The sequence below is a fragment of the Agrococcus sp. KRD186 genome, assembly GCF_017168255.1.
Taxonomy (GTDB): Bacteria; Actinomycetota; Actinomycetes; order Actinomycetales; family Microbacteriaceae; genus Agrococcus.
Genome location: NZ_JABFAP010000001.1, coordinates 937,613 through 1,051,266, shown reverse-complemented (window position 1 = coordinate 1,051,266; position 113,654 = coordinate 937,613). Strand labels below are relative to the sequence as shown.

Below are 113,654 nucleotides of genomic sequence, written 5' to 3'. Positions count from 1 at the left end.
GATCTCTTCTTCGCCTACAGCGTCGGCCTGCTGCTGTACTTCGTGCTGGCCTACATCCTCACCCTCGGCATGAACGCCTTGGAGGTCCGTGCGAAGCACCGGCTCGGTCAGGGTGAGTCGCTGCGCGATGCGCTGCGCTTCCGCAGCCCGGTGACCCGGGGGAGGACGGCAGCATGAGCGGCGGCTGGAACTGGCAGCACGTCTGGGATTCGCTCCCGACCCTGCTCGAAGGCTTCCTCACGGTGACGCTGCTCGTGACGGTCGTCGGCAGCGTGATCGCCGCGGTGCTCGGGCTGGTGCTCGAGCTGCTGCGGCGCTCGGCACCGGCACCGCTGGCCGCGCTGCTGACCTTCGTCGTCAACTTCATCCGCATGACGCCGATCGTCGTGCAGCTGATGTTCGCCTACTTCGCCCTGCTCGCGCTCGACCCGCTCACCATCGGCATCGTCGTGTTCGGCATCCACTACGCCACCTACATGGCTGAGGTGTACCGAGCCGGCATCGACTCGGTGCCGCAAGGGCAGTGGGAGGCCACGACCGCGCTGAGCATGTCGCGCGGGCGCACCTGGCGCGCGGTCATCGTGCCGCAGGCGGTGCGTGCCACGCTGCCGTCGTTGGGCAACTACGTCATCTCGATGTTCAAGGACACGCCGTTCCTGATCGCCATCACCGTGCCCGACATGATCAGCAACGCGCTGCGGTACGGCGGCGACCACTTCCGATTCACCGAGGTCATCGTGGTCGCGGGAGTCATCTTCCTGATCGCGAGCTATCCGACCTCCGTCCTCATCCGCAAATTGGAGCAGCGCATTGCCTTCACCACGTGACATCGACCCGTCCACGCCCGCGATCCGCTTCGAAGGCGTCGAGAAGCGCTTCGGCGACAACGTCGTGCTGCAGGGCCTCGACTTCGAGGTCGCGCGCGGCGATCGCGTGACGCTGATCGGGCCCAGCGGCTCGGGCAAGACGACCATCCTGCGCCTCGTCATGACGCTGGAGGAGGCGAACGAGGGCTACATCTTCATCGACGGGCAGCCCCTGACGCACACCGACGAGGGCGGCAAGCGGGTCGCGCTCAAGGAGCGGCACCGCAACGAGATGCGCAAGCGCATCGGCATGGTCTTCCAGCAGTTCAACCTGTTCCCCAACATGTCGGTGATGGAGAACCTGATCGAAGCGCCCGTGCACGTGCTCGGGCTGTCGAAGGCGGATGCGGTGGAGCGCGGCCGCGAGCTGCTCGCGCGGGTCGGTCTGGTCGACAAGGAGGACGCGCACCCGAGCTCGCTCTCCGGCGGCCAGCAGCAGCGCGTCGCGATCGCAAGGGCGCTGGCGATGGACCCCGAGATCCTGCTGCTCGACGAGGTGACGAGCGCGCTCGATCCGGAGATCGTCGGCGAGGTGCTCGAGATCCTGCGAGACGTCGCCCGCACGACCGACATCACGATGCTGATCGTCACCCACGAGATGCACTTCGCGCGCGACGTCTCCAACCGCGTGATGATGTTCGACGGCGGCCGCGTCATCGAGCAGGGCGATCCGGAGACGATCTTCACTGCTCCGACCCATGAGCGCACGAAGTCGTTCCTGTCGGCGGTGCTGGGCACCTGATCGCCGAGCGGCTCTCCACAGCGAGCGCCGCGCATCGCACGGGCACGGCATCGGATGCGGTTGGCTCCGCGGCATGGACGACAACACACTGGGCGATGACACGCTGGGCGACCACACCTTGGGCGACCACTCGTTGGGCGACGAAGCAGCGGGCGATGCCACGCTGGAGGCGGTGGCGGCGCTCGTGCAGCACGGCATCGTGCCGCGGCTCTGGATCTTCCTGATCGAGCCGGACGGCACGATGCGCCGCGACCTGCAGCAGGTCGACGGCATCCCGATCTCTCCCGACGCCTACGCGGTGCTGGCGCTGCGCGGCATCCTCGGCCATCTGCTCGAGCAGGATCAGGAGGTCGTGTTCGTGATCGAGCGGCCTGCCGGGCCGACGCCGAGCCCCGACGACTGGGCCTGGCACGACGCGATCGTGCGGGCCGTGCGCGGCATCCCGGTGCCGCTGCGCGGTGTGCTGCTCGCGCACCTGGACGGCGTCGATGCCATGCGGCCGCGTACATTGGCGGCATGACGTGGCTGAGGGTGCCTGGCGCCGATGACGACAAGCGCTCGATGGGCGTGCTCGGGGTCGTGACCGGCTCCGAGCGCTATCCCGGTGCCGCGGTGCTCGGCGTCGAGGCGGCGTGGCGCACCGGCATCGGCTACGTGCGCCTGTGGGCGCCGCGGCGCGTGCAGGACCTCGTGCTCGCGCGGCGTCCCGAAACCGTGTGCCACGCCATGGATGAGACCTCGGGGAGCGTCGACGCCTGGTTGCTGGGCTCTGGGCAGGATGCGCGCGAGCGCGACCCCGCGCTGCGTGCGCTGCTGCTCGAGGCGCTCGGCAGCGGCGCGCCGTGCATCGTGGATGCCGGTGCGCTCGATCTCGTGCGGGGCCACGCGGGCCCGACGATCATCACGCCGCACGAGGGCGAGCTGATGCGGCTGCTGGGGCATCGTCAGCCACCCTTCGACCGAGCGGCAGGCGCCGCGCGCATCGCAGCCGAGCTCGACGCGGTCGTGGTGGCGAAGGGCGCGCCGACCCACGTGGTGGCGCCGGGCGGTGCAGCCGTGTCGCTCGAGGCGCGCACGCACCGGCTCGCGACGGCGGGCACGGGCGATGTGCTCGCCGGCGTGCTGGGTGCGCTGGTGGCGGGCAGCGCGGCGTTCGCCGCGGCCGGCGACTCGCTGGCCTCGATGGCGACCGAGGCCGTCGAGCTGCACGGCGAGGCGGCCGGCATGGCGGCCGTCGACGGCCGCCCGATCACCGCGCTCGACCTCGCCGAGCAGCTGCCCGCGGCAGTGGCGGACCGGCTCAGTCGCTGACCGGCTCAGTCGCTGGCCGGCTCAGTCGCTGATCCTGCGCAGGAAGCCGGTCAGCACCAGCTCACGCACGCGCGGCAGCAGGTCGGCGGCGAGGATCCGCTCGTCGACCTCCAGCAGGGCGGCGATCGCCCCGATCAGCTGCCCGATCGAGAGCTCGCCGTCGCAGGCGCCGACGAGCGCCGCCAGCGCGGTGTCGACCGACAGGGTGCGCGCGAGCGCGCCGCCCTGCCGCAGCTCGATCACGTTGGGCCCGGATGCCCCCGGCAGCTGATGCCGGGCCTCCGTCACATCCGAGGCGGTGACGAGATGCTCGCGTTCGAGCGACTCGTCGTCGAGGGTCGCGAGCCAGGTAGCGTCCCCGAAGGCCTCGGCCAGGTGCGCACCCGCGTGCTCGAGCTGCACGGCATGCACGAGGCGCTCGTAGCGGTGCAGGCTCGTGCCGGCCCCCGCATCCGGTCGATGCAGGGCCAGCCATCCCATGCCGACCGCGGTGACGCCCCGCGCATCGAAGTCGTCGAGCCAGGCGTCGATGAGCCTGTCGTGCTCGGTGTCGCGGGGGAGCGTGCCGCCGTCGCGCAGCCAGAGCTCGGCGTAGCGCACGGGATCCAGCGAGTCGCGCTCGATCGCCCACGCGTCGAGTCCGTCGCTCCAGGCGCGCACGCGGTCGATCCCCGCGCGCTCGCCCAGCGTCTCCCAGTTGCAGAGCAGCCGCGCGTGACCGCCAGGGGCGAGGTGCTCGCCCAGACCGGCGACGACCGAGGCCATCAGCGCATCGCCGGCCGCACCGCCGTCGCGGTACCCGTAGGCCGGCACACCCTCCGTGCGCGGGGTGATGACGAACGGCGGGTTCGACGCGATCAGCTCGAACCGCTCGCCGGCGACCGGCTCGAACAGGGATCCCAGGCGCGTCTCGATGCCGTCGACGCCGTTCAGCCGCGCGGTGAGCTCGGTGAACCGCAGGGCCCGCTCGGAGATGTCCGTCGCCACCACGCGCTGCGCGAGGCGCCGCAGGTGCAGAGCGATGACGCCGCAGCCGGTGCCCAGGTCGAGCGCGGATGCGGCCTCGAGCGGCGGCAGCAGCGCCGCGAGCGTCCTGGCCGCGCCGCCGACGCCGAGCACGTGATCGGGCCGCAGCGGCCACACGCCAGCGAGCTCGTCGAGGTCGCTCGCGATCCACCACTCGCCCGACCCGAGCGCGTCGCGGTAGGCATAGGGGCGGATCGCCACCTGTGGGACCACGGTCTCGCCGCGGTGCTCGGCGATGCCGAGCGCGACCGCGCCGTCGACGCCCAGCGCCGGCAGCGCATCCGCCATCTCTCTCTCGGTGACGGCATCGCCGAGCCAGAACGCGCGCAGCAGGGTCGCGAGCGGGCCGGGCTGTCGCAGCGCCGCCCGGCGGGCCGGCTGGGCGATCATGCGGGTCAGCGCCGCGTCGGCGTCGGCGCCCACCAGCGCGAGGACGCCCCCGCTCGTGAAGCTCGCAGCTGCGAGATCACGGGCGAGGGCGTCGACGAGCGCACGGTTCACCGTGCCAGTCTGCCGGATGTCAGGCCTTCGGGCCCTCGATGCGCGGCTCGTGGAAGGTGCCGCCGAAGACCCGCTCGGAGGCGCCGACCCGGTCGAGGTACGGCGTGATGCCACCCATCTGGAAGGGCCAGCCGGCGCCCAGGATCATGCACAGGTCGATGTCCTCGGCCGCTTCGACGACGTCGTCGTCGAGCATCCGCTTGATCTCGTCGGCCAGGCCGTCCTCGATGCGCAGGCGCAACTCTTCCACCGTCAGCGGCTTCGCATCGGCCGGCGTGTGCTTCGCGACGATCTTGCGAGCACGCTTGTCGATGCCCTTCGGCTCGCCCTTCGCGTCCTTCTCGAGCAGGATGCCGGCCTCGGCGAGCTCGTGCAGCGCCTTCGACTCGAAGAAGCGGTCGGGAGCGGCCGTGTGGTGGGTGTCGAGCACGTGCGCGCCGACCTTGAGCCCGACCAGGTCGAGCAGCACGAACGGGTCCATCGGGAACCCGAAGCCGCGCTGCGCCTCGACGACGTCCTCGAACGGCGTGCCCTGCTCGACCGCGTGCATCGCCTCGCCGAGCAGCTTCGCGAGGATGCGGTTGACCACGAAGCCGGGGGTGTCGCGGGTGATGACGGCGTTCTTCTTCAGGTCCTTCGCGACGCGCATCGCCGTGGCGAGAGTGGCGTCGTCGGTGGCCGGGGTCTTGACGACCTCGATGAGCGGCATGACCGCGACCGGGTTGAAGAAGTGGAAGCCGACCAGGCGCTCGGGGTGCTGGAGGGCCGCCGCCATGGCCTCGATGGAGAGGCCGGAGGTGTTGGTCGCCAGCACCGCCTCGGGGCTCAGGTGCGGCTCGATCTCGCGGAAGACCTGCTGCTTGACGCCCAGCTCCTCGAAGACGGCCTCGATCACCCAGTCGCAGTCGGCGAAGTCGGCCTTGTCGATCGTGCCCGAGATGAGCGCCTTGAGGCGCTGCTGCTCGTCGGTCGACACGCGGCCCTTGCCTGCGAGCTTGTCGATCTCGCCGTGGATGCCCGCGACGGCCGCGTCGACGCGAGCCTGGTCGAGGTCGGTGATGACGACGGGCACCTGCAGGCGGCGCACGAACAGCAGCGCGAACTGGCTCGCCATCAGCCCGGCGCCGATGATGCCGACCTTCGAGACCGGCTTCGCGAGCGCCTTGTCCGGGGCGCCGGCGGGGCGCTTGGCGCGCTTCTGCACCAGGTCGAAGGCGTAGATCGAGGCGGCGAACTGGTCGCCGGGGATGAGCTCCGCCAGCGCGGCGTCCTCGGCGGCGAAGCCGGCCTTGCGGTCGTTCTTCTTCGCCAGCTCCATGATGTCGAGCGCGCGGTAGGGCGCGAGCGGCACGGTGCCGAGCTTCTTCTCCAGCGTGTCGCGGGCGATCTTCAGCGCGATCGGCCACTTGACGGTGCGCTCGAGCGTGCCGGGCGTGTGCGGGCGGTCGACCTTCTTGCCACCCAGCACCGCGTCGGCCCAGGCCAACGAGGACTCGAGGTAGTTCGCAGGCCCGAACATGACGTCGGCGATGCCCAGCTCGAGCGCCTCCGAGGGCTTCAGCACACGGTTCTGCTTCAGCGGGTTCTCGATGACGACCTTGAGCGCGCGCTCGATGCCGATCAGGTTCGGCAGGATGGTCGCGCCGCCCCAGCCCGGCACCAGGCCGAGGAAGGTCTCCGGCAGCGCCACCGCGGGCGCCGCCGAGTTGATCGTGCGGTAGTCGGCGTGCAGGGCGATCTCGAGCCCGCCGCCGAGGGCGAGCCCGTTGATGAAGACGAACGTCGGCACGCTTGCCCCGTGCAGCAGGCCCAGCACGCGGTGGCCGAGCTTCGGCAGCTCAGCGGCCGTCGCGCGGTCGGGCAGATCGCCGACGTTGGACAGATCGGCTCCGGCAGCCAGGAAGTAGGGCTTGCCCGTGACGGCGATCGCGTCGATCTCGCCCTTCGCCGCGCGAGCGCGCTGCGCCTCGATCACGTCGCCGTACTCGAACAGCGTCGCCGGACCGAGCGTCGACGGGCGGGTGTGGTCGCGCCCGTTGTCGAGCGTCACGAGGGCGACCGTCCTGCCCGACGGCAGCGAGATGTCGCGCACGTGGCTGTGCGTGACGACCTCGTCGAACTCGACTGCTGCGAGCAGCGGGAACTCGTCGCGGATGGCCATCAGTTGCCCTTTCCGTAGCGCTTGTGGTGGGGGTTCTCCCAGACGACGGTGCCGCCCTGACCGAGCCCGACGCACATGGCGGTGACGCCGTAGCGCACATCCGGGCGCTGCTCGAACTGGCGGGCGAGCTGCACCATCAGGCGCACGCCCGAGGACGCGAGCGGGTGGCCGATCGCGATCGCGCCGCCCCAGGGGTTGATGCGCGCGTCGTCGTCGTCGATCCCGAAGTGGTCGGTGAACGAGAGGATCTGCACCGCGAACGCCTCGTTGAGCTCGAACAGCCCGATGTCGTCGATCGACAGGCCGGCCTTGCGCAGCGCCTTCTCGGTCGAGGGGATCGGGCCGATGCCCATGATGTCCGGCTCGACGCCCGCGAACGCGAACGAGACCATCCGCATCTTGGTGCCGAGGCCGAGCTCCTTGGCGGCGGAGGCCGATGCGATGATCGACATCGTCGCGCCATCGTTGAGACCGGATGCGTTGCCGGCCGTCACGCGGCCGTGCTCGCGGAAGGGGGTCTTCAGGCTCGCGAGCCCCTCCAAGGTGGTCTCGGGGCGCGGAGCCTCATCGGCGGTCGCCAGACCCCAGCCGGCCGCGGACTGCGTCGCCACCGGGATGAGGTCGGGCTGGATGTTGCCGGCGGCGAGCGCTGCGGCGTACTTCTGCTGCGAGCGCATCGCGTAGCGGTCGGAGCGCTCCTTGGTGAGCTGCGGGAAACGGTCGTGGATGCGCTCGGCGGTCTTGCCCATGTTCAGCGCATCCATCGAGACGAGCTTCTCGGCGACGAAGCGCGGGTTGGGGTCGGCGTCCTGCCCCATCGGATGCCGGCCCATGTGCTCGACGCCGCCGGCGATCGCGACGTCGTAGGCGCCGAAGGCGACCCCGCCCCCGACCGCGGCGACCGCGGTCATGGCACCTGCGCACATGCGGTCGATCGCGTAGCCCGGCACGGTGACGGGCAGTCCGGCCAGCATGCCGACGGTGCGGCCGAGCGTCAGGCCCTGGTCGCCGGTCTGCGAGGTGGCCGCGATGGCCACGTCATCGATGCGGTCGAGCGGCAGATTCGGATTCCGCTCGAGCAGCCCGGTGAGCGCCTTGACCGCGAGGTCGTCAGCACGGGTCTGCCAGTACATGCCCTTCTCGCCCGCACGCCCGAATGGGGTGCGGACGCCGTCCACGAACACGACGTCGTCGTTGGCCACGATGCCTCCTGATTGGGGTGATTGCGGCACCAGTGTAGGAAGGGCGCTCGGCGGCCCGCCCTGCGGTTGCCGCTTCCTACGAGTCGGCGTCCGGCGGCTCCGGAGCGACTTGGTCCGCCTCTACAAATGCGGTGGCGATCCTCTGTGCGGTCGCGGCAACCTGCCAGGGGCGCGCGTCGCGCTCGCGGAGCACGTCGGCAACCGCCTCCGGCGTCGGCGCGGTCGGCTCCCAGGCCACCCGGCGCAGGGTGTCGGGCATCAGCAGGTTCTCCGACGGCATCGCGAGCTCGTCGGCGACGGCCTGCACGGCTGCGCGCGCAGCCTTCAGCCGCGCGTCGGCTTCCGGCCGGCGGTTCTTCCAGAATCGCGGCGGCGGCGGCTCGTCCGACCGCACCCGCAGCTGCGGCTGGTCCTCGCTGGCGCGACCGCGCTCGATCGCGGCCCACCAGCGATCGAGCTCGGAGCGGCTGGCGCGGCCCGAGAAGTCGCGCCGGGCCGCGAGCCGGCCCTTCGAGTCGACGTCCGTGGTGACCGCGGCCATCAGCGAGCGATCCGGCACCAGCCGACCGGGTGCCGTGTCGGTGGCGCTGGCGAGCGCATCGCGCGCCAGCCACAGCTCGCGGGCGACAGCGAGCTGCCGGCGATCGCGGATGGTGTGGATACCCGAGAGGCGGCGCCAGGGCTCCGCAGGTGCGGGCTTCGGCCGACGCTGCAGCGCGTAGGCGAACTCCTGCTCGGCGAGCTCCTGCTTGCCCTGCAGCTCGAGCTCTGCGGCCAGCGCGTCGCGCGCGTCCGGCAGCACCTCGACGTCGAGCGCGGCGTACTCCAGCCAGGCTGGCGGGATGGGCCGGGTCGACCAGTCGGCCGCACCGTGCTCCTTGCGCAGGTGCAGGCCGACGAGCCGCTCGGTGACGGCGGCCAGGCCGACGCGCTCGAAGCCCGCGAGCCGAGCGCCGAGCTCGGTGTCGAACAGGCTGGCCGGCTCGAGGCCCACCTCTCGCAGGCAGGGGAGGTCCTGGCTGGCGGCGTGGATGATCCACTCCTCGTCGCCGATCGCCTCCTGCAGCAGGGACAGGTCGTCGAAGGCGGTGGGGTCGACGAGCACTGTGCCGGCACCCCGTCGGTACAGCTGGACGAGGTAGGCGCGGGCGGAGTACCGGAACCCGTTCGCACGCTCGGCATCGACCGCCACCGGACCCGTGCCGTGGTGCAGGCGCTCGGCCGCGGCCGCGAGGGCATCGGCCTCGACGATCACGGCGAGCGGGCCCTGCGCCTTCGCCTCGGGCAGCACGACCTCGGGCGCTTCTGGCCCGGCCTCCTGCTCAGCCACGGGTGCGTCGCTGTGCATCGAGACCGGCGGCACCGGGCTGCACGGGCAGTCCGGCGATCGCGCAGAGCAGGTCGGTCCATGCCGTCAGATGGGCACCGAAGTCGCGGCCGGTCGGCGTCCACGAGGCGCGCAGCTCGATCTGCGCGCCCTCGCTCTGCGCGGCCAGCTCGCCGAAGCCGCTGGAGAGGATCTTCGTCGCCGTGCCGGATTCCGAGTGGTATTCGGCATGCCGCTGCTCGAGCGCCTCGAGCAGGTAGGTCCACGTGACCTCGGCGAGGAACTGGTCGGCGGCGATCTCGGGATCCTGCGAGGCCTGCGTGAAGCTGACGATGCGGAAGTCGCCTCCCCATGCCTCCGGCTCCTCGGGATCGTGCATCAGGATGAAGCGGCCGGTGCCGATGTCGGAGTCGTGGCCGTGCACGGGGACGCCGACGTCTGCCGCGATCGCGAACGAGAACGGCGCGATCCGGCCGGGCGCCGGGATCTCGCGCACCGACAGCTCGCTGCGCAGGTCAGCCCGTCGCAGCTGGTCGACGGCAGCGCGGAACGCCTCCGGCTCGGGGGCGGGTGCTGCACTGCTCGTGTCCACCCGGCAAGACTACGATTCCCCTGTGACCACCGAAGTGAGGCGCGCCGCCGCAGCGGAGCGGCGCGGTGGACGGCTGGCGCTGATCGCCGGCGGCGTGGTGGTGGGCGGCGCGGCACTGGCGGTGACCGGCGCCTCCGCACTGCTCGCGTCGAGGCTCGTGACGCCGCCGCGCAACCCGCCTGATGACATCACCGTGCTGGGCGTCGACGAGCACGGCGTCCGGCTGGGCCGCACGCCCGACACCGGCCTGCCCGGCGTCTATGCGCTGTGGGTGGGCGAGCAGCTCGCAGTGGTGGGCGGAGTGGTCAGCGAGGACGCGCACAGCGTGACCCGCGCGGTCGATGCGCGCTCGCGCGCACTGCTCGACGGTGTCGCCTCCGCGCGCTGGTCGGGCTACGCCGTCTTCAAGCCGAGCCAGGTGAGCGACGAGGTCGAGCGCGTCGACGTTCCCACGGAGTTCGGTCCGGCGCCGGCCTGGATCATGGGCGACCAGGATGCGACGACCTGGTGCGTGCAGGTGCACGGCCGCGGCGTCACCCGGCGAGAGACGATCCGTGCCGCGCCGATCTACCTGGAGCGCGGCATCCCGGTCATGGCCGTCTCCTACCGCAACGACACCGAGGCCCCGCCCAGCCGGCACGGCAAGTACCGGCTCGGTCTCGACGAGTGGCGCGACGTCGACGACGCGATCGAGCTCGCGCTCGCCCGTGGCGCTGAGCGCATCGTGCTGCAGGGGTGGTCGATGGGCGGGCAGATCGCGCTGCAGGTCGCACGCCGGTCACGGCACCGGAGGCGCATCGCCGGTCTCGTGCTCGACTCGCCCGTGGTCGGCTGGCGTCCGACGCTCATGCTGCAGGTGGCGCTCGTGCGGCTGCCCGCATGGCTGGTCGACACGGCCGTGGGGCTGCTGGGATCGCCCGCCTCGATGCTCAGCGGCAGCCGCAGCCTCGACTTCGACGAGCTCGACAACGTGCTGCACGCAGATGCGCTGTCGCAGCCCATCCTGCTCCTGCACTCGGCCGACGACGGCTACGTGCCGCCGGATGCGTCGCGCGCGCTCGCAGAGGCGCGGCCCGATCTCGTCGACTACCGGGAGTGGACCACCGCCCGGCACACGAAGCTCTGGAACTTCGACAGGACGCGCTACGAGCAGCACGTGCGCGATTGGCTGGACGCGCGCGGCATCACCGCGTTCTCCTAGGCGCCAGCGCGCTCGCGGATCTGCCGCTGGATGCGGCCCAGCATGCCGGCCATGCCGCGCAGCCGCAGCGGCGAGACCACGCGGTCGAGGCCCAGCTGGCGCGGGAAGTCGCTCGGCACGGCGAGGGCCTCGTCGACGCTCGCGCCCTCTAGCCCCTGCGCCAGGATGGAGGCGAAGCCGCGCGTGGTCGGCGCCTCCTCCGGCGCGGTCGCGTGCACGTGCACCCGCTCGTCCACCTCGACGAAGAGGAAGACGGGCGACTGGCACTCGGCGACCCGCTCCAGCAGGTCGGGATGCTCGGCGTAGCGCTCGGGCAGCGCGGGCAGCTCGTCGGCGAACTCCAGCAGCAGCTGCAGGCGGTCCTGCTCCTCCATCGCGTGGAAGTCGTCGACCGTCTGCTGCAGGGCGGCGGTGAGCGTCATCGGCGGGGTGCCTCTCCCGGCTGCTCGCCCGTCGTGATCGGCACGCCGACCAGCGAGCCCCACTCCGTCCAGGAGCCGTCGTAGTTGCGCACGTTGGGCAGCCCGAGCAGGTGCGTGAGCACGAACCAGGTGTGGCTGGAGCGCTCGCCGATGCGGCAGTAGGCGATCACGTCGTCGGCATCGCGCAACCCGGCGCCGTCGAGGTAGATCGCCTCGAGCTCCTCCCGCGAGCGGAAGGTGCCATCCTCATTGGCCGCCTTGCCCCAGGGCACGCTCGCCGCGGTGGGGATGTGGCCGGCGCGCAGCGCGCCCTCCTCCGGGTAGGCCGGGGCGGTGGTGCGCAGGCCGGAGTACTCCTCGGGGCTGCGGACGTCCACGAGCGGCTTGCCGAAGTGCGCGAGCACGTCGTCGCGGAATGCGCGGAGCGTCCGGTCGTCGCGCTCGACGACCGGGTAGTCGACGGCGGCGCGGCGGGTAGGCTCGCGGGTGAGCTCGCGGCCCTCCGCGATCCACAGGTCGCGGCCGCCGTCCATGATGCGGGTGTTGTCGTGGCCGTAGAGGGCGAACACCCACAGCGCGTAGGTCGCCCACCAGTTCGCCTTGTCGCCGTAGAAGACGACGGTGGTGTCACGGCCGATGCCGTGCCTGCCGAGCAGCTCGGCGAAGGCATCCGGGGAGACGTAGTCGCGCTGCACCGGGTCGTTGAGGTCGACGTGCCAGTCGATCTTCACGGCGCCGGGGATGTGCCCGACCTCGTACAGCAGCACATCCTCGTCCGACTCCACGATCACGATGCTCGGGTCGTCGAGGTGCGCGGCGACCCACTCGGTGGTGACCACGCGCTCGGGTGCGGCGTAGGCGTTGATGCGTGCTTCGGACTCGGGCACGGGGGCTCCTTCTGCTGCGGCAGCGGGGTGAGATGCAGCCTCAAGTAGGCTCTGATCAGGCAAACGCCATCCTCCCACCGAATCTTCCATGGGCGCCGCCGCGCCCGCCAAGGAGTCCGCATGCCAGCACCGATCTCGCTCGTCGAGCGCAGCCCAGAGGTGAGCGCCGAGCAGATCGTGGCGAGCCTCGCGCCGCCGCCGCAGTTCGACGGCGCGACGTTCGAGTCCTACCGGCCCGACCCAGCGCATCCGTCGCAGACCGAAGCGCTGGAGCGGATGCGGGAGCTGGTGACGGCGTGGACCTCGCCCAGGCGCGGTGGGCTGTTCAAGAAGAAGGCGCCGGAGGTCAAGCCCGGGATCTACCTGGACGGCGGCTTCGGCGTGGGCAAGACGCACCTGCTCGCGGCGCTCTGGAAGGCGATGCCGGGGCCGAAGCGCTTCGGCACGTTCATCGAGTACACGGCGCTCGTCGGCGCGCTCGGCTACGCCGAGACCGTGCGGCAGCTGCAGGGCTCGAGCATCATCTGCATCGACGAGTTCGAGCTCGACGACCCGGGCGACACGATGGTGATGACGCGCCTGCTGGGCGAGCTGGTGGCGAGCGGCACGAAGCTCGCGGCGACCAGCAACACGCCGCCGAACGCACTCGGCGAGGGGCGCTTCGCCGCCAGCGACTTCCTGCGCGAGATCCAGGCGATCGCCGACCGGTTCCAGATCATGCGGATCGACGGCGACGACTACCGCCAGCGCGACATCAGCGGCAGCGCACCCACGGTCGAGCCCGACGAGCTCGAGCCGGCACTGGCCGGGTTCGAGGGAACCGTGGCGCTGGACGACTTCGACGCGCTGGTGGCCCATCTGGCGCACGTGCACCCCTCCCGCTACGTGGGGCTCGTGCGCGATGTGGACGCGCTCGGCCTGCGTGAGGTGCGTGTGCTGCACGACCAGAACGACGCGCTGCGCTTCGTGGCGCTGGTCGACCGCCTCTACGACGCGCAGGTCGCCATCCGCGCGAGCGGCACGACGCTGTCGTCGGTCTTCAGCGAGGAGATGCTCGGCGGTGGGTACCGCAAGAAGTACCTGCGCGCGATCTCGCGCCTGGTGGCGCTCGCGAACGAGCGGTGGAGCTGAGGGCGCGGCGCTGACTCAGCCTTCCGAGTCGGTGCGGCGCAGGTACTCCTCTGCGTCCCTGGTCGTGACCTCCGTCGTGTCGACCGGCGGGTAGCGGCGGCTGAGCAGTGCGATGTAGACCGCGCCGAGCACCGCGGAGATGAGCGATCCGGCGAGCACGCCGAGCGTGCCCTCGACGATGAGCTCCTCGGCGGTGCGGTGCGCGAGCTCGTTCATGAGCAGCGCAACCGTGAACCCGATGCCCGCGAGCAGGCCGATGCCGATCAGCTCTGAAAGCTTGACGCGCTCGAGCTTCGGCACCCGCAGCGCTGCCTGGCCGATCAGGCCGGCGATGGTGACGCCGAAGAGCTTGCCGACCGGCAGCGCGATGACGATCGCCCAGAACACCGGGCTGAGCTCGCTCAGCGGCACCTGCGGAATGGCGACCGAGGCGGCGGTGAAGGCGAACACCGGCAGCACGATGCCGTTCGAGAACGGCTCGAGCTTCTCGCGGGCCGACTCGGCGGGAGCGGGAGCGAGGACCAGGCCCAGCAGCACGCCCGCGATCGTCGCGTGGATGCCGCTCATCGCCACCAGCCACCAGGTGATCAGGGCCACCGCCAGCAGCGCGATGCGCAGCGGCCAGCTGCCGCGCCGGCTGCGGTACATGCGGCCCAGCAGCCAGAAGGCGACGACACCGACCACGCCGAGCAGCAGGTGCGGCAGCGAGAGCGTCTCGGTGAAGAACACCGCGATGAAGAAGATGCCGACCAGGTCGTCGATCACCGCGAGCGCCAGCAGCAGCGCCCGCACGTTGGTCGGCAGCCGTCGGCCGAACAGCGCGAGCACCCCGAGGGCGAAGGCGATGTCGGTGGCCGTCGGGATCGGCCAGCCCAGCGCGCCGTCGGCGCCGGCGACGTTGAAGTAGATGATCGCGGGCAGCGCCACGCCGCCCATGGCCGCGATCGTGGGCACAGCGGCCTTCGAGACCGAGTTTAGATCGCCCTGCGTGAACTCGTACCGAAGCTCGATCGCGACCACGAAGAAGAACACCACGAGCAGGCCATCGGTCACCCATTGCGCGGACGAGAGGTCGAGGCCGAAGATCGTGAAGGGCAGGCGCGCTTGCTTGATCGCATCGAGCCCGGGTCCGAGGCCGGTGTTCGCGATGACGAGGCCGATGATCGCGGCGCCCAGCAGGAGCATCGCTGAAACTTGCGGGTTCCGGATCCACGACAGGTTCATGGCATCCATCCTCCCATTTCCGCTCATGCCGCCGAGACCGCCGCGCAACCTGCCCGAAACACGGCAGCCGCATCCGTAACCGACCGGAAACGCGAGCAGCACCGGCACGGAAACGCGCCGGGAGGATGCTCGTGCTGTCCCGTCGAATCACCCACTCAAGGAGCTCCCAATGGATGCAGGCAGCATGGCCTTCGGCATCGTGGCGACAGCGCTCGTGCTGTTCATGACGCCAGGACTCGCGTTCTTCTACGGCGGGCTCGTGCGCGCCAAGAGCGTGATCAGCATGATGATGATGTCGTTCGGCGCGATCGGTCTGGTCGGCACGCTGTGGATCCTCTACGGCTACAACATGTCGGCGGTCGACTCGCCGCTCGACTTCTCGGGCAACCCGTTCAGCGACTTCGGGCTCGCCGCCATGGCCGCCGGCGAGAGCGCCAATACCGACTTCATCGGCGTCGCGTACGGCTCGACCTTCGCCATCATCACGATCGCGCTCATCTCCGGCGCGATCGCCGACCGGGCGAAGTTCGGTGCCTGGATGCTCTTCGCGGGCGCCTTCGCCACGCTCGGCTACTTCCCCATAGCGGCGTGGGTCTGGGGCGGCGGCTGGGCCTACTCGCTCGGCGAGCTGCTGGGCCTGCCGGCGGTCATCGACTACGCGGGCGGCACCGCGGTGCACATCAACGCCGGGGCTGCCGCGCTGGCGCTGACCATCGTGCTGGGCAAGCGGCTCGACTTCACCAAGGGCGCGCACAAGCCCCACAACGTGCCGTTCGTGATCCTGGGCGCGAGCATCCTGTGGTTCGGATGGTTCGGGTTCAACGTGGGTGCGGAGTGGCTGAACGGGCTCGAGGGCGCCGGGCTCATCACGCTCAACACCGTCGGCGCGACTGCTGCGGCGATCTGCGCCTGGCTGCTGGTGGAGAAGCTCAAGGACGGCAAGCCCACCTCGGTGGGCGCTGCCTCCGGTGCTGTCGCGGGCCTCGTGGCGATCACGCCCGCCTGCGCGAACCTGACCCCTGGCTGGGCGCTGCTGCTGGGCGCGCTCTCCGGCGCGCTGTGCGCGCTGGCGATCGAGCTGAAGTGGCGGCTGGGCTTCGACGATTCGCTCGACGTGGTCGGCATCCACCTGGTCGGCGGCATGCTCGGCACCATCTATCTGGGCTTCTTCGCGAACGACACGGGGCTGTTCCTCGGCGGCGGCATCGGCCAGCTGCTCGTGCAGCTCATCGCATCCGTGGGCGTCATGATCTACGCCTTCGTCGCGGCGTTCGTGATCGGCTTCGCGATCGAGAAGACGATCGGCTTCCGCGTCACGAGCGAGGACGAGCTGGCCGGCGTCGACCGGGTCGTGCACGGCGAGGACGCGTACGAGTACGAGCTCGAGCGGGTCTGAGTCGCGAGACTGACACGAGTCGACGAAGAGGGCCGGTGAGCACCGGCCCTCTTCGCATGCTCAGAGCGCGACCGCGCCCCGGAAGCGGTGGCCGCTGGCGATCGACTCGCTCGAGACCGCCAGCCTGGGGGAGAGCAGCATGACGACGAGGTCGGCCACCTGCTGGGGTGTCGATTCGCCGGGCTTGCCGGGCGCGACGTCACCGGTGGCGGATGCGGTGACCGGGCCGGGGTTGACGACGTTGACATTGACCCCGGTGCCGGCGAGCTCATCGGCGAGGCTCTCCGCTGCGATGATGAGCGCCGCGTTGCGCACGGCGCCGGTGATGTTGCCGGTCATGAGGGCGTTCTGGCCGCTCAGCCCCACGATGCGGCCGGAGCCGGCCTCGCGCATGTGGGGGTTGACGGCATTGGCGATGCGCAGGAAGGTCATCGCCTTGTCGTCGACGGCCTGCGCAACCTGCGCCGGGTCGCTCGCTCGCGCGGGGTCGAGGGTCTGCGCCGGGGGAGCGGCGGCGATCACGAGGCCGTCGATGCGGCCGTGCTGCTCGAGCACGCGGGCGATGCCGCGCTCGACAGAGGCGTCGTCGGCGCCGTCCAGCCGCAGGTCGGCGCCCTCGCCGCGCGCGGCGGTCACGACGGTGGCACCTTCGGCGCGGGCGACTTCGGCGACGGCGGCTCCGATCAGGCCGGTGCCGCCGACGACGAGGACGATGTGGTCGGTGAGCTGTAGATCCATGCCGCCACCGTATGCCGCCACTGGCGCGAGCGCATGTGCGGTGCGAGGGTGACTGCATGTCGCGCACGTACCGCTCGCTCTCTCGCCGGTCGCTCGTACTCGGCATCGCCGGAGGCATGCGCTCCCTCACGCCGATCGCGGTGATCGCACTCACACCCGGCGCCTCGCCGCCGTGGCCGCTCCTGCAGAGCCCGTGGGGCAAGGCGGCGCTGACGGCACTCGCGGTGGGCGAGTTGGTGGGCGACAAGCTGCCGGCGACGCCCTCGCGGCTCTCACCTCCGGCGCTGATCGGCCGCATCGGCTCCGCGGCACTCGCCGGTGCGGCACTCGGCGCGGGCACCGGCAGGCGCGGGGCCGCCGCGCGTGGTGCCGGGGTCGCGGCCGTCGGAGCGCTACTGGGCGCGGTCGGCGGCTACTGGGGCCGGCGCGCTCTGGTGGAGGCGAGCGGACTGCCCGACCCGGCGATCGCGCTGCTCGAGGATGCGGCGGCGATCGCGCTGAGCCGTGCGGCCGCGACGCCGTGAGCCTGTCCGAGCCGTCGACGCAGGGGTGTTGTCGCAGTCGCGCCCGGAGTACGGTGCTCGGCGAGCGGGCTGACCGGCTCGCAGGGAGGATCGATCATGCACGAGAGTCACACGGAAGCGTCGGGCGAGAGCGAATCCGGACGCGGGCACGCGGAGTACATCGCGGCGCTCACATCCTGCGCGGAGGCATGCCGCGCGTGCGCTGCGGCAGATCGGCGCGAGGGCATGGACGACTGCGCGGCATCCTGCGAGAGCTGCGCGGAGGTGTGCGAGACGACCGCGAGCGTGCTGCAGCGCGGCGGGCTCTCGAGCGACGCGGTCGCCGCGCTGCTCGCCGCGTGCGCGGCGGTGTGCCGATCGTGCGCCGCCGAGTGCCGGAAGCATGATGCCGATCACTGCCGCGAGTGCGCAGAGGCCTGCGAGCGCTGCGCCGAAGCGTGCGAGCGCGCATAGCGGCGCAGCACGCGGAAGGGGCCGGCATCTCGCGATGCCGGCCCCTGTCGGTGGGCGATGCGGGACTCGAACCCACGACCTCTTCCGTGTGAAGGAAGCGCGCTACCAACTGCGCCAATCGCCCGTGCCGCTGCGATGCGGACCGCATAAGTCTGCCACATCCGGTGAGCACCTCGTGAAGGCGGATGCGGATCTGCGACACGTCGCCAGGCGATTTGGCATGCACAGGATCGGTAGGTATAGTCGTCCAAGTGCTCAGTGATGAGCCCCGCGGATGTGGCGCAGTGGTAGCGCATCACCTTGCCAAGGTGAGGGTCGCGAGTTCGAATCTCGTCATCCGCTCGAGAGCAATCTCATTGGAGAGCAATCTCACACCACCTGGTGGGGTGGCCGAGTGGTGAGGCAACGGCCTGCAAAGCCGTGTACGCGGGTTCGAATCCCGTCTCCACCTCGAGCACCCCGCAAGGGCGATTGGCGCAGCGGTAGCGCGCTTCCCTGACACGGAAGAGGTCACTGGTTCGAACCCAGTATCGCCCACCAGAGCAGAACCCCCGGATCGAAGCCGGGGGTTTTCGCATGTCCGGGTGCGTGCGGTGCGGTGCGGCTCAGCGCCGAGGTCGCGCCTTGCCCGTTCCCTCCTTATTGAAGCCGAAGCGTCGTAGCTCCGTCGGCGAGAGGTGCCGCAGCGTGCGAGCGTATCCGGGCGGTAAGCCGTCGTGGAGGAACGACCAGAGGATGGCGGCCGCGTGCTGCGAATCGAACAGCTCAGCGTCGTGCAGCGGCCGGTCCCCTTCGGGGCTGAGCGGATAGTCGGTCGGACGGAGACCGCGGAAGACCCGGCGCGCGAAGTCCTGCGGCGTGCCGTCGTGTACCTCGACGATGAACGTCGGGGGCTCGTCCGCCTCCGAGACCCGCACGACCTGCCCCGAGCGAGCCTGGGGTGCCGAACTGCCGAGCGCGGTGCCGAACGCATGGCCCCGCAGGGCCTCCAGCAGCTGTGCCAGATGCGCAGCGTCGTGCACTTCTGTGCACTCCGGCCGGCTCCACAGCACCACGCCCTCCGGCAGCCGGGGAGGCACCGGAGCAGGGCCGGGGTCGGGCTCGGGCTCGTCGTGCGCGTGCCGAGCCATCCAGACGTCGAGCTGGAACAGATCGGTGGGCGACGCCCAGTCGTCACCGGACTGCCCGGCCGTCGTGTCCTCTGCGCCCATGTGCTCCTCCGTCTCGCTCCGCATCCTCCCGCAGGCCACTGACGCCACTCCCGCCGCACGAAGGGCGGAGGTGCTGTGGCTCGCACTCGGCGCCGAGGTCGAGCGATCGCGGCACGCGACGCCCGCCCCGCCGCACGCGCTGCGCTGACGCGCGGCGTCACAGGCGCCACCGCCCGCCTACGATGGTCTGGTGACCACCGGATTCGATCTCTTCACCGACCGTGCCGTCGTCGCCATGCGCGTCGACGGCGAGCTGCAGGACCTTGCGCGCGAGCTGACCGAGACGCAGACGGTCGAGTCGGGCGCGGTCGAGCCGGTGACGATCGACAGCCCCGACGGCCTCGACATCCTGCGCCACTCGGCCGCCCACGTGCTCGCGCAGGCCGTGCAGCGCGTGAACCCGGAGGCGAAGCTCGGCATCGGACCGCCCATCCAGGACGGCTTCTACTACGACTTCGACGTCGCCGAAGCGTTCTCGAGCGACCAGCTGAAGGCGCTCGAGAAGGAGATGCAGCGCATCGTCAAGGCCGGCCAGCGCTTCGTGCGCCGCGTCGTGACCGAGACGCAAGCCCAGGCCGAGCTCGCCGACGAGCCCTACAAGCTCGAGCTCATCGGGCTCAAGGGCGGCGCCGCGGCTGCCGCGGAAGGCGCATCCGTCGAAGTGGGAGCTGGCGAGCTCACCATCTACGACAACGTCGACCCGAAGACCGGCGAGGTGCAGTGGAAGGATCTCTGCCGCGGCCCGCACCTGCCCTCCACCCGGCTGATCCAGAACGGCTTCGCGCTGACCCGCGTGGCCGGCGCCTACTGGCGCGGCAAGACCGACCAGCCGCAGCTGCAGCGCATCTACGGCACCGCGTGGCCCACCAAGGACGAGTTGCGCGCCTACCAGCAGCGCCTCGAGGAGGCCGCCAAGCGCGACCACCGCAAGCTCGGCCGCGAGCTCGACCTCTTCTCGTTCCCGGAGGAGATCGGCTCTGGCCTGTCGGTGTGGCACCCGCGCGGCGGCATCGTCCGCGGCGAGATGGAGCAGCACGCCCGCAAGCGCCACATCGAGCAGGGCTACAGCTACGTCTACACGCCCCACATCACCAAGCAGGACCTCTTCGCCACCTCCGGGCACCTCGAGACCTACGCCGAGGGCATCTGGCCGCCCATCCACATGGATGAGGAGCGCGACGACGAGGGCACCATCACCAGGCAGGGCGTCGACTACTACCTGAAGCCGATGAACTGCCCGATGCACATCCTCATCTACAAGGAGCGCTCCCGCAGCTACCGCGACCTGCCGCTGCGGCTGGCCGAGAACGGCACCGTCTACCGCAACGAGCTCTCGGGCGCCCTGCATGGGCTGACCCGCGTGCGCGGCTTCACGCAGGACGACGCGCACCTGTTCGTCACCCCCGACCAGCTCGAGGAGGAGACCACCAAGGTCCTCGAGTTCGTGCTCTCGCTGCTGAACGACTTCGGCCTCACCGACTTCCGCCTCGAGCTCTCGATGCGCGACGACGAGAAGTCGAAGTGGATCGGCGACGAGGCCATCTGGGAGACGGCGACGGATGCGCTGCGGCGCGTCGCGAAGGCATCCGGGCTCGAGGTCACGGAGGAGCCGGGCGAGGCCGCCTTCTACGGGCCGAAGATCGACCTGAAGGTGACCGACGCCATCGGCCGCTCGTGGCAGCTCTCGACCGTGCAGCTCGACTTCAACCTGCCGGAGCGCTTCGACCTCGAGTTCACCGCGCCCGACGGCTCGAAGCAGCGCCCGATCATGATCCACCGCGCGCTCTTCGGCTCGATCGAGCGCTTCTTCGCGATCCTGCTCGAGCACTACGCGGGCGCCTTCCCGGTCTGGCTCGCTCCGGTGCAGGTCGTCGGCGTGCCGGTGGCCGAGGACTTCGCCGACTACCTGGACGAGATCGCCGCGAAGCTGCGCCCCAAGGGCGTGCGCGTCGAGGTCGACCGCTCGGACGAGCGGATGCAGAAGAAGATCCGCAGCCACACGCTCGCGAAGGTGCCCTTCCAGCTCATCGCCGGCGCAACCGACCAGGAGGCGGGCAGCGTCTCCTTCCGCTTCCGCGACGGCACGCAGGACAACGGCGTGCCGGTCGACGACGCCATCGCGCGCATCGTGGAGGCCATCGAGACGAAGGCGCACCTGTGACGGACGACAGCCACCGCCACGGCGACGACCCGGCGCTGGACGAGCCGGCGGAGCGCGCCGCGGTGCTGCGCGACTCGCTGCCGGCCTTCGAGCCCGCACCGGAGCCCGAGGCACCGCTGGTCGCCGAGCACGCCTGGGGCGCCCCGACGCAGATGTCGAGCGAGCTGCCGGGCGTGCCCGATCACTTCCAGCGCCTCTGGACGCCGTACCGGATGGTCTACATCCAGCAGGGCCAGATGCCGGAGGAGCACGCCTGCCCGTTCTGCCGCGCGCCCGAGCTCAGCGACGACCAGGGGCTGATCGTCGCGCGCGGCGAGACCTGCTTCGTGCTGCTGAACCTCTACCCGTACAACACCGGCCACATGATGGTCTGCCCGTACCGGCACGTGGGCATGTACGACCAGGCGACCACCGAGGAGGTCGCCGAGATGGCGGTGCTGACGCAGACCGCCATGCGCGTCCTCTCGCAGCTCACCCGCTGCCAGGGCTTCAACATCGGGATGAACCAGGGCCGCATCGCCGGCGCCGGCATCGCCGACCACCTGCACCAGCACATCGTCCCGCGATGGAGCCTGGATTCGAACTTCTTCCCGATCATCGCGAAGACGAAGGCGCTGCCCATCCTGCTGGAGGACATGCGCCAGGACATCCAAGCGGCCTGGCCGGCCTGAGCCGCCAACTGCACGTCAGACACGAGAGACACATCATGACCGAGAACACCACCGGCTCCGCACGCGTCAAGCGCGGGCTCGCCGAGATGCTGAAGGGCGGCGTCATCATGGACGTCGTCACTCCCGAGCAGGCACGCATCGCCGAGGATGCCGGCGCCGTCGCCGTCATGGCGCTCGAGCGCGTCCCCGCCGACATCCGCGCGCAGGGCGGCGTCGCCCGCATGTCCGATCCCGACCTGATCGACGCCATCAAGGCAGAGGTGTCGATCCCGGTGATGGCGAAGGCGCGCATCGGCCACTTCGTCGAGGCGCAGGTGCTCGAGGCGCTCGAGGTCGACTACATCGACGAGTCCGAGGTGCTCAGCCCCGCCGACTACGTCAACCACATCGACAAGTGGCCCTTCACGGTGCCGTTCGTCTGCGGCGCCACCAACCTGGGCGAGGCGCTGCGACGCATCACCGAGGGCGCGGCGATGATCCGCTCGAAGGGCGAGGCCGGCACCGGCGACGTCTCCGAGGCGACCAAGCACATCCGCACCATCAGCGGCGAGATCCGCCGCCTGCAGTCGCTGTCGAAGGACGAGCTGTTCGTCGCCGCCAAGGAGCTGCAGGCGCCGTACGAGCTGGTCGCCGAGGTCGCCGAGCGCGGCTCGCTGCCCGTGGTGCTCTTCGTCGCCGGCGGCGTCGCGACCCCCGCCGACGCGGCGATGATGATGCAGCTGGGCGCCGACGGCGTCTTCGTCGGCTCCGGCATCTTCAAGTCCGGCCAGCCCAAGGCGCGCGCTGCAGCCATCGTCAAGGCGGTGGCCGCGTTCGAGGACCCGAAGGCGATCGCGGATGCCTCCAGGGGCCTCGGTGAGGCGATGGTCGGCATCAACGTGGCCGACCTGCCCGACCCGCACCGCCTCGCAGAGCGCGGCTGGTAGTGGATTCGGGCCGGCGCGGCACGGGGGAGCGCCCCGGCCGCGTCGGCGTCCTCGCCCTGCAGGGCGACGTGCGCGAGCATGTCGCCGTGCTCGAGTCGCTGGGCGCCGAGGTGTCGCTCGTGCGCACCCCGGCGCAGCTCGCCGAGGTCGATGGCCTCGTGCTGCCCGGCGGCGAGTCGAGCGTGATCGACAAGCTCACGCGGCTGTTCGGGCTGCGCGAGCCGATCATCGAGCGCATCGGTGCCGGCATGCCCGTCTACGGCACGTGCGCCGGCCTCATCCTGCTGGCCGACCGCATCCTCGACGGCCTGCCGACGCAGCTGTCGTTCGGCGGTATGGACGTCGACGTGCGGCGCAACGCCTTCGGCAGCCAGGTCGACTCGTTCGAGTCGATGCTCGACGTGCCGCACCTGGGGGAGCCGCCCGTGCACGCGACCTTCATCCGGGCGCCGGTCGTCGAGCGCGTGGGCGCGGGCGTGCAGGTGCTCGCGCGCGTCGACGACCGAGTCGTGGCCGTCGAGCAGGGCGTGCTGCTGGGCACCTCGTTCCACCCGGAGGTCGACGGCGAGACCCGCTTCCACCGCCGCTTCCTCGAGCACGTCGCGCATGTCAGCGGCTCGTGATCTGATGCTCCGGTGATGAGCGCGCTCGGGCGGGTCCCGTGGCAGGCGATGTGGATCGCGCTTGCCATCATCTGGGGCTCGTCGTTCCTGCTGATGAAGCTGGGGCTCGAGGCGCTGCACCCGATGCAGATCGCGACCCTGCGCATCGGCATCGCGGCGATCACCCTCGCGCTGCTCGCCGCGGCCACCCGCACCCGCCTGCCCAAGGACGGCAGGACGTGGGGGCTGCTGGCGGTCTGCTCGTTCTTCCTGACCGCGCTGCCCTTCACCGCGTTCGTGGTCGCCGAGACGCGCATCTCGTCCGCTGCCGCCGGCCTCGGCAACGCGATCACCCCCGTCGCGACGGTGCTGTTCGCGCTGCTGCTGCTGCCGAGCGACCGGCTCACCCCGCGCAAGCTGGTCGCGGTGCTGCTCGGCCTGCTCGGCGTGGTGCTCATCGCGCAGCCGTGGTCGTCCGTCGCCGGGCCCGATGTGCTCGGCTTCGGCATCGCCGTGCTCGGCGGCGCCTCGTACGGCGTCGGCTGGACGCTGAACCGCCGCCTGCTGGCACACACCGAGGTGCCGGGCATCGCGCACCCGACGGCGCTCATGATCACCGGCCTGCCCATGGCGCTGGTGGCGCTCGTCACCTGGAGCCTCATCGAGGGCTGGTCGCCGGTCGCCGTGCACGGCGACCTCGCGAGCCTGCCGCTGGCGCTGCTGGCCGTCATCGCGCTCGGCGCGATCGGCACCGGCGTCGCCTACATCCTGCAGTTCGAGGTGGTGCGTGCCGTCGGGCCCACGGTCTCCGCCACCGTCACCTACCTGATCCCGGTGGTCGCCGTCACCCTCGGTGTGCTGGTGCTGGGGGAGCAGCTCGGCCTCTGGCAGCTGCTCGGCGCGGCGATCGTGATCGGCGCCGGCATCCTCGTCGGGCAGCGGCCGAAGGCGAAGCTGGTCGCACCCGCTTGAGCCGGCGCAGCACGGCTGCTGTCGCGCGGCCTGCTTGAATCGGCACGTGCAGCTCTACTCCCGCAGGCCCGGCCAGGCCACCTGGCAGGTGATCGGCGACCTGGTCGCCGTCGGCACCGTCGCCATCGCTGTCTGGATCTCGCAGCAGGTGCGCGACGCGATCGCCTCGCTCGGCGCCTTCGGCACCCAGATCGAGGATGCCGGCACCGGCTTCTCGACCACGCTGACGGATGCGGGCGAGGCGCTCGCGCAGGTGCCGCTGGTCGGGGAGGGGGTCGCGCAGCCCTTCGTCGACGCGTCGGGATCCGCCGACGACCTGGCGGCGGCCGGCACGGCGCTGCGCGGTGCGATCGAGACGCTCGCGGCCACCGTGGGCACGGCGCTGTGGCTGCTGCCCGTGCTCCTGGTGCTGCTCATCTGGTGCGTCCCGCGGCTGCGATTCGCGCTGCGCGCCGGTGCGAGCAGGCGGCTGGCCGCCACGCACGAGGGTCGCGACCTGCTGGCGCTGCGCGCGCTCGTCAGCCAGCCGACCTCCCGGCTGCTCGCCTCGGTGCAGGATCCGGTCGCCGCCTTCCGGCGCGGCGACGAGACCGCGCTGCGGGCGCTCGCCGCGCTCGAGCTGCGATCCTCGGGCGTCGCCGCGCCCCGCGCACGAGCGGAGGGGCCGGCCTCCTCCGCGTAGGATGGGTGCCCCGACGTCACCGACCAGGAAGCACCATGTCCGGACACTCCAAGTGGGCGACGACGAAGCACAAGAAGGCCGTCATCGACGCCAAGCGTGCCAAGTCGTTCGCGAAGCTCATCAAGAACATCGAGGTCGCCGCCAAGATCGGCGGCGCCGACATGGCAGGCAACCCGACGCTCGTCGACGCCGTGCAGAAGGCGAAGAAGACGAGCGTTCCCAACGACAACATCGACCGCGCGGTCAAGCGCGGCGCCGGGCTCACGGGCGAGTCGATCGAGTACGCGACGATCATGTACGAGGGCTACGGCGTGGGCGGCGTCGCGCTCATGGTCGAGTGCCTCACCGACAACAAGAACCGTGCCGCCGCAGAGGTGCGCACGGCGATGACGCGCAACGGCGGCACCATGGCAGATCCGGGCTCGGTCGCCTACAACTTCAGCCGCAAGGGCGTCGTCTCGGTCACGAAGACCGATGAGGTCACCGAGGACGACATCCTGCTCGCCGTGCTCGACGCCGGCGCCGAGGAGGTCACCGATCAGGGCGGCGGCTTCGAGATCCTCTCGGAGGCGAGCGACGTGGTGGCCGTGCGCACGGCGCTGCAGGAGGCAGGCATCGACTACGACTCGGCGGATGTCGAGTTCGTGCCGAACCTCAAGGTCGAGGTCGACGCAGACACGGCTCGCAAGGTCTTCCGGCTCATCGACGCGCTCGAGGACAGCGACGACGTGCAGAACGTCTACGCCAACTTCGATATCCCGGCAGCGGTGCAGGCGCAGCTCGACGAAGACGACGACGAGTAGCGCCGTGGCGGCGTCGGTGCGGGTCCTCGGCGTCGACCCGGGCCTGACGCGCTGCGGCGTCGGCGTGGTCGACATCGCGCACCGCACGCCCAGCCTCGTGCACGTCGAGGTGCTGCGCTCCGACGCCGACGAGCCGATCGAGCAGCGGCTGCTGCGCATCGCGCGCGGCGTGGAGTCGGCGATCGACGTGCACCGGCCCGACGCCATCGCGCTCGAGCGCGTGTTCGCGCAGGCCAACCTGCGCAGCGTCATGGGCGTCGCGCAGATCTCGGGCATCGTGCTGCGCGCCGCCGCCGAGCGGCAGATCCCCATCTCGCTGCTCACGCCTACCGAGGTCAAGGCGGCGGTCACCGGCTACGGCGCCGCCGACAAGCGCCAGGTGGGCGAGATGGTGCGGCGGCTGCTGCGGCTTGACGCCGCTCCGAAGCCGGCCGACGCGGCGGATGCGCTGGCGATCGCGATCGCGGAGGGCTGGCGCGCTCGGGTGCCGACGGGCGCAGCCGCAGCTGCTACCTCGACGCCGGCGCAACGCGCGTGGGCGGCGGCGGAGGCCGCTGCGAAGAGCGGTCGGCCGCGGCGCTAGCTGCGCGTGCGGCTGCGGCGGTGCTCGCGCATGCCGAACTCGGCAGTGAGCCAGACCGAGAAGCACAGCACGCCGAGGCCGACGAGGAACATCAGCGCCTCGTATCCGGGGGTATCGAACGAGTACCCCATCAGCACGAGGCCGCCGACGAAGAGGAGCATCGTCAGGATCAGGCGGATGACGTTCATGAGCACTCCGTATCGAGCGGGTCCGGGACGTCTTGAACCTATCAGAGCGAGCCCTCCTGCTCGGCGCGGCAGACCATGCGATTCGGCGCCGCCGCCTAGGCTGAGCTGGTGATCTCCAGGCTCGACGGCACCGTCCTCTCCGCCCGCGGTCAGCGGCTGGTGATCGGCGTCGGCGGCCTCGGGTACGCGGTCGCGGTGACGCCGCCGGTCTCGCTCGGCGCCCGCATCGGCAGCCAGATCGCGCTGCACACGCACCTGGTCGTGCGCGAGGACGAGCTCTCGCTCTACGGCTTCGAGACCGAGGCGGAGCTCGAAGTCTTCGAGCTCCTCATCGGCGTGTCGGGCGTGGGCCCGAAGTCGGCGCTCGGCGTGCTGGCGCACCTGACGCCCGACGAGCTCGCGCGCGCCGTCGAGGGTGAGGACGAGCGGGCGTTCAAGGCCGTCAGCGGCATCGGGCCGAAGACCGCCAAGCTGCTCATCCTGCAGCTGAGCGGCAAGCTCGCCGCGCCGGCCGCCGCTGCGACGGCGAAGGGGTCGGATGCGCGGGCCGACGTGCTCACGGCGCTCACGGGCCTCGGGTGGTCCGAGCGCACCGCGAACGATGCGATCGAGCGCGCCGCGGTCGCTGCACCCGACGCCGTCGGCTCGACCGGCACGCTGCTGCGCGCCGCGCTGGCGATCCTCGGTCCTGGAGCGCGGTCGTGACCGACCCCCTGGTCGATCCCGGCGCATCCGCTGACGAGCTCGCCTTCGAGGGCGCCCTGCGCCCGACGAGCCTCGCGGAGTTCGTGGGCCAGCCGAAGGTGAAGGGGCAGCTCGAGGTGCTGCTGCAGGCCGCGCGGCTGCAGGATCGCGCGCCCGACCACATCCTGCTGGCGGGCCCGCCCGGGCTCGGGAAGACCACGCTCGCGACCATCATCGGCGCCGAGACGGGCCGGCCCATCCGCTACTCCTCCGGCCCGGCGATCCAGCACGCGGGCGACCTCGCCGCCGTGCTGTCGGCGCTCGTGCCCGGCGAGGTGCTCTTCATCGACGAGATCCACCGCATGTCGCGCGCGGCGGAGGAGATGCTCTACCTCGCGATGGAGGACTTCCGCGTCGACATCATGGTCGGCAAGGGCGCGGGCGCCTCCTCCATCCCGCTCGAGCTCGCGCCGTTCACGCTCGTCGGTGCGACCACCCGCTCGGGCATGCTGCCGGCGCCGCTGCGCGACCGCTTCGGCTTCACCGCGCATCTGGAGTTCTACGAGACCGCCGACCTCGAGCGGGTGCTGGCGCGCTCCTCTCGGCTGATGGAGCTCTACATCGAGCCCGCGGCGCTGGCCGAGCTCGCCGGCCGCTCCCGCGGCACGCCGCGCATCGCGAACCGGCTGCTGCGCCGGGTGCGCGACTGGCTGCTGGTGCACGCCGGCTCGAGCGACCTGGACGGCGTGCGCGCGGCGCTCGAGCTCTACGACGTCGACGAGGCGGGGCTCGACCGCATCGACCGCGCGGTGCTGCACACGATCGCGCATCGCTTCGCGGGCGGCCCCGTCGGCCTGTCCACGCTGGCGGCGGCGATCGGGGAGGAGGCGGACACGATCGAGTCGGTGGTCGAGCCCTTCCTGGTGCGCGAGGGCCTGATCGGCCGCACGCCGCGCGGCCGCGTCGCGACCCCGACGGGCATGCGGCACGCGCGGGCCGACACGGCGCCCGGCTACAGCGGGGACACCACGCTCGACGGGGTATGATGGTCGCTTGGTCGTGCCCGCAGCTGCGCTCGACGAATCACCCCTGAGAGGCTCTTCCCTACGATGCTGTTCCTGCAGACCGCCGCACCCGCCCAGCAAGGGTTCACGTTCGACCCGCTGACGATCATCATGCTGGTCGTGCTCGCGGCGATGATCTTCTTCATGTTCCGCAGCAACAAGAAGCGCAAGGCGCAGGCCGCGGAGCTGCAGGACAAGATGGTCCCCGGCTCTGAAGTGATGCTGAACTTCGGCCTCTTCGGCGAGCTGCGCGAGATCGATGAGGAGCGCAACGAGGCGCTCGTCGAGATCGCGCCCGGCACCATCGTGCGCGTGCACCGCCAGACGCTGGCCCGCGTGGTCGAGGACCACGCTGAAGAGGCCGAGGTCGTCGAGGATCGCGCGGACGACGCAGGCGACGCAGACCCTCGCGACCGCGCCTGACCCGTGGCGAAGGCTAGGACCAGGGGCGCACGCGCCCTCATCTGGCTCGGCGTCCTGATCGTCGGGCTGTTCGGCGCCAACTTCGCTGCCGTGACGTTCGACCAGGACGGCTCGGCGGCGTGGACGCCCCAGCTCGCGCTCGACCTCGAGGGCGGCACGCAGATCGTGCTCGAGCCGCGGCTCGCAGAGGGCGCCTCGATCTCGCAGGAGCAGCTCGAGCAGGCGGTCGCGATCATCCGCCAGCGCGTCGACGCCTCCGGCATCTCGGAGACCGAGATCACCACGCAGGGTGGTCGCAACATCGTCGTGGCACTGCCGGGCGAGCCCGACGCCCAGACCATGCAGCGGATCCAGGCGAGCGCCAAGATGGAGTTCCGCCCGGTGCTCGCCTCCGCGCAAGCGAACGCGCCCGGTTCGACGCCCGCGCCGGTGGAGACCGACCCGGCGGCAGAGCCGACGGCAGAGCCCGAGAACGCCTGGGACCAGGCGTGGATCACGCCGGCCCTGCAGTCCGAGTTCGCGGCGTTCATGTGCTCGGATGTCGACCCGACGGAGGTCGCCGACCCCGACCAGCCGCTCATCACCTGCTCCAGCGACGGCACCGCCCGCTTCATCCTCGGACCGGTCGCGGTCGACGGCTCGAGCATCGCGGACGCCTCGGTCTCCGCCGCGACCAACTCGCAGGGCCAGGCGACCGGCGGCTGGGGCGTCAACCTCGAGCTCGACGGCGAGGGCCCCGAGAACTTCGAGGCCGTCACGCGCGCCATCACCGGCCTGCCGGAGCCCACGAACCAGTTCGCGGTCGTGCTCGACGCCGCAGTGCTGATGCCGATCACCTCGAACGCCATCATCACCGACGGCAACGCGCAGATCACCGGCGGCTTCTCGCAGGAGGGCGCGCAGAGCCTCGCCGACCAGCTGCGCTTCGGCGCGCTGCCCGTGAGCTTCCAGGTGCAGTCGAACGAGACGATCTCTCCCACCCTGGGTGCGAACCAGCTGCAGGCCGGCCTGATCGCCGGACTCATCGGTCTGCTGTTGGTCGTCGCCTACTCGGTATTCCAGTACCGCGCGCTCGGCGTCGTTGTGGTGCTCTCGCTCGCCGTCGCCGGAGTGCTGACCTACCTCGTGGTGACCTTCCTCTCGAGCACGGAGGGCTACCGCCTCTCGCTCGCGGGGATCGCGGGCCTGGTGATCGCGATCGGCATCACCGCCGACTCGTTCATCGTCTACTTCGAGCGCATCCGCGACGAGCTGCGCGAGGGCAAGCACCTCACTTCGGCGCTCGAGACCGGCTGGAAGCGGGCCTTCCGCACCATCCTGGTCTCCGACGCGGTGAGCTTCCTCTCGGCCGTGATCCTGTTCCTGCTCTCGGTGGGCAACGTGCGCGGCTTCGCCTACACGCTCGGCATCACGACGTTCATCGACATCGTCGTCGTCGCCCTGTTCACGCATCCGCTCCTCCGCCTGCTCGCACGCACGAGGTTCTTCTCGAACGGGCACCCGCTGTCGGGGCTCGACCCGAAGGCGCTGGGCGCGGTCTACCTCGGCCGCGCGAGGTTCCGGGAGCCGGTGCTCGCCGGCAAGGGAGCCAAGTCGGCCAACGAGGCGCAGCGGCGCCAGACCATCGCGGAGCGCAAGGCGCACGCCGCGACGACGGGCAAGGAGTCCTGATGGCATCGCTCACCACCATCGGCAACGAGCTCTACACCGGCGAGCGCTCGATCCCGGTCGTACCCAAGCGCAAGCTGTGGTTCATGGTCACGGCCATCATCCTCATCGTGCTGGCACTGGGCACCGTCGTGCGCGGCGGATTCACCTTCGGGATCGAGTTCACCGGTGGCAGCGAGTTCCGTGTCTCCGGCCTCGAGTCGGCGTCCATCGAACCGGCGACGGAGGCCGTCGAGTCGATCGTGCCCGACTCCGAAGCCCGGGCGGCGACGCTCGGGCAGGACACCGTTCGCGTGCAGACCGACGCTGTCTCCGAAGAGCAGGCGGCCGAGATCCGCGCCTCGCTCGCCGATGCGTACGGGGTCGAGACCGGCGACGTCGCGTTCTCGTACATCGGACCCTCATGGGGCCAGGACGTCTCGCGGCAGGCGCTGCTCGCGCTCGTCGTCTTCCTCGTGCTCGTCTCGATCGTGCTCGCGGTGTACTTCCGCACCTGGAAGATGGCGCTCGCCGCGCTCGCGTCGCTTGCCTTCGACCTGCTGGTCACGGCAGGCGTCTACGGCATCATCGGCTTCGAGGTGACACCCGCGGCGGTGATCGGCTTCCTGACCATCCTCGGCTACTCGCTGTACGACACCGTGGTCGTGTTCGACAAGGTGCGCGAGAACACCGCGCCCGGCACCAGCGGCACCATGCTCGGCCAGATCAACCTGGCGGTCAACCAGACACTCGTCCGATCGATCAACACCTCGATCGTCGCAACCCTGCCGATCGCGTCGATCCTGTTCATCGGCGCCCTGCTGCTGGGCGCCGGCACGCTGCGCGACATCGCGCTCGCGCTGTTCATCGGCACGATCGTCGGCACCTGGTCGTCGATCTTCGTCGCGGCGCCTGTCTATGCTCAACTCAGGCAGAACGACACCATCGGCGATGCGCAAGTCAAGGTCATGCGCGACCAGGGGGCAGTGGTCTGAGCCCACGAGAAGAGGGACGACATGAGCGATGTGCAGGCCACCGGCGGCTTCCGCACGCTTCTGCCGTTCCTCTTCTCGCGCTCGCACCGCGCCGGCGCGGTCGATGAGCTGATCCGGGCCGTCAAGTCGCAGCACCCCAAGGCCGACACGGGCCTCATCCAGCGCGCCTACATCGTCGCCGAGGAGGCGCACCGCGGGCAGTATCGCAAGTCGGGCGAGCCGTACATCACGCACCCGGTGGCGGTCGCGCAGATCCTCGCGGATCTGGGCATCGGCGCGATCACCGTGGCGGCGGCGCTGCTGCACGACACGGTGGAGGACACCACCTACACGCTCGAGCAGTGCCGGGCGGACTTCGGCGACGAGATCGCCATGCTCGTCGACGGCGTCACGAAGCTCGACAAGCTCAAGTATGGGCAGAGCGCGCAGGCCGAGACGGTGCGCAAGATGGTCGTCGCGATGTCCAAGGACATCCGTGTGCTCGTCATCAAGCTCGCCGACCGGCTGCACAACGCCCGCACCTGGGGCTTCGTCTCCGACGAGTCTGCCCAGCGGAAGGCGCGCGAGACGATCGAGATCTACGCGCCGCTGGCGCACCGGCTCGGCATCCAGACCATCAAGGTCGAGCTCGAGGACCTCTCGTTCGCGGTGCTGCAGCCGAAGGTGTACCTCGAGATCAAGAACCTGGTGGATGCCCGAGCCCCCGAGCGGGAGCGCTACCTCGACGAGGTCGTCGCGGGGCTCAGCGACGACATGCGGGCAGCGAAGATCCGTGGCCGCATCGCCGGGCGACCGAAGCAGTACTACTCGATCTACACGAAGATGCAGGTGCGCGGGCACGACTTCGGCGACATCTACGACCTCGTGGGCGTGCGCGTCATCGTGCCCTCGGTGCGCGACTGCTACGCGGTGCTGGGCTCGATCCACGCCCGCTGGCAGCCGATGCCGGGCCGCCTGAAGGACTACATCGCGACGCCGAAGTTCAACCTCTACCAGTCGCTCCACACCACCGTCATCGGCCCGCGAGGGCACCACGTGGAGATCCAGATCCGCACCGAGGAGATGCACCGCCGCGCCGAGTACGGCGTGGCGGCGCACTGGAAGTACAAGCAGGGCGGCGGCGGCGAGATGTCGTCCACCGACATGGCGTGGCTGCAGCACATCAACGACTGGCAGGAGGAGACCACCGATCCGGGTGAGTTCCTCGACTCGCTGCGCTTCGAGATCGGCGCCAAGGAGCTCTACGTCTTCACGCCCAAGGGCAAGGTCATCGGGCTGCCGGCCGGCGCGACCCCGGTCGACTTCGCCTATGCGGTGCACACCGAGGTCGGCCACCGCACGATGGGCGGCAAGGTCAACGGCAGGCTCGTGCCGCTCGACACGAAGCTCACCACCGGCGACGTCGTCGAGGTGCTCACCTCGAAGAACCCAGACGCCGGGCCGAGCCAGGACTGGCAGGGATTCGTCACCTCGCCCCGTGCGCGCAGCAAGATCCGGCAGTGGTTCCAGCGCGAGCGCCGCGACGAGGCCGTCGAGGTGGGGAAGGAGGCTATCGCGAAGGCGATGCGCCGCCACGACCTGCCGATGCAGAAGCTCATGGGGCGGGATGCCTTCGCGCAGGTCGCGGCGCAGCTCAAGCACGACGATGTCGCCGGCCTCTACGCGGCGGTCGGGGAGGGCCACGTCTCGACGCAGTCGGTGCTCGAGAAGGTGGTCGCCTTCATCCGCGCCGAGGAGGGCACCGCCGACGACGACCCGGCGCCCGTCCTGCCGAGCACCAGAGCCGCGCGGCCCTCCTCGAGCGGCTCAGGCGTGCTCGTGCGCGGCGCCGACGACATCCTCGTCAAGCTCTCCAAGTGCTGCGCACCCGTGCCGGGCGATGACATCGTCGGGTTCGTCACCCGCGGACAGGGCGTCAGCGTGCACCAGCGCAGCTGCCCGAACGTGCAGGGCCTGCTCGCGGAGCCCGAGCGCATGATCGAGGTCGAGTGGGCGGCGGTGTCGAAGGGATTGTTCCTGGTCAACATCCAGGTCGAGGCGCTCGACCGCTCGGCGCTCCTGAGCGACATCACTCGGGCGCTCAGCGAGCACCACGTCAACATCCTCTCGGCGAGCGTGCACACCGGCACCGACCGCCTCGCGATCAGCCGCTTCGCGTTCGAGATGGGCGATGTGACGCACCTCGAGAACGTGCTGAACGCCGTGCGCCGCATCGACGGCGTCTACGACGTCTACCGCATCACGACCGGCTGACGCTGCACCCGGCCGGGCACCGCATCCGCCCGAGACGCGGAACGGCCGGCCCCGAAGGACCGGCCGCTCGACGCGCTTGACTCAGCCGGCGGCGGCGACCACCTGAAGCCAGGACCGCTTGGTCTCGAGCTCAGCCTCGATCTCGGCCTTGCGCTTCGCGTCCTTCGCTGCGGCCAGCTCGCCCTCGAGCTTCTCGATGGCGTCCTCGAGCTGCCCGGCGAGGCCCTCCGAACGCGCCTTCCGCTCGGGGTTGTGGCTCTTCCAGTGCTGCTCGTCGAGCTCGCGCACGTGCGTCTCGATCTTGCGCATGCGGTCCTCGACCTCGCGCAGCGCCTCGCGGGGCACGCGGCCGATCTCGTCCCAGCGCTGCTGGATGCTGATGAGCGCGTCGCGGGCGGCGGCGCGGTCCTTCAGCTCGAGGATCGGCGCGGCCTGGTCGAGCAGCTCGCGCTTCGCGACCAGGTTGGCCGTGTACTCCTCGTTGTCGACGGCGACCTGCTCGGACTTCGCCTCGAAGAGGACGTCGCCGGCCTCCTTGAACTGCGCCCACAGCGCGTCGTCGATCTTGCGGCCCGCGCGGCCAGCGGCCTTCCACTGGTCGAGCAGCGCACGGTAGGCGGGGATGCCGTCGGCGCCCTTCGGCGCGAGCGCCTGCGCCTGCTCGACGAGTGCTTGCTTGCGCGCGCGGACGTCCTTGTGGGAGGCGTCGAGCTCGGCGAAGAACTTGCGGCGAGCGGTCTCGAGCGTGCTGCGGGCATCGCGGAAGCGCTTCCAGAGCGCGTCGGCCTGACCCTTCGGCACGCGTGGGCCGTCCTTCTGCAGGCGCTGCCAGTCGGCGAAGAGCAGATCGACCTGCTGCATCATCTGCTTCCACTGCACGTCGGCGAGGTCACCGGCCGCCAGCTGCTCGATCGACTCGACGACGCGCGCGCGCTCGGCGATCGACGCGTCGAGCTCGGCCTTGCTGGCCGCCTGCTGCTCGGCCTCGAGCTGACCGAGCTCGCCGCGCAGCGCATCGAGGCGCGTGAGCAGCGAGGCGGTGTCGCCGACGGCGCTGGCGCCCACGACGGCGTCGTGCAGGTGCGACGCGGCCTTCGCGACGTCCTTGGCGTTCGCGCCGCCGCGGATGCGCTGCTCGAGCAGGCGCACCTGGCCCTCGAGCTCGGCGAACTTGCGCTCGAAGTAGGCGAGCGCCTCCTCGGGCGTCGCGTCGGGGAACTGCCCCACCACGCGCCAGGCGTCGCCGTCCTTGACCGCGACCGTGCCGGCGGCGTCGACGCGGCCCAGGCCGCGCTCGATGACGGGCTCGCCCATGCTCGGCCCCTCGGCCTGCGCGGGTGCGGGAGTCTCGGTCTCGACCGGCGCAGCGGCCTCTGCCGCAGGTGCCTCTGCCTGGTCAGCGGGCGCTGCAGACGCCTCAGGGGCGGCAGGCGCCGCAGGCTTCGCGGTCGGCGCCTGAGGCTCGGCGGCAGGTGCCGCGGGCTTCGCGACAGGAGCCTCAGGCTCGGCGACAGGAGCCTCAGGCTCGGCGACAGGAGCCTCAGGCTCGGCGGCATGTGCCGCAGGCTCGGCGGCAGGTGCTGCGGGCTGCGCGGGCGCGGCGGTGTCGGCAGCGAGTGCCTCCTCCTCGGCGACCGGGGCATCGGTGACGGCCTGCGCCGTGTCGGGCACTGCCTCCGCGCTCGGCTCAGCGACCGCCGCGGCAGCGTCGGCGCTGGTCTCGGTGGTCTCGGGCGCGACCTCCTCAGCAGGCTGCTGCTGGGCGTCGGCGTCGGTGGGCTGGATGGGCTCGGGCATGACGGAGTCTCTCGTACGAGGGAACGGGCAGGACGAGCCTAGCGCGGTGGGCGCTCGGCTACTGCAGGACGAAGTCGTCGATCGTGACCGGCTCAGCGGGCGCTCCGTCGGGCTGGTCGTCGACGGTGCCGTTGGCGATCACCTGCTCCTGCAGCTGATCGAGGCCGGAGGTGACCTGGCCGATGACGGTGTAGCCGCCGGCGGCGTCGGCGGGGATGGTGGTATCGCCGTAGACGATGAAGAACTGGTGGCCGTTCGAGTCGGCGTTGCCGCCCTGACGGGCCATGGCGATCGTGCCCTCGACGTAGACGTCGTCCGCCGGTGCGTTCTCGATCGGGCCGTACATGAACGACGGGTCGCCGGAGCCCTGGCCGTCGACCGAGCCGCACTGCAGCACGCTGAAGCCCTCGCTGGTCGTCAGGCGGTGGCACGTCTTGCCGTCGTAGTAGTCGCGCTGCGTGTCGAAGAGCACCGACGACACCGCCTGCGGTGCGAGCGCGGCGTCGAGCTCGACACCGAGGTCGATGCCGTTGAGCGTCATCGTGCCCGTCCAGGTGCGATCCTCGGCGAGCGAGGCGTCCGGCACCTCCGACTCGGGGGCTGCGGGCTCGCTGGCCGCGGGCTCGCTGGCGGCGGGCGGAGCCGTCTCCTCAGGGGCGGCCGGCGGCTGCACGAGCGAGAGCAGTCCGATGCCGCCGAACAGCACCACAGCGGCGAGCACGCCACCGATCACCGAATCGCGCGTCTGGCGGCGCTGTCTGCGATCGTTCACGGTCTGCCGTGCGCGATAGTCGCGGACGCGCCGCTCCTGCTCCTGCTTCGTGACCACGGGGTCTCCTCGTCTGCCTGCCGCGCTGGCTTGCCGGATACGGAATGGGCGCGCGACCGGCGTTCAGGCTACCGGCTCGACCGCATTCGGGCCGACAGCCGTCTGGGCGCGTCAGCGCGCACGCCTAGCATGGAGGCATGGCCAGGGGGACGACAGCGCCGCTCGCGGTGCGCATGCGCCCGACGAGCCTCGACGAGGTCGTCGGCCAGCGGCATCTGCTTGGTCCCGGCTCGCCGCTGCGCAGGCTCGCGGCGCCCAGCGACGGCGCGAGCGGCCAGAGCGTCATCCTCTGGGGGCCGCCCGGCACCGGCAAGACGACGCTCGCGCAGTCGATCGCGCACACCTCCGACCGCCGCTTCGTCGAGCTGAGCGCCGTCAGCGCCGGCGTCAAGGACGTGCGGCAGGTGATGGAGGACTCGCTCAACCAGCGCGACCTGTTCGGCCAGTCGACCGTGCTCTTCCTCGACGAGATCCACCGCTTCACGAAGGCGCAGCAGGATGCGCTGCTGCCCGGGGTCGAGCAGGGCTGGGTGACGCTCATCGCAGCCACCACCGAGAACCCGTCGTTCAGCATCATCACTCCGCTGCTCTCGCGCTCACTGCTGCTGACGCTCGAGCCGCTCGAGGATGCCGACATCGCCGAGCTCGTCGACCGCGCCATCGCCGATCCGCGCGGCTTCGGCTCCCGGATCGCACTCGAGACGGAAGCGAAGGCCCAGCTCATCCGGCTGTCCTCCGGCGATGCCCGCCGCGCCCTCACTGCGCTCGAGGCCGCCGGCGCGCACGCGCTCGAGGCTGCCGGCGCGCACGCGCTCGAGGCTGCGGAGCAGGCCGAGCGGCCGGAGGAAGAGACGGATGCGCCCGCGACCGTGACCGCGGAGGCCCTCGCGAGCGCGGTCGACCGGGCGCTGCTGCGCTACGACCGGCAGGGCGACGAGCACTACGACGTGATCTCCGCGTTCATCAAGTCCGTGCGCGGCTCCGATCCCGACGCCTCGCTGCACTACTTGGCGCGCATGATCGAGGCGGGGGAGGATCCGCGCTTCATCGCCCGCCGCATCATCGTGCTCGCGAGCGAGGACATCGGCATGGCCGACCCCCAGGGCCTCGTGATCGCGACGGCGGCCGCGACTGCCGTGCAGATGATCGGCATGCCCGAGGGTCGCATCCCGCTCGCCGAGGCGACGGTCTACCTGGCGACCGCGCCGAAGTCGAACCGCTCCTACAAGGGGATGGATGCGGCGATCGCCGACGTGCGCGCCGGCGACTTCGGCCGGGTGCCGACGCATCTGCGCGACGCGCACTACCCGGGTGCGAAGCGGCTCGGCCATGGCAAGGACTACCGCTACGCGCACGATGCGCCGCACGGCGTCGCCGCGCAGCAGTACCTGCCCGACCCGCTCGTCGGCCGGCGCTACTACGAGGCCGGCCAGCACGGCTTCGAGCGCGACGTCGCTGCGCGGCTCGAGCGCATCCGCAAGATCCTGGGCGGCGAACGCTGATCTGCTAGAGTTGTCGACGGCCTATTCGGCGGCAGCATGCTGTCCTGGCCCGCAACCCTCCTTAAGCCCCGGCACTCCGCCGCGGCAGCCGCTCGCGCGGCAGCGACTCAGCGAAGGAAGTCATGTCCACGAAGTCCCGTTCCCGTTCGAAGGTGCGCCTCTCGCGCGCACTCGGCGTCGCCCTCACCCCGAAGGCGGCCCGCTACCTCGAGAAGCGTCCCTATGGCCCCGGCCAGCACGGCCGCACCAAGCGCAAGGCTGACAGCGACTACGCCGTCCGTCTGCGCGAGAAGCAGCGTCTGAGGGCCCAGTACGGGCTCCGCGAGGCGCAGCTGCGCATCGTCTTCAACGAGGCTCGTCGCCAGCGCGGCCTGACCGGTGAGAACCTGGTCGAGCTGCTCGAGATGCGGCTGGACGCGCTCGTGCTGCGCGCCGGCTTCGCCCGCACCACCTCGCAGGCCCGCCAGCTCGTCGTGCACCGTCACATCATCGTCGACGGCCAGCGCGTCGACCGCCCGTCCTTCCGCGTGAAGGAGGGTCAGACCATCGGCGTGCACGTGCGCAGCGAGGGCATGGAGCCCTTCCAGGTCGCAGCCGCCGGCGGTCACGCCCAGGTGCTGCCCCCGGTGCCGCCGTACCTCGACGTGCAGCTCGACCGCCTGCAGGCGCGCCTCGTGCGCCGCCCCAAGCGCGCCGAGGTGCCCGTCGTCGCCGACGTGCAGCTCGTCGTCGAGTACTACGCCGCTCGCTGACCGGCGCTTGAGGAGGGGCCGCCAGGTGGCGGCCCCTCTTCGTCGTTAGACTGAGTCGCCCCGCCATCGAACCCGGTGCGGGGCAAGCGAGACACGAGAGGGACCCCGCTGTGAAGAAGCTCCTGTTCCTGGCCGTCGGCGTCGTCATCGGCGTCTTCGCCGCACGCCGCATCGAGGAGACCGAGAAGGGCAAGGCATTCCTCGACAGCGTCGACGACCGCTCCCGCGAGTTCTCGGATGCCGTCAAGGACGGCTACCAGGCTCGCGACCGCGAGCTGCGAGGCGAGTGAGACGACCCGATCCGAGCCCGGGCGCGATCATGCGCCCGGGCTCGTCAGGCCCCGCACGGGGTCGGAGAGACCTGAGTTGATGCAGACCGCAGAGATCCACAGCCGCTTCCTGCAGCACTTCGAGCAGCGCGGCCACACCATCGTCCCCTCGGCGTCGCTCGTGAGCGACGACCCCGCGATCATGTTCACGATCGCCGGCATGGTGCCCTTCATCCCGTACCTCTCCGGCCGGGTGCCCGCCCCCTGGGCCCGCGTCGCGGACGTGCAGAAATGCATCCGCACCAATGACATCGAGGAGGTCGGCCGCACGCCGCGGCACGGCACCTTCTTCCAGATGGCCGGCAACTGGTCGTTCGGCGACTACTTCAAGCGCGAGGCCATCCAGTACGCGTGGGAGCTGCTCACCGGGCCCGAGTCCGACGGCGGCTACGAGTTCGATCCGGCCAGGCTGTGGGCGACGGTCTACGAGACCGACGACGAGGCAGAGCGCCTCTGGCTCGAGCTCACCGACATCCCGGCCGAGCGCATCCAGCGCCTCGGCCTCGAGGACAACTACTGGATGACCGGGCAGCCCGGTCCCGCCGGCCCCGACTCTGAGATCTTCTACGACCTGGGCCCCGAGTACGGCCCCGAGGGCGGTCCCGCCACCGGCCACGACCGCTACGTGGAGATCTGGAACCTCGTCTTCATGCAGGACGAGATCGCCGACGTGCGCTCGAAGACCGAGTTCACGATCGTGCGCGAGCTGCCGAGCAAGAACATCGACACCGGCATGGGGCTCGAGCGCATCGCCTTCCTCAAGCAGGGCGTGCAGAACATGTACGAGATCGACCAGGTGCGGCCCGTGCTCGATCTCGCCAGCGAGCTCTCCGGCCGCCGCTACGGCGCCGAGCACGAGGACGACGTGCGGATGCGCGTGGTCGCCGACCACGTGCGCTCGTCGCTCATGCTGATGGGCGACGGCGTCACCCCCGGCAACGAGGGGCGCGGCTACATCCTGCGCCGCCTGATGCGCCGCTCCATCCGCAGCATGCGGCTGCTGGGCGTGCACGAGGCGACGTTCCCGACGCTCTTCCGCGCCAGCTTCGACGCCATGTCGACCGCCTACCCCGAGCTGCAGGAGTCGTACGGCCGCATCGAGCGACTGGCGATCGCCGAGGAGCAGACCTTCCTGAAGACGCTCGAGGCGGGCTCGACCGTGCTCGACCTCGCGATGGCGGATGTGCGGGGGGATTCCGGCCACACGGTGCCCGGCAAGACCGCCTTCCTGCTGCACGACACCTACGGCTTCCCGATCGACCTGACGATGGAGATCGCCGAGGAGGCCGGCCTCGCCGTCGACCGCTCGAGCTTCGAGACGCTCATGAGCGAGCAGCGCACGCGCGCCAAGGCCGACGCCAAGTCGCGCCGCCGCCAGCTTGCCGACCTCTCGGTCTACTCCGAGCTGCGCGGCAAGGGGGAGACGGCGTTCCTCGGCTACGACGAGCTGCAGGCCGACGGCGAGGTGGTCGGCATCATCGCCGATGGCGCGCAGGTCGCCTCGGCCGGCGTCGACCAGGAGGTGGAGGTGGTGCTCACCGCCACCTCGCTCTACGCCGAGTCCGGCGGGCAGGACAGCGACCAGGGCCGCCTCGTCGGCCCCGGCTTCGAGGCCGACGTGCTCGACGTGCAGCGGCCCGTGCAGGGACTCATCAGCCACACCGTGCGCGTGACCAGCGGCGAGATCGCCGTCGGCGACGTCGCGCACGCGGTGGTCGACCCGCTCTACCGCCGCGGCGCGAACCGCGCCCACTCTGCCACCCACCTCGTGCACGCGGCGCTGCGCCAGCTGCTCGGCCCCGACGCCGTGCAGGCCGGTTCCTACAACAAGGCCGGCTACATGCGCCTCGACTTCTCGTGGTCGAGCCCGCTCTCGAGCGAGATGCGGCAGGAGCTCGAGGGCATCGCCAACACCGCCATCAGCGACGACCTGCCGGTCGAGACCCGCGTGATGCCGCTGGATGAGGCGAAGGCGCTCGGCGCGATGTCGCTCTTCGGCGAGAAGTACGGCAGCACGGTGCGCATGGTCGACATCGGCGGCCCGTGGTCGCGCGAGCTCTGCGGCGGCACGCACGTCGGCGCCTCCAGCCAGGTCGGCCTCATCTCGATCACGAGCGAGGCGAGCGTCGGCTCGAGCGCGCGTCGCGTCGAGGCGGCCGTGGGGGCGGATGCGTTCCAGCAGCTGGTCGCGGAGCGCACCCTGGTGAGCGAGCTCACCTCGATGCTGAAGACGCCGAAGGAGCAGCTGCCCGGCAGGATCCAGGAGATCGTCGCCTCGCTCAAGACCGCCGAGAAGCGCATCGCCGAGTTCGAGTCGAAGCAGCTCGCCGGCCGCGTGCAGCCGATCGCCGACGCCGCCGAGCGGGTCGGCGACGTGCGCCTGGCGGCGGTCGACCTCGGTGCGGTCGGCTCGGCCGACGACCTGCGCTCGCTCGCCGGCCAGGTGCGCGAGCGCCTCGGCGCCGAGCCGGCGGTGATCGCGATCGGCGGCGCCGTCGACGGCAAGCCGGCCATCGTCGTCGCGACCAACCAGGCTGCCCGTGACGCCGGTCGCGCTGCCGGTCCGCTCGCGAAGGCGGCTGCCGGCGTGCTCGGCGGCGGCGGCGGCGGCAAGCCCGACATGGCGCAGGGCGGTGGGCAGGACGCGAGCGCGATGCCCGCGGCGCTGCTCGCGGTGCGCGAGGGGCTGAGCCGCTGAGCGGCCACGAGACCGTGAGCGCGGGCACGATGCGGGCGGGGGTGCGGATCGGCGTCGACGTGGGCAGGGCCCGCGTCGGTGTGGCCCGCTGCGACCGTGACGGCCTGCTGGCGACGCCGGTGGAGACGATCCAGCGCGCGAGCGTCGACGTCGTCGCCCGGCTGCGGGAGATCGCTGCCGAGCTGAGCGCGGTCGAGGCCGTCGTCGGGCTGCCGATCTCGCTCTCGGGCGGTGACACTCCCAGCACCCAGGACGCGCGCGAGATGGCGGCACAGCTCGCCGCCAGCATGCCCGTGCGGCTCGTGGACGAGCGGCTCTCGACCGTGACCGCCTCGGCCGGCATGCGCGCATCCGGCAAGTCGACGCGCCAGCAGCGCGCCACGATCGATCAGGCGGCCGCGGTCGTCATCCTGCAGCACGCGCTCGACAGCGAGCGCGCATCCGGGCGGGCCCCCGGCGAGCTGCTCACCGACGGCGGCGCAGCCGCACAGCGAGAGGGCTGACCATGGCAGGACGACGCGCACGCGCCCAGGCTGAGCGCAAGCGACGGGGCCGCAGGCGGCTGATCGGGTGGAGCATCGCCCTGGTCGTGCTCGTCGGGCTCGGCGTCGCCGCAGCCTGGGGCATCGGGCAGCTGCAGGAGCGCTTCGCCGACGCGGAGGACTACCCGGGCCCCGGCACGGGCGAGGTGACCGTGCAGATCGAGTCGGGCCAGAACGGCTACGACGTGGCCGCGACGCTCGTCGAGCAGGACGTCATTGCGAGTGCCGAGGCGTTCACCGACATCCTGGTCGCCGACCCGTCGATCCAGCTGCACCCGGGCGCCTACCTGCTGCAGCAGCAGATGTCGGCGCAGGGCGCGCTCGATGCGCTGCTCGACCCGGCGCGCAAAGTCGAGCTGCAGGTGACAGTGCCGGAGGGCTACACCTTCCAGCAGGTGTTCGACCGGCTCGAGCGCGACCTCGGCATCCCCGCCTCGGAGTTCCTGCCGCTCAAGGACGATCCGGCTCGGTTCGGCCTGCCCGCGGATGCGCTGACCATCGAGGGCTGGATGTTCCCGGCCACCTACACGTTCGACGAGGGCGTGACCGCGGAGGGCGTCATCCAGGCGATGATCGACCGTCAGTGGCAGGCGCTCGCGGAGTACGGCGTGGCCGAGGCCGACGCGCAGCGCGTGCTCACCTTCGCCGCGCTCGTGCAGCGCGAGGCGCGCTATGCCGACGACTTCGGCAAGGTGGCGCGCGTCTTCCAGAACCGGCTCGACATCAACATGCCGCTGCAGTCGGATGCCACGGTCGCCTACGGCACCGGCAACCTGCACGTCGTGACCACGACCGCCGAGGAGCGGGCGGACGCGACCAACCCGTACAACACCTACCAGCACCCCGGGCTGCCGGTCGGGCCGATCGGGGCGCCGGGCGACCAGGCGATCCAGGCGGTGCTCGAGCCCACCGAGGGCCCCTGGCTGTACTTCGTGACCGTGAACCCGGAGACCGGCGAGACGATCTTCTCGGAGACCTACGACCAGCACCAGGTGGCGGTCGCGCAGTTCCAGCAGTTCCTGCGCGACAACCCGGGCTGGGGCGGCTGAGTGCAGCGCCTCGCCGGCAGCGCCGGCACCCGCAGGCTCGCGGTCGTCGGCGCCCCGATCGAGCACTCGCTCTCTCCGGCGCTGCAGGCCGCCGCCGCGCGCGAGCTCGGGCTCGACTGGCGCTACGAGCGCCGGCTCGTCGCCGCGGGCGAGCTGGCCGACTTCGTCGACGTGCTCGACGCTGCCTGGCTCGGGCTGTCGGTCACCGCACCGCTCAAGCACGAGGCGCGGCAGCTGGCCGCGACGGTCGACGTGCGCGCCGAGCTGACCGGCGCGGTGAACACGCTGCTGCTGGGCCGCGAGCTGCGCGGCTGGAACACCGACGTGGGCGGCATCGTGCGGGCGCTGACGGATGCGGGGGCCGGCTCGATCGCGTCCGGCGCGATCGTGGGCGCGGGCGGCACCGCGCAGGCCGCGCTGCTCGCGATGGCGGAGCTCGGCGCTGGCGCAGTCACCGTGGGGCTGCGCACCCAGGCCAAGGGCGCCGGGCTCGAGGCGCTGGGGGAGCGGCTGGGCGTGCGGGTCGCGCTGCAGCCGCTGGAAGAGCCGCTGCCCGCGGCCGACGCGGCGGTCTCCACGCTGCCGGCCGGGGCCGACACCGTGCCGGCCTTCATGCATCCGCCCGCCGTCCTGCTCGACGCCGACTACGCGCGGCCCGAGGGCTCCCGCTACCTGGCGGCGCTCGGCGCAGACCGGGTGATCGACGGGCGCGAGATGCTGCTGGGCCAGGCCGTGCTGCAGGCGCGGATCTTCGCGAACGGCGACATCGACGCGGCGCTGGACGACGAGCAGCACGTGGCGGCCGCGATGCGAGCAGCCATGGTCGGCAGCGGCACTGCCGGTCTGGAAGAATCGTAGGCATGCTGCGCTGGCTCACCGCCGGGGAATCCCATGGCCCCGAACTGATCGCTGTGCTCGAGGGACTTCCCGCGGGGGTGCCGATCGCGGCCTCGCAGATCCAGGCCGACCTGCAGCGGCGCAAGCTGGGCGCGGGTCGCGGCGCCCGCATGAAGTTCGAGCAGGACGCACTCTCGATCTCCGGCGGCGTGCGCCACGGGCTGACGCAGGGCGGCCCGATCGCGCTGCGCGTGGGCAACACCGAGTGGCCGAAGTGGACCGAGGTGATGTCGCCGGCGCCCCTGGAGGGCGAGCTGACCGGTGCCAGGGCTGCGAAGCTCACCCGCCCCAGGCCCGGCCACGCCGATCTGGTGGGCATGCAGAAGCACGGCTTCGACGAGGCGCGGCCGGTGCTCGAGCGCGCGAGCGCCCGCGAGACCGCCGCGCGGGTGGCGCTCGGCGCCGTCGCGCGCGCGTTCCTGGGCGAGCTGGGCGTGCGCCTGGTCAGCCACACGCTCGCGATCGGCCCCGTGCGCGTGCCGGCGGATGCGGTGCTGCCCGTGCCCGAGGACGTCGACCGGCTGGACGCCGACGAGCTGCGCTGCAGCGACCCGGGCACCAGCGCCGCGATGCTCGCGGAGGTCGAGGACGCGCGCCGCGCCGGCGACACGCTCGGCGGCATCGTCGAGGTGCTCGCCTACGGCCTGCCGCCGGGGCTCGGCTCCTACGTGCACTGGGACCGCAAGCTCGACGGCCGGCTCGCGCAGGCGCTGATGAGCATCCAGGCGATCAAGGGCGTCGAGGTCGGCGACGGCTTCGAGACCACCCGTCGCCGCGGGAGCGTCGCGCACGACGAGCTGATCGCCGGCGAGGACGGCACGCACCGGGAGACCGGCCGTGCCGGCGGCATCGAGGGCGGCATGTCCACCGGCGACGTGCTGCGCGTGCGCGCGGGCATGAAGCCGATCGCGACGGTGCCGCGAGCGCTGCGCACGATCGACGTGGCGACCGGCGAGGCCGCACAGGCGCACCACCAGCGCAGCGACGTCTGCGCCGTGCCCGCCGCGGGCGTGGTCGCCGAGGCGATGGTCGCGCTCGTGCTCGCCGAGGCGATGGTGGAGAAGTTCGGCGGCGACTCGGTCGCCGAGACGCGCAGGAACCTCGACGCCTACCTCGACGCGATCCCCGAGCAGCTGCGCACGGTGCCGGAGGCATCCTGATGCCAGCCGCGCCCACGGCGGTCCCGTGACCGCTGACGCCCCGCGACCGGGCGACGAGGCGAGCGCGACGCCGCCGGTCGCCCTGATCGGCCCGATGGCCGCCGGCAAGACCTCGCTGGGCCGCAAGCTCGCCTCCCGCATCGGCCGCACCTTCGTCGACACCGATCGCCTCGTGGTGCTCGACCACGGACCCATCCCGCAGATCTTCGAGGCGCACGGCGAGCCGACCTTCCGCCACTGGGAGGCGCAGGCGGTGCAGCAGGCGCTCACCCCGGGCAGCGTCGTCGCGCTGGGCGGCGGGGCGGTGCTCGACGAGGGCACGCGCGCGCTGCTGCGCGAGCAGGCCACCGTCGTGCTGGTCACCGTCGACGAGGCCGCCGCCGAGCGCCGGCTCAGCGGTGGCGGCCGGCCCCTGGTCGCCGGCGGCATCGCCGACTGGCGCCGCATCGCCGCCGAGCGCGACCCGATCTACCGCGAGCTCGCCGATCTCACCGTCGACACCTCGCGCACACCCATGTCGCGGCTGGTCGACGAGCTCGAGGCCCGGCTGGCAGAGCGCAGGCTGTGACCGCGACGCCGAGCACCGTCACCATCACCGCCATCACCACCGCCATCACCACCGTCGTCAGCACCACCGAGAGAAGGAGCGCAAGCGCATGACCACCATCCGCGTCGAGACCGAGGCGCCGTACGACGTCCACATCGGCAGGGGCATCCTGGTCGAGCGCCTGCAGGCCGGCCTGGGCGATGCCCAGCGGCTGCTGGTCGTCCACCAGCCCGCCATGATCCGCATCGCCGAGCACCTGAAGGCCGAGCTCGGCGTCGAGGTGCTGCTCGCCGAGGTGCCCGACGCCGAGGCCGCCAAGCGCATCGAGGTCGCGCAGTTCCTCTGGCAGATCATGGGGCAGGCGGAGTTCACCAGGACGGATGCGGTGGTCGGCCTCGGCGGCGGCGCCGTCACCGACCTGGCCGGCTTCGCCGCCGCCACCTGGCTGCGCGGCATCAAGGTGCTGCAGGTGCCCACGAGCGTGCTCGGCATCGTCGACGCGGCCGTCGGGGGCAAGACCGGCATCAACACCGAGCAGGGCAAGAACCTCGTCGGCGCCTTCCACCACCCCTCGACCGTGATCGCCGACCTCGAGCTGGTCGACTCGCTGCCGCGCAACGAGCTGCTCACCGGCTTCGCCGAGATCGCCAAGGCGGGCTTCATCGCCGACCCGCGCATCCTGGAGCTGCTCGAGGGCTCGCTGGAGGCATCCACCGACCCCACCACGACCGAGTTCGCCGAGGTGATCGCCCGCTCGATCGAGGTGAAGGCGAAGGTCGTCGCGACCGACTTCCGCGACCACGGCGACCGCGAGTTCCTCAACTACGGCCACACCCTCGGCCACGCGATCGAGCACAACGAGCGCTACCGCTGGCGCCACGGTGCGGCCGTCTCGATCGGGATGGTCTTCGCCGCCGAGCTCTCGCGGCTCGCCGGCAGGCTGCCGGAGCCCGTGGTCGACCGGCACCGGGCGATCCTCGGGTCGCTCGAGCTGCCGACGACGTACCCGGTCGGGCGCTGGCAGTCGCTGCTGGCCGCGATGCGGCGGGACAAGAAGTCGCGCGGCTCGATGCTGCGCTTCGTGGTGCTCGACGACGTCGCCAAGCCGCGCATCCTCGAGGGTCCGGACGAGGGGCTGCTGTTCATGGCCTACCAGTCGCTCGCCGACTGACCTCACGCGGGCCGAGGAGCGCGCGTGCGCAGCTCGCAGGCGTCTCGAGACCACCCTGGCGTGTTCCGGCGCCGCTCGGCAGACTCGGTGGCATGGCACACGGCGACATCACGCACATCGAGATCCCCGTCGGCGACTTCGCGAGGTCGACCGAGTTCTACCGTTCGCTCTTCGGCTGGCAGATCGCCGAGATGGAGGGCTTCGAGGGCTACCCCATGTTCCAGGCGCCCAACGGCGTCTCGGGCGGCGCGCTGACCGAGCGCGCGGAGGGATTCACGCAGCCCCGCAGCATGGTCGAGGTCGACTCGATCGATGAGGCATTGGAGCAGGCGAAGGCGCAGGGCGGCTCGGTGGAGGTCGAGAAGACCGAGATCACGCCGACGAGCTGGTGGGCGCTGCTCACCGATCCGGACGGCAACCACATCGGGCTGTTCGAAGGCGAGATGTAGCCGATTCCGCTGCCCGGCACGGGCACCGGCGTCGCGGCGACGGCCCGAAAGGGCGGCCGCGCTCAGCTCCAGCGCGCATGCGGCAGACTTGGCCGCATGCGCATCCTCGTCCTCAACGGCCCCAACCTCGGCAGGCTCGGCACCCGCGAGCCCGACGTCTACGGCAGCGCCACGATCGACGACATCGCGCCGCTGGTAGAGGCCGTCGGCACCGCCGAGCGGCCGATCGAGGCCGACGTGCGGCAGACCGACGACGAGGCCGAGCTGGTCGGCTGGATCCACCAGGCGGTCGACGCCGCGACGCCGGTGATCCTCAACCCGGCGGCCTTCACGCACTACTCCTACGCGCTGCGCGACGCCTGCGCGCAGCTGCAGGGCGTCGCGCCGCTGGTCGAGGTCCACATCTCCAACCCGCACGCGCGCGAGGCCTTCCGTCACACATCCGTCGTCTCCGGCGTCGCGACCGGCGTGATCGCCGGCTTCGGCCTGCGCGGCTACGCCCTCGCGGCCGCCGCGATCGTCGCCCGCTAGACTCTCCTGTCGGCGCAGTGCTCGCCGCCAGCAGCGCTGGTGGCCCCTGCGGCCCCACCTGCTCCCACGGAACGGAATTCGCCTCATGGCAACCACGAACGACATCAAGAACGGCGCGGTGCTGAACCTCGACGGCCAGCTCTGGAGCGTCATCGAGTTCCAGCACGTCAAGCCCGGCAAGGGCGGTGCGTTCGTGCGCACCAAGCTGCGCAACGCGCGCAGCCAGAAGACGGTCGACAAGACCTTCAACGCCGGCACCAAGATCGAGTTCGCCACCGTCGACCGCCGCGACTACCAGTTCCTCTACAACGACGGCACCGACTTCGTCTTCATGGACAACGACACGTACGACCAGCTGCCGATCCCCGCCGAGGTCGTCGGAGACGGCGCGAAGTACCTGCTCGAGAACGGCACCGCCACCATCTCCATGCACGAGGGCGAGGCGCTGCAGGTCGAGCTGCCCGCATCCGTGGTGCTCGAGATCACCTACACCGAGCCGGGCCTGCAGGGCGACCGCTCGAGCGCCGGCACCAAGGCCGCGACCGTCGAGACGGGCGCTGAGGTGCAGGTGCCGCTGTTCGTCGAGCAGGGCACGCGCATCAAGGTCGACACGCGCGACGGCAGCTACCTCGGCCGCGTCACCGACTGACGTGGCGAAGACTGACGCACAGGGCGAGACCTACCCCTCGCGCCGCAAGGCGCGCAAGCACGCCGTCGAGGTGATCTACTCGGCGAACGCGCGCGACGAATCGCCCGAGACCGTGCTGCGCGACACCGCCGACCGGCTCGGCTGGTCGAAGCACGGCTGGTTCGAGTTCGCGCGCGAGATCGTCGCCGGCGTCGCCGATGAGACCGAGGCGCTCGACGAGCTGATCGCCTCCTCGAGCGAGCACTGGCCCATCGAGCGCATGCCCCGCACCGACCTGGCGATCCTGCGGGTGGGCGCGTGGGAGCTCGAGCATGAGACCGCGCCGGCGAGCGTCGTCGTCTCGGAGGCCGTGCACCTGGCCAACGAGCTCTCGACCGAGCGCTCCGGCGCCTTCATCAACGGCGTGCTCGGCAAGATCGCGGCGCAGCGGGGCTGAGCGCGCGGGCGGGCCGCCACGGGAATCGCCCCTCGCGCCCGGGCAGCGGTGCGCGCAGGATGGGCGCATGAGCGAGCCCACGATCGACCCCGCGGCCGACGGCCGGCAGGCCTTGGCCGAGTCCGTCACCGCCGACTGCGTGATCGTCGGCGGGGGACCGGCCGGCCTGATGCTCGGGCTGCTGCTGGCCCGTCGCGGCGTGCGGGCGACCGTGCTCGAGCAGCACGGCGACTTCCTGCGCGACTTCCGCGGCGACACGATCCATCCCTCGACGCAGCAGAACCTGCACGAGCTCGGGCTGCTCGAGCGCTTCCTCGAGCGACCGCACGCCGACCTGCCGCAGGTCACCATGTCGTTCTCTGGCCGGCGGCTCGTGCTCGCCGACTTCACGCGGCTGCCGACCACGCGCCGCGCGATCGCCTTCATGCCGCAGTGGGACTTCCTCGATCTGCTGGCGGATGCCGGCGGTGAGCACCCCGGGTACGACCTGCGGATGCGCACGGCCGCGACCGCACTGCTGCGCGACCGCGAGCGCATCGTCGGCGTGCGCGCCGAGGGGCCGGGCGGGCCGGTGGAGATCCGCGCGAAGCTGACCGTGCTCGCCGACGGCCGCGACTCGGCGCTGCGCGGGCAGGCGGGACTCGATCCGGTGGGTGGCGCGAGCGCGATCGACGTGCTGTGGTTCCGGCTGCCGAGGCACGAGGAGGAGCAGATCCCCTTCATGCAGGCCGGCGACGGCGCGCTGCTGTCGATCCCTCGCGGCGACTTCTACCAGTGCGCCCACATCGTGCGGAAGAGCGCCTGGGCAGGCGATGCCCGCTCGGTCGAGGCGATGCGCGCTCGAGTGGCTGCCCTCGCGCCGGCCTTCCGGGAGCGCATCGCGGCCGTCGGTGCCGAGGACGTGCGCGTGCTCGACGTGCGCATCGAGCACCTCGAGCAGTGGCACCGCGACGGCCTGCTCGCCATCGGCGACGCCGCGCACGCGATGTCGCCCGCGGGCGGCGTCGGCATCAACCTCGCGATCCAGGATGCGGTCGCCGCCGCGAACACGCTCGCCCCCGGCCTCGCCAGCGCGCGGCCGACGACGGCGCTGCTGCACCGCATCCAGCGTCGTCGTCAATGGCCCGCGCGCGTGACGCAGGCGTTCCAGCGGCGGCTCGAGACGGTGCTGGTCAAGCTCGCGGAGCCGGGGGAGCAGGTGCCCGTGCCGCTGCCGCTGCGCGCCGTGCAGCACCTGCCAGCCGCCCGGCACGCGATGGGCAGGTTCATCGGGCTGGGCGTGCTGCCCGAGCACGTCGCGCGGTAGAGTGGAATCATCAGACAACCTTGAAGCCCGTCCCGTGAGGCGGAGAAGGGAGTCGTCCGTGACTCAATCGCGCACCGTGCTCGGCCCCGACGAGATCGCCAGGGCTCTCACGCGCATCGCCCACGAGATCCTCGAGGCGAACCAGGGCCCGCAGGACCTCGTCCTGCTCGGCATCCCCACCCGCGGCGTCCACCTGGCCGAGCGACTGGCCGGCCGGCTCAGCGACATCACGGGCGAGGACTTCACCGCCCGCACCGGCGCGCTCGACATCACCATGCACCGCGACGACCTGCGCGCGAGCCCCACCCGCGCCCCGCAGCCGACCCGCATCCCCGCGGACGGCGTCGACGACAAGGTCGTGGTGCTCGTCGACGACGTGCTCTACTCGGGCCGCACCATCCGCGCAGCCCTCGATGCGCTCTCCGACCTCGGCCGGCCGCGCGCCGTGCGGCTTGCCGTGCTCGTCGACCGCGGCCACCGCGAGCTGCCCATCCGGGCCGACTCGGTGGGCAAGAACCTGCCCAGCGCCCGCAGCGAGCACGTGTCGATCCTGCTCGACGAGGTCGACGGCCAGGACGCGGTCGTGATCGAGGGCGGTGCCGCGTGAAGCACCTGCTGACCGCGGCGATGCAGCGCGACGAGGCCATCGCGCTGCTCGATCTGGCCGAGGACATGCACCAGATCCAGGACCGCGACGTGAAGAAGCTGCCCGCGCTGCGCGGCCGCACGGTCGTGAACCTGTTCTTCGAGGACTCCACCCGCACGCGCTCCTCGTTCGAGATCGCCGGCAAGTGGCTCTCGGCCGACGTCATCAACGTCTCGGGCAAGGGCTCCAGCGCCTCCAAGGGCGAGTCGCTGCGCGACACCGGTCTCACGATCGCCGCGATGGGCGTCGACGGCGTCGTGGTGCGCTCCGGCTCCTCCGGGGCACCCGCGCTGCTGGCCGACTGGGTCGGCCGGCCGGTGGTCAACGCCGGCGACGGCACCCACGAGCACCCCACGCAGGCGCTGCTCGACGCGTTCGCCCTGCGCCGCAGGATCCACGGGGCGGATGCGTCGCGCGGCAAGGCGCTGGACGGCGTGCGGGTCGCGATCGTCGGCGACATCGCCCACTCGCGCGTCGCCCGCTCGAACGCCCTGCTGCTGCCCGCGCTCGGCGCCGAGGTGACGCTCGTCGGCCCGCCGTCGCTGCTGCCGCAGCCCGCCGCCGACGGCACGCGCCTGGGCCTGCGGGCCGAGACCAGCCTCGACACCGTCATCGCCGAGCAGCCCGACGCGCTCATGCTGCTGCGCGTGCAGCTCGAGCGGCAGGCGGGCAAGGTGGCACCGAGCCCCGCTGAGTACATCACCGGCTGGTCGCTCACCGACGAGCGCCTCGCGCGGCTGCCGAAGGCGCAGATCATGCACCCGGGCCCGATGAACCGCGGCCTCGAGCTCTCGAGCCGCGCCGCCGACAGCGATGCCTCGACCGTGCTCGAGCAGGTCACCGCCGGCGTCTCGGTGCGCATGGCCGTGCTCTACTCGCTGCTCGCATCCGACCAGGGAGGCTCCCGATGACCACCCCGCAGACCGTCTCCACCACACACGGCGGCACCCCTACACGGACCGGCACCACGCTGCTGACCGGCGCCGCCTTCCTGGGCGGCGAGCCGCGCGATCTCGCGATCGCCGACGGCGTCTTCGTCGACCCGAGCGCCATCGACCGCGACGCGGCCGAGGTGCTGGACGCATCCGGCCTCGTCGCACTGCCGGGCCTGGTGGACCTGCACGCGCACCTGCGCCAGCCCGGCGGCGAGCAGTCCGAGACCGTCGCCAGCGGCGTGCGCGCGGCCGCGGCCGGCGGCTACACCTGCGTGTTCGCGATGGCCAACACCACGCCCGTCGCCGACACGCCGGCGGTGGTCGAGCAGGTGCACCGGCTGGGCCTCGAGGCGGGGCTCGCGACCGTGCGGCCGATCGGCGCCGTCAGCGTCGGGCTCGCGGGCGAGCGGCTTGCCGACATGGGGATGCTGGCCGGCTCGGCCGCGCGCGTGAGCGTCTTCAGCGACGACGGGCACTGCGTCGCCGACGCCGAGCTGATGCGCCGCGCCCTCGAGCACGCCGCCGCGCTCGGCGCCGTCATCGCGCAGCACGCGCAGGATCCCTCGCTCACCCGCGGCTCGGTCATGCACGAGAGCCCGCTCGCAGCGGAGCTCGGCCTCACCGGGTGGCCGTCGGCCGCCGAGGCCGCGATCGTGGCGCGCGACGCCATGCTCGCCGAGGCCGCCGGCGCCCGCCTGCACGTCTGCCACGTCTCGACCCTCGAGACGGTCGAGGTGGTGCGCGCGGCGAAGGCGCGCGGCATCGCCATCACGGCGGAGGTCACGCCCCACCACCTGCTGCTCACGGAGGAGCTCGTGCGCAGCTACGACGCCCGCTACAAGGTCAACCCGCCGCTGCGCGCCGACCGCGACGTGCGGGCGCTGCGCGAGGCGCTCGCCGACGGCACGATCGACATCGTCGCCACCGACCACGCCCCGCACGCGCCGGAGGCGAAGCAGGCGGCGTTCGCGGATGCGGCCTTCGGCATGGTCGGGCTGGAGACGGCGCTGGGCGTGGTGCAGGAGTCGATGGTCGAGACCGGGCTGCTCGACTGGGCAGGCGTCGCGCGCGTCATGTCGACCGCTCCGGCCGCGATCGGCCGCGAGCCCGGCTACGACGCCCCGCTCGAGATCGGCTCGCCCGCGCACCTCGTGCTCGTCGACCCCGCGGCGCGGCGGATCGTGGAGGCGGCGAGCCTCAAGGGGCGTTCGACCAACTCGCCCTTCCTGGGGGTCGAGCTGCCCGGCACCGTGCTGCACGTCTGGCACGGCGGCCGGCGCACCGTGGTCGACGGCGAGATCGCAGAGATGCCGGTGCAGGCATGACCAAGGAGCTCTTCGCGCTGCTGTGCGCGGCATTCGTCGTGCTGGTGGCGCTGCTGGTGTGGCTCGGCATCCGCGGCCGACGACGACGCCAGCGCGACATCACCGCGCCGCAGGGCTGGATCGACGCGGCGCCGAGCCTCGTCGTCGACGCGCTCTACGTCGCCACCACCCGCGCCGGCGACCCCTACGACCGCATCTTCGCGCACGGCCTCGGCTTCCGAGGCCGGACGCGGATGGCGATCGACGCCGGCGGTGTGCAGCTGCTCGCCGACCGGCGGGAGCTGCGCATCCCCGCCACCGGCATCCGCTCGGTCGAGCGGGCCACCTGGACCATCGACCGCGTCGTCGAGCCAGGCGGGATCATCGTGATCGCGCACGAGCTCGGCGCCGACGTCGACACCTACGTGCGCGTCATCGGCGATGACGCGCCCGCGTTCGAGGCGCTCCGTGCGCTCCAGCACCGGGCACCCGAGCGCGGCACCACGACCACCACTGCAGGGGAAGGACTCACCCCATGACCGACCAGACTCCGAATGGGGCGGCACCCGCCGCATCCGCCGCCCTCGTCCTCGAGGACGGCACGATCTACCGCGGCAGCGCCTACGGCGCGACCGGTCGGGCGCTCGGCGAGGCCGTGTTCGCCACCGGCATGACCGGCTACCAGGAGACGCTCACCGACCCCAGCTACGCGGGCCAGATCGTCGTGCAGACCTCGCCGCACATCGGCATCACCGGCGTGACGAGCGAGGACGACGAGTCGGCGCGCATGTGGCCGAGCGGCTACGTCGTGCGCGCCGCCAGCCGCATCACCTCGAACTGGCGCGCGGAGGAGCCCCTCGGCGCGCAGCTGACGCGCGACGGCGTCGTCGGCATCGCCGGCGTCGACACGCGCGCGATCACCCGCCGCCTGCGCGACGCGGGCGCCATGCGCGCCGGCGTCTTCTCGGGCGATGCACTGACGGATGACGCTGCGATGCTCGCCGTCGTGCGCGAGAGCCCGCAGATGGCCGGCCGCAGCCTCGCCGCGACGGTCAGCACGAAGGAGCCCTACACGCTGCCCGCCGAGGGCGAGAGCATCGGCACGCTCGCGGTGCTCGACCTCGGCATCAAGGCTTCGACGCTGAAGTACCTGCAGCAGCAGGGCTTCGACCTGGTGGTGCTGCCGCAGGACGCCACGCTCGAGCAGGTGCTCGCGCACGAGCCGGTCGCCGCCTTCTACTCGAACGGCCCCGGCGACCCGGCCGCCTCGGGCAGCCAGGTCGAGCTGCTGCAGGGGCTGCTGCGCGCCGAGCTGCCGTTCTTCGGCATCTGCTTCGGCAACCAGCTGCTCGGCCGCGCCCTCGGCTTCGGCACCTACAAGCTGCCCTTCGGCCACCGCGGCATCAACCAGCCGGTGCTCGACGTGGCGACCGGCCGGGTCGAGATCACCAGCCAGAACCACGGCTTCGCGGTCGACGCGGCGATCGGCGAGCAGCTCGAGAGCCCGGCGGGCTTCGGCCGCGTCGAGGTGAGCCACTACTCGCTCAACGACAGCGTCGTCGAGGGCCTCCGCGCGCTCGACATCCCCGCGTTCAGCGTGCAGTACCACCCGGAGTCGGCGGCCGGCCCGAACGACGCCCACCACATGTTCGAAGAGTTCCGCCAGCTGGTGCTGGCGAAGAAGGAAGCCAACTGATGCCCAAGCGCGACGACATCAACTCGGTCCTCGTCATCGGCTCCGGGCCGATCGTGATCGGCCAGGCCGCCGAGTTCGACTACTCCGGCACGCAGGCCTGCCGCGTGCTGCGCGAGGAGGGCGTGCGCGTCATCCTCGTCAACTCCAACCCGGCGACGATCATGACCGACCCCGACTTCGCCGACGCCACCTACATCGAGCCGATCACGCCTGAGGTGATCGAGACGATCATCATGAAGGAGCGCCCCGACGCGATCCTGCCGACGCTCGGCGGCCAGACCGCCCTGAACGCCGCCATGGCGCTGCACCACCAGGGCATCCTCGAGCGCCACGGCGTCGAGCTGATCGGCGCGCGCCCCGACGCGATCGAGCGCGGCGAGGACCGCCAGATCTTCAAGCAGCTGGTGCTCGACGCGGGCGCCGACGTCGCCTCCAGCGTGATCGCCAAGAACATCGACGACGCCCTCGCGTTCGTCGAGGAGTACGGCTACCCGGTGGTCGTGCGCCCCTCGTTCACGATGGGCGGCCTGGGCTCCGGCTTCGCCCACGACGAGGCCGAGCTGCGCCGCTTCGTCGGGGACGGCATCCACTCGTCCACCATCGGCGAGGTGCTGCTCGAGGAGTCGATCCTCGGGTGGAAGGAGTACGAGCTCGAGCTCATGCGCGACACCGCCGACAACACGATCGTGATCTGCTCGATCGAGAACGTCGACGCGGTGGGCGTGCACACCGGCGACTCCATCACGGTGGCACCCGCGCTGACGCTGACCGACAAGGAATACCAGCGGATGCGTGACATCGCCATCCGCATCATCCGTGACGTCGGCGTCGACACCGGCGGCTGCAACATCCAGTTCGCCGTCGAGCCGTCGACCGGCCGCATCATCGTCATCGAGATGAACCCGCGCGTCTCGCGCTCCTCGGCGCTCGCCTCGAAGGCCACCGGCTTCCCGATCGCGAAGATCGCCGCGAAGCTGGCGCTGGGCTACCGGCTGGACGAGATCCCCAACGACATCACGAAGGTGACGCCGGCGGCGTTCGAGCCGGCGCTCGACTACGTGGTCGTGAAGGTGCCGCGGTTCAACTTCGAGAAGTTCCCGGCGGCGGATGCGACGCTCACCACCACCATGAAGTCGGTCGGTGAGGCGATGGCCATCGGCCGCACCTACACCCAGGCCCTGCAGAAGGCGCTGCGCTCGCTCGAGAAGCAGGGCTCCTCCTTCCACTGGGAGGGCGAGCCGGGCGACGCCGCGGCGCTGCTGGAGATCGCCAGCATCCCCACCGACGGCCGCATCGTGACGCTGCAGCAGGCGCTGCGCGCCGGTGCGACCATCGCGCAGGCGCACGAGGCGACCGGCATCGACCCGTGGTTCCTCGACCAGATGGTGCTGATCAACGAGGTCGCCGACGAGATCCGCGCATTCGGCGAGGGTGACGGCCCCCTTGACGCCGAGCACCTCCTGCTCGCGAAGGAGCACGGCTTCTCCGACGCGCAGATCGCGCAGCTGCGCGGCCTCGAGGAGTCCGAGGTGCGCGAGGCGCGCTGGGCAGCCGGCGTGCGCCCGGTCTACAAGACGGTCGACACCTGCGCGGGCGAGTTCCCGGCCGAGACGCCCTACCACTACTCGAGCTACGACCTCGAGACCGAGGTGGTGCCGAGCGATCGTCGCAAGGTGATCATCCTGGGCTCCGGGCCCAACCGCATCGGCCAGGGCATCGAGTTCGACTACTCGTGCGTGCATGCATCCTTCGCACTCGCTGACGCCGGCTTCGAGACGATCATGGTCAACTGCAACCCGGAGACGGTCTCGACCGACTACGACACCAGCGACCGGCTCTACTTCGAGCCGCTCACGCTCGAGGACGTGCTCGAGATCGTGCACGTCGAGCAGGGCGCGGGCGAGCTCGTCGGCGTGATCGTGCAGCTCGGCGGGCAGACGCCGCTGGGCCTCGCGCGCGGCCTGGAGGCTGCCGGCGTGCCGATCCTCGGCACCACGCCCGACGCGATCGACGCGGCGGAGGAGCGCGGCCTGTTCCAGCGCATCCTCGACGACGCCGGCCTGATCGCGCCCCGCAACGGCATCGCCACCACGCAGGACCAGGCGGTCGAGATCGCCGAGCGCATCGGCTACCCGGTGCTCGTGCGGCCCTCCTTCGTGCTCGGCGGGCGCGGCATGGAGATCATCTACGACACGCCCAGCCTGCACGGCTACTTCGACCGCATCGCCGGCCACGGCATCGTCGGGCCGAAGGCGCCGCTGCTGGTCGACCACTTCCTCGACGACGCGATCGAGATCGACGTGGACGCCATCTACGACGGCCACGAGCTGTTCGTCGGCGGCATCCTCGAGCACATCGAGGAGGCCGGCATCCACTCCGGCGACTCCTCCTGCACGCTGCCGCCGGTCGGACTCGGCCGCGCGCAGCTGCACGAGATCCGCGACGCGACGCTGCGCATCGCCGAGGGCCTCGGCGTGCGCGGGCCCATCAACGTGCAGTTCGCGTACGCGACCGGCGTGCTGCAGGTGATCGAGGCGAACCCACGCGCGAGCCGCACGGTGCCCTTCGTCGCCAAGGCGATCGGCACGCCCATCGCGAAGGCCAACGCCCGGGTGCTCGCCGGCTCGACCATCGCCGAGCTGCGCGCCGAGGGGATGCTGCCGGAGCAGGACGGCACCATCATGCCGATCGACGCGCCGGTGGCGGTGAAGGAGGCCGTGCTGCCCTTCCGCCGCTTCCGCACCGCCGACGGCCGCATGGTCGACAGCCTGCTGGGGCCGGAGATGCGCTCGACCGGCGAGGTGATGGGCATCGACCGCGACTTCCCGACCGCGTTCGCGAAGAGCCAGGCCGCCGCCTACGGCGGGCTGCCCACCACCGGCACGGTCTTCGTCTCGCTCTCCGACCGCGACAAGCGGCAGGCGGTGCTGCCCATCCACCGGCTGCAGCAGCTCGGCTTCCGCATCGTCGCCACCGTCGGAACCGCCGAGGTGCTCGCGCGCAACGGCATCCGGGTGGAGACGGTGCGCAAGCACTCCGAGGCGGGGGACGAGCCCTCGATCGTCGACCTGATCGACGCGGGCGAGATCGACGTGATCATCAACACGCCCTCCGGCGGCATGGCGCGCGCCGACGGCTACGAGATCCGCGCGGCCACCGTCGCCGCCGACAAGGCGCTGTTCACCACCGTCGCCCAGCTGGGCGCCGCGGTCGCGGCGGTCGAGGCCGCCCGCGAGCCCTTCGAGGTGACGAGCCTGCAGGAGTACCACGCGCGGCGGTCAGCATGACCACCGCGCCCCCGGTCGGGCAGCCCGCGACCTTCCTGGCGCGACTGACCGCATCCGTCGCCGAGCACGGGCCGCTCTGCGTCGGCATCGACCCGCACCCGGCGCTGCTCGAGGCGTGGGGCGCGCGGTCGAGTGCGGGGGCGGATGCGGCGGGTCTCGAGCGCTTCGGGCGCACGGTCGTCGAGTCGGCGGCCGGGCGCGTCGCGGTGGTCAAGCCCCAGGTGGCGCTGTTCGAGGCGCACGGCTCAGCCGGCTTCGCCGCGCTCGAGCGGGTGCTGGCCGACGCGCGGGCGGCAGGCCTGCTGGTGATCGCCGATGCGAAGCGGGGCGACATCGGCTCCACCAACGACGGCTACGCCGCGGCCTGGCTGACGCCCGGCTCGCCGCTCGAGGGCGACGCGCTGACCGTCAGCCCCTACCTGGGGGTGGGCGCGCTCGATGGCGCCTTCGCGACCGCCGAGCGCGCGGGCAAGGCGCTGTTCGTGCTCGCCGCCACCTCCAACCCCGAGGCGGCCGCGCTGCAGGGGGCGCGCGTCGCCGACGGCCGCACGGTCGCGGCGGCGGTCGCCGACACCGTGGCGGCGCGCAACGCGCGCACCGGCGCGGGCCACGGCATCGTCGTCGGCGCGACCGTCGATCGCGCCGACTTCGGCCTCTCGACCGATGCCGCCACCCCCGTGCTCGCCCCCGGCTTCGGCGCGCAGGGCGCGAGCCTCGCCTCGCTGCGCACGCTGTTCCCCGACGATGCGCTGGTGCTCGCGAGCGCGAGCCGCAGCATCCTGCAGGCCGGCCCCGACGGGCTCGTCGCCGCGATCGACGCGGCGGGCGCAGCGCTGGCCCGATGAGCGGCACCGACCGCGCGCCCGACGCACCCGTGCGCGGCGTCGTCGACCAGCATCCGGTCCCCGATCCCGCCGCAGCCGGTCGCGCCGCGGTCGAGGCCCGCCGTGCGAGGGCAGCGGTCAAGCGCGCCATCACCGCCGGCCAGCGCGGTGCGCGGGACGTCGCCGAGCGGGCGTGGCAGGAGCCGGGCAGCCCGGAGGCCCGGCTGCGGGTCGAGGAGTACCTCGGCAGCCTGCGCGGCATGGGCCCGAAGCGCGTCGAGGCGCTGATGGCGCGCCTCGGCATCGCCCGCGCGAAGCGGCTCGGCGGGCTCGGCGGTTTGCAGCGCGAGCGCGTTCGCGGTTGGCTTGACGACGTGGATCCCTCGCGTCGCCCCCGTCTCATCGTGCTCGCCGGCCCGACCGCGGTCGGCAAGGGCACGGTGGCGCAGTACGTGCGCGACCACTTCCCGCAGATCCGCCAGTCGGTGAGCGCCACCACGCGCAGCCCGCGTCCGGGTGAGATCGACGGGGTGCACTACGCGTTCGTGAGCGATGCCGACTTCGACCGGATGGTCGACGAGGGCGAGTTCCTCGAGTGGGCGAAGGTGCACAACCAGTCGCGCTACGGCACGCCGCGCTCGAGCGTGCAGGCGGCGCTCGACGAGGGCTCCTCGGTGCTGCTCGAGATCGACCTGCAGGGGGCCAGGCAGGTGCGCGAGTCGTTCCCGGATGCGGTGCTGCTGTTCCTCGCGCCGCCGTCGTGGGACGAGCTGGTGCGCAGGCTCGTCGGCCGCGGCACCGAGACCGAGGACGAGCGCACCCGCCGGCTCGAGACGGCCAAGGTGGAGCTCGCGAGCCAACCGGAGTTCGATGCCACCGTCGTCAACACCGACATCGCCGAGGCTGCGCGCGAGGTCGTCGAGCACATCCTCGCGGCGGAAGCCGCCGTGGGCTGACGCCCCTGACCGACTTTCCCACTGGGTGATTGCTGGTGGTACCCTGGCCGCATGAGTGGGAATCTTGTGGTGACCGTGGGTGACAAGGGCCGGGTGGTCGTGCCGTCCGAGATCCGTGACGCTCGCGGATGGGTGAAAGGGACCACGCTCATCGGCATCGACACGTCGAAGGGGCTGCTGCTGATGTCACGCGATGATGCGCGACGCATGGTGAAGGAGCAGCTCTCGGGCCGCGATCTTGCGCAGGAGCTCATCGATGAGCGTGCAGACGAGGCCCGGGGCGACGATGACGAGATCGCGAAACGCGTCGGGTGATCGTCTTCGACGCGAGCGCCCTGCTCGCGTTCCTCCAGTCGGAGCCCGGAAGCAATGAGGTAGACCGGCTGCTCGAGGTTGGAGGCGCATGCAGCGCAGCGAACTGGTCGGAGGTCGCGCAGAAGCTGCGAGCAGCCGGCGCGGATTGGAATGCGGCCCGCGACATCCTGCTCAGCTATCCGCTCACGATCGAGCCGGTCACCGCCGCCGACGCCGAGGAAGCGGCTGGCCTCTGGCGCAGGGGGAGCGGGCTCTCGCTCGCCGATCGGCTGTGCCTCGCCCTCGGGCATCGCCTGGCGGCCGACCGGATCGTCACCGCGGACAGGGCGTGGGCGGAACGGGACGGCGTGCAGGTCATCCGCTGATCGGTGCATCGAGTCACCACGTCGCAGGAGGCAGTCGGTCACACCCGGCACGGCCCGGGCTTCGGTCGACTCGTCGGCTGCGCGACGCGATACGATGGGTGACTGCGCCCATCGGCGCACGAGCTTCGCGGGCCGCGACCCGCGTCCACCACCACTGCAGGAGGCACCCATGACCAGCAAGGGCATCATCAACCCGCCGATCGACGAGCTGCTCGAGAAGACCGACTCCAAGTACCAGCTCGTCATCTTTGCGTCGAAGCGCGCGCGCCAGATCAACGACTACTACACCGACATCCACGAGGGCTCGATGTTCGACAACGTCGGCCCTCTGGTCGACTCGACGATCGAGGACAAGCCGCTGTCGGTGGCGCTGCACGAGATCCACCAGGACAAGCTCGTCCTGACCCACGACGAGGTGACCTCCGACTGATGCGCGTCGTCGTCGGGATCTCCGGCGGGATCGCCGCGTACAAGGCAGCGCTCGCCATCCGCGAGCTGGTGCTGGGTGGGCACGACGTGCACGTCGTGCCCACCGCATCCGCGCTGCGCTTCATCGGGCGCCCGACGCTCGAGGCGCTCAGCCGCAATCCCGTCACCGACGAGGTCTTCGACGACGTCGCGAGCGTGCGCCACGTCGCGCTCGGGCAGCAGGCCGATCTCATCATCGTGCTGCCGGCGACGGCGAACACGATCGCCAAGCTCGCCCACGGCTTCGCCGACGACCTGCTCGGCACCACCATCCTCGCCTCGCGCGCACCGCTGGTGATCGCCCCCGCGATGCACACCGAGATGTGGGAGCAGGCCTCGGTGCAGGCGAACGTCGCCACGCTCGCCGCGCGCGGCGTCACGATCGTCGGCCCGGTCTCCGGGCAGCTGACCGGCTCCGACTCGGGCCTGGGCCGGATGGCCGAGCCCGCAGACGTGGTGGCCGCAGCGCTGGCGCTCGTGGCCGGCACCGCTGGCTCGACCGACCCGGGCTCGACCGCGACCTCGCTCGCAGGACGCAGCGTCGTGATCTCCGCCGGCGGCACGCGCGAGCCCATCGACCCGGTGCGCTTCCTCGGCAACCGCTCGAGCGGCGCCATGGGCGTCGCCCTGGCCGAGGCCGCCCGCGACGCGGGCGCTGCGGTGACGCTCGTGGGCGCCAACCTGCACGTGCCGGCGCCCGACGGCGTCGCGCTCATCGAGGTCGAGACGACGGCGCAGCTGGCCGAGGCGATGGAGGCGCACGCGAGCGCCGACGTGCTCGTCATGGCAGCGGCGGTGGCCGACTACCGCGTCGACGGCGTCTCCGACGGCAAGCGCAGCAAGGAGGAGTGGGGCGACGCCCCCACCCTGACGCTGGCGCAGAACCCCGACATCCTCGCCGGCCTCGCGCAGCGGCAGCGGCAGAACCTCGTGGTCGGCTTCGCGGCCGAGACCGAGGCAGACGACACCGCCCTGATCCACCGCGGTCGCGCCAAGCTCGCCCGCAAGGGCGCCGACCTGCTGGTCGTCAACCGGGTGGGGCACGACGAGGGCTTCGGGAACGTGGCCACGCGCGTGAGCGTGCTCGACGCATCCGGCGTCATCGCCGAGGCCGCAGGCGCGAAGGCGTCAGTGGCCCGCGAGATCATCGAGGCGGTCGCGCAGCACCTCGCCGCGCGACCCGCCAGCACCCGCAGCACAGAGGAGCCCCGTTGAGCCTGCGCCTGTTCACCTCGGAGTCGGTCACCGAGGGTCACCCCGACAAGATCTCCGACCAGATCTCCGACGCCGTCCTCGACGCGATGCTCGCGCAGGACCCGGAGGCGCGCGTCGCCGTCGAGACGCTCGTCACCACCGGCCTGGTGCACGTCGCGGGGGAGGTGCGCACGTCGGGCTACGTCGACATCGCCTCGCTCGCGCGGCGCACCATCGTCGACATCGGCTACGACTCGAGCGAGGTCTCGTTCGACGGGCACTCGTGCGGCGTCACCGTCTCGATCGGCGAGCAGTCGAGCGAGATCGCGATCGGCGTCGACACCGCCGTCGAGGCGCGCGGCGGCTCGGTCGACCCGCTCGACCGCGATGGCGCCGGCGACCAGGGCATCATGTTCGGCTTCGCGACGGACGAGACCCCCACCTTCATGCCCGCCACCGCGTGGGCCGCCCACCGGCTCGCCGAGCGGCTCGCCGCCGTGCGCCGCTCGGGCGAGATCGAGTGGCTGCGGCCCGACGGCAAGACGCAGGTGACGATCGGCTACGACGGCTTCCGGCCCGTCAGCGTCGACGCCGTGCTCGTCTCCACGCAGCACGCACCGGGCGTCACGCACGACGAGATCGAGGCGGCGGTGGCCAAGCACGTCATCGACCCGGTCGTGAGCGGCCTCGGCCTCGACACCAGCGGCATGCGCACGATCGTCAACCCCTCCGGCTCGTTCCTGACGGGCGGCCCGAAGGGCGATGCCGGTCTCACCGGCCGCAAGATCATCGTCGACACCTACGGCGGCGCCGCCCGTCATGGTGGCGGCGCGTTCAGCGGCAAGGACCCCTCGAAGGTCGACCGCTCGGCCGCCTACGCGCTGCGCTGGGTGGCGAAGAACGCCGTCGCCGCGGGGCTCGCCTCGCGGCTCGAGGTGCAGGCGGCATATGCCATCGGCATGGCGCAGCCGGTGGGCATCTACGTCGAGTCGTTCGGCACCGGCACCGTCTCCGACGAGACGATCCAGGCCGCGATCCTCGAGGTCTTCGACCTGCGCCCCGGCGCGATCGTGCGCGACCTCGACCTGCGCAAGCCCATCTACCGGCAGACCGCCGCCTACGGCCACTTCGGCCGAGAGCTACCCGGCTTCACCTGGGAGCGGCTCGACCGCGTCGACGCGCTGCGCGCCGCCGCGGGGCTCTGAGGCCCTTGCCCGCAGAGCCGGACGGGCTCCCGCCCGCGGCGACCTCGCCCGGGGCAGCCCCCGCGGAGTCGGCTCCGGCTGAGGCAGCCGTGGCTGTGGCACCCCGGTACGCCCGGGTCGTCGTCGACTCCCGGCTGCCGCAGCTCGACCGGCTCTTCGAGTACCGCGTGCCGCCGGGCATGACCGGGGTCGAGCCGGGCGTGCGCGTGCGCGTGCCGCTGCGCGGCGACCGCATGACGGCCGGCTGGGTGGTCGAGACGACGGATGCGCGGGCCTGGGAGGGCGAGGTCGCCGATGTCGAGAAGGTGATCTCGCCCGTGCCCGTGCTGCAGCCGGAGGTGTGGGCGCTCGCACGCGCGGTCGCCGACCGCGCTGCCGGCGGAGCCGCCGACGTGCTGCGGGTCGCGATCCCGGGGCGCCAGGCGCGTGTCGAGAAGCAGTGGCTCGCGCGGGAGCGCGACCCGCTGCCGGCGCTGCCAGAGGTCGCCGAGGGCGACGCGGTGCTGCCGGGGCTTGTCGAGGCTCGGCGACGGGTGGCGATCGAGTGCGCCGGCGGCGTCGCAGAGGTCGCCGACGCGAGCGACGCCGACGACGGCACCGCGTGGGTGGGTCGCTGGGCGGTCGCGCTGGCGGCGATCGCGCGCCAGGCGGTCGAGCGCGGCGAGCAGGCGATCATCGTCGTGCCGGACCACCGCGACCAGCGGCAGCTGCGCATCGCGCTGACCGCGGCGATCGGCGCGGAGCGGGTCGTCGAGCTCGACGCTCGGCAGAAGAACCCGGAGCGCTACCGGGGCTTCCTGCGCTGCCTCGACGGCGACCCGGTCGCGATCATCGGGCCGCGCTCGGCCGTCTACGCGCCGGCGGCGAACCTGGGCCTGCTGGCGATCTGGGAGGACGGCGACCCGCTGCTCTCCGAGCCGCTCGCACCCTGGGTGCACGCGCGCGACGCGGCACTGGTGCGGCAGAGCCAGTCGGGCTGCGCGCTCGTGCTCGCCGGCCACGCGCGCTCCAGCGATGCCGAGCGGCTGGTCGAGCTCGACTTCCTCGAGCACGAGCGGCTCGGCGCGCACCGCGTGCGCGTGCTGCCCTCGGCGCTCACCGACGACGGCAGACGGGTGCCGGCTGCGGCGTTCCGCGCCGCGAAGGAGTCGGTGGCGACGCGGCCCGTGCTCGTGCAGGTCGCCCGTCCCGGCCACGCGCCGGGACTGCGCTGCGGCGACTGCGGCGCGCGTGCGCGCTGCACGAGCTGCGCCGGCCCGCTCACGCGGCGCACCCGCGGGGCAGTGCCCGCATGCCGCCTGTGCGGCAGGCTCGCCGCCGCCTGGCACTGCCAGAGCTGCCAGGGCACGACGCTCACCGAGGTCGGCCGCGGCTCGACCCGCATCGCCGAGGAGCTCGGCCGCGCGTTCCCGGGCGTGCCGGTGATGGTCGCCGACGGCGAGCACGAGCGGCTCACCGTCGACGCCAAGCCGCGGCTGGTGGTCGCGACCCGCGGCGCCGAGCCCATCGCCGACGGCGGCTACGGCGCCGTGCTGCTGCTCGACGGCGACACGCTGCTCGCGCGCGAGGGCCTGCGCGTGGCGGAGGAGGCCGTGCGGCAGTGGGCCACCGCCAGGGCGCTGGCCGCCGACGGCGCCACCATCGTGCTCACCGGCGCCGGCGGCGCCACCGTGACGGCGATCACCGGCGACACGACCGTGCCGTTCGCGAAGGCCGAGCTGGCCGAGCGCCGGAGCCTGCGCTTCCCGCCCGCCGTGCGCACCGCATCCGTCGTCGGTCACCCCGACGCCGTCGCCGAGGCGATCGAGGCGCTTGGCGTTCTCGAGCACCTCGACGTGCTCGGCCCGGTCCCCGCGCCCGCGGACGTCGTGAAGGGCAGCCGCGAGGGCGAGCTCGAGCGCGCCATCGCACGCTTCGCCTACGCCGACGGCGCCCGCGTCGCCGGCATCGCCCGCGGCCGCGTGCTCGCCGCAGCCGCACGCCCGCGCAAGCCGGGCGCCCCACCGCGCCTCCGCATCCGCTTGGATGATCCAGAGCCGTTCGACGGCCTCTGACCGGCGCACCGCGTGCGGCCCGGCGACCCCGCGAACTACCGGTACCGTGTTGCCGCTCAACCCGGCCGCCCGCGGCAACTCGGTACCGGTCGTCAGTCGCGGACGGATGCGCGATGATGAGGATGAGCCTCGCGCTCACGCCTCCACTCCGCGTCACCGTTGGGAACCATGCGCATCGTCTTCGCCGGCAGCCCCGCTGCCGCCGTGCCCAGTCTCGAGCTGCTCGCCCGGCGCCACGAGATCGCCGCGGTCATCACCCGCGCCGCCTCGCCGCAGGGCCGCAAGCGCGTGCTCACGCCCACGCCGGTCGCGGCCACAGCCGCCGAGCTCGGGCTGCCCGTCATCGAGGCGAACCGGCTCGACGCCGTCGCCACCGAGCGGATCGCGGCGCTCGAGCCCGAGCTCGCCGTCGTGGTCGCCTATGGCGGACTCGTGCGCGAACCGCTGCTGTCGACGCCCCCGCACGGCTGGATCAACCTGCACTTCTCGCTGCTGCCCGACTACCGCGGCGCCGCGCCCGTGCAGCGCGCGCTCATCGACGGGCACGGCGTCACGGGCGTGAGCGTCTTCCGGCTGGTGCCCGAGCTCGACGCCGGACCGGTGGTGCGGATGCGCGAGGCCGAGATCCCGGAGGGCGCGACCGCAGGCGCCTTGCTCGCGCAGCTCGCGGAGCTCGGCGCGCACGAACTGGCCGAGGCGGTCGACGCGATCGCCGCAGGCACCGCCGTGTTCGAGGAGCAGACCGGGGCGCCGAGCCTCGCGCCCAAGCTCACGCTCGCCGACGGCGCGCTCGACTTCACGCAGACGGCACCCGCGCTGCTGGCGCGCTTCCGCGGCGTCACGCCCGAGCCCGGCGCGCACGCGATGCTGCGCACCGAGACGGGCGAGGGGGAGCGGGTGAAGCTGCGCTCGCTCGCGCGCTCGGGCGCCGAGCCGCTCGCCCCCGGCGAGGCTGCCCTGGCCGGCCGCAGCGCGGTGGTTGGCACCGGCAGCGCCCCGCTCGAACTGCTCGAGGTGCAGCCGGCCGGCAAGCGCCCGATGGCCGGCGCCGACTGGCTGCGCGGCCGCGGCGGCACCGCGACCTTCGAGCTTCCCACCGACGGTCGTCGAGGAGCCGGCGAAGCCGGCGTATCGAGACGAGAGGAAGCATGATCAACCCCTCCGCCCGTCAGGTCGCCCGCGACGTCGTGCTCGACGTCGACCGCGACGACGCCTACGCCAACCTGCTGCTGCCGCAGCGCATCCGCGAGGCCGGCCTCAGCACCGCAGACGCCGGCTTCGCCACCGAGCTCGCCTACGGCACGCTGCGCTGGCAGGGCCAGCACGACGCCCTGATCGCCGACGCCGCGGGCCGCCCGATCGACCAGATCGACCCGGAGACGCTCGCCACCCTGCGCATCGGCTCGCACCAGCTCAGCCGCATGCGCGTGCCCTCGCACGCCGCCGTGCACGAGACGGTCGCGCTGCTGCAGCACCACCGCGGCCGCGCCGGCTTCGCGAACGCGGTGCTGCGGCGGCTGTCGGAGGTGCAATTCGATGAGCGGCTGGCGACCCTCACCGCCGAGCTGAGCGACGACGAGCGGCTCGCGCTCGAGACCGGCCATCCGACCTGGGTGCTGCGGGCGCTGCGCCGCACGCTCGACCGCGAAGGGGCTGCCGACGAGCTGGGCGCGCTGCTCGCCGCCGACAACGACCCGCCCGCGGTGCAGCTCGTGGCGCTGCCGGGCCTCGCCGACCCCGACGCACTCGGCCTGCCGGGCACCGCGAGCCCGCTCGGGCGCGTCGCGCCGGCCGGCGACCCCGCGCGCCTGCCGCAGATCGCCGACGGCAGCTGGCGGGTGCAGGATGCCGGCAGCCAGCTCGCCGCGCTCGCCCTGACGCGCGCGCGACCCGTCGCCGAGGGGGAGCGCTGGCTCGACCTGTGCGCCGGGCCCGGCGGCAAGGCTGCGCTCATGGCCGCCGAGGCGGTGGCCGCGGGCGCGCAGCTCGAGGCCAACGAGCTGCTGCCGCATCGCGCGAAGCTCGTCCGGCAGGCGGTGCGGGCGATCGAGACGGCGGCACCCGGCAGGGGTCCCGGCGTCGTCACCGGCGACGGCCGCCGCTACGGCACCGGCGAGACCGCCCAGGCGTTCGACCGCATCCTGCTCGACGCGCCCTGCACCGGGCTCGGCGCGCTCCGCCGCCGCCCGGAGGCCCGCTGGCGCAAGCAGCCCGGCGACGTGCCCGCCCTCGCGACCCTTCAGACCGAGCTGCTGGAGGCATCCGCCCGCGCCCTCAAGCCCGGCGGCATCATCGCCTACGTCACCTGCTCGCCGCACCTGGCCGAGACGCGCGCCGTCGTCGACCGAGCCGCGGCGCTGGGCCTCGTGCCGCTCGACACGCGCGAGGTCGTGCGCGAGCTCTCGCCCGGCATCGCGCTGGGGGAGACGGGCGACGCCGTGCAGCTGTGGCCGCACCGCAACGGCACCGACGCCATGTTCATCCAGCTGCTCACCACCGCTGGCCGATAGCGCGCGCACAGGTCGATAGGCTGGAAGCCATGGTCAGGATTCACCCCAGCATCCTCTCGGCCGACTTCGTGAACCTCGAGCGCGACCTCGGCAGGATCGCGAGCGCCGACGGCGTGCACCTCGACGTCATGGATGCGCACTTCGTGCCCAACCTCACCTTCGGCCTGCCGATGGTGCAGCGCATCGCCGAGGTCACCGACCTGCCGATCGACGTCCACCTGATGATCGACGACCCCGACACCTGGGCGCCGCAGTACGCGATCGACCGCGTCGACTCGGTCACCTTCCACGCCGAGGCGACCCGCGACGCCGTCGCCCTCGCCCGTGAGCTGCGCGCCCGCGGCACCCGCGCATCCATCGCCGTCAAGCCCGGCACGCTCGTCGACGAGGTGCTCGAGCACCTCACCGAGTTCGACATGGTGCTCGTCATGACCGTCGAGCCCGGCTTCGGCGGCCAGTCGTTCATGGGCGAGATGATGCCCAAGGTCGAGGCGCTGCGCAGCCGGGCCGAGCAGCTCGGCATCGAGCTCGCACTGCAGGTCGACGGCGGCATCACCGCCGACACGCTGCCGATCGCGGCCGCCTCGGGCGCCGACGTGTTCGTCGCCGGCAGCGCCGTCTACGGCCACGACTCGCCGGCCGAGCGCATCACGGCGCTGCGCGATGCGGGCAGGGGGGCGTTCGACACCGGCCGCATCGACCTGCGCGCGATCCACCGCGGCATCGCCGGCACCGGCACGACAGGCATCGACGCAGCGGGCACGCAGCCGGCCGGCACCGACGCGGCCGGCACCGACGCGGCGGGCACCGACGCGACCGGTAGCCTGGAGAGGTGAAGACCTTCGACGAGCTGCACGCAGAGCTCGAGCGCACCCTCGCCGAGCGCCCGGCCGGCTCCCGCACCGTCGAGCTCGTCGACGCCGGGGTGCACGCCATCGGCAAGAAGATCGTCGAGGAGGCCGCCGAGGTCTGGATGGCCGCCGAGCACGAGACCGATGAGGATGCCGCGCTCGAGATCTCGCAGCTGCTGTACCACCTGCAGGTGCTGATGCTCGCGAAGGGCATCTCGCTGCAGGACGTCTACCGACATCTCTGACGCGCCCCACCACATCCGTCAGAGTCGTGAAGGAAGTCATGCTGAAGATCGCCGTGCCCAACAAGGGCTCGCTGGCCGAGACGGCCGCCTGGATGCTCGACGAGGCCGGCTACCGCGGCCGCCGCGACGGCAAGGAGCTCATCGTCGTCGACGCGCGCAACGAGGTGGAGTTCTTCTTCCTCCGCCCGCGCGACATCGCGACCTACGTGGGCTCGGGCGCGCTGGATGTCGGCATCACCGGCCGCGATCTGCTGCTCGACTCGCGCTCCGACGCGGTCGAGGTCGAGGGGCTCGGCTTCGCGCGCTCGACCTTCCGCTTCGCGGGCCCCGCCGGCCGCTTCCAGAGCGCCGCCGACCTGCAGGGCGTGCGCATCGCCTCGAGCTACACGACGCTCGTCGAGGATCACCTGGCCGAGCACGGCGTGACGGCCGAGCTCGTGCGCCTCGACGGCGCCGTCGAGTCGTCGGTGCGACTCGGGGTGGCGGATGCGGTGGCCGACGTCGTCGAGACCGGCGCCACCCTGCGCGCCCAGGGCCTGGAGGTCTTCGGCGATCCCATCCTCACCAGCGAAGCCGTGCTCATCTCGAACGGCGGCAGCCCGGAGGGCCTGACACGGCTCAAGCGTCGGCTGGACGGCGTCATGGTCGCCCGCGACTACGTGCTCGTCGACTACGACATCGAGCGCTCCCGCCTCGACGCGGCCATCGGCATCGCGCGCGGCTTCGAGAGCGCCACCGTCAGCCCGCTGCAGCGCGAGGGCTGGGTGGCCGTGCGCGTCATGGTGCGCCGCGACGACACGAACCAGATCATGGACGCCCTCGACGACGTCGGCGCGACGGCCATCATCGTCTCGCGCATCCACGCCGCGCGCCTCTGACGCCGGGCCAACCGCTTCCGACAGGAGTCTCCCGATGCTCGCCACCCGCGTCATCCCGTGCCTCGACGTCGCGCACGGCCGCGTCGTCAAGGGCGTGAAGTTCCAGGGCCTGACCGACCAGGGCGACCCGGTCGAGCTCGCCGCGCGCTACGCCGAGCAGGGTGCCGACGAGCTGACCTTCCTCGACGTGAAGGCGACCGTCGACGACCGCGGCACGATGCTCGACGTGGTCGAGCGCTGCGCCGAGCAGATCTTCATCCCGCTCACCGTCGGCGGCGGCGTGCGCGAGCGCGACGACGTCGCCCGGCTGCTGGCGCACGGCGCCGACAAGGTGGGCGTGAACTCGGCGGCGATCGCCGACCCGAGCCTCATCGACCGCGTCGTGGCCGACTTCGGCTCGCAGGTGCTGGTGCTCTCGCTCGACGTGCGCCGCTCGGCCGAGCAGCCGAGCGGCTTCGAGGTCACCACGCACGGCGGCTCCCGCGGCGCCGGGCTCGACGCCGTCGCCTGGGCCCGGGAGGGCGTGGCGCGCGGCGTCGGCGAGCTGCTCGTCAACTCGATCGACGCCGACGGCACGAAGGAGGGCTTCGACCTCGAGCTGCTGCGGCTCGTGCGCGCGGCAGCCACGACGCCCGTGATCGCCTCCGGTGGCGCGGGCGAGCCCGCGCACTTCGCGCCCGCCGTCGAGGCGGGGGCCGATGCGGTGCTCGCCGCCAGCATCTTCCACAGCGGGCAGTGCACGATCGGCGAGGTCAAGCGGGCGATGGCGGATGCCGGGGTGACGGTGCGATGAACACAGGTGACGGTGCGATGAACACAGGTGACGGTGCGATGAACGCGGGTGACGGTGCGATGAACGCAGGTGACGGTGCGATGAGCGCGGGTGACGGTGCGATGGGCGAGCTCGAGCTGCCGACGCTGAAGAAGGATGCCGACGGCCTGGTGGCCGCAGTCATCCAGGACGACGCGAACGGCGACGTGCTGATGGTCGGCTACATGGACGACGAGGCGCTGCGCCGCACCGCGAGCGAGGGCCGCGTCACCTTCTGGTCGCGGTCGCGACAGGAGTACTGGCGCAAGGGCGACACGAGCGGCCACATCCAGGTGCCGCGCTCGATCGCGCTCGACTGCGACGGCGACGCCATCCTCATCCGGGTCGAGCAGACCGGCCCCGCCTGCCACACCGGCGCCCGGTCGTGCTTCTTCACGCCCATCCCGATGACGCAGGCGCAGACCGGCGGCTCGGGGGAGCGGGCGTGACCGACACCGACCGCGCCGCCTTCGACGCGCTGCTGCCCGGCCACCGCATCGTGCCGGTCGTGCGCGAGGTCTTCCTCGACGCCGAGACGCCGGTGGGCGTCTACCGCCGGCTCGCCCAGGGGCCAGACGGCGCCGGCCGGCCCGGCAGCTTCCTGCTCGAGTCGGCGCAGCAGGGCGTCTGGAACCGCTACTCCTTCGTCGGCGTCGCCTCCTTCGGGCAGCTGACCGCCGACCGCGGCCGCGTCGAGTGGCGCTCCGAGCTCGTCAGCGCGGATCGCCTGCTGGGGAGGGACGCGCCGGCGGGCGGCCTCGCCACCGTCGAGCACGTGCTGCGCCGCTGGGCGACCCCGCGCATCCCCGGCCTGCCGCGCCTGACCAGCGGCATGGTCGGCCACATCGGCTGGGAGGCCGTGCGCGAGCTCGAGCACCTGCCCGACGCGCCAGAGCGCGACGTCGACGTGCCCGCCATCGCCATGTCGCTCGCCGCCACCCTCGTCGTGCTCGACCACCGCACGGGCGCGGCGCACCTGGTCGCGAACGTGCTGAACGACGGCACCGACGACGCGGATGCGCTGTGGCGCGACGCGCAGGCCCGGCTCGACGCGCTCGAGCAGGAGCTCACGCGCCCGCAGCCGGGCTCGATCGCCGCGCTCGACCGCGATGCGGCGCCGCGGCCCACCTCGCGCGTGAGCGCCGACGACTACCGCGGCATGGTGGAGCGCTCCAAGCGGCACATCGTCGACGGCGACGTCTTCCAGGTGGTGCTCTCGTCGCGCTTCGACCTGCCCACCGACGCCGACCCGCTCGAGATATACCGGGTGCTGCGGGTGCTGAACCCCTCGCCGTACCTCTACCTGCTGAGCCTCGAGACCGCCGACGGCGAGCCCTACGCGGTGGTCGGCTCGAGCCCCGAGGCGCTCGTCACCGTGCACGAGGGGCGGGCGACCATGCACCCGATCGCGGGATCCCGCCCGCGCGGCGCCGACGCATCCGCCGACCGCGACCTGGGCGAGGAGCTGCTGGCCGACCCGAAGGAGCGCGCCGAGCACGTCATGCTCGTCGACCTCGCCCGCAACGACCTCGCGAAGGTGTGCCGCCCGGGCAGCGTGGCGGTGACCGAGCTGATGGCGATCGAGCGCTTCAGCCACATCATGCACATCGTCTCGACCGTCGAGGGCGAGATGCGCGCCGACGCCTCGGCGGTCGATGCCTTCCGCGCCACCTTCCCCGCCGGCACCCTCTCCGGTGCGCCGAAGCCGCGCGCGCTCGAGCTGATCGACGAGCTCGAGAGCGCCCAGCGCGGCGTCTACGGCGGGGTGGTCGGATGGTTCGACCTGGCCGGCGATGCGGATCTCGCGATCGCGATCCGCACGGTCACGCTGCGGGCGGGCGTCGCGCACGTGCAGTCGGGCGCTGGCCTGGTGGCCGACAGCGACCCGGAGACCGAGTTGCAGGAGGTGCGCAGCAAGGCGGCCGCGCCGCTGCGGGCCGTCGCGGTGGCCTCGTCGATGCGGCACCGGCGATGAGCGGGCTGCTGGCGCGCGGCCGGCTGATCGCGGCGCTCACGCTGCTGCTGGCGGCGGCGCTCGGGCTGATCGCCGCCACCCAGCCGTGGGGCAGCGCCACGCTCGTCGACGGCCGGGTGCTCGCGGCCACGGGGCAGGAGCTGGCCGGGGCGCTGACGACCATGTCGCTCGCCTGCGCGGTGCTCGCGCTCGTGCTGCCGATCGCGGGCCGCATCTGGCGGTACGTGCTGGGCGTGCTCGCGGTGCTGCTGGGCGTCGGGCTCATCCTGCACGTCAGCGGCGCCCGGGCGGGGGTGGCGTCCGCGCTCGACGCGCTGGTCGCGGAGGCCACCGGCCTCTCCGGCACGGCGCAGGGCGCCGAGATCGCCGCGCGCAGCATCGAGGGCGCCGCCGGCTTCGGGATCGCCGCCGGCTGCGTCGCGATCGTGGCGGCGCTGTGGGTGCTCGTCACCGCCCACCGCTGGCCGCCGCGCGCCAAGCGCACCGCCCGCTACGAGCGCAGCGGATCCGGCCTCGCGTGGGATGTCATGGACGACGGCGAGGATCCGACTCGGTAGACTGCTGGCAGGCGCACCCGGCGCGCCCGAGTTCGACCGGCATCACCCGAGGAGCATCGTGAACGCACGCAGCAACGGCATCAGCGACGACCACGCGGCACAGCTGCACGTGGCCGACTACGACCCGGCGTTCGTCGACCCGGGCCACGGCAACTCGAAGGCCGCCTGGGCGAGCGTCATCGTGATGCTCGTCGCCGTCCTGTTCGGCACGTTCTTCTTCGTGCTCGACCTGCCGATGCTGGTGTGGGCGAGCGCGGGCCTGCTGCTCATCGGCGCCGTCCTCTGGCCGATCCTCGTGCGGGCCGGCCACGGCGTGCAGGACCACTGACCGTGCTCGACGCGCTCACTGCGGGCGCGCTCGAGGATGCGGCTCGGCGGCGCGAGAGCCTGCCGACGTCCCGCCTGGAGTCGATCGCGCTCCGGACGCCGCAGCCGCTCGACGCCGCCGCCATCCTCGGCACGCCGAAGACCGACTCTGACGGCCCGCACATCATCGCCGAGGTGAAGCGCGCCAGCCCCTCGAAGGGCCCGCTCGCCGACATCCCCGAGCCCGCGTCGCTCGCCGCCAGCTACGCCGCGGGCGGGGCGAGCGCCATCAGCGTGCTCACCGAGGAGCGCCGCTTCCTGGGCTCGCTCGACGATCTGCAGGCGGTGCGCGCCGCCGTCTCGGTGCCGGTGCTGCGCAAGGACTTCATCGCCGACGAGTACCAGCTGCTGGAGGCGCGCGCCTACGGCGCCGACCTGGCGCTGCTGATCGTCGCCTCGCTGACGCCTGCGCGGCTCGCCCAGCTGCACGGCTTCGCGCGCGAGCTCGGCCTGTCGGTGCTGGTCGAGGTGCACGACGAGCACGAGATCGATGCCGCGCTCGAGTCGGGCGCGCGCATCCTGGGCGTCAACACCCGCGACCTCAAGACCTTCACGATGCACCCCGGCCGCTTCGGTGAGCTGCGGGCGCGCATCCCCGCCGGCACCGTCGCGGTCGCCGAATCGGGCGTGCGCGAGGCCGAGGATGTCGCGCGCTACCGGCGTGATGGGGCGGATGCGGTGCTGGTCGGGGAGGCGCTCGTCACCCACGGCGACCCCGCGGCCCGCGTCGCCGAGTTCGGAAGGGCATCATGACCGACACGCGGCTGCGCGACCACCACGGCCCCTGGTACGGCCCCTACGGCGGTGTCTACATGCCGGAGCCGCTGATGGCGGCGATCGACGAGCTCACCGCCTGCTACGAGCAGTGCCGCACCGACCCGGCCTTCCAGGCCGAGTTCGCGCGGCTCTCGCGCGATTACACCGGGCGGCCCTCGCTGCTGACCGAGGCGACGCGGCTGAGCGAGCAGGCCGGCGCCCGCATCCTGCTCAAGCGCGAGGATCTCAACCACACCGGCAGCCACAAGATCAACAACGTGCTCGGTCAGGCGCTGGTCGCGCAGCGGCTGGGCAAGACCCGCCTGATCGCCGAGACCGGTGCCGGCCAGCACGGCGTCGCCACCGCGACGGCGGCCGCGCTGTTCGGCATGGAGTGCGTCGTCTACATGGGCGAGGTCGACACCGAGCGCCAGGCGCTCAACGTCGCCCGCATGCGGCTGCTGGGCGCGACGGTCGTGCCGGTCACGAGCGGCTCCCGCACGCTGAAGGACGCCATCAACGAGGGACTGCGCGACTGGGTCGCGAACGTCGACACCACGCACTACCTGATGGGCACCGTCGCCGGCCCGCACCCCTTCCCCGAGATGGTGCGCGACTTCCACCGCGCCATCGGCGAGGAGGCGCGCGAGCAGACCATCGCGATGACCGGCGGCCTGCCGGACGCCGTGCTCGCCTGCGTCGGCGGCGGCTCGAACGCGATGGGCATCTTCCACGCCTTCCTCGACGACGCCGGTGTGCGCCTGATCGGCCTCGAGGCCGCCGGCGACGGCGCCGACACCGAGCGCCACGCGCTCTCGATCGAGCGCGGAGCCCCCGGCCTGCTGCACGGCATGCGCACCTACCTGCTGCAGGACGAGGACGGCCAGACGCTCGAGTCGCACTCGATCTCCGCCGGCCTCGACTACCCGGGCGTCGGGCCCGAGCACGCCTGGCTCAACGACATCGGCCGGGCCGAGTACCTGCCGGTGAGCGACGCGGAGGCGATGGATGCGTTCCTGGCGCTCACGCGCGCTGAGGGCATCATCCCCGCCATCGAGTCGGCGCACGCCGTCGCCGGTGCGCTGCGGCTCGCGAAGGAGCAACCGGGCTCGACGCTCGTCGTCTCGCTCTCGGGCCGGGGCGACAAGGACGTCGCCACCGCCGGGCGCTGGTTCGACATGCTCGACGAGGGAGCGCAGCAGCAGTGAGTCGTGAGCAGGCACCGAGCACCACCGAGGCCGCGATCCGCGCCACCGGCAACCGCGCCCTGATCGGCTACCTGCCGGTCGGCTACCCCGACCAGGCCACCTGCGTCGAGGCGGTGGTCGCGCTCGCCGAGGCCGGCTTCACCGCCGTCGAGCTGGGCGTGCCGTACAGCGACCCGGGCATGGACGGCCCGGTCATCCAGGCCGCCACGCAGGCGACGCTCGAGCGCGGCTTCCGGCTCGAGGAGCTCTTCCAGACGCTCGAGGCGATCAGCGCCCGCACCGACATCCCGCTGCTGGTGATGACCTACTGGAACCCGGTGCTGCGCTACGGCGTCGACCGCTTCGCACAGCGCTTCGCGGCCGCCGGGGGCGCAGGGCTCATCACCCCCGACCTGACGCCCGAGAACGCCGCCGAGTGGCTCGCCGCCGCCGAGCGCCACGGCCTCGACCGCGTCTTCCTCGCGGCCCCCTCCTCCTCCGACGCGCGCCTCGACGCCGTCATCGACGCATCCACCGGGTTCGTCTACACGGTCTCGACCATGGGCACGACCGGCACCAGGGCGGATGTCGATCAGGCCGCCCGGCAGCTCGCCGATCGCATCGCCGTGCGGGCCGAGACGCTCGGTCGCGACACGCTGCGCTGCGTCGGCGTCGGCATCTCCACCGGCGAGCACGTGCGGCAGGTGCTGGACTACGCCGACGGCGCGATCGCGGGCTCCGCGCTCGTGCGCGCACTCGGCGAGGGCGGGGTGCCCGCGCTCCGCGAGCTCGCCGCCTCCCTCGCCCTCGGTACACTCGACGGCGGCCCGGCGACGCCGGCACCAGCAGAGAAGGGCATCCCCGCGTGACAAGCCAGTCCGGAGCAGCACTGCTCCAGAGCATCCCCAGTCCCAGCCCCGAGTGGCAGCAGCTGGCCATCGGCCAGTGGCTCGAGGCGCTCGGCATCATGCCGCTCGTGCAGGGCTCGGTGCTCGGCGCGGTGGTCGTCGGCATCGTGCTCGGCATCGTCATCGCGGTGGTGGTGCTCGGCATCTGGCTGTTCACCGGCCGCCTGACGCGCAAGGACGCCGGCTGGACGCTGCTGATGAGCCTGCTGTTCGGCGTCGTGCTGGCCTTCCTGCTGCGCTTCGTGGGCCCGAGCTGGGGCATCCAGACCTACGCGCTGTGCATCCTCGCCGGCATCGTGATCGCCACGCTGCTCACCGGCTACCGGCTGCGGCAGCGCGGCGTCGACGCCGGCTACGTGATCGACATCGCTGTCTGGGCGGTGCTGCTGGGCATCGCCGCCGCACGCCTCTTCCACGTGCTCACCCACCCCGACGACTACTTCGGCGTCGGCCGCGACCCGATGACCGCGTTCTACATCTGGGAGGGCGGCATCGCGATCTTCGGCGCCCTCATCGGCGGCGCGGTCGGCATCTGGATCGGCTGCCGCACCACCGGCGTGCGCTTCACCACCTTCGTCGACGCGCTCGCCCCCGGCCTGCTGCTCGCGCAGGCCTTCGGCCGCTTCGGCAATTGGTTCAACCACGAGCTCTTCGGCCAGCCCACCGACCTCCCATGGGGCCTCGAGATCGAGGCGACCAACCCGGCCTTCCCGGTCGGCCTGCCGCCGGAGACGCTCTTCCACCCCACCTTCGCGTACGAGATCGTCTGGAACGTGCTGGGCGCCGCGCTGCTGCTGTGGCTCGACCGCAAGCGCGACATGCAGTGGGGTCGCCTGATCGCGCTCTACCTGATCTGGTACGGCCTGGGCCGCTCGGTGTTCGAGACCATCCGCCTCGACCCCTCCGAGCTGCTGCTGGGCATCCGCACCAACGTCTGGATGGCGTTCCTCGCGATCGCCGTCGGCGTGGTCGTGTGGGTCGTGCAGACGCGCCGCCACCCGGGGCTCGAGCCCTCGCCGTGGCAGCCAGGGCGCGAGCCGGGGGCCGAAGAGGGTGTAGATTCTGACGTCTACACCGAGCTCCCCGAGACCCGCACCCAGGACGAGGCTGAGCCCGCCGCAGAACCCGCGGCCCCCACCAGATAGGGACTGCGCGCCCCTGAGCGCGCTGCGGGCCGATGGCGTCCCGCTCCGACCCGCAGCACGCACAGCACAGGAGCACACATGCGCACGATCAGCGATCTCTCGAACGGGGCCTTCACCTCGCGGGGCCTCGGCCTGCCGGCCGCGACAGGCATGTACCACCCCAGGCACGAACGCGACTCATGCGGCTTGGCGATGGTCGCCACGACGCGGGGGACGGCAGGCCACGACATCGTCGCGCTGGCGCTCGAAGCGCTGCGCAACCTCGAGCACCGCGGCGCGGTCGGCTCTGACGCAGGCACCGGGGACGGCGCAGGCATCCTCACCCAGATGCCGGATGCGTTCCTGCGGGCCGTGGTGGACTTCGAGCTCCCAGAGGCGGGCACGTTCGCCGCCGGGCTCGCCTTCCTGCCGCTGGACGAGGCGGAGCGCCGGGGCGTGCAGGAGCGCATCTGGGAGCTCGCCGGCCAGGAGCGCCTGCGGGTGCTCGGCTGGCGCGAGGTGCCCACCGTCCCCGACGCGCTCGGCACGCTCGCCCGCGAGGCCATGCCGGCCATCCACCAGCTCTTCGTGACCGGAGCCAACGGCCCGACGACGGGCATCGAGCTCGACCGGCTCACCTGGCGGCTGCGCAAGCGCATCGAGCGCGAGCTGGGCGAGTACCTGCCCTCGCTCTCCAGCCGCACCATCACCTACAAGGGCATGGTCACCACGCTCCAGCTGGAGCCGTTCTACCCCGATCTGTCGGACGAGCGCTTCGAGACGAAGCTCGCGATCGTCCACTCCCGGTACTCGACCAACACCTTCCCCTCCTGGCCGCTCGCGCAGCCGCTGCGGATGATCGCCCACAACGGCGAGATCAACACGGTCGAGGGCAACCGCAACTGGATGCGCGCCCGCGAGTCGCAGCTGGCGAGCGAGCTGCTGGGCGACCTGCGCCCGCTCACGCCCATCGTCACGCCCGGCATGAGCGACTCCGCCTCCTTCGACGAGGTGCTCGAGCTGCTCACGCTCGCAGGCCGCTCGCTGCCGCACGCGGTGATGATGATGGTGCCGCCCGCGTGGGAGAACCAGCCGGAGATGCCCCGCCGGCTGCGCGAGTTCGCCGAGTACCACTCGCTGCTGATGGAGCCGTGGGACGGGCCGGCAGCCATCAGCTTCACCGACGGCACCGTCGTCGGCGCCACCCTCGACCGCAACGGCCTGCGGCCCGGCCGCTGGCTCGAGACCTCCGACGGCCTGATCGTGCTGGCGAGCGAGACGGGCGTGCTGCCGATCGAGCCCAGCCGCGTCGTCCGCCGCGGCCGCTTGCAGCCGGGCGTGCTGTTCCTGGTCGACACCGAGGCCGGCCGCGTCGTGCCGGATGAGGAGATCAAGCGCGAGCTCGCGCAGATGGAGCCATGGGGAGAGTGGCTCGAGTCGAGCCGCATCCACCTGCACGACCTGCCCGACCGCGAGCACGTGGCGCACACCGCCGCATCCGTCACCCGCCGCCAGCGCACCTTCGGCTACACCGAGGAGGAGGTGAAGATGCTCATCGGGCCGATGGCCAAGACCGGCGCAGAGCCGCTGGGCGCGATGGGCTCCGACACGCCCGTCGCGGTGCTGGCCGAACGCCCGCGGCTGCTGTTCGACTACTTCACGCAGGCCTTCGCGCAGGTGACGAACCCGCCGCTGGACTCGCTGCGCGAGTCGATCGTGACGAGCATGTCGATGGGGCTGGGCCCGGTGCGCAACCTGCTCACCGCGACCCCCTCGCACGCGAGCCAGATCATCCTCGACTTCCCCGTCATCGACAACGACGCGCTGGCGAAGATCCGCTCCATCGACCGCACGCCCGGCTCCCGCCGCACCGTGGTGGTCAAGGGGCTCTACCGGGTCGACGACGGCCCAGAGGCGACGCAGGCAGAGGCGACGCAGGCAGAGGCGATGGAGCGGCGGCTGGCCGAGATGTGCCGCGAGGTCGACGAGGCGATCGTCGACGGCGCGCAGTACGTCATCCTCTCCGACCGCGACTCGACCGACCAGCTCGCGCCCATCCCGACCCTGCTCATGACGAGCGCCGTGCACCACCACCTGATCCGCGCATCCACTCGCATGCGGGTCGGCATCGTGGTGGAGGCCGGCGACGTGCGCGAGGTGCACCACGTGGCGCTGCTGATCGGCTACGGCGCGAGCGCCGTCAACCCCTACCTGGCGATGGAGACCGCCGAGCAGCTGGCCCTCACCGGGCAGCTGGGCGCCGACGTCGACACGGCCGTGCGCAACCTCATCAACGCGCTCGGCAAGGGCGTCACGAAGATCATGTCGAAGATGGGCATCTCGACCGTCGGCTCCTACGGCGGCGCGCAGGCGTTCGAGGCCATCGGCCTCTCGCAGGCGCTCGTCGACCGCTACTTCACCGGCACCCACTCGCCGCTGGGCGGCGTCGGCCTCGACGTGATCGCTGAGGAGAACCGGCTGCGGCACCGCGCCGCCTACCCCGACGAGCGGGCGCCCTTCGCGCATGAGCGGCTGGCGACCGGCGGCGAGTACCAGTGGCGCCGCGACGGCGCCCCGCACCTATTCAACCCCGAGACGGTCTTCAAGCTGCAGCACGCGACCCGCACGGGCCGCTACGAGGTGTTCCAGGAGTACACGCGGCTCGTCGACGACCAGGCGGAGCAGCTGCAGACGCTGCGAGGTCTGATGAAGCTGCAGACGGATGCGGTCACTCCCGTGCCGATCGACGAGGTCGAGTCGGTCGCGTCCATCGTCACGCGCTTCTCCACCGGGGCCATGAGCTACGGCTCGATCTCGCAGGAGGCGCACGAGACGCTCGCGATCGCCATGAACCGGCTGGGCGCGAAGTCGAACACCGGCGAGGGCGGCGAAGACGTCGAGCGGCTGCTCGACCCCGAGCGGCGCAGCGCCATCAAGCAGGTCGCCTCCGGCCGCTTCGGCGTCACGAGCATGTACCTCACGCACGCCGACGACCTGCAGATCAAGATGGCGCAGGGCGCCAAGCCCGGCGAGGGCGGGCAGCTGCCGCCCGGCAAGGTCTACCCGTGGGTGGCCCGCACCCGGCACGCGACCGCCGGCGTCGGCCTCATCTCGCCCCCGCCGCATCACGACATCTACTCGATCGAGGACCTCAAGCAGCTGATCTTCGATCTCAAGCGCGCCAACGCATCCGCCCGGGTGCACGTGAAGCTCGTCTCCCAGTCGGGCATCGGCGCGGTCGCGGCGGGCGTGGCGAAGGCGAAGGCCGACGTCGTGCTGGTCTCCGGCCACGACGGCGGCACGGGCGCGAGCCCGCTCAACTCGCTCAAGCACGCCGGCACCCCGTGGGAGATCGGGCTCGCCGAGACCCAGCACACGCTGATGGTCAACGGCCTGCGCGAGCGGGTCAGCGTGCAGGTCGACGGGCAGCTGAAGACCGGCCGCGACGTGATCATCGGCGCGCTGCTGGGGGCGGAGGAGTTCGGCTTCGCCACCGCGCCGCTGGTGGTCTCGGGCTGCATCATGATGCGGGTCTGCCACCTCGACACCTGCCCGGTGGGCGTCGCCACGCAGAACCCGGTGCTGCGCGAGCGCTTCACCGGCAAGCCGGAGTTCGTGGTGCAGTTCTTCGAGTTCCTGGCCCAGCAGGTGCGCGAGCTGCTCGCCTCGCTGGGCCTGCGGTCGCTCGACGAGGCGATCGGCCGCGCCGACCTGCTCGACGTCGACCCGGCGATCCGCCACTGGAAGGCCGCCGGGCTCGACCTCGCCCCCGTGCTCGCGCAGCCCGCGGGCGCGAAGGGCGCGCCGCGCAGGATGACCGAGCAGGATCACGAGCTCGAGCAGCAGCTCGACACCGCGCTGCTGCCGCAGCTCGAGCGTGCGCTGGCGGCGGGGGAGTCGCTGGTGCTGGATCTGGAGATCGCGAACACCGACCGAGCGGTCGGCGCCATGCTCGGCAACGCCGTCACGAAGCGCGCGGGGGAGGCCGGGCTCGAGCCCGGCACGATCGACCTGACGCTGCGCGGCTCCGCCGGCCAGTCGCTCGGCGCCTTCATCCCGCGCGGCATCGCGCTGCGGCTGCACGGCGACGCCAACGACTACGTCGGCAAGGGGCTCTCCGGCGGCCTCGTGACCGTGCGCCCGCCCGCGGACGCCGCGCTGGTCGCCGAGCACAACGTGATCGCCGGCAACGTGATCGGCTACGGCGCCACCAGCGGCGAGCTCTACCTGCGCGGTGTCGTGGGCGAGCGCTTCCTGGTGCGCAACTCCGGCGCGACCGCCGTGTGCGAGGGCGCCGGCGACCACGCGCTCGAGTACATGACCGGCGGCATCGCCGTCATCCTCGGCGACACCGGGCGCAACATCGGCGCCGGCATGTCCGGCGGCTGCGCCTACATCCTCGACCTCGACCGGCGGCTGCTGAACCAGGACGCCTTCCACCAGGGCGAGCTGCGCATCGACCCGCTGCAGGAGGAGGACCGCATCGAGCTGCGCGCCATCCTCTCCCGGCACCTCGAGCTGACCGGCTCGAGCGTCGCCGAGGCGCTCTTGGCGACCGACCTGCAGCGCATCGCAAAGCTCGTGCCGCGCGACTGGGCCGCCGTCCGCGACATCCGCCTGGATGCCGAGCGGGCAGGCGTCGACCCCGATTCCGACAACATCTGGCGCAAGATCCTGGAGGTGACCGGTGGCTGACCCGCGTGGATTCCTGAAGGTGACGGAGCGCGAGCTCCCCAAGAAGCGCCCGGTGCCGGTGCGCATCCTCGACTGGCGCGAGATCGGCGAGCCGGGCGACAGGGCCGTGCTCAAGCGGCAGGCGGGCCGCTGCATGGACTGCGGCGTGCCCTTCTGCCACCAGGGCTGCCCGCTCGGCAACCTCATCCCCGAGTGGAACGACCTCACCTGGCGCGGCGAGGGCCGCGCCGCGAGCGACCGCCTGCACGCGACCAACAACTTCCCCGAGCTCACCGGCCGGCTGTGCCCGGCGCCCTGCGAGTCGTCGTGCGTGCTGGGCATCAACCAGCCGGCGGTGACGATCAAGTCGATCGAGCAGACGATCGCCGACGAGGCCTTCGCGAACGGCTGGACCGAGCCGCACCCGCCCGCGCGCCTGACCGGCAAGACGGTCGCGGTGGTCGGCTCCGGGCCGGCCGGGCTGGCCGCCGCGCAGCAGCTCACGCGCGCCGGCCACACCGTCGCCGTCTACGAGCGCGACGACCGCATCGGCGGCCTGCTGCGCTACGGCATCCCCGACTTCAAGCTCGAGAAGCACACCATCGATGCGCGGCTCGCCCAGATGCAGGCCGAGGGCACCCGCTTCCGTGCCGGCATGGAGATCGGCAGCGACATCAGCTGGCACGAGCTGCACGAGCGCTTCGACGCGATCGTGGTCGCCACCGGCGCACCGGCAGCGCGCGAGCTCGACATCCCCGGCCGCGGCCTCGACGGCGTGCACCCGGCGATGACCTACCTGGTGCAGCAGAACCGCGCGGTCGCCGGCACCGAGCCCGCCAACCAGATCACCGCGCAGGGCAAGCACGTGGTGGTGCTCGGCGGCGGCGACACCGGCTCCGACTGCATCGGCACCGCGCACCGGCAGGGTGCGCTCTCGGTCACGAACCTCGCGATCGGCGTGCAGCCGCCCACCGAGCGGCCCGAGCACCAGCCCTGGCCCGTGCACCCGAACCTGTTCGAGGTGCAGACCAGCCACGAGGAGGGCGGCGAGCGCACCTACCTCGCATCCACCGTCGAGTTCGTCGCGAACGCGGCCGGCGAGGTGCGAGCGCTCAGGATCGCCGACACCGAGATCGTCGACGGCACCCGCCGCCCCAAGGCGGGCACCGAGCGCGAGATCCCCGCCGATCTGGTGCTGCTGGCGCTGGGGTTCACGGGGGCGGATGCGTCCATCGGCGAGGCGCTGGGCGTCCCGTTCGAGCGCGGCCTGCCGCAGCGGCGGCCCGACTACTCGACCGAGCGGCCCGGCGTGTTCGTCGCCGGCGACGCCGGCCGCGGCGCATCGCTCATCGTCTGGGCGATCGCCGAGGGCCGCGCGGCGGCCGCGGCGGTCGACGCCTACCTCGAGGGCTCGAGCGAGCTGCCCGCACCCGTGCGGGCGACCGACCGGCCGTTCGCGGCCTGACCACCCACCTGCCGGGCGGATGCGCGGGCGCGCCCCGCGCATCCGCCTGGCAGGATGGAACCGTTCGTGCCGATCCCACCCAGGCGGCGCGATGACGAAAGCGAGTATCGAGTGACGATGAGAAGAGCGAAGATCGTCGCGACGTGGGGGCCGGCCCTTGCCGGCTACGAGAACACGAAGGCCGCACTCGTGGCCGGCGTGAACGTCGCGCGCATGAACCTCAGCCATGGAGACCGCAGTGTGCACGAGGAGGTGTACGCGAACCTCCGCCGAGCATCCGACGAGCTGAAGCAGCCGATCGGCATCCTGGTCGACCTGCAGGGGCCGAAGATCCGGCTCGGCAAGATCCCGGGCGGGCCGTTCGAGCTCGCCGAGGGCGACACCTTCACGATCACGACCGACGAGATCGAGGGCGACGGCCAGCGCGCCGGCACCACCTTCACGGGGCTCCCGGCCGACGTCAAGGTCGGCGACCCGCTGCTGATCGATGACGGCCGCATCGCGCTGCGCGCGACCTCGGTGACCGAGACGGATGTCGTGACCGAGGTGGTCGTCGGCGGGCCGGTCTCGTCGAACAAGGGCATCAACCTGCCCGGCGTGGCCGTCAACGTGCCGGCGCTGAGCGAGAAGGACGAGTCCGACCTGCGCTGGGCGCTGAACCTGGGCGCCGACATCATCGCGCTCTCGTTCGTGCGCGACGCCTCCGACATCACCCGAGTGCACGAGATCATGGCCGAGGAGGGGCGCAAGCTGCCCGTCGTGGCCAAGATCGAGAAGCCGCAGGCGGTGCAGAACCTGGCCGACATCATCGACGCGTTCGACGCGATCATGGTGGCGCGCGGCGACCTGGGCGTCGAGCTGCCGCTCGAGCAGGTGCCGCTGGTGCAGAAGCGCGCGATCGAGATGGCGCGCCGCTGGGCGAAGCCGGTCATCGTCGCCACGCAGGTGCTCGAGTCGATGATCGAGAACCCGCGCCCGACGCGCGCCGAGGCGAGCGACTGCGCCAACGCCATCCTGGACGGCGCGGATGCCGTGATGCTCTCGGGCGAGACGAGCGTCGGCAAGCACGCCATCACCACCATCGAGACCATGGCGCGCATCGTGTCGGCGACGGAGGAGCAGGGCCTCGGCCGCATCCCCCCGCTGGGCACGAAGCCGCGCACGCAGGGCGGCGCCATGACGCTCGCCGCGCTCGAGGTCGCCGAGTTCGTGGAGGCGAAGGGCATCGTCGTGTTCACCGAGTCCGGCGACTCGGCCCGACGGATGTCGCGGCTGCGCCCGGCGATGCCGATGTTCGGCTTCACGCCCGACCCCGAGGTCGAGTGCCGCATGCAGATGATCTGGGGCATGAACACGCACCTGGTCGACCGCGTCATGCACACCGACGACATGATCGCGCAGGTCGACGACATCCTGATCGGCAAGAAGATGGCGGCGATCGGCGACAAGGTCGTGGTGATCTCAGGCATGCCGCCCGGCATCTCGGGCTCGACCAACGACCTGCGCGTGCACCGCGTCGGCGACGTGCACGAGGAGGCCGCTCCGGCCTACCACGGCAAGCGCCGCATCGAGGTCATCCACTCGGCGCCGCACCCCGCCGAGGGGTAGCCACGGTGTCGCACCCCGCCGAGGCGTAGCCTCGGTGCCGCACCCCGTCGAGGCGTAGCCCGCGCTGGCGAGCACCGCGCGCAGCGCGTGTCGGGCCCGCCGCACCACCGCGAACGGCCCGCTCCTCTGACGAGGGGCGGGCCGTTCTGCCGTGCCGGTGGTGGGACTCGAACCCACAATCCTTGCGGAAGCGCAGTTTGAGTGCGCCGCGTATGCCAATTCCGCCACACCGGCTCGTCGGGCGAGCAGGGCCGTCCTCCCGACGAACACTAGGCTAGTGGTCATGACCGACGACCTCTTCGCCGAGCCGCAGCTCGACACGGCTGACGCCCCGCAGCCCACCACCGCACGCACCGTCCTCGTGGCCGAGGACGAGTCGTTGATCCGCCTCGACATCGTCGAGACGCTGCAGGCCGCAGGCTTCGAGGTCGTGGGCGAGGCCGGCGACGGCGAGCGCGCGGTCGAGCTGGCGACCGAGCTGAAGCCCGACCTGATCGTCATGGACGTGAAGATGCCGAAGATGGACGGCATCACGGCGGCCGAGAAGATCGGTGCCGCGAAGATCGCGCCGGTCGTGCTGCTCACCGCCTTCAGCCAGAAGGAGCTCGTCGAGCGCGCCAGCGAGGCCGGTGCGCTCGCCTACGTGGTGAAGCCCTTCACGCAGAACGACCTCCTGCCTGCGATCGAGATCGCGCTGGCCCGCTGGGACCAGATCCGCACCCTCGAGTCGGAGGTCACCGACCTCGCCGACCGCTTCGAGACCCGCAAGCTCGTCGACCGGGCCAAGGGCCTGCTGAACCAGCGCATGGGCCTGGCCGAGCCGGAGGCCTTCCGCTGGATCCAGAAGGCCTCGATGGATCGCCGCCTCACCATGGCCGAGGTCGCGCAGGCCGTCATCGAGCAGCTCGGCACCGCCAAGAAGTAGCCCCGCCCCACCAGCCGCCACCGCCGCCTGAGCGCGAGTGGCCACCTCCCCGCATGAGTGGCCACTTCCCCGCATGAGTGGCCACCTCCCCGTGTGAGTGGCCACCTCCCCGTGTGAGTGGCCACTTCCCCGTGTGAGTGGCCACTTCCCCGTGTGAGTGGCCACTTCCCCGTGTGAGTGGCCACTTCCCCGTGTGAGCGGCCAACTCCCCGTATGAGTGGCCGGTCCCCGCGCATGAGTGACGCGTTTTCCACAGCGCGCCCGCCCGTCGGTGCGGCGCCGCATCCGGTCCGCGCATGATGCACCGCATGGACTCTCCGCACGGCTTCACCCTCCGCGCCGCTCTCGATCGCGGCTACAGCGACGCCGAGCTCCGGTCGATGGCGTTCACGACCCCGGCGCGGGGCGCGCGCATCACCGCAGCGATCGGTGACGAAGCTGAGGCGCTGTTCGAGGCAGTGCGCGTGCTCGCCAAGGGCGATCAGTTCTTCTCCCATGCGACCGCAGCGCGCATCCACGGCATGCCTCTGCCGCTCCGGCTCGAGCGTGAGGGGCGAGTGCATCTCGCGTCACCGTCAGGACGCGCCCGCATGCGGCGTCCGGGCGTTGTCGGCCACCGCATCCGCGCCACGGTCGTGGTTGTCGAAGGCATGCGCGTCGAGTCGCGGGCCGACACGTTCGTGCATCTCGCGGCCATACTGACGCTCGAGGAGCTCGTCGGTGTGGGGGATTGGCTGGTATCGCCCGCAAGGGCGGAAGCGCTGACGGTCGAGGAGTTGACGGATGCGGTGCGTCGCTTCGGCAAGGCACGTGGGCTCAATCGAGCGCGGCGAGCGCTCATGCTCATCCGGGTCGGAGCGGAGTCGCCTCGCGAGACGCTGGTGCGCCTGCTCGTCATCCGCGTACTTCCCGAGCCGGTCCTGCAGCACAAGGTCTTCGATGCATCGGGCACGTTCATCGCGCGCCTTGACCTCTCTTGGCCGCTGCTGAAGCTCGGTGTCGAATACGACGGCGAGCACCATGCAGAGCCCGAGCAGCACGCGCGGGATCAGGCGCGGCTCGAACGACTGCGCGCGCTCGGCTGGCACATCATCACGGTCACCAAGCACGATCTGGAGGACGGTGGGCAGCGCATCCTCGCTGAGATCGCGGCGGCGCACCGGCGCTACTCCAGCTGGACAGCAGCTTGAGCCGCGCGTTGATGGCTCGCCCGACGCGCTGAGCGCGCATGCGAGGAGTGGTCAGTCACGTGCGGAAGTGGCCGGTCACGCGGGGAAGTGGCCGGTGACGCGGGGAAGTGGCCGGTCACGCGGGCATGTGGCCGGTCGCGCGGGGATGTGGCCGGTCACGCGGGGATGTGGCCGGTCACGCGGGGAAGTGGCCAGTCACGCGGGGAAGTGGCCAGTCACGCGGGGAAGTGGCCAGTCAGGCCTGCGGGCGCGTCAGCGGGACTTGATGAAGTTGGTGATGCGGAGGGTCGAGGCGCGCTTGCCCTCGTCGTCGGTGCAGACGACCTCGTGGACCGTCATTGAGCGGCCCAGGTGCACGGCACGGCACTCGGCCGTGACCCAGCCGGAGGTGATCGAGCGCGTGTGGGTGGCGTTGATGTCGGTGCCGACGGCATAGCGATCCTCGCCGGCGTGGATGTTGGCGCTGATCGAGCCGAGCGTCTCGGCGATCACGCAGTAGGCGCCGCCGTGCACGAAGCCCACGGGCTGCAGGTTGCCCTCCGCCGGCATGCGCGCGATCGAATGGTCGGCCGAGAGCTTGACGAACTCGATGCCCATCCGCTCGGCCAGCTGCCCGCCGGGCTTGCCGCGCCGGTGCTCGAGCAGTGCCTTGGTCGCGTCGTCGGGCTCGGCGCCGGCCGGATCGGTGGGCAGGGTCATCGGGGCTCCGCTCGAAGTGGGTCGAGGCGGCCGCACCGGCCGCCGCACTGCAGGTCGCGGCAGCCGTGACGGCCGCCGCACTGCAGGTCGCGGCAGCCGTGTCGGCCGCCCGGGATAGGGTGACTGCCGTGTCGGACACGAAGCCTACCCTCATGGTCATCGACGGGCATTCGCTCGCATTCCGGGCGTTCTTCGCGCTCCCGCTCGAGAATTTCGTCAACTCCGAGGGGCAGCACACCAACGCCATCCACGGGTTCCTCTCGATGCTCCTGAAGCTGCTGCAGGACCACAAGCCCACGCACCTGGCGGTGGCGTTCGATATCTCGCGCTTCTCCTTCCGCACCCGCGAGTACCCCGAGTACAAGGGCACGCGCGACGAGACGCCGAAGGAGTTCAAGGGGCAGATCCCGCTGCTCGAGGAGGCGCTGCACGCGATGGGTGTGCGCACCATCTCGAAGGAGGACTACGAGGCCGACGACATCCTCGCCACCCTCTCGGTCGAGGGGCCGAAGGCGGGCATGGATGTCTTCGTCGTCTCCGGCGACCGCGACACCATCCAGCTCGTCAACGAGCAGGTCACGCTGCTCTATCCCGCCGTGCGCGGCGTCTCCGAGCTGAAGCACTACACGCCCGAGGCGGTGCGCGAGCGCTACGGCATCGAGCCCGAGCAGTACCCCGAGATCGCGGCGCTGGTCGGTGAGACGAGCGACAACCTGGTCGGCATCGACAAGGTGGGCGAGAAGACAGCCGTCAAGTGGATCAAGGAGTACGGCACGGTCGCCAACCTGCTCGAGCACGCCGACGAGATCAAGGGCGTCGTGGGCAACAACCTGCGCGAGCAGCGTGAGCGCGCCGAGCGCAACCGCCGGCTCAACAGGCTGCTCACCGACGTCGATCTGGGCGTGACCCCGACCGAGCTCGAGCGCGGCAAGGTCGACCAGGCGGCGCTGCGCGAGGTCTTCCAGCGGCTGCAGTTCCGCACCCTGCTCGACCGGGTGCTCAAGCAGGAGGGCAGCGGCGAGGCGGCCGTCGCACTCGAACCCGAGGTGCACGCGCCCGCGGTGCAGAAGCTCGTCGACGAGGAGCTCGACCTGTGGCTCACGCGCGCCACGGGCACCGTCGCGGTCTCGATCGCGCCCGACGGCCTCGGCGGCATCGCCGGCTTCGGCGTCGCGACCGAGGGCGCCAGCGCCTACGTGCCCTACAAGGCGGGCACGGGCGACTACGACGGATTCGTCGACTGGCTCGCGTCGGACGCCCCGAAGGCGCTCCATGACGTGAAGCTGGCCATCAAGACGCTCGACACGGCGGGGCTGACGCTCGGCGGCGCGGTGGACGACACGCGTGTCTCGGCCTGGCTCGCGACCCCGACGGCGCCGCCGAAGACCTTCGAGCTGGACTGGCAGACCGAGTCGCTGCTCGGCGCGCCCCTGCCGGCCCCCGACCCCAATCAGCTCGTGCCCGAGATCGCACCGGAGCAGCTGGGCACCGTCGCCTGGCTCACGGGCGAGCTCGCACGCACGCAGCGGCCCCGCCTCGACGAGGGCACCCGCGGCGTGCTCGACGACATCGAGCTTCCGCTGATGCCGGTGCTGTGCCGCATGGAGCGCCAGGGCGTCGCAATGGATCGCGAGGTGCTGCAGCGCATCCACGACACCATGCGCGAGCAGGCGGCCGGCCACGCCGAGGCCGCCTTCGCCGAGATCGGCCACGAGGTCAACCTCGGCAGCCCGAAGCAGCTGCAGACGGTGCTTTTCGACGAGCTCGACATGCCGAAGACGCGCGCCACCAAGACGGGCTACTCGACCGACGCGCAGGCGCTCGCCGATCTGCAGGAGACGAACCCGCATCCCTTCCTCGGCCTGCTGCTGCAGCACCGCGAGACGACGAAGCTCGCGCAGATCATCGAGGCGCTGCTGAAGGCGATCCAGGATGACGGGCGCATCCGCACCCGCTACGACCAGACCGGCTCGGCATCCGGCCGGCTCTCCTCGAACGACCCGAACCTGCAGAACATCCCGGTGCGCACGGAGGTGAGCCGCGAGATCCGCTCCGCGTTCGTGCACGGGCCCGAATTCGAGACCATGCTGACGGCCGACTACTCGCAGATCGAGATGCGCATCATGGCGCACCTCTCGGGCGACGAGGGCCTCATCGAGGCCTTCCTCTCGGGCGAGGACCTGCACCGCTTCGTCGGCAGCCGCATCTTCGGCGTCGAGCCGGCAGAGGTCACGGCGCTGCAGCGCGTGAAGGTCAAGGCCATGAGCTACGGCCTCGCATACGGGCTGAGCGCCTTCGGCCTCTCGAAGCAGCTGCGCATCACGCAGGCCGAGGCGAAGCAGCTGATGCTCGACTACTTCCAGCGCTTCGGCGGCATCCGCGACTACCTGCGCGGCGTCGTCATGCAGGCGAAGGACGACGGCTACACGACGACCATCTTCGGCCGCCGCCGCCCGTTCCCCGACCTCACCTCGTCGAACCGCGTGCTGCGCGAGAACGCCGAGCGGCAGGCGCTCAACTCGCCCATCCAGGGCTCGGCCGCCGACATCATCAAGCGAGCCATGATCGCCATCGACCGCCGCATCATCGACGAGGGCCTCGGCTCGCGCATGCTGCTGCAGGTGCACGACGAGCTCGTGTTCGAGGTGGCGACGGGGGAGCGCGAGGCGCTCGAGGCGATCGTGCGCGCAGAGATGGGCGGCGCCGCCGACCTCTCTGTGCCGCTCGAGGTGCAGGTGGGCGTCGGCCCCAACTGGGACGCCGCCGCGCACTGACGGACGTCGGCGACGACCTGCAGGGAGCCGATCGTGCTGGAGCCGGTCGTGTCGGAGCCACCGTGCGGAGCCGACCGCGGCTACCGCCCGGCTCGCACCGCGGGCCGGAACGCCAGCGCCGTGCCCAGCATGCCGGTCAGCAGCAGGCCGACGACCAGCACCATCGCCCACACCCCCTGCGGCGCGGAGAGCGCCAGGCGGTCACCGCCGACGCCCGGCACGGTCGCCGCTATGCCGACGGTGAGCAGCAGCGCGAGGGAGAGGCAGGCGATGCGTGCGATGCGCGGCCCGATGGTGCCGAGCCCGAAGCCGCCGAGCACCAGCAGCGCGGGTACCGCGATCGACCCGCCACCGAGCCCGGCCGTGAGCAGCGCCACGAGCGCACCCGGCTCGAGCAGCGTCAGCACCGCGAAGGCGAAGGGCGCGAGCCCCAGCAGCCACACCCGGCGCGAGCGATGGTCACGCAGTGCGTGCGCCAGCCCGAGGCAGGCGCCCGCGATCGCTCCCGGTATCAGGATCGAGGCCAGCGTCGACCAGGAGAAGACGGAGCCTTGGCCGACAAGCGCCGCCATGTAGGCGCGCAGCCCGGCGGCCCAGGTGATGCCGACCAGCGCGCCGATGAGCGCGGCCGCCGCCGGGCGGAGCTGCCGTGCGGCCACGTCACCGAGCGCCGGCGCCGGCGGCACGATCGTCGCATCGGGCATGGATGCCTCCTCGCGTCGTCCGCGTGACGCGGGTCGCCGCCCGCCGTCACCAGTGTGCTCCGGCACCCGCGGGCCGACAAGCCCCGACCTCGACCGTAGGCTGGCGGCATGACGCACGACGCACTCCGATTCGGCCTGTTCATCCCGCAGGGCTGGCGCCTCGACCTGGTCGGCATCGACCCCGCAGAGCAGTGGCAGCGGATGCTGTCGGTCGCGCAGGCCGCGGATGCCGGTGCGTGGGACTCGGTGTGGGTCTACGACCACATGCACACGACGCCGCAGCCGACGCAGGAGGCCACCCACGAGGCGTGGACGCTGATGGCGGCGCTGGCCGCGAGCACCGAGCGCGTGCGCCTCGGGCAGATGTGCACGTGCATCGGCTACCGCAACCCGGCGCTGCTGGCGAAGATCGCGGCCACGGTCGACGTGATCTCCGGCGGCCGGCTCGAGTTCGGCATCGGTGCCGGCTGGTACGAGCACGAGTGGCGCGCCTACGGCTACGGCTTCCCGGGCGTGGGCGAGCGCATCTCGGCGCTGCGCGACGGCGTGCAGATCATCCAGCGGCTGTGGGCCGAGGGGGAGGCCTCGATCGAGTCGGAGAGCTTCACGGTCGACGGCGCCATCTGCCGCCCGCAGCCGCTGCAGAGCGGCCGCGACGGCAGGCCGCGCATCCCCACCTGGGTCGCCGGCGGCGGCGAGAAGCGCACGCTGCGCTACGCGGCGAAGTGGGCCGACGCCACCAACTTCGGCGGCAGCCCCGAGCAGTTCGCCCGCAAGCGCGACATCCTGCACGCCCACCTCGAGCGCGAGGGGCGCGACCCGGCAGAGGTGCGGCTGACCTCCAACCTGAACATCGTCGTGCGCGAGACCGAGGCCGAGGCGCAGCGCGTCGTCGACCAGGTCAATGCACGAGCGGATGCGGCGCTGCCGGCCGAGCACGCCGGCACCGGATTCTCCACCAAGGGCGCCGTCGTCGGCACGCCGCAGATGGTGCTCGACCACATCGGCGCCCTGCGCGAGGCCGGGCTCGGCACGCTCATCGCCTACATGCCGGAGGTCGCCTACGACCGCACCGGCATGGCGCTGTACGAGCGCGAGGTCATGCCCGCGCTGGCGTGAGCGGTGGAGCTCAGAGCCGTAGGCTGGGCGCCATGACAGCTGAGAACGTCGGCGCATCGTCGCGCCCGCACACCGACATCGACCGCATCGCCGAGGACTACGTCCACCGGGCGGCCGCGATGAACCCCGAGCTCAACGTCTGGACCGGTCTCGAGGGAGACAAGTCCGGCTACGGCGACTACTCGCCCGCCGGCCGCGAGGCCATGGCAGGGCTCGCCCGCGACGTGCTGGCGCGGCTCGACGCCGCGCAGCCAGCCGACGACATCGACTGGGTCACCAAGACCGACCTGGCGCGCGAGCTGCAGCTCGAGCTCGACATCGACGCCGCCGGCTGGGGCGATCGCGACCTGAACAACCTCGCGAGCCCGGCCTCGAGCATCCGCGACATCTTCGACCTCATGCCGACCGCCGGCGAGCAGGACTGGGACGACATCGCGCAGCGCATGCGGAACGTGCCCGCGGCGATCGACGGATACATCGCGTCGCTGCGCGCGGGCATCGCCAGCGGCAACACGCCCGCCGCCCGGCAGATCGACAACGTGCTCGAGCAGCTGAGCGACTACGCGCCCGGCGCCGGCTTCTTCCACACCTTCGCCGCCGGCGCCAAGGCCGGCGGCGAAGAGCTGCCCGAGTCGCTCGGGCGCGACCTGGCCGCCGCCGCCGTGGAGGCCACCGACGCCCATCAGCGCTTCGCGGGCTTCCTGCGCGACGAGCTCGCCGCATCCGCCAACCCCGTCGACGCCGTCGGCCGGGAGTTCTACTCGCTCATGTCGCGCCGCTTCCTGGGCGCCGAGGTCGACCTCGACGAGACCTACGCGTGGGGCATCGAGGAGCTCGACCGCATGCGCAGCGAGCAGGAGGCGATCGCGAACGAGATCAAGCCCGGCGCGAGCGTGCACGAGGCGATCGCGTTCCTCGACGGCGACGAGAGCCGCAAGCTGCACGGCACCGACGCGCTCAAGGCGTGGATGCAGCGCACGAGCGACCAGGCGGTCGAGGAGCTCGGCAGGACCCACTTCGACATCGCCGAGCCCATCAGGGCGCTCGAGTGCATGATCGCGCCCACCGAGACCGGCGGCATCTACTACACCGGCCCCTCGGACGACTTCTCGCGCCCCGGCCGCATGTGGTGGTCGGTGCCGAAGGGCGTGACCGAGTTCGACACCTGGCGCGAGCTCACCACCGTCTACCACGAGGGCGTGCCGGGCCACCACCTGCAGATCGCGCAGCAGACCTACAACCGCGGGGAGCTCAACCTGTGGCGCCGCGCCTTCGCCGGCACCTCGGGCCACGCCGAGGGCTGGGCGCTCTACGCCGAGCGGCTGATGGAGTCGCTGGGCTACCTCGACGACCCGGCCGACCGCCTCGGCATGCTCGACGGGCAGCGGATGCGCGCGGCACGTGTCGTGCTCGACATCGGTGTGCACCTGGGCAAGCCGCGCCTCGACGGCACGGGGGAGTGGGACTTCGACTACGCCTTCGAGTTCCTGAAGTCGAACGTGAACATGAACGAGCCGTTCGTGCGCTTCGAGGTGAACCGCTACTTCGGCTGGCCGGGGCAGGCGCCGTCGTACAAGATCGGCCAGCGCATCTTCGAGCAGATCCGCGACGAGGCGGCGGAGGCCGAGGGCGACGCGTTCGACCTCAAGCGCTTCCACACCCGCGTGCTGAACATCGGCGGCGTCGGGCTCGACACGCTTCGGCAGGCGGTGCTCAGGGGCTAGCGGCCCGTGCGGCGACCGCCTCGGCGCCCGCCGTCGGGCCGGTTGTCCGCCCCTCGCGCCCGGTGTAGGCTTGACCGGTCACGCGTGTGACGAACCAACCCATCCGAATCGCTGGATGCGCATCCGCATGCCTTCCGGCCTGACGTCCCCCATCAAAGGCAACTTGAACTCTATGACCACTGCAACGACCACGGCTCCGAAGCAGGTCGCTGTGAACGACATCGGCTCGGCCGATGACTTCATGGCCGCCGTTGAGAAGACCCTGAAGTTCTTCAATGACGGCGACCTCATCGAGGGCACCGTCGTCAAGATCGACCGCGATGAGGTCCTTCTCGACGTCGGCTACAAGACCGAGGGCGTCATCCCCTCGCGCGAGCTCTCCATCAAGCACGACGTCGACCCCACCGAGGTCGTCGAGGTCGGCGACACCGTCGAGGCGCTCGTCCTCCAGAAGGAGGACAAGGAGGGTCGCCTGATCCTCTCCAAGAAGCGTGCGCAGTACGAGCGCGCCTGGGGCGATGTCGAGCGCATCAAGGAGGACGACGGCGTCGTCACCGGCACGGTCATCGAGGTCGTCAAGGGCGGTCTCATCGTCGACATCGGTCTGCGCGGCTTCCTGCCCGCGTCGCTCATCGAGCTGCGCCGCGTCCGCGACCTCACGCCGTACCTCGGCCAGGAGATCGAGGCGAAGATCCTCGAGCTCGACAAGAACCGCAACAACGTCGTGCTCTCGCGCCGCGCCCTCCTCGAGGAGACGCAGTCGGCTTCGCGCGGCGCCTTCCTGCAGTCGCTGCAGAAGGGCCAGGTCCGCAAGGGCGTCGTCTCGTCGATCGTCAACTTCGGCGCGTTCGTCGACCTCGGCGGCGTCGACGGCCTCGTGCACGTCTCCGAGCTCTCGTGGAAGCACATCGAGCACGCCTCGGAGGTCGTCGAGGTGGGCCAGGAGGTCACCGTCGAGATCCTCACCGTCGAGCTCGACCGCGAGCGCGTCTCGCTGTCGCTGAAGGCGACGCAGGAGGACCCGTGGCAGATCTTCGCCCGCACTCACGCCATCGGCCAGGTCGCACCGGGCAAGGTCACGAAGCTCGTCACCTTCGGCGCGTTCGTGCGCGTCGCGGATGGCATCGAGGGCCTCGTGCACATCTCGGAGCTCTCGTCGCAGCACGTCGAGACCGCTGACCAGGTCGTCGCGGTCGGCGACGAGGTCTTCGTGAAGATCATCGACATCGACCTCGAGCGCCGCCGCATCTCGCTCTCGCTGAAGCAGGCGAACGAGGGCGTCGACCCCGAGGGCGCCGACTTCGACCCCGCGCTGTACGGCATGCTCGCCGAGTACGACGAGCAGGGCAACTACAAGTTCCCGGAGGGCTTCGACCCCGAGACGAACGAGTGGAAGGAAGGCTTCGACTCGCAGCGCGAGGCCTGGGAGGCCGAGTACACCGCAGCGCAGTCGCGCTGGGAGGCGCACAAGGCGCAGGTCGCGGCTGCCCGCGACGCCGACGTGCTCGCGAAGGACGTGCCCGCTGGCGCATCGTCGTTCGGCGGCGCGACGGAGGAGTCCGGCTCTGGCGTCGGCACCCTCGCCGATGACGAGGCGCTCGCCGCACTCCGCGAGAAGCTCACGGGCTCGAGCGAGTAAGCAGCACCCCTACGAAGCGGGTCGCGCCTTCGGGTGCGGCCCGCTTCGTCGTTGGCGGGTGCGGGCCGTGCCAGGATCGGAGCATGCCCGCTGACGACGCGATCACCCATGCCCTCGACTACGCCGAGCGCTGGCTGGCCTACCGGCGCTGGCGGCTGCGCATCCCCGGCGTGCAGGCGGCGGTGCGCGTCGGCGGCGAGCTCGTGCTCGACACGGCGCACGGGGTGGCGGATGCGTCCACGGGCGAGCCGCTGACGCCCCGGCACCGCTTCCGCGTCGCCTCGCACTCCAAATCCCTCGCCGCACTGGCCGCGATGCGGCTGGTCGACGAGGGCCGGCTGCGGCTGGATGACGAGGCGCAGGTGCACGTGCCTGCGCTGGCGGGCACGGACGCCGGCGCGCTGCTGGTTCGCGAGCTGCTCTCGCACGGCGCCGGCGCGGTCCGCGACGGCGACGACGTGGGCTTCTGGCATCTGCAGACCGAGTTCCCCGACCTCGACGGGCTGCTGGGCATCGCGCGGACCGGCGCGCTGCGCATCCCCGCGTCCACCGAGTTCAAGTACTCGAACATCGGCTTCGGCCTGCTGGGCCTGATCATCGAGGCGGTGACCGGCAGCGACTACCCCGAGGCGCTGCAGCAGCTCGTCGCCGGGCCGCTGCAGCTCGAGGGACTCACGGCCGATCTCGGATCGGGCGATGCGCAGGAGCTCGTCGCCGGCCACTCCGGCCTGCACTCCAGCGACGAGCGCGAGGTGCTCGGCAGTCCGGCCGCCGGTGCCCTGGCAGCCGCTACCGGCGCAGTGGCGAGCGCCTCCACGCTCAGCGACGCGCTCCGCACCGTGGCCGACGCGGATGACCGGCTGCTCACCGCCGCCGCCCGCCGCCGCATGCGGCAGCGGCAGTGGACGACCGCCGGCCGCGACGAAGGCGCCACCGGCTACGGACTGGGACTCATGCTGCGCGAGGTGGACGGCCGCGAGTGGGTCGGCCACGGCGGTGCGTGGACGGGCCAGGCGACCAGAACCCTCGTGGACGCCCGGCGCGACGTGGTCGTCAGCGTGCTCACCAACGCGATCGACGGGCCCGCGGAGGAGCTGGCGGTCGGCGTCGCCCGCATCGTGAGCACGGCGCTGGAGGCGGCGACGGATGCGCCGAGCGCCGACGAGCTCGATCGGCTGCGCTCGTTCGAGGGGTCCTTCGCGAGCATCTGGGGCCGGGTCGATGTGGCCGAGTTGGGCGGCCGCCTGCTCGGCATCTCACCCGCGGCTGCCGACCCGCTGCAGGCGGTGGACGTGCTCGAGCCGCAGGACGACGACCGGGTGCGCATCACCGCCGCCACCGGGATGGGGTCCGGGCACGAGTTCGCACAGGCGCAGCGGGATGCGAGCGGCCGGGTCGTGCGGTGGCGCGGCGCGATGCACCTCGACGCGGTCGAGGCCGTGCCCATGGAGACCGCCCGGTCGGGTGGCTGAGCGCGCGGCGGGCCAGCTGCGCGTCATCCGCCGGCTGTCACCCTTCCGGGGTCAGGCGTTCGCTGTCGTCGCGCTCGGCGATCCGCGCGGTGGCCGGCCGCAGGTCGGCATTCCTGCGCTTCCTGGCGTTCCGCCAGATCGACCAGCTCAGCAGGCCGAGCAGCAGCAGGCCCAGCAGCACCAGCACGGGGGCCACGATGGCCAGCAGCGACATGCCGATCGCGCCGACGTCCTCGATGGTCGAGATCACCGGCGCCGCGGCGCCGGCCGTGGCGATGTTCGCGGCCGGGCGCATGGCGGTCTTCCCGACGTGCACCGTCAGCGCGATGACGGCGCCGACCACGATCGGCACCCACTGGTTGGAGGCGAAGAACTCCGCCGGGTCGGTGACGGCGACCGTCGACGCGGTGGAGGAGGAGCCGAAGACCAGGCCACCGGCGGTGGGTCGCACGATCGTCTGGATGACGTCATTGACGCTGTCGACCGCAGGGATCTTGTCGGCCACGAGCTCGACCACCAGCAGCACGGCGAGGATGCCGAGCACCCACCAGTTCGAGATCCACGCCCAGCCGTCCGGCAGCGCCATCGCCTCGGGGAAGAACCGGTTCGCGAGCCCGACGGCGAGCATCGGGATGTACGCGTTCATGCCCGCCGCGGCGGCGAGGCCCGACCCGGTCAGGAACTCGAGCATGGTCACTCCCTCTCGTGCGACGGTGGGCGTCGCATGCCGCGATGCTAGCCCTCGCCGCCCGGGAGCACCTCGAAGCGCTCGGCGCACAGTAGATTCGGAGCATGTTCGCGGCGGTCACGACGGCCCGCACCGGTGCGGTGCGGGCTGATCGCACGCGCGAGCGGGCCACAGCGGTCAATCAGCTCATGCTGGCTGCAGCCGCGCTCGCCGCCGGGGGACTGGTCGTGGTGCTGGGCGACGTCCGCGACAGTGACATCATCTTCGCCGGCGTCCTGCTGATCTTCGGGCTCACCGTGCTGGCCCTGGTCGTGCCGTGGAACCGCATCCACCCGAACTGGGTGACGCTGGTGCCCATCGGCGATCTGCTCGCCATCTTCCTGCTCCAGATCGGCGAGCCGGATGCGGAGCTGTGGCTGCTGTGGATGGTGCCTGCGACCTGGCTCGCGACGGTCGGCGGCTGGCGGGGCCTGCTGATCGGGGCGGTCGGCTCGAGCGTGCTCTTCTGGGTGGTGAACCTGCTCCACGACGGCTTCAGCAGCGCCGTGCAGGTGGTGCTGGGGCCGCTCGCGCTCTCGGTCGCGGCGATCGTCGCCTTCGTCGCCTCGCGGCGCTCCGCGGCGCAGCGGGAGCTGCTCGACGAGCAGGCCGAGTACCTCGACCACGCGGTCGAGCGCGCCCGCCGGCAGGAGGATGCGGTGAGCGAGCTGCTCGACGCCGTCGACTTCGGCGTCGTCCGCATCGGTGCCGACGGCTCGATCTCGATCGAGAACGACGCCCACGCTCGCCTGAGCGCCACGGGTGCCGACGGTCAGCTCTTCGACGCCGACGCCGAGACGGCCATCGAGCCGGGCATGGCGCCGCTCGCCCGCGCCCGTCGCGGCGAGACCTTCGAGAACGCGCTGCACTGGCAGGGCCCTCCCGGCGAGGGGCGGCGTGCCCTGCAGTCGACCGCGCGGCGTCTCATCGACGTCGACGGCACGGACGTCGGGGCGATCCTGGTGACCAGGGACGTCACGGCAGAGCGGATGGCGGTGCAGATGCGCGACGAGCTGGTCGCGTCGGTCTCGCACGAGCTGCGCACGCCGCTGACGAGCGTGCTCGGCCACCTCGACCTCGCTCTCGAGGACGCCGACGTCGGCAAGCAGGCGCGCCGGAGCCTGGAGATCGCCGAGCGCAATGCCTCTCGGCTGCTCGTCATCATCGGCGACGTGCTGGCCGCGACCGCCGACGGTCAGGGCCGCTTCGACGTCCGGCCGGTCGACGAGGAGCTCTCGCGGATCGTGCTCGCCGCGGTCGAGGCGCTCGAGCCCAAGGCCGGAGCGCGCGGCATCCGCATCGACACCTCCGGCGTCGAGTCGGCGGTGGCTGAGGTCGATCCCGTACGCATCAGGCAGGTGGTCGACAACCTCGTCGGCAACGCCGTGAGCTATCACACCGGCGACGGGCTGATCGCGGTGGGCGTGACGAGCGACGACAAGCACGCCTGGCTGGTGGTCCGCGACGACGGGCCGGGGATCGCCGAGGACGTGCTGCCGCAGCTGTTCCAGCGGCGCTTCCGCGGTGCGGCAGCGCAGGCGAGCCGACCGCACGGCAACGGCCTGGGACTCGCGATCAGCCGAGACCTCGTGCGAGCGCACGGCGGTGAGATCACCGTGCAGAGCGAGCCGGGGTCCGGCGCCACCTTCGTGGTGCGCATCCCGCTGCGCCGATCAGGAGCCGTCGCATGACCCTCGATCCAGACACCGTCAAGCTCATCACCGCGCTCGTCGTGCACGTCGCGGGCGGCGTGTTCGTGCTCGAGACCATGCTGCGCAAGGACGACCGCGCGGGTCGGGTCTGGGCGCTCGGCTTCATCGGCGGGATGATCGCCACCGAGGCCTATCTGCTGGACGCGGTCACAGACGCAGGCTGGTGGGCGGTCGCCATCGGCAACGGGGCGTGGGTGGCGACGCTGGGGCTGCTGTGGATCGGCTGCCGGGTCTTCAACGGCAGGCAGAGCCGCAGCGCATCGATCGTGGTGGCCGTCGGCGCGCTGGTCACCGTCCTCGCCGCGGTGCTCGACGCCGGCGACGGCTCCAGCTGGTCGGGCGTCTGGGTGATGTTCATCGGCAATGCCCTCTTCGCCGGCCTCGGCGCGATCGAGACGCTGCGCGGCACCATGCGGCGCACCCGCACGGCACTGGGCCTCGGCGCGGTGCTCGCGCTGGCGTGCGTGTTCCAGCTGCTGCGGCTCGTCAGCGCCGTGACCCTCGGCACCTCGCACGAGCTGTTCCGAGAATGGGTCAGCAGCGGCATCGCCGGGGTCGCGACCATCTGCCTCGTGATCGTGGCCGTGGTGACCGCGTCGGTGCTGCGTGCCGAGCAAGTGCGGCTGCGCGGCACCGAGGATTCCTCGCTGATGGCGATCGCGCCGGACGGCGTGCTGCTGGCGCCGTCCTTCGCCCGGGTGCTGGGCGGCCGGCTCATGCGCGCGAACCGGCGTGCGGAGCTCTTCGCGGTGCTGGTGATCAGCATCGACTCGCTCAACCGCATCGCGACCGCCTTCGGCGCCGATGAGGCGGAGCACGTTCGCCAGGCCGTGCGTGCCGCGACCCGACGGCTGTCGCCGACCACCGCGGCGCTCGGCACGGATGATCACGGCATGCTGATGCTCGCCTTCCAGCCCTCCTCGCCCGCCGACGCCCGCCAGCTCGGCGCGCGCATGCACCGGGCGATGCTCGATCAGCTGGGCACCGCGGGCGTGCCGGTGGTGCCGCCGATCGGGATGGGCGTGAGCCTGACGAGCATCACCGGCTATGACCGCGACACCCTGCTCGACGCAGCCAGGATGGCCGCGAAGCGGGCGATCGCGAGCGACGACGTCACCGTGGTGGTGGCCGGTGAGGACGACGAGTCGGAAGGTCCCGCCGTCGGCGATCAGGCGGTGCGGCGGTAGCCGACGCCTCGCACGGTCTCGATCCAGCGGGGCTCGGAGGGGGACTCGCCGAGCTTGCGCCGCAGGTTCGCGACATGCACCTCGATCGCCCGCGCGTCGTGCTCGCTGAGGTAGTGGTCGGGCTCGCCGCGCTCGCCGCGCAGCATGCCGGCGAGCTGCATCTTGCTCACCACGCGACGTCCCGAGCTCAGCAGCATGCGCAGGATGTCGAACTCGCTGCGCGTCAGCTCCACCTCGGCGCCCTCGAGCTCGACCACGCGCGCGCCGGGTTCGAGCCGCAGGCCGCGGTGCTCGAGCGAGGCGTGCTCCGTGTCGCCCTCTGCCCAGGTGGCCGAAGGCGCATCCGGGGCCGGCGACGAGGGCGGGCTCTGGGTGAGGATCGACCCGGTGCTCGTCGGGTGCGGCGCTGAGGACTGCGGTGCGGACGGATGCGGCGGGGACGGATGCGTCGACGCGAGCACGCGGGGACGCCGCATCATCGCCTCGATGCGGGCGCGCAGCTCGCGGGGGCGGAAGGGCTTGACGATGTAGTCGTCGGCGCCCGTCTGCAGGCCCACGAGCGTGTCGATCTCGTCGCCCCGCGCGGTGATCATGACGATGTACGCGGTGCTGATCGCACGCACCTGCCTGGCGGTCTCGAAGCCGTCGATGCCCGGCATGTTCACGTCGATCGTGACCACGATCGGGTCATGCTCGCGCACCAGCTCGACACCGGTGGCGCCGTCGGCGGCGCTGTGCACGGCGAAGCCGCCCTGGGTCAGCACCTGCGCAAGCAGCTCACGGATGTCCTCGCCGTCCTCGATGACGACTGCGACGTCCTCGTCCATAGGTCTCCCCACATCCGCACCACGTGACCAGGTGCCTTCCGCCCGATGCTACCCTGCGGATCCACCAGGAATGGCACCGGGCCGGGTCTCATGCGGCTCTGCGGACGGGCGCCGACGGCGCGCGACCCACCAGGACGACCGCGCCGAGCAGCAGCACGACGGCCAGCGCGGGAATGGCGTACGAGGGCTGGAGCATCACCGACACGATGCCGCCGACCACCGGCACGCGCAGGCTCGGCGCCCATATCTCGGTGCCGATGGTGCGCTCCGTGGTGGATCCCTCGCTGCGCGCGGCCGTGACGACCGTCCAGGTGTCGGCGGAGGCCGGGGCGATCGAGACCACCTGCTCGAGGTGCCCGGCGGCGGCACCCGGGCCGCGCACGCTCATGACGTCGCCGACGGTCACCTCGGCGGCTGGACGCTTGGTGACGATGGTGAGGTCGCCGGCGTCGAAGCTCGGTGCCATCGCGCTGGTCGAGACGACCTCGGCGCGCGCGAGCCCCGCGAGCGAGGCGCTCCACAGCACGGCGCCGGTCGCCGCGACAAGCCCGACGCACGCGAGCAGGATGATGGCGATGCCGCGGAGTGCGCGCACGATGCTTCCTCCCCTTTGACGGACGAGCGGTCCTCTCGACGCTATGAGGACAGCCTCAGGACGGCGTGCCCGTTCGCACAGGTGTCGCTTGAGGCTTCCTCAGGAGATGCCGTGACAGAATCGGGCCATGCCTCTCGTCGCGCTCACCGGCGGCATCGCCTCCGGCAAGTCCACGATCGCCGGCAGGCTCGCCGAGCGCGGAGCCGTCGTCGTCGACGCCGACGCCCTGGTGCGCGAGCTGCAGCAGCCCGGCCAGCCGGTGCTGACCGCCATCGCGGCGGAGTTCGGCGACCACCTGCTGCTGCCGGACGGGGCGCTCGACCGCACGGGCCTCGGCGCGGTGATCTTCGCCGACCACGACGCCCGCCACCGACTGAACGCGATCGTGCACCCCGCTGTCAGCGAGGAGTCCGGCCGGCGCTTCCGGGCGGCGTTCGCTGCTGACGCCGAGGCGGTGGTGGTGTACGACGTACCGCTGCTGGTCGAGGCCCGTCCCGACGATCCGTGGGACCTCGTGGTGGTCGCGCACGCGCCGGCCGAGACGCGCATCCGCCGCCTTGTGGAGCTTCGGGGGATGGACGAGGCGGATGCGCGGGCTCGCGTCGCGTCGCAGGCAAGCGACGAGCGACGGCTCGCGATCGCCGACGTCGTGATCGAGACCGACGGCGACCTGGCGGCGACGCTCGAGCAGGTCGACCGGCTCTGGGAGAGTCTCGCTCAGCACCGTGTGGGCGGCCGCTCGTAGGCTTGCAGCATGGAACCGACCCGTGCCGTGCGGCCGTTCGAGGTCATCAGCGAGTATCAGCCCTCCGGTGACCAGCCGCAGGCGATCAGCGAGCTGACCGCCGCCCTCAACCGCGGCGAGACCGACGTCGTGCTGCTCGGCGCCACCGGCACCGGCAAGAGCGCCACCACCGCGTGGCTGATCGAGCAGGTGCAGCGGCCCACGCTCGTGCTGGCCCACAACAAGACGCTCGCCGCGCAGCTGGCCAACGAGTTCCGCGACCTGCTGCCGAACAACGCGGTCGAGTACTTCGTCTCCTACTACGACTACTACCAGCCAGAGGCCTACGTGCCGCAGACGGACACCTTCATCGAGAAGGACTCGTCGCTCAACGCCGAGGTCGAGCGGCTGCGGCACTCGGCGACGAACTCGCTGCTCTCGCGGCGCGACGTCGTGGTCGTCTCCACCGTCTCCTGCATCTACGGCCTCGGCACGCCCGAGGAGTACCTCGAGGCGATGGTGGCGCTGCAGATCGGCATGCGCATCGACCGGCAGGCGCTGCTGCGCCGCTTCGTCTCGATGCAGTACCAGCGCAACGACGTGGCCTTCACGCGCGGCACCTTCCGAGTGCGCGGCGACACCATCGAGATCATCCCGATGTACGAGGAGCACGCGATCCGCATCGAGCTCTTCGGCGACGAGATCGAGGCGATCTCGACGCTGCACCCGCTCACCGGCGAGGTGCTCCAGACGCACCAGTCGATCTCGATCTTCCCCGGCAGTCACTACGTGGCCGGCAGCGACCGCATGCACAAGGCGATGGAGCGCATCCGCGACGAGCTCGACGGGCGGCTGAAGGAGCTCGAGCGCGAGAACAAGCTGCTCGAGGCGCAGCGGCTGCGCATGCGCACCACCTTCGACCTCGAGATGATGGAGCAGATCGGCTTCTGCTCCGGGATCGAGAACTACTCGCGGCACATCGACGGCCGCGGGCCGGGGGAGGCGCCGCACTGCCTGCTCGACTACTTCCCGGACGACTTCCTGATGGTGATCGACGAGTCGCACGTCACGGTGCCGCAGATCGGCGCCATGTACGAGGGCGATGCGAGCCGCAAGCGCACCCTCGTCGAGCACGGCTTCCGGCTGCCGAGCGCGCTCGACAACCGGCCGCTGAAGTTCGGCGAGTTCCTCGAGCGCACGCCGCAGAAGGTGTACCTCTCGGCGACGCCGGGCAAGTACGAGATGGGCCTCGCCGACACCGTGGTCCAGCAGATCATCCGGCCGACCGGCCTGGTCGACCCGAAGCTGGTCGTGAAGCCCACCAAGGGGCAGATCGACGACCTGCTCGAGGAGATCCGGGTGCGCGCCGAGCGCCAGGAGCGCGTGCTCGTGACGACGCTGACGAAGAAGATGGCCGAGGAGCTCACCGAGTACTTCACCGAGGCGGGCGTGCGGGTGCGCTACCTGCACTCCGACGTCGACACGCTGCGCCGGGTCGAGCTGCTGACGCAGCTGCGGCAGGGCGTGTACGACGTGCTGGTCGGCATCAACCTGCTGCGCGAGGGGCTCGACCTGCCGGAGGTCTCGCTGGTGTCGATCCTGGATGCCGACAAGGAGGGCTTCCTGCGCTCGTCGACGTCACTCATCCAGACCATCGGCCGCGCCGCCCGCAACGTGGCAGGCGAGGTGCACCTGTACGCCGACCGCATCACCGATTCGATGCGGCTGGCGATCGACGAGACCGACCGCCGGCGCGAGATCCAGGTCGCGTACAACACCGAGCACGGCATCGACCCGACGCCGCTGCGCAAGCGCATCGCCGACATCACCGAGGTGCTGGCGCGCGAGCAGGCCGACACCGACGAGCTGCTCGAGGGCACCCGGCGCGGCGCGCCGACACCGCGGCTGGCGCGCGACCGCTCCGACCTCGACGGGCCGGGGCAGCTGGAGTCGATCATCGCCGACCTGACGGCGCAGATGACCGAGGCGGCCGGCGAGCTGAAGTTCGAACTGGCCGCGCGCATCCGCGACGAGCTGCACGACCTGAAGCGCGACCTGCGGCAGATCCGCGAGGCGAGCTGAGGCTCAGGCCGATCAGCGCCCATCCCATGGGATGGTGAGAGCGGGCGGAGGGAGCCGGGCGTGACGAGCATCGACCTGAACTCGGATCTGGGCGAGAACGTGCCCGGCCGGATCGTCAGCGACGACGAGGCGATGCTGCGCATCGTCACGAGTGCGAACGTCTCCGCCGGATTCCATGCGGGCAGCCCCGAAGGCATCGCGGCGACGCTGCGGGCGGCTGTCGAGCAGGGCGTCGCGATCGGCGTGCACCCCGGCTACCGCGACTACGAGGGCTTCGGCCGCGTCGAGATGGAGCTCGACTCGGCAACCCTGCAGGCGCACGTCGAGTACCAGCTCGGCGCGCTGCAGGCGCTCGCCTCCGCCGCCGGCGGCCGTGCCGTCTACGTCAAGCCGCACGGCGCGCTCTACAACACCATCGCGCGCGACCAGCGCAAGGCGAAGGACGTGGTGGCCGCCATCCGCGCGGTCGACCCCTCGCTCGTGCTGCTCGGCCTGGCGGGCGGTGTCGTGCTCGACATCGCCGATCGGGCGGGACTGGCGACGGCCGCCGAGGCCTTCGCCGACCGTGCCTACACGCCCGAGGGCCTGCTCGTCTCGCGCACGCTCGAGGGCTCCGTGCTGCACGACCCCGAGCTCGTCGCCGCCCGCATGGTGCGGCTCGCGCAGGAGGGCGTGATCGAGGCGATCGACGGCAGCGACGTCGCGGTGCGCGCGGAGTCCATCTGCGTGCACGGCGACAGCGCCGGCGCCATCGCGATGGCACAGGCCACGCGCGAGGCGCTCGAGGCCGCCGGGGTGACCATCGCGCCCTTCGCACCGGTGCGCCCATGACGGCCGACGCATCCGCAGCGCAGCTCTCGCAGGCGCGTGCCGCCCGGGCCGTCTCCGCCGCATGACGCGCGTGCTGGTGGCGGCCGACACCGCCCTGCTGCTCGAGGCGGCCGATCTCGACGAGTCGATGCGGCTGCTGCCGGCGCTCGTCGCCGCCGAGCTGCCGGGCGTCACCGAGCTCGTGCCCGCCGCCCGCACCATCCTGGTGCGCTTCGACCCGACCGCGAGCACGGCGGCCGAGCTCACCGCGCGGCTGCTCGCGCTCGAGCCCACGACCGAGCGCGCGACGGGCACCGGTGCCGTCACGATCCCCGTGCGCTACGACGGCGAGGACCTCGCCGAGGTCGCCCGGCTGCTCGGCGTCAGCCACGACGAGCTCGTCGCCCGGCACCAGGCGGCCACCTGGACGGTCGCGTTCGCCGGCTTCGCACCCGGCTTCGGCTACCTCGCCGGCGACGACCCGCTCTTCGACGTGCCCCGGCGCTCCTCGCCGCGCACGCGCATCCCCGCGGGCTCGGTCGCTCTGGCCGGCCGCTTCTCGGGCGTCTACCCGAAGGAGAGCCCCGGCGGCTGGCAGCTCATCGGCCGCACCGACCTGGCGATGTGGGATCTCGAACGCGACCCGCCCGCGATCCTGGGGCCCGGCACGACGGTGCGCTTCGAGCGCGTCGAGCGCGCGCTCGTGCGGGCGCAGGCGCCCGAGCACCGCGCCGTCGACGCCGCGCATGCGATCGAGGTGGTGCGGCCCGGCCTGCAGCTGCTGGTGCAGGATCTGGGCCGCCCCGGCATGGCCGCCGAGGGCGTCTCGGCCTCCGGCACCGCCGACCGCGCGGCCCTCGCCGAGGCCAACCGCGCCGTCGGCAACGCACCCGGCGAGGCGGGCCTCGAGCTCGCCGGCGGGGGAGCGCTGCTGCGGTTCCGCGGCGACGCGGTCGTCTCGCTCGCGGGCGCGATGGCGGATGCGTGGGTCGAGCCGGGCGGTGCGCCCGACTCGGTGACGCACCCCGTCGAGCACGGTCGCCCGATCGCCATCGAGGACGGCGAGGCGCTGCGCATCGGCGCCGCCCGCGACGGCCTGCGCGTGCTCGTCGCGATCCGCGGCGGCATCGCGCTCGATCCCGTGCTCGGCAGCCTGGCGACCGACACGCTCGCGCACCTGGGCCCCGCACCGCTGGCCGCGGGCGCCGTGCTGCCGCTCCGCGGCCCCGCCCACGGCATCGCCGCCGTCGAGCGCACCCGCGCCCCGCGCATCCCCCTGCCCGTCACCGGTGAGACGGTCGAGCTCGCGATCGTGCTGGGCCCGCGCGACGATTGGTTCACCGCCGCCGCGCTCGCCACCCTGGTCGAGCAGGAGTGGGAGGTCACGCCTCGCTCAGACCGGGTCGGCGTGCGCCTGCACGGCGCCGTGCCGCTCGAGCGCGCCCGCGACGGCGAGCTCGAGAGCGAGGGCGCGGTCACCGGCGCCATCCAGGTGCCGCCCGATGGGCAGCCGGTGCTGTTCCTGCCCGACCACCCGCTCACCGGCGGGTACCCCATCATCGGCGCGATCGTCGACCGCGACCTCGACCGTGCCGGCCAGCTGCCGCCGGGCTCGCGCATCCGCTTCCGCATCGCGCAGACTGCCTCACCAGGAGGAACCCCATGCAGAAGATCCTGATCGCCAACCGAGGCGAGATCGCCGTGCGCATCATCCGCGCGTGCGCCGAGGCCGGCTACCGCTCGGTGGCCGTCTACGCCGATCAGGATGCCGACGCCATGCACGTGCGGCACGCCGACGAAGCGATCGCGCTGCCGGGGACGACGGCGGCAGAGACGTACCTGAGCATCGAGGCGCTGCTGGCGGCTGCCCGCTCGAGCGGCGCGGACGCCGTGCATCCCGGCTACGGCTTCCTCTCCGAGAGCGCCGCGTTCGCGCGCGCCGTGGAGGGCGCGGGCCTCACCTGGATCGGTCCGACGCCGGAGAGCATCGAGGCGCTCGGCGACAAGGTCACCGCTCGCCGGATCGCGCAGCGCACCGGCGCCCCGTTGGCCCCGGGCACCGACCGGCCGCTCGCCGACGCCGCTGAGGCGGTCGCCTTCGCGCGGGAGCACGGTCTGCCGGTGGTCGTGAAGGCCGCATTCGGCGGCGGCGGCCGCGGGCTGAAGGTGGCCCGCACCATCGACGAGGTGGCGGATGCGTTCGGCTCGGCGACGCGCGAGGCGGTCGCGGCGTTCGGGCGCGGGGAGTGCTTCATCGAGCGCTACCTCGAGCATCCGCGGCACGTCGAGGCACAGGTGCTCGGGGACGGCAGGGGGAAGGTGGTCGTGGTCGGCGACCGCGACTGCTCGCTGCAGCGGCGCAGCCAGAAGCTCGTCGAGGAGGCGCCCGCACCCGGGCTGAGCGCTGAGCAGCGCACGCGCATCCACACCGCCTCGCGCGACATCTGCGCGGCGGTGGACTACCGCGGGGCGGGCACCGTCGAGTTCCTGCTGGGCGCCGACGGCACCATCTCGTTCCTGGAGGTGAACACGCGGCTGCAGGTCGAGCATCCGGTCACCGAGGCCGTGACGGGGGTCGATCTGGTGCGGGAGCAGTTCCGCATCGCCGAGGGGCACGGCCCGTCGTTCGACGCGACCCCCCAGCCCGCCGGGCACGCGATCGAGCTGCGGCTGAACGCCGAGGATCCCGGTCGCGGCTTCCTGCCCAGCCCGGGCCGCATCGAGGCGCTGCGCGTGCCGGGCGGGCCTGGCGTGCGGTGGGACGCGGGCGTGGAGGCCGGCGACCGCGTCGAAGCCGCCTTCGACTCCCTCGCGGCGAAGCTCATCGTGCATGCGCCCGATCGTGATGCGGCCATCGTGCGCATGCGGCGGGCGCTCGCCGAGCTCGAGGTGACGGGCGTCGCGACGGTCGCGCCCTTCGCGGTCGCGCTGCTCGACGAGCCCGACTTCTCGACCGCCGGCTTCGCCGTCTCGACCCAGTGGATCGAGGCCGAGCTGATGCCGCGGCTCGAGCCGCAGGGCCGAGCCGCGCCCGCGGACCGGCGGCCGCTGCGGCGGGTGCCGATCGAGATCGACGGTCGCCGCGTGGTGCTCGGGCTGCCGGACGCGCTGCTGGCCGCCGCGGCCGGCAGCGCCCCGCCGCAGGGCAGCGCGGACCGGGCCGGATCCCAGCCGGATGCCGCAGCCATCCCCGCTCCCGTGCCAGGCACGCTCGTGCGCTGGCTGCTCGAGGACGGCGCACGGGTCGAGGCGGGCGAGGAGATCGCGGTGCTCGACGCCATGAAGATGGAGACGAAGGTCGCCGCGCACCGCGCCGGCATCCTCCAGCAGCTCGTGGCGGAGGGCAGCGGCGTGGTCGTCGAGCAGGCCATCGGCAGCATCGCCGAGTGAGGCCGTGATGGTGCACGGCGCGTGTGCCTGCGGCGAACGCGGAGGGTCCGTGTCAGCGGCCGGTCCTACGATGTGTGGGTGACATCCACGACCTCCAGCACCTCAGAGCTGCACGTGCGCGGCGCGCGCGAGCACAACCTCAAAGACGTCGATCTGCGCATCCCGCGCGACGCGCTGGTGGTGTTCACGGGGCTGTCGGGATCCGGCAAGTCCTCGCTCGCGTTCGACACCATCTTCGCGGAGGGGCAGCGCCGCTACGTCGAGTCGCTCTCGGCCTACGCGCGGCAGTTCCTCGGTCAGGTCGACCGCCCCGACGTCGACTTCATCGAGGGCCTGAGCCCGGCGGTCTCCATCGACCAGAAGTCGACCAACCGCAACCCGCGCTCGACGGTCGGCACCATCACCGAGGTGTTCGATTACATGCGGCTGCTGTGGGCGCGCGTCGGCGTGCCGCACTGCCCCGTGTGCGGCGAGCGCATCCAGCGGCAGACCGTGCAGCAGATCGCCGACGAGCTGATGGAGCTGCCGGAGCGCACGCGCTTCCAGATCCTCGCGCCGGTGGTGCAGCAGAAGAAGGGCGAGTTCGCCGACCTGATCCGCAACCTGGTCGCGACCGGCTACTCGCGTGCCGTGATCGACGGCGAGGTCGTGCAGCTGGCGGACGCCCCCGCGCTCAAGAAGCAGAACAAGCACGACATCTCGGTGGTCGTCGACCGCCTGGTCGCCGAGCCCGGCATGCTCTCGCGGCTGACCGACTCGCTCGAGACCGCGCTGCGCCTCGCCGACGGCCTCGCCACCATCGACTACGTCGACCTCGACGAGAAGGATGCCGATCGCCGTCGCACCTTCAGCGAGAAGCTCTCGTGCCCGAACCGGCACCCGGTCGCGCTCACCGAGATCGAGCCCCGCACGTTCTCCTTCAACGCACCCTTCGGCGCCTGCCCCGCCTGCACGGGCATCGGCACCCGCATGGCTGCCGATCCCGACCTCGTGATCGCCGACGACGCGCTCTCGATCCGCGAGGGCGCGATCCTGCCGTGGACGCAGTCCGGCAAGGGGCTTTACACCTACTTCGAGCGGCTGCTCACGGGCCTCGCCAATGACATGGGCTTCTCGCTCGAGACGCCCTGGGGCGAGCTCGACGACGACGTGCAGAAGGTCATCCTGCACGGCACCGACGGCAACGTCATGGTGCAGTGGCGCAACCGCTACGGCCGCACCCTGAAGTACGCCTCCGGCTACGAGGGCGTCATGCCCTACATCCAGCGCAAGCACGCGGAGGCAGACAGCGACTGGGTGCGCTCGAAGCACGGCGAGTTCCTGCGCGAGGTGCCCTGCCCCGAGTGCGGCGGCGCGCGACTGAAGCCCGAGGTGCTGGCGGTGCTGGTGCACGGCTCGTCGATCGCCACGGTCTCCGACATGAGCCTGAACGACGCGCACGCGTACATGCACGGCCTCGATCTCGACGACCGTGAGGCGACCATCGCGGCCGCGGTGCTGCGCGAGATCCGCGCGCGGCTCGACTTCCTCATCCGCGTCGGGCTCGGCTACCTCTCCCTGTCGCGCGCGGCCGCCACCCTTTCCGGCGGCGAGGCCCAGCGCATCCGCCTCGCGACCCAGATCGGCGCGGGCCTCACCGGCGTGCTCTACGTGCTCGACGAGCCGTCCATCGGCTTGCACCAGCGCGACAACCGCAAGCTCATCTCGACGCTCGAGGCGCTTCGCGACCTCGGCAACACGCTCATCGTGGTCGAGCACGACGAGGACACCATCCGCACCGCCGACTGGATCGTCGACATCGGCCCCGGCGCAGGGGAGCACGGCGGCGAGGTCGTGCACTCGGGCAGCTACGAGGAGCTCCTGGAGAATCCGGCGTCGCTCACCGGGGCCTACCTCTCGGGCCGCGAGTCGATCCCGGTGCCGGCGGAGCGCCGCCCGATCGATCCGGCCCGCATGCTGCGCATCGAGGGCGCGCGGGCGAACAACCTGCAGCACATCGACGTCGACATCCCGCTGGGCGTGTTCGTCGCGGTCACCGGCGTCTCCGGTTCCGGCAAGTCCACACTCGTGAACGACATCCTGCACAAGGTGCTCGCGAACGCCCTCAACGGCGCCCGGCAGGTGCCGGCCCGGCACACGCGGGTGACCGGGCTCGAGCACCTCGACAAGGTGGTGCACGTCGACCAGGGCCCGATCGGGCGCACGCCGCGCTCGAACCCGGCGACCTACACGGGCGTGTTCGACAAGATCCGCAACCTGTTCGCAGAGACACAGGAGGCGAAGACGCGCGGCTACCTGGCCGGCCGCTTCTCCTTCAACGTCAAGGGCGGCCGCTGCGAGGCGTGCCAGGGCGACGGCACGCTCAAGATCGAGATGAACTTCCTGCCCGACGTCTACGTCGAGTGCGAGGTGTGCCACGGCAAGCGCTACAACCGCGACACCCTCTCAGTGCACTACAAGGGCAAGTCGATCGCCGACGTGCTCGAGATGCCGATCGAGGAGGCCGCGGCCTTCTTCGAGCCGATCTCGTCGATCCACCGCTATCTGAAGACCCTCGTCGACGTCGGCCTCGGCTACGTGCGGCTCGGGCAGTCGGCGACCACGCTCTCCGGCGGCGAGGCGCAGCGCGTCAAGCTCGCCACCGAGCTGCAGCGCCGCACCTCCGGGCGCGCCATCTACGTGCTCGACGAGCCCACCACCGGCCTGCACTTCGACGACGTGCGCAAGCTGCTGGAGGTGCTCGACGGTCTGGTGCAGAAGGGCAACACCGTCCTGACCATCGAGCACGCGCTCGACGTGATCAAGAGCGCCGACTGGATCATCGACCTCGGTCCCGAGGGCGGCAGCGGCGGCGGCTACGTCGTGGCCACCGGCACGCCCGAGGAGGTCGCGGAGGTGCCGGAGAGCTACACCGGCGGCTTCCTGAAGGAGATGCTCGGCGCAGGAGTGCGATGACGCCCGCGCCCTCGCGCACCGTCGCGTACAAGCCCGCCCCGGGCACCATCCCGACCGCGCCGGGCGTGTACCGGTTCCGCGACGAGCACGAGCGCGTGCTGTACGTGGGCAAGGCGAAGAACCTGCGGCAGCGGCTGGCGAACTACTTCCAGCCGCTCGAGACGCTCCACGAGCGCACGCGGCGGATGGTGCTCACCGCCGTGCGGGTCGAGTGGACCATCGTGGCGAGCGAGTTCGAGGCGCTGCAGCTGGAGTTCACCTGGATCAAGGAGTACGAGCCCCCGTTCAACGTGCAGTTCCGGGACGACAAGTCGTACCCGTACCTGGCCGTGACGATGGGCGACGATGTGCCCCGCGCCCTCATCACCCGCAACCGCAACCTGCGCGGCGCCCGCTACTTCGGCCCGTACACGAAGGTCTGGGCGATCCGCGAGACGCTCGACCTCCTGCTGAAGGCATTCCCGATGCGCTCATGCAGCCAATCGGTCTACGACCGTGCCGAGCGCAGCGGCCGGCCCTGCCTGCTGGGCGACATCGGCAAATGCTCCGCCCCCTGCGTGGGACGCGTCAGCTTCGACGAGCATCGCGCCACCGCGCGTGACCTCGTCGCCTTCATGAACGGCGGCGACCAGGAGTTCGTCGACCGGGTGCGCGAGGAGATGCAGCGCGCCAGCGCCCGGCTCGAGTTCGAGCGCGCCGCGCGGCTGCGCGACCAGCTCTCTGCGCTCCAGACGGTGCTCGAGCGCACGAGCGTCGTGCTCTCCGACCGGGTGGATGCCGACGTGTTCGGGCTCGTGCACGACGAGCTCAGCGCGGCCGTGCACCTGTTCGCCGTGCGAGGCGGGCGCATCCGGGGCACCAAGTCGTGGGTGGTCGACACCGAGATCGACCTGACCGACGGCGAGCTCGCCACCCAGATCCTGCGCATCGCCTACGAGACCGGCGACCCGCCCGCCCGTGAGGTGCTGCTGCCCAAGCAGCCGGATGCGGCCGACGAGGTCGAGATCTGGCTCACCGACCGC

The 113,654-nt window shown here is 71.9% G+C and carries 104 protein-coding genes, 5 tRNA genes and 1 pseudogene (2 of these 110 running past the window's edge); 90 read left to right on the top strand and 20 right to left on the bottom strand.

Annotation, left to right across the window (positions count from 1 at the left end; genetic code table 11):
* The 5 genes from J1M46_RS05050 to J1M46_RS05030 form a co-directional block, all read left to right on the top strand.
* Positions 1-177 carry the final stretch of an amino acid ABC transporter permease gene (locus tag J1M46_RS05050; RefSeq protein WP_206446833.1) on the top strand. It extends 555 nt beyond the left edge of the window, so only the last 177 of its 732 coding nucleotides appear in the window; the start codon falls outside the window, past its left edge; its stop codon occupies positions 175-177.
* Positions 174-827 carry an ectoine/hydroxyectoine ABC transporter permease subunit EhuD gene (gene ehuD, locus J1M46_RS05045; RefSeq protein WP_206446832.1) on the top strand — a complete coding sequence of 218 codons (654 nt, stop codon included), beginning with the start codon at positions 174-176 and terminating at the stop codon, positions 825-827. Before J1M46_RS05050 ends, ehuD begins: the two co-directional genes overlap by 4 nt.
* Complete coding sequence (gene ehuA / locus J1M46_RS05040; protein ID WP_206446831.1) at positions 811-1,608, top strand: ectoine/hydroxyectoine ABC transporter ATP-binding protein EhuA; 798 nt, start codon at positions 811-813, stop codon at positions 1,606-1,608. The genes ehuD and ehuA overlap by 17 nt, the downstream gene beginning before the upstream one ends.
* 73 nt (positions 1,609-1,681) lie before the next feature.
* Positions 1,682-2,128: a hypothetical protein gene (locus tag J1M46_RS05035; RefSeq protein WP_206446830.1), complete on the top strand. Its 447-nt coding sequence runs from the start codon at positions 1,682-1,684 to the stop codon at positions 2,126-2,128.
* The gene (locus tag J1M46_RS05030) at positions 2,125-2,919 is read left to right on the top strand and encodes an ADP-dependent NAD(P)H-hydrate dehydratase (RefSeq protein WP_206446829.1); all 795 of its coding nucleotides are present in this window, start codon (positions 2,125-2,127) and stop codon (positions 2,917-2,919) included. The genes J1M46_RS05035 and J1M46_RS05030 overlap by 4 nt, the downstream gene beginning before the upstream one ends.
* 21 nt (positions 2,920-2,940) lie before the next feature.
* On the opposite strand, the gene J1M46_RS05025 is transcribed toward J1M46_RS05030, so the two are convergent.
* The 5 genes from J1M46_RS05025 to J1M46_RS05005 all read right to left on the bottom strand — a co-directional run bounded on the left by J1M46_RS05025 (position 2,941) and on the right by J1M46_RS05005 (position 9,728).
* Positions 2,941-4,446 carry a DUF7059 domain-containing protein gene (locus tag J1M46_RS05025; protein WP_342384281.1) on the bottom strand — a complete coding sequence of 502 codons (1,506 nt, stop codon included), beginning with the start codon at positions 4,444-4,446 and terminating at the stop codon, positions 2,941-2,943.
* A 19-nt stretch (positions 4,447-4,465) separates the two neighbouring features.
* On the bottom strand, positions 4,466-6,607 hold the full coding sequence (locus tag J1M46_RS05020) for a 3-hydroxyacyl-CoA dehydrogenase NAD-binding domain-containing protein (protein WP_206446828.1): 2,142 nt from the start codon (positions 6,605-6,607) through the stop codon (positions 4,466-4,468).
* Positions 6,607-7,812 (bottom strand): thiolase family protein, encoded by a 1,206-nt coding sequence (locus tag J1M46_RS05015; RefSeq protein WP_342384406.1) that lies wholly within the window; start codon positions 7,810-7,812, stop codon positions 6,607-6,609. The genes J1M46_RS05020 and J1M46_RS05015 overlap by 1 nt, the downstream gene beginning before the upstream one ends.
* A gap of 73 nt (positions 7,813-7,885) precedes the next feature.
* Positions 7,886-9,139 carry a ribonuclease D gene (locus J1M46_RS05010; RefSeq protein ID WP_446698560.1) on the bottom strand — a complete coding sequence of 418 codons (1,254 nt, stop codon included), beginning with the start codon at positions 9,137-9,139 and terminating at the stop codon, positions 7,886-7,888.
* Positions 9,132-9,728: a DUF3000 domain-containing protein gene (locus J1M46_RS05005; RefSeq protein ID WP_092919665.1), complete on the bottom strand. Its 597-nt coding sequence runs from the start codon at positions 9,726-9,728 to the stop codon at positions 9,132-9,134. The genes J1M46_RS05010 and J1M46_RS05005 overlap by 8 nt, the downstream gene beginning before the upstream one ends.
* 22 nt (positions 9,729-9,750) lie before the next feature.
* Between J1M46_RS05005 and J1M46_RS15730 the strand changes: the two genes are divergently transcribed.
* The gene (locus tag J1M46_RS15730) at positions 9,751-10,929 is read left to right on the top strand and encodes a serine aminopeptidase domain-containing protein (protein ID WP_206446826.1); all 1,179 of its coding nucleotides are present in this window, start codon (positions 9,751-9,753) and stop codon (positions 10,927-10,929) included.
* Here the strand turns inward: J1M46_RS15730 and J1M46_RS04995 are convergent.
* Together J1M46_RS04995 and J1M46_RS04990 are read right to left on the bottom strand one after the other, a co-directional pair.
* Positions 10,926-11,351 (bottom strand): SufE family protein, encoded by a 426-nt coding sequence (locus tag J1M46_RS04995; RefSeq protein WP_206446825.1) that lies wholly within the window; start codon positions 11,349-11,351, stop codon positions 10,926-10,928. The genes J1M46_RS15730 and J1M46_RS04995 overlap by 4 nt on opposite strands.
* Positions 11,348-12,238 carry a sulfurtransferase gene (locus tag J1M46_RS04990; RefSeq protein WP_342384280.1) on the bottom strand — a complete coding sequence of 297 codons (891 nt, stop codon included), beginning with the start codon at positions 12,236-12,238 and terminating at the stop codon, positions 11,348-11,350. The genes J1M46_RS04995 and J1M46_RS04990 overlap by 4 nt, the downstream gene beginning before the upstream one ends.
* A 120-nt stretch (positions 12,239-12,358) precedes the next feature.
* On the opposite strand from J1M46_RS04990, the gene zapE reads away from it, so the two are divergent.
* Positions 12,359-13,369: a cell division protein ZapE gene (gene zapE / locus J1M46_RS04985; RefSeq protein ID WP_206446823.1), complete on the top strand. Its 1,011-nt coding sequence runs from the start codon at positions 12,359-12,361 to the stop codon at positions 13,367-13,369.
* A 15-nt stretch (positions 13,370-13,384) separates the two neighbouring features.
* Here the strand turns inward: zapE and J1M46_RS04980 are convergent, their stop codons facing one another.
* Positions 13,385-14,593, bottom strand: a complete 1,209-nt coding sequence (locus tag J1M46_RS04980; protein ID WP_241249021.1) for a Na+/H+ antiporter NhaA — start codon at positions 14,591-14,593, stop codon at positions 13,385-13,387.
* Positions 14,594-14,762: 169 nt separating this feature from the next.
* On the opposite strand from J1M46_RS04980, the gene J1M46_RS04975 reads away from it, so the two are divergent.
* A complete protein-coding gene (locus J1M46_RS04975) occupies positions 14,763-15,989 on the top strand; it encodes an ammonium transporter (protein WP_206446822.1) in 1,227 nt (408 codons plus the stop codon).
* A 60-nt stretch (positions 15,990-16,049) separates the two neighbouring features.
* Here J1M46_RS04975 and J1M46_RS04970 read toward each other — a convergent pair whose 3' ends face one another.
* Positions 16,050-16,727: an SDR family NAD(P)-dependent oxidoreductase gene (locus tag J1M46_RS04970; protein ID WP_206446821.1), complete on the bottom strand. Its 678-nt coding sequence runs from the start codon at positions 16,725-16,727 to the stop codon at positions 16,050-16,052.
* A 56-nt stretch (positions 16,728-16,783) separates the two neighbouring features.
* On the opposite strand from J1M46_RS04970, the gene J1M46_RS04965 reads away from it, so the two are divergent.
* Both J1M46_RS04965 and J1M46_RS15900 read left to right on the top strand, forming a co-directional pair.
* The gene (locus tag J1M46_RS04965) at positions 16,784-17,251 is read left to right on the top strand and encodes a DUF4126 domain-containing protein (protein ID WP_206446820.1); all 468 of its coding nucleotides are present in this window, start codon (positions 16,784-16,786) and stop codon (positions 17,249-17,251) included.
* 96 nt (positions 17,252-17,347) lie between these two features.
* A complete protein-coding gene (locus J1M46_RS15900) occupies positions 17,348-17,704 on the top strand; it encodes a four-helix bundle copper-binding protein (RefSeq protein WP_446698559.1) in 357 nt (118 codons plus the stop codon).
* Positions 17,705-17,755: 51 nt separating this feature from the next.
* Here J1M46_RS15900 and J1M46_RS04955 read toward each other — a convergent pair.
* A tRNA-Val gene (locus J1M46_RS04955) sits at positions 17,756-17,828 on the bottom strand.
* A 146-nt stretch (positions 17,829-17,974) separates the two neighbouring features.
* Between J1M46_RS04955 and J1M46_RS04950 the strand changes: the two genes are divergently transcribed.
* The 3 genes from J1M46_RS04950 (at position 17,975) to J1M46_RS04940 (ending at position 18,244) form a co-directional block, all read left to right on the top strand.
* Positions 17,975-18,046 (top strand) — tRNA-Gly (locus J1M46_RS04950).
* Between the two features lie 38 nt (positions 18,047-18,084).
* Positions 18,085-18,155 (top strand) — tRNA-Cys (locus J1M46_RS04945).
* A gap of 14 nt (positions 18,156-18,169) precedes the next feature.
* Positions 18,170-18,244, top strand: a tRNA-Val gene (locus J1M46_RS04940).
* A gap of 65 nt (positions 18,245-18,309) precedes the next feature.
* On the opposite strand, the gene J1M46_RS04935 is transcribed toward J1M46_RS04940, so the two are convergent.
* Positions 18,310-18,915: a hypothetical protein gene (locus J1M46_RS04935; protein WP_206446818.1), complete on the bottom strand. Its 606-nt coding sequence runs from the start codon at positions 18,913-18,915 to the stop codon at positions 18,310-18,312.
* Between J1M46_RS04935 and J1M46_RS04930 the strand changes: the two genes are divergently transcribed.
* From J1M46_RS04930 to ruvC, 9 genes are all read left to right on the top strand, one after another.
* Positions 18,914-19,063 (top strand): hypothetical protein, encoded by a 150-nt coding sequence (locus J1M46_RS04930; RefSeq protein ID WP_206446817.1) that lies wholly within the window; start codon positions 18,914-18,916, stop codon positions 19,061-19,063. The two genes, J1M46_RS04935 and J1M46_RS04930, sit on opposite strands and share 2 nt — an antisense overlap.
* Before the next feature lie 87 nt (positions 19,064-19,150).
* Positions 19,151-21,076, top strand: coding sequence for a threonine--tRNA ligase (thrS, locus tag J1M46_RS04925; protein ID WP_241249359.1), 1,926 nt, complete (start codon positions 19,151-19,153; stop codon positions 21,074-21,076).
* 152 nt (positions 21,077-21,228) lie between these two features.
* Positions 21,229-21,747 carry an HIT family protein gene (locus J1M46_RS04920; RefSeq protein WP_092919857.1) on the top strand — a complete coding sequence of 173 codons (519 nt, stop codon included), beginning with the start codon at positions 21,229-21,231 and terminating at the stop codon, positions 21,745-21,747.
* Positions 21,748-21,782: 35 nt separating this feature from the next.
* Positions 21,783-22,673 (top strand): pyridoxal 5'-phosphate synthase lyase subunit PdxS, encoded by an 891-nt coding sequence (gene pdxS, locus J1M46_RS04915; protein ID WP_206446815.1) that lies wholly within the window; start codon positions 21,783-21,785, stop codon positions 22,671-22,673.
* The gene (gene pdxT, locus J1M46_RS04910; RefSeq protein WP_206446814.1) at positions 22,673-23,296 is read left to right on the top strand and encodes a pyridoxal 5'-phosphate synthase glutaminase subunit PdxT; all 624 of its coding nucleotides are present in this window, start codon (positions 22,673-22,675) and stop codon (positions 23,294-23,296) included. Before pdxS ends, pdxT begins: the two co-directional genes overlap by 1 nt.
* A 15-nt stretch (positions 23,297-23,311) precedes the next feature.
* Positions 23,312-24,247, top strand: coding sequence for a DMT family transporter (locus tag J1M46_RS04905; protein ID WP_206446813.1), 936 nt, complete (start codon positions 23,312-23,314; stop codon positions 24,245-24,247).
* A gap of 46 nt (positions 24,248-24,293) precedes the next feature.
* Positions 24,294-24,929, top strand: a complete 636-nt coding sequence (locus J1M46_RS04900) for a hypothetical protein (protein WP_206446812.1) — start codon at positions 24,294-24,296, stop codon at positions 24,927-24,929.
* A gap of 35 nt (positions 24,930-24,964) precedes the next feature.
* Positions 24,965-25,732, top strand: coding sequence for a YebC/PmpR family DNA-binding transcriptional regulator (locus J1M46_RS04895; RefSeq protein WP_206446811.1), 768 nt, complete (start codon positions 24,965-24,967; stop codon positions 25,730-25,732).
* 4 nt (positions 25,733-25,736) lie between these two features.
* A complete protein-coding gene (ruvC, locus tag J1M46_RS04890) occupies positions 25,737-26,315 on the top strand; it encodes a crossover junction endodeoxyribonuclease RuvC (protein ID WP_206446810.1) in 579 nt (192 codons plus the stop codon).
* Here the strand turns inward: ruvC and J1M46_RS04885 are convergent.
* Positions 26,312-26,503 (bottom strand): hypothetical protein, encoded by a 192-nt coding sequence (locus J1M46_RS04885; RefSeq protein WP_206446809.1) that lies wholly within the window; start codon positions 26,501-26,503, stop codon positions 26,312-26,314. The two genes, ruvC and J1M46_RS04885, sit on opposite strands and share 4 nt — an antisense overlap.
* A 108-nt stretch (positions 26,504-26,611) precedes the next feature.
* Between J1M46_RS04885 and ruvA the strand changes: the two genes are divergently transcribed.
* The 6 genes from ruvA (at position 26,612) to J1M46_RS04855 (ending at position 33,569) form a co-directional block, all read left to right on the top strand.
* On the top strand, positions 26,612-27,208 hold the full coding sequence (gene ruvA / locus J1M46_RS04880) for a Holliday junction branch migration protein RuvA (RefSeq protein ID WP_206446808.1): 597 nt from the start codon (positions 26,612-26,614) through the stop codon (positions 27,206-27,208).
* Entirely contained in the window at positions 27,205-28,233 is a 1,029-nt protein-coding gene (ruvB, locus tag J1M46_RS04875) for a Holliday junction branch migration DNA helicase RuvB (protein WP_206446807.1), read from the top strand. Before ruvA ends, ruvB begins: the two co-directional genes overlap by 4 nt.
* A 63-nt stretch (positions 28,234-28,296) precedes the next feature.
* On the top strand, positions 28,297-28,674 hold the full coding sequence (locus J1M46_RS04870; protein ID WP_206446806.1) for a preprotein translocase subunit YajC: 378 nt from the start codon (positions 28,297-28,299) through the stop codon (positions 28,672-28,674).
* 3 nt (positions 28,675-28,677) lie between these two features.
* Entirely contained in the window at positions 28,678-30,345 is a 1,668-nt protein-coding gene (gene secD / locus J1M46_RS04865) for a protein translocase subunit SecD (RefSeq protein WP_206446805.1), read from the top strand.
* On the top strand, positions 30,345-31,316 hold the full coding sequence (gene secF, locus J1M46_RS04860; RefSeq protein ID WP_206446804.1) for a protein translocase subunit SecF: 972 nt from the start codon (positions 30,345-30,347) through the stop codon (positions 31,314-31,316). Before secD ends, secF begins: the two co-directional genes overlap by 1 nt.
* A gap of 21 nt (positions 31,317-31,337) precedes the next feature.
* Positions 31,338-33,569 (top strand): RelA/SpoT family protein, encoded by a 2,232-nt coding sequence (locus tag J1M46_RS04855; protein WP_206446803.1) that lies wholly within the window; start codon positions 31,338-31,340, stop codon positions 33,567-33,569.
* An 81-nt stretch (positions 33,570-33,650) separates the two neighbouring features.
* On the opposite strand, the gene J1M46_RS04850 is transcribed toward J1M46_RS04855, so the two are convergent.
* Together J1M46_RS04850 and J1M46_RS04845 are read right to left on the bottom strand one after the other, a co-directional pair.
* On the bottom strand, positions 33,651-35,366 hold the full coding sequence (locus tag J1M46_RS04850) for a DUF349 domain-containing protein (RefSeq protein ID WP_206446802.1): 1,716 nt from the start codon (positions 35,364-35,366) through the stop codon (positions 33,651-33,653).
* Positions 35,367-35,424: 58 nt separating this feature from the next.
* The gene (locus tag J1M46_RS04845) at positions 35,425-36,195 is read right to left on the bottom strand and encodes a peptidylprolyl isomerase (protein WP_206446801.1); all 771 of its coding nucleotides are present in this window, start codon (positions 36,193-36,195) and stop codon (positions 35,425-35,427) included.
* A gap of 137 nt (positions 36,196-36,332) precedes the next feature.
* Here J1M46_RS04845 and J1M46_RS04840 point away from each other — a divergent pair, with 137 nt between their 5' ends.
* The 46 genes and pseudogenes from J1M46_RS04840 to pyk all read left to right on the top strand — a co-directional run bounded on the left by J1M46_RS04840 (position 36,333) and on the right by pyk (position 85,377).
* Positions 36,333-37,697 carry a replication-associated recombination protein A gene (locus J1M46_RS04840; protein ID WP_206446800.1) on the top strand — a complete coding sequence of 455 codons (1,365 nt, stop codon included), beginning with the start codon at positions 36,333-36,335 and terminating at the stop codon, positions 37,695-37,697.
* A gap of 122 nt (positions 37,698-37,819) precedes the next feature.
* A complete protein-coding gene (rpsD, locus tag J1M46_RS04835) occupies positions 37,820-38,449 on the top strand; it encodes a 30S ribosomal protein S4 (RefSeq protein WP_206446799.1) in 630 nt (209 codons plus the stop codon).
* Positions 38,450-38,559: 110 nt separating this feature from the next.
* A complete protein-coding gene (locus tag J1M46_RS04830; protein WP_206446798.1) occupies positions 38,560-38,739 on the top strand; it encodes a hypothetical protein in 180 nt (59 codons plus the stop codon).
* 79 nt (positions 38,740-38,818) lie between these two features.
* Complete coding sequence (gene alaS, locus J1M46_RS04825) at positions 38,819-41,476, top strand: alanine--tRNA ligase (RefSeq protein WP_206446797.1); 2,658 nt, start codon at positions 38,819-38,821, stop codon at positions 41,474-41,476.
* Positions 41,477-41,505: 29 nt separating this feature from the next.
* Positions 41,506-41,979: a Holliday junction resolvase RuvX gene (gene ruvX, locus J1M46_RS04820; protein ID WP_206448584.1), complete on the top strand. Its 474-nt coding sequence runs from the start codon at positions 41,506-41,508 to the stop codon at positions 41,977-41,979.
* A 2-nt stretch (positions 41,980-41,981) separates the two neighbouring features.
* Positions 41,982-43,067 (top strand): endolytic transglycosylase MltG, encoded by a 1,086-nt coding sequence (gene mltG, locus J1M46_RS04815; RefSeq protein ID WP_206446796.1) that lies wholly within the window; start codon positions 41,982-41,984, stop codon positions 43,065-43,067.
* A complete protein-coding gene (locus J1M46_RS04810) occupies positions 43,068-43,925 on the top strand; it encodes a shikimate dehydrogenase (protein ID WP_206446795.1) in 858 nt (285 codons plus the stop codon).
* Between the two features lie 2 nt (positions 43,926-43,927).
* Positions 43,928-45,124 (top strand): chorismate synthase, encoded by a 1,197-nt coding sequence (gene aroC / locus J1M46_RS04805; protein ID WP_206446794.1) that lies wholly within the window; start codon positions 43,928-43,930, stop codon positions 45,122-45,124.
* Positions 45,125-45,149: 25 nt separating this feature from the next.
* Positions 45,150-45,692: a shikimate kinase gene (locus J1M46_RS04800; protein ID WP_342384279.1), complete on the top strand. Its 543-nt coding sequence runs from the start codon at positions 45,150-45,152 to the stop codon at positions 45,690-45,692.
* A gap of 88 nt (positions 45,693-45,780) precedes the next feature.
* Positions 45,781-46,842 (top strand): 3-dehydroquinate synthase, encoded by a 1,062-nt coding sequence (gene aroB / locus J1M46_RS04795; RefSeq protein ID WP_206446793.1) that lies wholly within the window; start codon positions 45,781-45,783, stop codon positions 46,840-46,842.
* A 92-nt stretch (positions 46,843-46,934) separates the two neighbouring features.
* Positions 46,935-47,291, top strand: a complete 357-nt coding sequence (locus J1M46_RS04790) for a VOC family protein (protein ID WP_206446792.1) — start codon at positions 46,935-46,937, stop codon at positions 47,289-47,291.
* Between the two features lie 96 nt (positions 47,292-47,387).
* Complete coding sequence (gene aroQ / locus J1M46_RS04785) at positions 47,388-47,822, top strand: type II 3-dehydroquinate dehydratase (RefSeq protein WP_206446791.1); 435 nt, start codon at positions 47,388-47,390, stop codon at positions 47,820-47,822.
* An 85-nt stretch (positions 47,823-47,907) separates the two neighbouring features.
* Positions 47,908-48,471: an elongation factor P gene (gene efp / locus J1M46_RS04780; RefSeq protein ID WP_206446790.1), complete on the top strand. Its 564-nt coding sequence runs from the start codon at positions 47,908-47,910 to the stop codon at positions 48,469-48,471.
* Position 48,472: 1 nt separating this feature from the next.
* Entirely contained in the window at positions 48,473-48,907 is a 435-nt protein-coding gene (gene nusB / locus J1M46_RS04775) for a transcription antitermination factor NusB (protein ID WP_206446789.1), read from the top strand.
* 67 nt (positions 48,908-48,974) lie between these two features.
* Complete coding sequence (locus J1M46_RS04770) at positions 48,975-50,213, top strand: FAD-dependent oxidoreductase (RefSeq protein WP_206446787.1); 1,239 nt, start codon at positions 48,975-48,977, stop codon at positions 50,211-50,213.
* A gap of 58 nt (positions 50,214-50,271) precedes the next feature.
* Positions 50,272-50,820 carry a bifunctional pyr operon transcriptional regulator/uracil phosphoribosyltransferase PyrR gene (gene pyrR / locus J1M46_RS04765; protein WP_206446785.1) on the top strand — a complete coding sequence of 183 codons (549 nt, stop codon included), beginning with the start codon at positions 50,272-50,274 and terminating at the stop codon, positions 50,818-50,820.
* Positions 50,817-51,770, top strand: coding sequence for an aspartate carbamoyltransferase catalytic subunit (locus J1M46_RS04760; protein WP_206446784.1), 954 nt, complete (start codon positions 50,817-50,819; stop codon positions 51,768-51,770). The genes pyrR and J1M46_RS04760 overlap by 4 nt, the downstream gene beginning before the upstream one ends.
* Entirely contained in the window at positions 51,767-53,119 is a 1,353-nt protein-coding gene (locus J1M46_RS04755; RefSeq protein ID WP_206446782.1) for a dihydroorotase, read from the top strand. The genes J1M46_RS04760 and J1M46_RS04755 overlap by 4 nt, the downstream gene beginning before the upstream one ends.
* Positions 53,116-53,637 (top strand): PH-like domain-containing protein, encoded by a 522-nt coding sequence (locus tag J1M46_RS04750; RefSeq protein WP_206446780.1) that lies wholly within the window; start codon positions 53,116-53,118, stop codon positions 53,635-53,637. The genes J1M46_RS04755 and J1M46_RS04750 overlap by 4 nt, the downstream gene beginning before the upstream one ends.
* Positions 53,634-54,794, top strand: a complete 1,161-nt coding sequence (gene carA, locus J1M46_RS04745; protein WP_206446779.1) for a glutamine-hydrolyzing carbamoyl-phosphate synthase small subunit — start codon at positions 53,634-53,636, stop codon at positions 54,792-54,794. The genes J1M46_RS04750 and carA overlap by 4 nt, the downstream gene beginning before the upstream one ends.
* Positions 54,794-58,081 carry a carbamoyl-phosphate synthase large subunit gene (carB, locus tag J1M46_RS04740; RefSeq protein ID WP_206446776.1) on the top strand — a complete coding sequence of 1,096 codons (3,288 nt, stop codon included), beginning with the start codon at positions 54,794-54,796 and terminating at the stop codon, positions 58,079-58,081. Before carA ends, carB begins: the two co-directional genes overlap by 1 nt.
* Entirely contained in the window at positions 58,078-58,926 is an 849-nt protein-coding gene (gene pyrF / locus J1M46_RS04735) for an orotidine-5'-phosphate decarboxylase (protein WP_206446769.1), read from the top strand. The genes carB and pyrF overlap by 4 nt, the downstream gene beginning before the upstream one ends.
* A complete protein-coding gene (gmk, locus tag J1M46_RS04730; protein WP_206446768.1) occupies positions 58,923-59,861 on the top strand; it encodes a guanylate kinase in 939 nt (312 codons plus the stop codon). Before pyrF ends, gmk begins: the two co-directional genes overlap by 4 nt.
* Positions 59,862-59,912: 51 nt before the next feature.
* Positions 59,913-60,176, top strand: a complete 264-nt coding sequence (locus J1M46_RS04725; RefSeq protein WP_206446767.1) for an AbrB/MazE/SpoVT family DNA-binding domain-containing protein — start codon at positions 59,913-59,915, stop codon at positions 60,174-60,176.
* Entirely contained in the window at positions 60,173-60,541 is a 369-nt protein-coding gene (locus J1M46_RS04720) for a PIN domain-containing protein (RefSeq protein ID WP_206446765.1), read from the top strand. Before J1M46_RS04725 ends, J1M46_RS04720 begins: the two co-directional genes overlap by 4 nt.
* A gap of 169 nt (positions 60,542-60,710) precedes the next feature.
* Positions 60,711-60,971, top strand: a complete 261-nt coding sequence (gene rpoZ / locus J1M46_RS04715; protein ID WP_206446764.1) for a DNA-directed RNA polymerase subunit omega — start codon at positions 60,711-60,713, stop codon at positions 60,969-60,971.
* Complete coding sequence (gene coaBC, locus J1M46_RS04710) at positions 60,971-62,224, top strand: bifunctional phosphopantothenoylcysteine decarboxylase/phosphopantothenate--cysteine ligase CoaBC (protein ID WP_206446762.1); 1,254 nt, start codon at positions 60,971-60,973, stop codon at positions 62,222-62,224. Before rpoZ ends, coaBC begins: the two co-directional genes overlap by 1 nt.
* Entirely contained in the window at positions 62,221-63,408 is a 1,188-nt protein-coding gene (gene metK / locus J1M46_RS04705) for a methionine adenosyltransferase (RefSeq protein ID WP_206446755.1), read from the top strand. Before coaBC ends, metK begins: the two co-directional genes overlap by 4 nt.
* An 89-nt stretch (positions 63,409-63,497) precedes the next feature.
* Positions 63,498-65,462 (top strand): primosomal protein N' family DNA-binding protein, encoded by a 1,965-nt coding sequence (locus J1M46_RS04700; RefSeq protein WP_342384278.1) that lies wholly within the window; start codon positions 63,498-63,500, stop codon positions 65,460-65,462.
* A 168-nt stretch (positions 65,463-65,630) separates the two neighbouring features.
* Positions 65,631-66,614 (top strand): methionyl-tRNA formyltransferase, encoded by a 984-nt coding sequence (locus J1M46_RS15265; protein WP_241249019.1) that lies wholly within the window; start codon positions 65,631-65,633, stop codon positions 66,612-66,614.
* Positions 66,611-67,972, top strand: a complete 1,362-nt coding sequence (locus J1M46_RS15260; protein ID WP_241249018.1) for an RsmB/NOP family class I SAM-dependent RNA methyltransferase — start codon at positions 66,611-66,613, stop codon at positions 67,970-67,972. Before J1M46_RS15265 ends, J1M46_RS15260 begins: the two co-directional genes overlap by 4 nt.
* Before the next feature lie 29 nt (positions 67,973-68,001).
* Positions 68,002-68,640, top strand: a pseudogene (gene rpe / locus J1M46_RS04690) (ribulose-phosphate 3-epimerase); the annotation flags it as partial.
* Positions 68,641-68,804: 164 nt separating this feature from the next.
* A complete protein-coding gene (locus J1M46_RS04685) occupies positions 68,805-69,068 on the top strand; it encodes a phosphoribosyl-ATP diphosphatase (protein WP_206446751.1) in 264 nt (87 codons plus the stop codon).
* Between the two features lie 38 nt (positions 69,069-69,106).
* Positions 69,107-69,946, top strand: a complete 840-nt coding sequence (hisG, locus tag J1M46_RS04680; protein ID WP_206446749.1) for an ATP phosphoribosyltransferase — start codon at positions 69,107-69,109, stop codon at positions 69,944-69,946.
* A 34-nt stretch (positions 69,947-69,980) separates the two neighbouring features.
* Positions 69,981-70,739, top strand: coding sequence for an imidazole glycerol phosphate synthase subunit HisF (gene hisF / locus J1M46_RS04675; RefSeq protein ID WP_206446748.1), 759 nt, complete (start codon positions 69,981-69,983; stop codon positions 70,737-70,739).
* A gap of 80 nt (positions 70,740-70,819) precedes the next feature.
* Positions 70,820-71,206 carry a phosphoribosyl-AMP cyclohydrolase gene (hisI, locus tag J1M46_RS04670; RefSeq protein ID WP_206446747.1) on the top strand — a complete coding sequence of 129 codons (387 nt, stop codon included), beginning with the start codon at positions 70,820-70,822 and terminating at the stop codon, positions 71,204-71,206.
* On the top strand, positions 71,203-72,732 hold the full coding sequence (locus J1M46_RS04665; RefSeq protein ID WP_206446746.1) for a chorismate-binding protein: 1,530 nt from the start codon (positions 71,203-71,205) through the stop codon (positions 72,730-72,732). The genes hisI and J1M46_RS04665 overlap by 4 nt, the downstream gene beginning before the upstream one ends.
* Complete coding sequence (locus tag J1M46_RS04660) at positions 72,729-73,289, top strand: Trp biosynthesis-associated membrane protein (RefSeq protein WP_206446745.1); 561 nt, start codon at positions 72,729-72,731, stop codon at positions 73,287-73,289. The genes J1M46_RS04665 and J1M46_RS04660 overlap by 4 nt, the downstream gene beginning before the upstream one ends.
* Before the next feature lie 58 nt (positions 73,290-73,347).
* On the top strand, positions 73,348-73,617 hold the full coding sequence (locus J1M46_RS04655) for a DUF6704 family protein (RefSeq protein ID WP_446698558.1): 270 nt from the start codon (positions 73,348-73,350) through the stop codon (positions 73,615-73,617).
* A gap of 2 nt (positions 73,618-73,619) precedes the next feature.
* The gene (trpC, locus tag J1M46_RS04650; protein ID WP_206446744.1) at positions 73,620-74,408 is read left to right on the top strand and encodes an indole-3-glycerol phosphate synthase TrpC; all 789 of its coding nucleotides are present in this window, start codon (positions 73,620-73,622) and stop codon (positions 74,406-74,408) included.
* The gene (gene trpB, locus J1M46_RS04645) at positions 74,405-75,619 is read left to right on the top strand and encodes a tryptophan synthase subunit beta (RefSeq protein WP_206446743.1); all 1,215 of its coding nucleotides are present in this window, start codon (positions 74,405-74,407) and stop codon (positions 75,617-75,619) included. Before trpC ends, trpB begins: the two co-directional genes overlap by 4 nt.
* On the top strand, positions 75,616-76,467 hold the full coding sequence (gene trpA, locus J1M46_RS04640; RefSeq protein ID WP_206446742.1) for a tryptophan synthase subunit alpha: 852 nt from the start codon (positions 75,616-75,618) through the stop codon (positions 76,465-76,467). Before trpB ends, trpA begins: the two co-directional genes overlap by 4 nt.
* On the top strand, positions 76,464-77,651 hold the full coding sequence (lgt, locus tag J1M46_RS04635; protein WP_342384277.1) for a prolipoprotein diacylglyceryl transferase: 1,188 nt from the start codon (positions 76,464-76,466) through the stop codon (positions 77,649-77,651). The genes trpA and lgt overlap by 4 nt, the downstream gene beginning before the upstream one ends.
* A 78-nt stretch (positions 77,652-77,729) precedes the next feature.
* Positions 77,730-82,325, top strand: coding sequence for a glutamate synthase large subunit (gene gltB / locus J1M46_RS04630; RefSeq protein WP_446698557.1), 4,596 nt, complete (start codon positions 77,730-77,732; stop codon positions 82,323-82,325).
* Positions 82,318-83,769, top strand: coding sequence for a glutamate synthase small subunit (locus J1M46_RS04625; protein WP_206446741.1), 1,452 nt, complete (start codon positions 82,318-82,320; stop codon positions 83,767-83,769). Before gltB ends, J1M46_RS04625 begins: the two co-directional genes overlap by 8 nt.
* A 117-nt stretch (positions 83,770-83,886) precedes the next feature.
* Positions 83,887-85,377: a pyruvate kinase gene (pyk, locus tag J1M46_RS04620; protein ID WP_206446740.1), complete on the top strand. Its 1,491-nt coding sequence runs from the start codon at positions 83,887-83,889 to the stop codon at positions 85,375-85,377.
* 152 nt (positions 85,378-85,529) lie between these two features.
* On the opposite strand, the gene J1M46_RS04615 is transcribed toward pyk, so the two are convergent.
* Positions 85,530-85,611: transfer RNA gene (locus J1M46_RS04615), tRNA-Leu, on the bottom strand.
* Between the two features lie 49 nt (positions 85,612-85,660).
* Here J1M46_RS04615 and J1M46_RS04610 point away from each other — a divergent pair.
* Entirely contained in the window at positions 85,661-86,302 is a 642-nt protein-coding gene (locus J1M46_RS04610; protein WP_206446739.1) for an ANTAR domain-containing response regulator, read from the top strand.
* 308 nt (positions 86,303-86,610) lie between these two features.
* Positions 86,611-87,492, top strand: coding sequence for an endonuclease domain-containing protein (locus J1M46_RS04605; RefSeq protein WP_206446738.1), 882 nt, complete (start codon positions 86,611-86,613; stop codon positions 87,490-87,492).
* Between the two features lie 252 nt (positions 87,493-87,744).
* On the opposite strand, the gene J1M46_RS04600 is transcribed toward J1M46_RS04605, so the two are convergent.
* Positions 87,745-88,191, bottom strand: coding sequence for a PaaI family thioesterase (locus J1M46_RS04600; protein ID WP_206446737.1), 447 nt, complete (start codon positions 88,189-88,191; stop codon positions 87,745-87,747).
* A gap of 152 nt (positions 88,192-88,343) precedes the next feature.
* On the opposite strand from J1M46_RS04600, the gene polA reads away from it, so the two are divergent.
* Complete coding sequence (gene polA / locus J1M46_RS04595; RefSeq protein WP_206448578.1) at positions 88,344-90,965, top strand: DNA polymerase I; 2,622 nt, start codon at positions 88,344-88,346, stop codon at positions 90,963-90,965.
* Positions 90,966-91,045: 80 nt separating this feature from the next.
* Here polA and J1M46_RS04590 read toward each other — a convergent pair whose 3' ends face one another.
* The gene (locus J1M46_RS04590; protein ID WP_206446736.1) at positions 91,046-91,669 is read right to left on the bottom strand and encodes a hypothetical protein; all 624 of its coding nucleotides are present in this window, start codon (positions 91,667-91,669) and stop codon (positions 91,046-91,048) included.
* A gap of 108 nt (positions 91,670-91,777) precedes the next feature.
* Between J1M46_RS04590 and J1M46_RS04585 the strand changes: the two genes are divergently transcribed.
* The 4 genes from J1M46_RS04585 (at position 91,778) to J1M46_RS04570 (ending at position 97,623) form a co-directional block, all read left to right on the top strand.
* On the top strand, positions 91,778-92,788 hold the full coding sequence (locus J1M46_RS04585) for an LLM class F420-dependent oxidoreductase (protein ID WP_206446735.1): 1,011 nt from the start codon (positions 91,778-91,780) through the stop codon (positions 92,786-92,788).
* Positions 92,789-92,820: 32 nt separating this feature from the next.
* Positions 92,821-94,512, top strand: a complete 1,692-nt coding sequence (locus tag J1M46_RS04580; protein WP_206446734.1) for a DUF885 domain-containing protein — start codon at positions 92,821-92,823, stop codon at positions 94,510-94,512.
* A 172-nt stretch (positions 94,513-94,684) separates the two neighbouring features.
* Positions 94,685-96,151 carry a 30S ribosomal protein S1 gene (rpsA, locus tag J1M46_RS04575; protein WP_206446733.1) on the top strand — a complete coding sequence of 489 codons (1,467 nt, stop codon included), beginning with the start codon at positions 94,685-94,687 and terminating at the stop codon, positions 96,149-96,151.
* An 83-nt stretch (positions 96,152-96,234) separates the two neighbouring features.
* Positions 96,235-97,623 carry a serine hydrolase domain-containing protein gene (locus J1M46_RS04570; protein ID WP_206446732.1) on the top strand — a complete coding sequence of 463 codons (1,389 nt, stop codon included), beginning with the start codon at positions 96,235-96,237 and terminating at the stop codon, positions 97,621-97,623.
* Positions 97,624-97,660: 37 nt separating this feature from the next.
* Here J1M46_RS04570 and J1M46_RS04565 read toward each other — a convergent pair whose 3' ends face one another.
* Positions 97,661-98,314 carry a DUF4126 domain-containing protein gene (locus tag J1M46_RS04565; protein ID WP_206446731.1) on the bottom strand — a complete coding sequence of 218 codons (654 nt, stop codon included), beginning with the start codon at positions 98,312-98,314 and terminating at the stop codon, positions 97,661-97,663.
* 101 nt (positions 98,315-98,415) lie between these two features.
* On the opposite strand from J1M46_RS04565, the gene J1M46_RS04560 reads away from it, so the two are divergent.
* Positions 98,416-100,041, top strand: a complete 1,626-nt coding sequence (locus tag J1M46_RS04560; RefSeq protein ID WP_206446730.1) for a sensor histidine kinase — start codon at positions 98,416-98,418, stop codon at positions 100,039-100,041.
* Positions 100,038-101,249 (top strand): diguanylate cyclase domain-containing protein, encoded by a 1,212-nt coding sequence (locus tag J1M46_RS04555; protein ID WP_206446729.1) that lies wholly within the window; start codon positions 100,038-100,040, stop codon positions 101,247-101,249. The genes J1M46_RS04560 and J1M46_RS04555 overlap by 4 nt, the downstream gene beginning before the upstream one ends.
* Here J1M46_RS04555 and J1M46_RS04550 read toward each other — a convergent pair.
* Positions 101,231-102,076 carry a response regulator transcription factor gene (locus J1M46_RS04550; RefSeq protein WP_206446728.1) on the bottom strand — a complete coding sequence of 282 codons (846 nt, stop codon included), beginning with the start codon at positions 102,074-102,076 and terminating at the stop codon, positions 101,231-101,233. The genes J1M46_RS04555 and J1M46_RS04550 overlap by 19 nt on opposite strands.
* A gap of 88 nt (positions 102,077-102,164) precedes the next feature.
* Complete coding sequence (locus J1M46_RS04545; protein ID WP_206446727.1) at positions 102,165-102,671, bottom strand: hypothetical protein; 507 nt, start codon at positions 102,669-102,671, stop codon at positions 102,165-102,167.
* Between the two features lie 127 nt (positions 102,672-102,798).
* Between J1M46_RS04545 and coaE the strand changes: the two genes are divergently transcribed.
* The 7 genes from coaE to uvrC form a co-directional block, all read left to right on the top strand.
* Positions 102,799-103,416 carry a dephospho-CoA kinase gene (coaE, locus tag J1M46_RS04540; RefSeq protein WP_206446726.1) on the top strand — a complete coding sequence of 206 codons (618 nt, stop codon included), beginning with the start codon at positions 102,799-102,801 and terminating at the stop codon, positions 103,414-103,416.
* A gap of 9 nt (positions 103,417-103,425) precedes the next feature.
* The gene (uvrB, locus tag J1M46_RS04535) at positions 103,426-105,477 is read left to right on the top strand and encodes an excinuclease ABC subunit UvrB (protein ID WP_206446725.1); all 2,052 of its coding nucleotides are present in this window, start codon (positions 103,426-103,428) and stop codon (positions 105,475-105,477) included.
* A gap of 60 nt (positions 105,478-105,537) precedes the next feature.
* Positions 105,538-106,308: a 5-oxoprolinase subunit PxpA gene (locus J1M46_RS04530; protein ID WP_206446724.1), complete on the top strand. Its 771-nt coding sequence runs from the start codon at positions 105,538-105,540 to the stop codon at positions 106,306-106,308.
* Positions 106,309-106,369: 61 nt separating this feature from the next.
* On the top strand, positions 106,370-107,965 hold the full coding sequence (locus J1M46_RS04525) for a 5-oxoprolinase subunit B/C family protein (RefSeq protein ID WP_206446723.1): 1,596 nt from the start codon (positions 106,370-106,372) through the stop codon (positions 107,963-107,965).
* Positions 107,950-109,677 (top strand): acetyl/propionyl/methylcrotonyl-CoA carboxylase subunit alpha, encoded by a 1,728-nt coding sequence (locus tag J1M46_RS04520; RefSeq protein ID WP_206446722.1) that lies wholly within the window; start codon positions 107,950-107,952, stop codon positions 109,675-109,677. Before J1M46_RS04525 ends, J1M46_RS04520 begins: the two co-directional genes overlap by 16 nt.
* Positions 109,678-109,755: 78 nt before the next feature.
* Positions 109,756-112,632, top strand: coding sequence for an excinuclease ABC subunit UvrA (gene uvrA / locus J1M46_RS04515; RefSeq protein ID WP_206446721.1), 2,877 nt, complete (start codon positions 109,756-109,758; stop codon positions 112,630-112,632).
* On the top strand, positions 112,629-113,654 hold the 5' portion of the coding sequence (gene uvrC, locus J1M46_RS04510) for an excinuclease ABC subunit UvrC (RefSeq protein WP_206446720.1). The gene runs 885 nt beyond the window's last position; only the first 1,026 of its 1,911 coding nucleotides appear in the window; the start codon lies at positions 112,629-112,631; its stop codon lies off the right edge, out of view. Before uvrA ends, uvrC begins: the two co-directional genes overlap by 4 nt.

What these genes read in the sequence shown, in the direction of transcription:
- J1M46_RS15900 (WP_446698559.1), top strand. Translation starts at nt 17,348, where the DNA reads ATGCACGAGAGTCACACGGAAGCGTCGGGCGAGAGCGAATCCGGACGC.
- hisG (WP_206446749.1), top strand. Translation starts at nt 69,107, where the DNA reads ATGCTGAAGATCGCCGTGCCCAACAAGGGCTCGCTGGCCGAGACGGCC.
- aroB (WP_206446793.1), top strand. Translation starts at nt 45,781, where the DNA reads ATGACCACCATCCGCGTCGAGACCGAGGCGCCGTACGACGTCCACATC.
- J1M46_RS05020 (WP_206446828.1), bottom strand. Translation starts at nt 6,607, where the DNA reads ATGGCCATCCGCGACGAGTTCCCGCTGCTCGCAGCAGTCGAGTTCGAC.
- J1M46_RS04895 (WP_206446811.1), top strand. Translation starts at nt 24,965, where the DNA reads ATGTCCGGACACTCCAAGTGGGCGACGACGAAGCACAAGAAGGCCGTC.
- J1M46_RS04770 (WP_206446787.1), top strand. Translation starts at nt 48,975, where the DNA reads ATGAGCGAGCCCACGATCGACCCCGCGGCCGACGGCCGGCAGGCCTTG.
- ruvX (WP_206448584.1), top strand. Translation starts at nt 41,506, where the DNA reads ATGCGGGCGGGGGTGCGGATCGGCGTCGACGTGGGCAGGGCCCGCGTC.
- J1M46_RS04975 (WP_206446822.1), top strand. Translation starts at nt 14,763, where the DNA reads ATGGATGCAGGCAGCATGGCCTTCGGCATCGTGGCGACAGCGCTCGTG.
- J1M46_RS04965 (WP_206446820.1), top strand. Translation starts at nt 16,784, where the DNA reads ATGTCGCGCACGTACCGCTCGCTCTCTCGCCGGTCGCTCGTACTCGGC.
- rpsA (WP_206446733.1), top strand. Translation starts at nt 94,685, where the DNA reads ATGACCACTGCAACGACCACGGCTCCGAAGCAGGTCGCTGTGAACGAC.
- J1M46_RS04995 (WP_206446825.1), bottom strand. Translation starts at nt 11,351, where the DNA reads ATGACGCTCACCGCCGCCCTGCAGCAGACGGTCGACGACTTCCACGCG.
- pdxS (WP_206446815.1), top strand. Translation starts at nt 21,783, where the DNA reads ATGACCGAGAACACCACCGGCTCCGCACGCGTCAAGCGCGGGCTCGCC.
- J1M46_RS04600 (WP_206446737.1), bottom strand. Translation starts at nt 88,191, where the DNA reads ATGACCCTGCCCACCGATCCGGCCGGCGCCGAGCCCGACGACGCGACC.
- J1M46_RS04660 (WP_206446745.1), top strand. Translation starts at nt 72,729, where the DNA reads ATGAGCGGGCTGCTGGCGCGCGGCCGGCTGATCGCGGCGCTCACGCTG.
- J1M46_RS04580 (WP_206446734.1), top strand. Translation starts at nt 92,821, where the DNA reads ATGACAGCTGAGAACGTCGGCGCATCGTCGCGCCCGCACACCGACATC.
- J1M46_RS15265 (WP_241249019.1), top strand. Translation starts at nt 65,631, where the DNA reads ATGCGCATCGTCTTCGCCGGCAGCCCCGCTGCCGCCGTGCCCAGTCTC.
- J1M46_RS04590 (WP_206446736.1), bottom strand. Translation starts at nt 91,669, where the DNA reads ATGCCCGATGCGACGATCGTGCCGCCGGCGCCGGCGCTCGGTGACGTG.
- J1M46_RS04725 (WP_206446767.1), top strand. Translation starts at nt 59,913, where the DNA reads ATGAGTGGGAATCTTGTGGTGACCGTGGGTGACAAGGGCCGGGTGGTC.
- J1M46_RS04970 (WP_206446821.1), bottom strand. Translation starts at nt 16,727, where the DNA reads ATGGATCTACAGCTCACCGACCACATCGTCCTCGTCGTCGGCGGCACC.
- J1M46_RS05030 (WP_206446829.1), top strand. Translation starts at nt 2,125, where the DNA reads ATGACGTGGCTGAGGGTGCCTGGCGCCGATGACGACAAGCGCTCGATG.
- J1M46_RS04850 (WP_206446802.1), bottom strand. Translation starts at nt 35,366, where the DNA reads ATGCCCGAGCCCATCCAGCCCACCGACGCCGACGCCCAGCAGCAGCCT.
- J1M46_RS04935 (WP_206446818.1), bottom strand. Translation starts at nt 18,915, where the DNA reads ATGGGCGCAGAGGACACGACGGCCGGGCAGTCCGGTGACGACTGGGCG.
- polA (WP_206448578.1), top strand. Translation starts at nt 88,344, where the DNA reads ATGGTCATCGACGGGCATTCGCTCGCATTCCGGGCGTTCTTCGCGCTC.
- J1M46_RS04920 (WP_092919857.1), top strand. Translation starts at nt 21,229, where the DNA reads ATGTCGAGCGAGCTGCCGGGCGTGCCCGATCACTTCCAGCGCCTCTGG.
- pyk (WP_206446740.1), top strand. Translation starts at nt 83,887, where the DNA reads ATGAGAAGAGCGAAGATCGTCGCGACGTGGGGGCCGGCCCTTGCCGGC.
- J1M46_RS15260 (WP_241249018.1), top strand. Translation starts at nt 66,611, where the DNA reads ATGATCAACCCCTCCGCCCGTCAGGTCGCCCGCGACGTCGTGCTCGAC.
- J1M46_RS04585 (WP_206446735.1), top strand. Translation starts at nt 91,778, where the DNA reads ATGACGCACGACGCACTCCGATTCGGCCTGTTCATCCCGCAGGGCTGG.
- gltB (WP_446698557.1), top strand. Translation starts at nt 77,730, where the DNA reads ATGCGCACGATCAGCGATCTCTCGAACGGGGCCTTCACCTCGCGGGGC.
- aroC (WP_206446794.1), top strand. Translation starts at nt 43,928, where the DNA reads ATGCTGCGCTGGCTCACCGCCGGGGAATCCCATGGCCCCGAACTGATC.
- mltG (WP_206446796.1), top strand. Translation starts at nt 41,982, where the DNA reads ATGGCAGGACGACGCGCACGCGCCCAGGCTGAGCGCAAGCGACGGGGC.
- zapE (WP_206446823.1), top strand. Translation starts at nt 12,359, where the DNA reads ATGCCAGCACCGATCTCGCTCGTCGAGCGCAGCCCAGAGGTGAGCGCC.
- uvrB (WP_206446725.1), top strand. Translation starts at nt 103,426, where the DNA reads ATGGAACCGACCCGTGCCGTGCGGCCGTTCGAGGTCATCAGCGAGTAT.
- J1M46_RS04855 (WP_206446803.1), top strand. Translation starts at nt 31,338, where the DNA reads ATGAGCGATGTGCAGGCCACCGGCGGCTTCCGCACGCTTCTGCCGTTC.
- J1M46_RS04565 (WP_206446731.1), bottom strand. Translation starts at nt 98,314, where the DNA reads ATGCTCGAGTTCCTGACCGGGTCGGGCCTCGCCGCCGCGGCGGGCATG.
- carA (WP_206446779.1), top strand. Translation starts at nt 53,634, where the DNA reads ATGACCGACCAGACTCCGAATGGGGCGGCACCCGCCGCATCCGCCGCC.
- J1M46_RS05035 (WP_206446830.1), top strand. Translation starts at nt 1,682, where the DNA reads ATGGACGACAACACACTGGGCGATGACACGCTGGGCGACCACACCTTG.
- trpB (WP_206446743.1), top strand. Translation starts at nt 74,405, where the DNA reads ATGACCGACACGCGGCTGCGCGACCACCACGGCCCCTGGTACGGCCCC.
- J1M46_RS04980 (WP_241249021.1), bottom strand. Translation starts at nt 14,593, where the DNA reads ATGAACCTGTCGTGGATCCGGAACCCGCAAGTTTCAGCGATGCTCCTG.
- J1M46_RS04525 (WP_206446723.1), top strand. Translation starts at nt 106,370, where the DNA reads ATGACGCGCGTGCTGGTGGCGGCCGACACCGCCCTGCTGCTCGAGGCG.
- J1M46_RS04570 (WP_206446732.1), top strand. Translation starts at nt 96,235, where the DNA reads ATGCCCGCTGACGACGCGATCACCCATGCCCTCGACTACGCCGAGCGC.
- J1M46_RS04930 (WP_206446817.1), top strand. Translation starts at nt 18,914, where the DNA reads ATGTGCTCCTCCGTCTCGCTCCGCATCCTCCCGCAGGCCACTGACGCC.
- J1M46_RS04750 (WP_206446780.1), top strand. Translation starts at nt 53,116, where the DNA reads ATGACCAAGGAGCTCTTCGCGCTGCTGTGCGCGGCATTCGTCGTGCTG.
- J1M46_RS04755 (WP_206446782.1), top strand. Translation starts at nt 51,767, where the DNA reads ATGACCACCCCGCAGACCGTCTCCACCACACACGGCGGCACCCCTACA.
- ehuD (WP_206446832.1), top strand. Translation starts at nt 174, where the DNA reads ATGAGCGGCGGCTGGAACTGGCAGCACGTCTGGGATTCGCTCCCGACC.
- secF (WP_206446804.1), top strand. Translation starts at nt 30,345, where the DNA reads ATGGCATCGCTCACCACCATCGGCAACGAGCTCTACACCGGCGAGCGC.
- rpsD (WP_206446799.1), top strand. Translation starts at nt 37,820, where the DNA reads ATGTCCACGAAGTCCCGTTCCCGTTCGAAGGTGCGCCTCTCGCGCGCA.
- efp (WP_206446790.1), top strand. Translation starts at nt 47,908, where the DNA reads ATGGCAACCACGAACGACATCAAGAACGGCGCGGTGCTGAACCTCGAC.
- J1M46_RS04550 (WP_206446728.1), bottom strand. Translation starts at nt 102,076, where the DNA reads ATGGACGAGGACGTCGCAGTCGTCATCGAGGACGGCGAGGACATCCGT.
- J1M46_RS04520 (WP_206446722.1), top strand. Translation starts at nt 107,950, where the DNA reads ATGCAGAAGATCCTGATCGCCAACCGAGGCGAGATCGCCGTGCGCATC.
- aroQ (WP_206446791.1), top strand. Translation starts at nt 47,388, where the DNA reads ATGCGCATCCTCGTCCTCAACGGCCCCAACCTCGGCAGGCTCGGCACC.
- alaS (WP_206446797.1), top strand. Translation starts at nt 38,819, where the DNA reads ATGCAGACCGCAGAGATCCACAGCCGCTTCCTGCAGCACTTCGAGCAG.
- J1M46_RS04555 (WP_206446729.1), top strand. Translation starts at nt 100,038, where the DNA reads ATGACCCTCGATCCAGACACCGTCAAGCTCATCACCGCGCTCGTCGTG.
- gmk (WP_206446768.1), top strand. Translation starts at nt 58,923, where the DNA reads ATGAGCGGCACCGACCGCGCGCCCGACGCACCCGTGCGCGGCGTCGTC.
- J1M46_RS04870 (WP_206446806.1), top strand. Translation starts at nt 28,297, where the DNA reads ATGCTGTTCCTGCAGACCGCCGCACCCGCCCAGCAAGGGTTCACGTTC.
- hisI (WP_206446747.1), top strand. Translation starts at nt 70,820, where the DNA reads ATGAGCGCGGGTGACGGTGCGATGGGCGAGCTCGAGCTGCCGACGCTG.
- carB (WP_206446776.1), top strand. Translation starts at nt 54,794, where the DNA reads ATGCCCAAGCGCGACGACATCAACTCGGTCCTCGTCATCGGCTCCGGG.
- J1M46_RS04790 (WP_206446792.1), top strand. Translation starts at nt 46,935, where the DNA reads ATGGCACACGGCGACATCACGCACATCGAGATCCCCGTCGGCGACTTC.
- hisF (WP_206446748.1), top strand. Translation starts at nt 69,981, where the DNA reads ATGCTCGCCACCCGCGTCATCCCGTGCCTCGACGTCGCGCACGGCCGC.
- coaBC (WP_206446762.1), top strand. Translation starts at nt 60,971, where the DNA reads ATGCGCGTCGTCGTCGGGATCTCCGGCGGGATCGCCGCGTACAAGGCA.
- rpoZ (WP_206446764.1), top strand. Translation starts at nt 60,711, where the DNA reads ATGACCAGCAAGGGCATCATCAACCCGCCGATCGACGAGCTGCTCGAG.
- pyrF (WP_206446769.1), top strand. Translation starts at nt 58,078, where the DNA reads ATGACCACCGCGCCCCCGGTCGGGCAGCCCGCGACCTTCCTGGCGCGA.
- J1M46_RS04840 (WP_206446800.1), top strand. Translation starts at nt 36,333, where the DNA reads ATGGCCAGGGGGACGACAGCGCCGCTCGCGGTGCGCATGCGCCCGACG.
- J1M46_RS04605 (WP_206446738.1), top strand. Translation starts at nt 86,611, where the DNA reads ATGGACTCTCCGCACGGCTTCACCCTCCGCGCCGCTCTCGATCGCGGC.
- J1M46_RS04905 (WP_206446813.1), top strand. Translation starts at nt 23,312, where the DNA reads ATGAGCGCGCTCGGGCGGGTCCCGTGGCAGGCGATGTGGATCGCGCTT.
- J1M46_RS04610 (WP_206446739.1), top strand. Translation starts at nt 85,661, where the DNA reads ATGACCGACGACCTCTTCGCCGAGCCGCAGCTCGACACGGCTGACGCC.
- J1M46_RS04885 (WP_206446809.1), bottom strand. Translation starts at nt 26,503, where the DNA reads ATGAACGTCATCCGCCTGATCCTGACGATGCTCCTCTTCGTCGGCGGC.
- coaE (WP_206446726.1), top strand. Translation starts at nt 102,799, where the DNA reads ATGCCTCTCGTCGCGCTCACCGGCGGCATCGCCTCCGGCAAGTCCACG.
- thrS (WP_241249359.1), top strand. Translation starts at nt 19,151, where the DNA reads ATGCGCGTCGACGGCGAGCTGCAGGACCTTGCGCGCGAGCTGACCGAG.
- J1M46_RS04560 (WP_206446730.1), top strand. Translation starts at nt 98,416, where the DNA reads ATGTTCGCGGCGGTCACGACGGCCCGCACCGGTGCGGTGCGGGCTGAT.